Genomic DNA, 115,343 nt, shown 5'->3' on the forward strand with positions numbered 1-115,343 from the left:
GCATTAAACCAGTCTTAGAAGCGATTCCCGAAGCAAGATTTGCCATTGTGGGAGACGGTCCCCATCGGGAAGCTTTAACAAGTCATTTTGCCGATACAAATACCCATTTTGTCGGTTATTTACAGGGGTTAGAATTAGCCTCCGCTTTTGCTTCCGCAGATGCTTTTCTTTTTCCCTCACGCACAGAAACCCTCGGTTTGGTACTCTTAGAATCTATGGCTGCCGGTTGTCCGGTAGTGGCGGCAAATTCGGGGGGAATTCCCGATATTGTCACCGATGGAGTTAATGGTCATCTCTTCGATCCTAGGGATGAAAAGGGTTTAATTAGTGCTACCCAAAGATTACTAACCGCTAAGGCAGAAAGAGAGGAATTACGACGAAATGCGCGTTTAGAAGCGGAAAAATGGGCATGGCAAGCGGCCACCAAACAGTTATTAAATTACTATCACCAAGTTTTGAAGAATAATTCTGTGGCTTTTGCCGCTTAATTGTTGTCAAAATGCTCGAATTTAACCGCAAAAACCTTGACCTATTATAACTTTTATGGCCAGCGCACCTAGTACCACCTTAGATAAGTCCACTCAAGTGGTCAAAAAGACTTATCCCAACTATAAAGTTATTGTTCTCAACGATGACTTTAACACCTTCGATCATGTGGCCAATTGTTTAATTAAATATATCCCGGATATGACTACAGATCGAGCTTGGGAATTAACTAATCAAGTTCACTACCAAGGACAGGCAATTGTCTGGACCGGTCCCCAAGAACAAGCGGAACTTTATCACCAACAATTGCGACGGGAAGGATTAACCATGGCTCCCCTAGAGGCCGTATAATTATGAATAATGGTCGCTTAGTTTGGAATCATTCTACTCATATCCCGGGGTTGATTGCGGTATTAGAAAAGTTAATTACTTATCAAGGAATCACCACTGTCACCCCCGGGGTACTTTCTCGTTCAAAAGGTCATTGTCCGCGATTACAATTGCGGATCTCAGTGCCGATTCGTGGTGGTTTTAAGCTGATTGCGAGGACAGGAAAAAGTGTTCAGGAAGTCTTTATTATCACTGATTTAAACCAAGAGGATTTAGAAATGGCTATTCAAGCTTGTTTAGGAAAATAACTGTCGTGGGTGCGTTGTTGAAAGGCTGCTGGTCACTAATCATTGTTTTTCTGTTTTTCTGTTTACATTCTCTCCCTGGTTTGGCAGTAATGGATAGAGTTCCCTTAACAGTAACTTTATTGCAGGAACGTTTAAGCGCACCCGTCCTTAAAGAAGGGATGACTACCATTAATTTAGCCAATTTAGTTATCGATATCCGCGATGAAAATAAAGAACTGCAAGAACAATTTTATCAACAGATTCAAGGTCAAATTAATCGCGCTAAACAACCCCTAGGTTTAGATTTTAGTAATTCCTTAATTCAAGGCAACTTTATCGCTTCCCGTCTGGGTTTACCGACTCCTTTAACAAAAGTAGCTCTCGCTACCTTGTTATCACCCACGGAAGAACAGTTATTACAACAGGACGAAAATTTTTTATTCGATAGCGATGAACCGGTTTTTAATGTCACAGTGTTTCGTGGACCGGTGAAGTTGCAGGGAACCGTATTTATGGGAGAAGTGGACTTTTCTAAGACCTTTTTTCTGCAAATTGTCGAAGCAATGGCAGCAAAATTTAGTCGTGAAAGTAATTGGTTAGAATCTCGGTTTGCTAGGGTGGCTAAATTTAGCCAAGCCACTTTTATGGGAGATGTAAATTTTAGTCAAAGTCAATTTTTAAATAAAGCTATCTTTCGCACGGCCCATTTTAAAAGTGTTACTAATTTCCATCGCAGTCATTTTACTGCCGAAGCTTATTTTGATCAAACCAAATACGATAAACCCGCAGATTTTACCCGTACTTTCTGGCAAAAAGAAGCCAATTTTTCCCAAAGTCAATGGCGAGATCGTCCGCTATTTTCTAAGAGTAGATTTTTAAGTTTATTAACCTTTAGAAATGCCACTTTTGAAAAATCAGGCGCTTTCCGGTCTAGTTATTTTAATGGTGTGGTTAGTTTTCAAGATGTGAAACTTTTAGATCAGGTAGATTTTAGTAATTCTACTTTTACTAAAAATAGTTATTTAAGTGTATCGGGATTAGCTTTTGATTCCGATAAAGCGAAAATACTAGGAGATAGAGGAGTAATTGGTCAAGCAATTTATTTACCAAACCTAGCAGGAAATGAAACAGTTTTAAGAAATTTAGTTCGTAATTTTCGCTCCCTAGAACAAATTGCCGATGCTAATCAAATTGAATACAAAACTGAAAAATTGCGATTACAACAGTTAAGAAAAAAGCTGAAGAATATCTCAATTATTCGCCTAATTAACCTCACTTGGGTAGCTGATTTTCTGCATACTTCTTTCCTTACTTTACTATTACTCTTAAGTCAAGATGGTACAAATTTTAGTTTAGTTTTCGGCACGGGAATTATAATTTTTGCCTATTTTGGCTGTTTATTTTGGTTAATCGATCGCGTGCGTCGCCTCACTCCTAAACCAGTAATTCCTAATGGTTATGAAATCTTTTGTATGGTAACTAGCTATATTATCCTCACCCTTTCTGGTGTGTTTAATATCCTGCAATCTGCCAGTCGTCCCCTACTAACTTTAACAGCTATTGCCCTAATTCTTGTTCCCTTGCCCCTAATTTTAATTATCGAACTTTATCGTCGGGGACGCTATCACGATTTAATGGATAGTTCCTATTTCCTGCAAGATGGTAGTATGCGACAATTACGCTTATTAATCACCCGTTTACCCGTGGTTCCCGAATTTCCCCTCTTTCGCGATCGTTATACTCCTATTCCTTGGCAAAAGCGTTGGAATTGGTTAAATTATTACGATTTAAGTCTCAATAATTTGCTAAAATTAGGCTTTAATGATTGGCGAGTTCGCGATCAAGAATTACCCACCATTGTTTCTTTTTTAGTTTGGTATCAATGGGGTATCGGCATCTTTTATATCACTCTCCTTATCTGGACTCTCTCCCGCACGATTCCGGGGTTAAATCTCTTGATTTATTTAAAATAAACTGTAACAATTGAAATACAGCAGTTATCTTTTAGTTTTGGGTGGCTGATCGCCGGCTATCGATACCAAGAGGGGGGTGATATAGCAATTCCCATAGTTGTGAGGTACAAAGTCTGAGGTTTTGAGGAGTCAGGAGTTAAGATTTTGGTGTACCTCATGAGATTGGAAAACGCTATATTATCCCTCTCAACTGGTTCAACAGGGGAAGATAGCGACATGAAACCAATTCGACGTCAAGTCTGGAAAGCAATGGAATGCTTCTCACCCTGTTGAGTCTTTTATCCCCTCTAACATTGAGCCAAAAAGGGTTAGCACTCAATTGTAATAGTGAAGATGTCGAGTTTTTCAGAGAAAAACAACTGAAAATTAATCTATAGTGTTTTTCAGTCTGCTGAGGTACAAAAGTTATGGGTTTTAGGCAAAAGGCAAGAAAAATATGTTTACCTCACTAGCTTAGGAAACGCTATAAGTCAGGAAAAGCTTATCAATGTGGGCATTTCAGGTGATATCAGTCAATCAGAATAGTTACAAAATCCTCACATTTGGTCGATTTTTGCTTAACAATTGAGATGGACAATGCTCCTCAAATATGGCTGAATTGCTCCCTGGGTAAGCAACTTACATAAAGTTCATTTTGTCAAGGATGGTTAAGATGCGCTTACCCTGACTTTAGAACCGATTTTCAAGGTCATGATCAGCAGGGTATTTTTAAAGTCCACCGTTAAGTGATTGGCTACGTTTACCGATTACGAGAATTTAAGGTGTATTAAGCTACGTTAACACACCCCAAATTTATCTATATTTAACCGATAACATCTTCCGATTTAATCAGATGCGCTTCTAGGAACCAGAGACGTTTATCGATGTCCCGGGAGATTTCCGTATAGAGATCCGCTGTGTCGGCATCCCCTTGATTGCCAGTGCTATCAATAGCAGAACGAAGATGGGCAGCGTATAAAGCATAACGTTCGGCTAAAGCAACGAGATGTTCACTACCATCGACGATATCAGCCGGATATTCTGGCAGAATCGAGTTAGCAGCGGCGATGCGTGCTGTTCCCAAAGCGGTTCCACCTAAAGCAGTAATCCGTTCTGCTACCATGTCCCCATAGCCTTCTAATTCCGTGGCCATTTCGTCGAAGAGGCTGTGCAATTGGTAGAAATTTAAACCTTTGACGTTCCAGTGGGCCTGTTTAACCTGAGTTTTTAGGTCTAAACTAGCTGCAAGGGTTTGGCTTAGGATTTCAACCATAGCTTTGCGGATATCTAATGCTAAATCGATGCGGGTGGCGTAGTATTGTCCCGTGGTTTTGGTTTTGACTGGAGTGGCTACCATAATCTTTCTCCTTGATGAGTTAACAAATACTCGATAATTTTTGTGGGTGCATAAGGGACTGATTTTGATCCTATTGGACGTTGATAATAAACTGAAAAACGGCCAATTAATTCGGAAAACAAGTAGCTGATAACTGATACTTCCAATGCGCTCAGTACAAGTAACGGCTCGAATCAGCGGCATCAGACAACCTGGAACTGAGCATCAGCAGCCCTCGTCCGTCCGCTGCACTCGAATTGTTAGACCTCTCTTATCGCTCATCTCATGCCAGAAACAAATTCTTGTACCGTAATTCCAGCAGTACGAATAAGACTACGAAGCGTACCCTTTGCCACTTCACGATGATCAGGAACAGAGAGTGTTACCTATTCGCCCTCCTTAACCATGATAATATGGCTTGCACTTTGACGCGCAACTTGCCAGCCGAAGGTTTCAAATACTTGGACTACCTCACGTCCGCTGAGAACAGGAAGAGCAGAGGACATGATTATGCCATTACCTCTACTTGGTGAGTTTCAATCGTTAGCGGTAGCCCACGTTCTGCACGAACTTGAAGGCAGGCGATAATTGCATCTCTGATATTTTCAAGAGCTTCTGCTCTCGTTTTACCTTGGCTGACACAACCCGGATGGAAAGATAACTTGAGGTCTAACTGATTAATTATGCTCCTAAATAAGCCGCTAATTCTTCCGAACCGCCAATTAATTGGCCGTTAATGAAGACTTGCGGGGTGGTGGTGTTGCCACTCATGGCCCGCAGAGAACGACTGGTGGCATCGCGTCCGAGGATAATTTCTTCGTATTGTAGCCCTTTTTCTTCTAACATTTTCTTAGCCCGGAGGCAGTAGGGACAGCCCACTTTCGAGAAAAGAGAGACTAAAGGCGGTTTTTTGGCTTCTGGGTTGATGTAGTGTAACATCGTTTCCGCATCGGAGACTTTGAAAGGATCTCCCAGTTCTTCCGGTTCGATGAACATTTTCTCGATAACACCATCTTTGACTAGCATCGAATAGCGCCAAGAACGTTTACCGAAACCTAAGTCAGCTTTATCGACTAACATCCCCATTCCTGCGCTAAATTCGCCGTTACCGTCGGGAATCAAGACGACATTATCACATTCTTGGTCCTTTGCCCACTCGTTCATGACAAAGGTATCATTCACCGACAAGCAAACAATAGCATCTACGCCATTTTCCCGAAAAACTGGGGCTAATTCGTTATATCCGGGTAAATGGGAGGTGGAACAGGTGGGAGTGAATGCCCCGGGTAAGGCAAAAAGAACAACGGTTTTTCCTTTGAATAATTCCTCGCTGGTGATGTTCACCCATTGATTATTTTGACGCACGGGAAAGGTGACATCGGGAACTCTCTGTCCTTCTCGGTTTGGTAGCATAATCTTCAACTCCTAATGGCTAAGTCGTACTCATTTCGAGTTTGTCTAAATTAAGTGTACTCATAACGACTATGAGTTGTCAACAGGTATTTATACTTAAATTAGTTACTGAAGGCAAGAGCCTCCAAGAAAGAATCTGGCAATTCTCCCACCTAAAAAGAAGATTAGAAACTAAGTACATCAAAGCTTTTAGCTGAACAAATAAGGTTTTAGATTCGTCCGTTGTTATCAGTTACTTCTGTCTCCTGTATACTGTCTCCTGTCTCCCTTCTCCCCACTTCCCCACCTCCCAATTCAGGTTCTTCGTTACTTGGTATGGTTCGATAGGGGGCATAAATTGACTAAATCCTTATCTGGCAAGAGATTTAATTGATTAGTTCGCTCTAGATCGAAAACAATTGACAAAAATCGACAAATGCTTTTCTATATAAGGGTTACATCCCTTATAATCCTGTACGTTGCATAATACAAGCCGAAGAACCCCAATCATAATTCATAATTCATAATTCATAATTCATAATTCATAATTCCCACTTCTCCCCACACCCAACACCCAACCCTTTTTTTACTCAAAAATGATGTTTTCCTTACTGAAAAAAAGCTATAAATGGCTAGGACTAGCGATAATAACGGTGATTTTGGCGATTACACCCGCCGTCATTGCCCAATCAACCACTAGCACCATACCTCTGGCAAAAATTAACTGGTTACAGGCGATTTTTTTGGGATTTGTGCAGGGAGTGACGGAATTTTTGCCGATTAGCAGTACCGCTCATCTAAAAGCGATTCCCGTCTTTTTGGGTTGGGGAGATCCCGGTGTCACCTATACAGCAGTGATTCAATTGGGCAGTATTGCGGCGGTATTGTCCTATTTTTGGCAGGATTTAAGGCAAATATCCACGGGAATGGTGAAAGCGGTGGCTAGTTCCGATTATCGTTCCCAGGATTTTCGTTTAGCCGTGGGGATTATCCTAGGCACAATTCCGATCGTTTTCTTCGGTTTGTTAATGAAACTTTTCATTCCCGATTTAGATAACTCCCCCCTGAGAAGCATGACAGCGATCGCCTGTGCCTCCATAGTCATGTCTTTACTCTTAGGTACGGCCGAAAAAATCGGGAAACATAAACGCAGTTTCGAGACTTTGCGACAAAAAGACGGGGTTTTAATGGGATTAGCCCAAGCTTTAGCCCTAATACCGGGGGTGTCTCGTTCTGGGTCCACCTTAACTGCCGGGTTATTCATGGGTTTAGAAAGGGCCGTAGCGGCGCGATTTTCCTTTCTGTTGGGGATTCCAGCGATAACTTTAGCCGGTTTAGTGGAATTTAAAGGCGTTCTCGACCAAATTAACACCAGTGAATTAATTCCCCTGGGTATTGGGGTAATTTCCTCGGCGATATTTTCCTATCTTTCGATCGCTTGGTTATTAGATTATCTCAAAAAACAGAGTACCTGGGTTTTTGTCTGGTATCGTCTCTTTTTCGGGGTTACTATCCTGATTGGTGTGGCCTCGGGTCGTTTTTCCTGACCTTTTGGCATTCTAAATAACGTCAGTTCGGGATAAGTAATTCCCACACCCCACATCCCACACCCCCAACCTCATCAACTGTGGTAAAATGCGCTATGGCTCAAAACATTAGAGATAGAAGCACTCCACCATGATTCGAGATATCTTCATGCCCGCGCTCAGTTCCACCATGACCGAAGGAAAAATAGTTTCTTGGGTCAAGTCCCCCGGGGAAAAAGTCAGCAAAGGGGAAACGGTGTTAGTGGTCGAATCCGACAAAGCCGACATGGACGTGGAATCGTTTTATGATGGCTATCTCGCTGTAATTTTAGTCGAAGCTGGCCAGGAAGCACCCGTGGGGGAAGCGATCGCCTATATTGCCGAAACTGAAGAGGAAATTGAACTGGTCAAAGCTCAGGGAAAAACCGCCCCAGCCACCCCTAGCAAGCCCGTAGAGACCCCAAAAATCGCTCCGCCTCCCGTTTCGATCCCCGTCGCCGCCGTTAAAGAGAATGGCCGTTTAGTCGCCTCTCCCAGGGCCAAAAAACTGGCTAAAGAATTAAAAGTGGATCTGAAAACCCTAGTGGGTAGCGGTCCCCATGGACGAATTACCGCCGAAGACGTAGAAAAAGCGACAGGAAAAGTCAGCACCGCCCCCGCTCCCGTCTTTACTCCCCCGCAACCCGTCAGCGTCCCTGTAGCGGCTCCTAAAGCCCCGATTCCGGTCAGCACCCCAGTCGTCGGTCGGACTGTTCCCCTCACCACTCTGCAAAAAGCCGTCGCTCAGAATATGTCGGTTAGCCTACAGGTTCCCACCTTCCAAGTGGGCTACACTATCACCACCGACCCACTGGATCAACTCTATCAACAGCTAAAATCCAAGGGTGTCACGATGACGGCCCTATTAGCAAAAGCAGTAGCCAACACCCTCGCTAAACATCCTATAGTTAATGCCAGCTATAGCGACGCAGGAATCCAATACCACGGGGCGATTAACGTGGCTGTAGCCGTGGCTATGCCCGATGGTGGCTTAATTACGCCGGTTTTGCGCTCTGCTAACCAGATGGATATTTATTCCCTCTCCCGCAGTTGGAAAGATTTAGTCGATCGCGCCCGCAGTAAACAACTGCAACCAGAAGAATACAATAGCGGTACTTTTACCATTTCTAATCTGGGAATGTTCGGAGTCGATCGCTTTACCGCTATTTTACCCCCCAACCAAGGTGCAATCCTGGCCGTGGGTGCTTCCCGTCCCCAAATCGTTGTCAACAAAGATGGTTTATTCGGAGTGCAAAAACAGATGACGGTTAATCTCACCAGTGACCACCGAGTCATCTACGGGGCCGATGCTGCCTCCTTCCTGCAAGACTTAGCTAAACTGATCGAAACTGAGGTGCAGTCCTTAACTATGTAATCAGAATCTAGACAGCAGGAGCCTAGGGAGTTTCTCTTTAGCTCCTGCTTTGTTGTTACTAAAAAAATGTAAAGAATTAGCTAAAATAGGTTTAACCTTATCTATCACCCAAAACTATCGCCCAAACAAGGCCAAAAAAAGTGTTAATCTCAGGGAACTTTAAGATCTAAGCTAATATCGGTAAATTAACCCTCAATTTCGCCCTATATATTAAGCCTACAATAATTCGTATTCCCACGCCCTAACGCCTACCCATAGGAAAAAATGATCACAGAGAATAGTCGCTTACGTTCAGAATTTTTAAATACACAGGTTATCACTCGCAATACAGGCAAAAAACTCGGCGTTGTTAAAGATATCCTAGTAGATATCGATCAACGAGAAGTAGTTGCCCTGGGACTCCGCGATAATATCCTCTCCTTGTCGGGAATGCCTCAATATATGTATTTATCGAGCATCAGTCAGACAGGAGACGTGGTTCTCGTGGAAGATGATAACGTCCTAGAATCCGTCGATATCGATGCTTATACTCCCTTAATCGGTAGTGAAGTGATCACGGAAACCGGCGAACCTTTAGGCAAAGTCCGCGATTATCAATTTGATCCCCTTAGTGGTCAATTACATTCCATTATCATCGCTTCCCTAGGATTGCCTCTTATCCCCGAACAATTAATCAGCACCTACGAAATTGCCATTGAAGAAGTGGTTAGCAGCGGTCCGAATCGCTTAATCGTCTTTGAAGGGGCCGAAGAACGTCTCACCCAAGTTAGTGTGGGAGTGTTGGAACGTTTGGGTATTGGTCGTCCCCCCTGGGAAAGAGAAGAGGAAGAAGCTTATTATACTCCCGCTGCTCGCCCAGAAAATCAGTTAGGTACGGGCATTCCCCTCCGCACTCCTGTGGAGGCCGCTAAACCCGTTGAAGAACGCTGGAGTGAAGACGAATGGGAAAAAGAACCCCTGCGGGCCAATCCTCCACCGCAAAAACGGGCCGAAGCTCGTTATTATGAGCAAGAATACGAGGAAGAAGAAGATAACTGGGGAGAAGCTCGCTTAGAACGCACCGAAAGCTTTTCTCGTCCTCAGTACGACGATTACGAAGATAAGGCCGAGGATGATATGTGGGATGATGACGTGGAACCGGATTATAATCCCCCCCGCATCAATATCACCGAGAAGAAAAAAGAGAGAATCCCCGAATACGAAGACGGTTAATCTTTGACAGTCCCCCTATCCATTAGTTACATCTTTCTTAACATAAAATTTGACAAAAAAAGAAAAGTGTGCTATGTGGCTCAAGGGGGGTTCTCTGGGAGGACTAAATATTTTTGGGATCACGTCGAGTGCAGTGATTTGTCAGACTTTACAGATGTTCAATGAACTCTTCAACTGTGACTTGGGCTTGTTTCAGAATTCCTCTAGGTAAAGCCGTGTGGCTTCTTTCAATCCAGCAATTGCCTGCTCAATTGTTTCTCCTTGATCTACTGTACCAACTTCTGGACATTCAGCAATGTACATATTATCTTCTTTGTACAAAATAATAGTAAAGATGCGATTTTTCATGGTGTCTTATCATCTCAGGCTTACTCTGAAAATCATAACATAACTGTTTCTTAATCGTTTGGTTAGAAAATAGCTAGGTTTCCTGATCGTTAACCCAACTCAAGCTTTTTGAAAAACTCTATAAGATATTAAGTTATTAGTAATTAATCCAGTATTGTCTCACCTTCCTAGAATTGAGTGAGAAGATTGTGCAAAAACAAGCGTAGAGTCGATTAATTATTGAAATAAATTTGCCCCAATCAAACCGACTCGATGAACTGCTCGATGTCCGATTCTTACGAACCAAATTTGAGCATCGGTCAATCGGGCTAAAAGTTGATCGGAAACTGTGAGGCTGTCTTTTGCTACTTCAAAAGCCCCTGTTTCAATGTTGATTGCTACAATCTTCCCGGCGCACCTGAGATTGATAAATCTCATTATCACGTCGAGCGAATTCTTCTTTGCTGTAGCAGAAAGGATTTTATCAATTTAAACCATAACAATTGATGATATAGCGCACCTAAATGAAATGTAAAAACCCTCCGTTTGCCGTCGTGCTACACTTGACTTCTAGAGCCTACCCGTTTACAAATCAATTAGGCGCACTATACATATGTAGCGCTTTTGACGTTACTAAGGTATCGACAAGTTTTGCTAACAAGGGGCTTAAGCTCCTTGCCTATGCCTCATCCTAATAAAAACTGCTATAATGCTCGACGGATTTAGTCTCGGTGAAAATTTAACGGGAGAGATAGCGGCTTTGAGTGCGGCGGCGCTTTGGGCGGTTTCTGCGGCGATTTATAGTCTATTAGGCCAGAAAATCCCACCTTTATTGCTTAATTTTCTGAAAGGAGTAGTCGCGATCGCTTTAATTGCCCTGACGCTGCCCGTTTCCGGACAATGGCGCGATATCAATCAGCAAAGTTCGGTATTTATACTCTTGACAAGTGGCGCAATTGGTATTGGAATCGGTGACACGGCCTATTTTACGGCCCTTAATTATTTGGGACCGCGAAAAACCCTACTGTTAGAAACCCTTTCGCCTCCTTTGGGGGCGATTCTAGCGGCGACTTTTTTGGGGGAATCCCTGAAAATATCGGCTTATATTGGCATTATTTTGACCATTTTCGGGGTTGCTTGGGTTATTTCCGAAAAAAACTCTCGAAATCAATAGTCAACGCCCCTGGCGGCAGGGAATTCCCTGGGCTTTAATTGCGGCGATTTCCCAAGCGGTGGGGGCGGTTTTATCTCGTCAGGCACTGGTAGAGTCGGGAATGTCTTCTTTGCAGAGTACCCTTTTTCGTCTGTTAGCGGGGACGGGAATAGTGTTAATTCTGATGTTTTTTCGCCGTCAGGAATCATCACCAGCGATTAACTGGTCATTGCGTCTGATTGCTATTATTATTGTCACCGCTTTTGGCAGTACGTTTTTAGGGATATGGTTACAGCAAACTGCTTTAAAATTCTCTCCTGTGGGTATTGCCCAAACTCTCACCGCTACCAGTCCTTTATTTGTCCTGCCGATCGCTGCCATGATGGGGGATCGGATTAACTTGCGGGCGATTTTCGGGGTGATGATTGCTTTGCTAGGAATTGGGATTTTGTTTCAATGAGTGGTTTATTCATCGGTTTGTAGTCTTGTTTTAGCAATAATGCGGGTTTTCTTTAAATCTCCCTCGCTCAATTCTTCTCCCACCTGTAAACGGGTGGCATTAGTTTGAAGGACAGTGGCGGCGTTTTTTTCCCCCAATTGTAGGGCCGTTTTGGCTGCGGTTTGTAGCATGGTGGCAGCAGCTGCTCGATCTCCCTGTTTTAATTTTTCTTCGGCGATTTGGGTTTGACGATATTTGGCTAAAGTGAGAATTGATTTCTGAACTTGCTCGTCTAATTGGGATTGATAGAGAGCTTGGGAGGTGATATCAAGGTTAAAAGTCGCAGTTTCTAGTCCTTTTTGACCGGAAGCGGGATCATCGTAGCGAATCTTCACTTTAGCTATGGTGTGAGTACCGGGGGGAATTTGGTCAATATAGAGATTGAGGAGGAGAATTTTTTCTTCATCTATCATTAAATCCCCCAAACGGGTGATGTAAAAATTGCCCTCTTTTTGTAGGCTCATTTCTATAGTTTCTGGAGCAACTTGGGCGATGGGTTTTAAGTCGGCTAAATGAGTCCGGGCATCTAATTCTAATTGCAGGAAAGCGTTAGTTAACCGCACAGATTGCAGACGGTTAAACAGACGAGTAAATTCAATTAAAGCCTGTTCGGGTCTTTCGATATAGGATAAACTTCCGCCGGCGATATCGGCAATTTTTTCTAGGATATCTTGATTCCAATGATCGCCAAAACCGAAGGTATTTAAGGTGATACCGTACTCAGCTGCTACTGCGGCTAATTTTAAACAGCGTTGATTATCTCCATGTTCATTTTCACCATCGGTAAGCAGAAAAATATGAGACACATAACCTTTGCTGCCGCTGGAACTTTCTTGAATACCTAATTTTATCCCTTCATCGATCGCCGTACCTCCTCCCGCTTGTAATTGTTGAATTTTTGAGCGAATTAAGGTCAGATCATCCTGTCGAGATTGGGAGGGAAGAATAACTTTAGCGCGATGATCGAAAGCTATCACCGAGAGACGATCATTAACCCCGAGGGATTCTATTAAACTTAAAGCCGCTTTTTTGACCGTTTCTAGGGGTTTTCCCTGCATAGAACCGCTATGATCAAGAACTAAACAAAGATTAATCGGTAAATTTGTGTTAATCTGTTCACTGGTGGCGGCGATCGATAGCATCAGTTGACGTTGACTGCTGCTTTGATTAGCGTCGATATTACTATCACTCAAGGCCGATTTTAGAGTTACCCGCATAAGAGTTTTAAATCGTGGTCGTTGATATTTATATTCTAATGAGTATAATTAGATTTGTGCTTATTTTCCCGTCTGGCATCGAGTGAAACAAGTTCGAGAACTGGGTGCATCTCATTTTTGTCAATCTACATTGATCTTAAAAGTTAGGAATTACCCAAAAAAAGAGCCTAAATCAATCAATAAGTCCTTAACAAAAATAAAAAAGGAATAAATACGACTCTCTTATTCTTTATGTCATAAGTTTAACTTATATAGGAGCGGTCGATCTTTGTGTCCTTTTTGTCTTTGTGGTTCGTGCCACTCGCTCGCCAGCAGAATAATATCTCAAGAATACATTTTACCCACCAAACCCAAGAGAGCCTAAATACTAATATGGAACTTTTGCCCCCTGACAGTCCCCTTTTTGTTAACCACAAAGACAGGAAGTTAGGAGATAAGGATTTAGGGAGATGGGGAAATTTTAGCTAAATTCCCTAACACCCCAAAACCCACCCCCAAGAAAAACTTTTTAAGAGGAACCATTCAGGATAAAGCAGCGATCGCTTGTTCTAAAGCTAGAGAAATATGGGTCCAATGGGTTCCCCCCTGACAAAAAACGATATAGGGTTCCCGGAGGGGTCCATCGGCGGAGAATTCCGAGGTGCTACCATCAATAAACGTGCCACCGGCCATCACTACTTGGCTCTCATAGCCCGGCATTTGGGCAGGAATGGGATCCAAGTAGGAACCGATGGGAGAATAGGCTTGAATGGCTTTACAGAAGGCAATCAGCTTATCGGGGGAACCGAGTTTAATCGCTTGAATAATATCGCGTCGAGGCACAAAAGGGGCAGGATTGACCAGATAACCCAACTTATCGCCCACATAGGCAATTAAATGACTGCCTTTCATCGCTTCTCCCACCATTTGCGGCGCTAGAAACAATCCCTGATAAAGAAGACGATTTTGGTCAAAAGTTGCCCCTCCCTCGCTACCGATCCCCGGTGCTGTCAGACGATAGCAGGCCATTTCTACTAATTCCGCTTTACCTGCTATGTATCCCCCGGCCGTGACGATTGTACCTCCGGGGTTTTTAATTAGAGAACCGGCCATTAGATCTGCTCCCACGTCGGTGGGTTCTTGGGTGTTGATAAATTCTCCATAGCAATTATCGACAAAACAAACCGTATTCGGGTTTTGTTGTTTAACTATACGAACAATTCTCTCGATTTCGTCAATAGACAAACTCGATCGCCAGGAATAACCGCAGGATCTTTGAATATGGACTAAACGGGTTTGGGGTTTCACTGCTGTGGCCAAGGCCAACCAATCGATCGCACCAGTATAATCTAGCTCTAATTGGCGATAACTAACACCAAAATCCTTTAAAGAGCCTTGACCACTGCCCCTAATGCCAATTACTTCCTCTAGGGTATCGTAGGGCGCACCGGCTACCGCTAACATTTCATCCCCCGGTCGAAGAACCCCATACAAGGCACAGGCGATCGCATGGGTTCCTGAAACAAATTGTACTCGCACCGCTGCCTTTTCGGCCCCTAGGGCTTGGGCGAACACTTGATCTAAAGTATCCCGCCCCAAGTCATCATGACCATAACCACTAACACTAGCGAAATGATGCACCCCGACGCGGTTTGCACGAAAAGCAGCGAGGACTTGACGGAGATTTTCCTTGACCTGTGCGTCAATTTCCGAAAAGATGGGGAGTAGGGCCTCTTCTGCCCTGTGGAGTAGAGAGGGGATATCCATCAAACAATAGACTGTGATATTTGTTACTATTTATTAAGCGTCAAAGTTTCCCCTGTGTCAAATCGAGACGGATAAGACAATGATGCTCTGTCTCCTGTTGTTTCCCTTTGGGTTATTCAATGACTGTTGCGACTTCCGAAAAACTGCCCATTGACTGGGTGACTCTCATCTACATGGCTTTTATCCACTTAGTGGCTCTTTTAGCCTTCTTGCCTGGCAATTTTAGCTGGGGTGCTGTGGGAGTGACATTGATTCTTTATTGGATTACTGGGGGTTTAGGAATTACCCTCGGTTTCCATCGTTTGGTCTCCCATCGGAGTTTTAAGACTCCCAAATGGTTAGAATACTTTCTGGTTTTGTGCGGAACCCTCGCTTGTCAGGGGGGTGCGATCGCATGGATAGGTTTACATCGTATTCATCATAAATATTCTGATACTGCTCCCGATCCCCACGATTCTAATAAAGGTTTCTGGTGGAGTCACATGGGTTGGATGCTGCACGAAATTCCTGCTGATGAAGAAATTGCTCGTTTTACCCAGGATATCGCCGACGATCCTTTCTATAAATTCTGTCAAAATTATTTTGTTCCTATCCAAATTGTTCTAGGCTTAATTCTCTATGCTATGGGTGGTTGGCCGTTTGTAATTTGGGGAATTTTTGTGCGCTTGGTCTTAGTTTTCCACTCTACTTGGTTTGTCAACAGCGCCACCCACAAATTCGGTTATGTTAGCCATGAATCCCACGATAATTCTAAAAATTGTTGGTGGGTTGCTCTCTTAACTTTCGGTGAAGGTTGGCACAATAATCACCATGCCTATCAGTATTCTGCCCGTCATGGCCTACAATGGTGGGAGGTTGACCTGACTTGGATGACCATCCGTCTGCTGCAAATTCTGGGATTAGCTACTAATATTAAGTTGCCTCCCACCACAGCAGTCACGACAGAAAGTTAGTTTTGTCCAGTTGTTAAATTAAATCTAGCCGAACTTATGTTTAAGTTCGGTTATTTTTTTCCCGACTTAACCCAAATCTAACAGCTTTTCCCACGGCACAACTGAGGAATATAGGTAATGCGAATCCTCCCCCAAATAAAAGAATTAAGGACAGAATCCCTTTCATGAATGCAGCTGCTGCCGAACATTGACTGGGGAAAGCGCAACCCATCGGGCCAACAGCGAAGGATAACCAACCAAAAACGAAAAAACACAGGGGAAATAAGAGGCAAAAAACCAGACCCCCCGCTAGACAGCCTAATCCATTAGCCTTTTTATTCGATTCTCTCACCATTTCTATCGGTGACTTTTTCTAAGCCATAGCATAAAAAAGTCAAAATAGCAACTTTTTTAACAAATATTTAATATTGACGCTGACGTGCCGGAAAGACCCCAGAGAACGTATATTTAAAGCTAATCCCCAAATTATATTAAGTTTCTAATGAAAAAAATCTCGATTTTAGGCTCCACTGGCTCGATCGGTACTCAAACTCTCGATATTGTCACCGATCATCCCGATAAGTTTCAAGTGGTGGGATTAGCCACGGGTAATAATATTCAACTACTATCGGAGCAAATTCGGCAATTTCGCCCGCAAATCGTGGCGATTAATAACGAAAGTCAACTAGAAGACCTGAAAGGCCTAATTTCCGACCTTGACTACACCCCGATTATCCTAGCAGGAAAGGAAGGAGTAATCGAAGTGGCCCGTTATGGCGATTCCGAAAGCGTCGTCACGGGAATTGTCGGTTGTGCGGGATTGCTGCCGACAATTGCCGCTATTACTGCTGGTAAAGATATCGCTCTCGCTAATAAAGAAACTCTGATTGCTGGCGGTCCGGTGGTGCTGCCTTTAGTGGCAAAACACGGAGTTAAATTATTACCTGCTGACTCGGAACATTCAGCTATTTTTCAATGTTTGCAAGGAGTTCCCACCGGGGGATTAAAAAAGATTATTCTCACCGCTTCTGGGGGTGCTTTTCGGGATTTACCCGTGGAAAAATTGTCACAAGTAACCGTAGCTGATGCCCTCAAACATCCTAACTGGTCGATGGGCAGAAAAATCACCATCGATTCGGCTACTTTGATGAATAAAGGTCTAGAAGTTATCGAAGCTCATTATCTATTTGGTGTCGATTATAATGCGATCGATATTGTTATTCATCCCCAAAGTATTATTCACTCTTTAATTGAGTTACAGGATACCTCAGTTTTAGCTCAATTAGGCTGGCCTGATATGCGTTTACCCCTATTATATGCCTTGTCTTGGCCTGAAAGAATTTATACTGATTGGGAACCTTTAAATTTAGTTAAAGCTGGCAGTTTAACCTTCAAAGAACCCGATCATCAAAAATATCCCTGTATGGGATTAGCTTATGCAGCTGGGCGCTCAGGTGGGGCAATGCCAGCAGTATTAAATGCGGCCAATGAACAAGCAGTAGCATTATTTTTAGAAGAAAAGATTAGCTTCTTAGATATTCCCCGGGTGATTGAAAAAGTCTGCGATCGCTTTGCAATTCATAACAGTTCTAATCCTAGCCTAGATGACATTTTAGCCGCCGATAATTGGGCGCGTCAAGAAGTATCTAACTGTCTGATTACCAATCGGGTCTAGATCGTCTAGATTCTGTAGGGATGTTAACTCTAGTGTCTCTACAGATCTAGGATAAAAAAATCACTAATTTCGGTTATTTTTTCTAGTCAACTAGATTTATGATGTTCATGAAAGCAAAGGATTAAATTAAGTAGGGTCTTTTGTACCAAGCTATGTACTACAAAAAGGACAATGCAAGGTTTTTGAAAGTCCCAATCCTATTTTCTTGCACTAACATCGGACTTTAACAGGTCAAAAGCTTTATTTTAAAAGGGTTTTACCATTATTCGGCAAACCCTACTTATACTAAATCCGTTGAGTACAGGCTAGTTATGAGGAGAGGCAAAAGGCAAAGGGGAATAAATAATCAGTTTTTAATAACCAGATTTAGTATTATTAGTGTAGTTTGGTATGGGCTTTTTTCTCATAGGTGCGTTCAAATTTTGTGCGGGTGTAATTGGCAGCGATCGCTATTGCTAAAGCCAAAATTGCGAAAATAAGAGCAGTAATTTGATAGATAGACTGATTTGGGGATAAAATTGCCAGTAAAACTAATAATATACCCATTAAAATCGCGATTTGTTTAGTTTTTACCATTTTTTCATGGGCAGCGCTACAGGTGCGACAGTGGACAGTGTGACGAGAATAGCGATCGAGGGGTAAAGGATCGGATAAATCGATCGCCGTTGTCCGCTGGCTGGTGTAGCCTTGATAGTAGGGGAAAGAGTCCCCATAGCGATCGAACCATTGACGTAACTCAATCACCAACGCATCGGAACTTTTTAAGGGCAAGTATAATTTTTGTAAAGTATCTCTTGACTTTTCCACCATTTGCTGCTGACTTTGAATCAAAGGTAGATCATCTTCGAGGATGCGACTTTGACGCAGATGTTCCAACCAGCGCCAACGGTATTGACGGGAGTTAACGGCAAAATTTTGGTAACGTCGCACCAGTAAGCGAGAACGACCTTGACCGAGAGAAATCCCGTATAAAGCCAATCCAGCATACCAATGGGGATTAGGCACAGAAAAACGATAATGAACGAGATTAGGGGCTATAAAATCCAGATGTTTCCAGCTTTCCTGCGGATTGCCGCTATTGCGCCACTGACTGCGAATTCCCCGCGCCGAGATTTCGAGGATTTGGAAGGCTAACGGTTGAGCATTTTCCCGTTTTGCCCCGAATTCGCTGCGATCATGGCTAATATTAACATGGGCGGGATCGAAGAGATTTTCGAGTAAATAGCCCTGTTCGTAGGGAAAATCGATGAGATAATCGGTATGGACACAATTGGGGTCTTCTAGGTCTTTGATGATAGGAATATCGCTTTCTTTCGCTGTTTCCTCTTCTCCTAACCAAACCCAGAGGACTCCCTGACGTTCCACCACCCGATAGGATTTAACCTTGGCATTGCGAGGAATCGGGGTATTAACTGGCAGTTGGGGAATATGGGAACATTTTCCATCCGTCTCGAACTGCCAACCATGGTACAAACATTCTAAACGCCCAGCGATCATCTGTCCGGTGGAGAGTTTCGCCAAGCGATGGGGACAGCGATCGAGCAAACAGCCCCATTTTCCCTGCTGATCGCGAAATATTAGCAATGGTTGCCCATAAAGAGAGAAAGAGTAGGGATTTTTTTGCCAATCCTGCACGAATAACACAGGATACCAACAATTTTGGTAGTGAAAATAGTCATCCCTAGGCAGGGGTTGAGATTGATCAGTGCTTGTCATGGGGATGAGAGAGAAAAAATATTGATCATGATCATAATATCGGTGCGGCAAATTGATCTCTGTCTTCTTACTATCTTTTAACTAATCCGAAAAAGACTAGGAGAGGGTCGAAATTCCCGATAGCTGTTAATTATAGCCAGAAAGTCGATTGTAAAGTCTTTTATTGATTTCGTATAGTAGCCAAATAATTAAAAAACAGACAGAGATGAATAGCAAAGGTTTTTTAGTCAGTAAATTCTGCAAACTCCAGACGACTTGCTGCGGTTGAGTGATTAAGTGCCAACTATTCAGTCGGAGAAACCTTCCTAAATAGATACCGATCGCACTTAAAAAATGGAGAGTTATTTCTAGGGGTAAAACTGCTGAATTTAGCTGACTTTGCTGACAATAACTTTTTAAATTAAGTAAGGAGAAAACGTATAGCTGAAAGCCGATAAAAATAAAAATACTATACTGGGGAATTAAAACTAAAAAAATTAAACTTTTGGCGTAATCCTGCTGAACATAAGAGATTAAATGAATGCTATCGGTGAGAATATAGGGAGCATTGGGTAAAAAAAGCACAAAAACTAAGAGAATTAACCACCAGAGTAGGGAACGATCGAGGGTGATCCGAAATAACCAAAAGCTGAGGATAAAGGGGATAAAAGCCAGAAAAGAATTCCAGATAATCCTGCCAGTGCTAAGGTTAAATAATTGCCAGGCATTGTGCCACCAATCCCTCGTTAAAATTATCGTTAAATCTGCCCAAATCATCTCTTAAATATCAGTATCCTCTAGGGTTGATAAATATCCTAACCAATTTTTTAAAGATTCCGGAAAAGGGATTCTTTGTCTATCGGTGGGAGCGATGCACACATGGCGGGTTTTCGCTTTTCCGATCATGATTTCAGTCAAATAAATTTTATACTGCAATTCAAACTCGTTTTCGCTTAGGGATCGGACAGTGAAATTAATCTGTATGCGATCGCCACAAAAAAGAGGCCGAAAAAACTGGATTTCCGCTTGAGTAATCGGTAGAGCAACCGGAGAATCCTTCAAAAAATCCTTGATATTGATGCCAAATTGTGCTAAAGAAAACTCGTAGGCTTCATGACAGATCGAGAGAAGATGGGCAAAATAAACCACACCGGCCGCATCGGTATCGGCCAGATAAATTAGGCGCTCGTAGGACATAAAAAGCTTATTGTCTTTCTAGAAAGGTTAAACTATCTTGTAGTTGTCTTAACTCGTCTCGATGGGCTTTGACAGTTAATTCCGTTTGCTGAGATTTACTTTCTACTTTAAAAGCCACTTCCTCTAAACGGCCGACTTTTTGCCAATAGAAAACACCCGCGAGGGGAGATAAACCCACAAGAGCAAAAATATAGGGATTAGTATCAGGAAATAACACCGATAACACCAGTGAGAAGCAAAATAAACCCAAGGCCGCTAAAATTGTCAAAAATATCGCTAGAAAGGGGCTAGGCGGCACAAAACCCTGTAATCTGACAATATTCTGTTCGGGTTCGATCGCCTTGACTTGATAGGAACGTCGGTCAAAATAATCTCGCAGTTGTTGCAATAGTTGGTCGTCACTGGTACTGGTAAGATAGACACGCTGTTCGATACGCTCTTTGACGGAACCGCGAATAAAAAAGAATAATCCCACCATGAGCAGGAGAGTCAGAAAAAAAGTTGAGGAAAGAACGGGGGTATCCATGGCGGCAGTTAGGAGCGAAAAAACTTACAATTAATCCTAATTATCCTAACCTATCTTCTCCCCCGATTTAGAAGATGGACCCTAGGAGCAAAACCTCGATCGAGAATCAGAAAAATTTAACCCCAAGGCAGATTCATGGGCAACAATCTATTAACAGGATTAATCGAACCCTTACAGTATAGTTTCATGCAGAGATCCCTAATTGAAGCTATCATCGTCGGGATCATTTGTGCGGTGGTGGGAACCTACCTGATGGTACAACGTTTGGCCCTCTTGGGCGATGCCATCAGTCACTCGGTCCTACCCGGATTAGCGATCGCTTTTATTGGTAATTTTAATCTTCTTTTGGGTGCTTTACTAGCCTCAATGGTCAGTACCCTACTGATTAACTTAATCCGTAATCGTTCCCCGATCAAAGAAGATGCGGCCATGGGTATCGTTTTCTCGGCTTTTTTTGCCCTTGGTATCACCCTGATCACTCTCATCCAAAAAAACAACAAAATTGACCTTAATCACTTTCTCTTCGGCAATATTCTCGGTGTTACTGCTGCCGACATTCGCGATACCCTAATTATTGCCGTTATCGTTTTATTAACCGTTTTGCTCCTGTATAAAGAACTATTATTCTACACTTTCGACAAAATCGGGGCGCAAGCGGCGGGTTTACCAGTAAATTTATTAGATTTAGGCTTAATGCTCCTGATCGGCCTGACAATCGTTGCTAGTCTCCAAGCGGTGGGAGTAATCCTCGTTTTGTCCCTTTTGATTACCCCCGCAGCCACTGCTTATCTTTTAGTTACCCGTCTTCATCAAGTCATGGGTTTAGGTGTGGGTGTGGGTATTATTTCTAGTATCAGTGGGATGTATTTAAGTTATTACTGGAATTTACCCTCTGGACCGGCGATCGTGCTTGTCGCTTTTACCCTATTTATGTTGGCCTTTTTATTCAGTCCCCGTCAAGGAATTTTCACTCATCCCTCTAGTCTAGGTGGTCAACTTTCTATCTGGGTAGAGATGAAAAATTTGTTGAGACGGCGTTAGTTTGGGGGATAAGGTGGGAGTGATCAAAAAAAGCGGACGGCCGAGATAACTGCCATAATTTGCCAGATTTTTCGAGGCTCTTACCCTGATATTGTGTTAATTTTATCGTTTCATATTGTACTTAAGCGACATACCAGACCACAGCATTAGGTTAATTCTTCCCCACAAGAATCTGATATTGGAAAATAGCCATTTGACCTCTTGTATTGGGTAGCTCTTGGATTCATTAGCCTGTACAGCTAGTCTCCGCTAATTTCTACCAATGTCTCACCAGCAGCTAAAAGTTCTAAAGCCCTGGGTAAAGTCTCACTCAAGATTTCACGCAACCGGGCATTAGAGGTATTGCCACAAGTCAGCCAAATAATTTGTGGGGGCGAACCAAGTCGCTCAACTAAATCTACAAAATCGCTGTCTTTGGTCATTAGGATAGCTCTTCGAGCTTTTGCAACCTGAAAGATTTCAGTATCTTCAGCCTCTCTCAGTCCAAGATCACGCAAAGCCACAGTTTCAATCTCAAGTGTAGTGCTAATCCAGGTTGCAATTGCAGGAGACAAATGTGCGTCAACCCAAATTGTCATGCCAGTAAAACCGGGTGATTAAGCTTCCGCGAGGCATATAAAAGCGCTGCTTTCAAATCATCTGCCTCAAGATCAGGCATTTCATCTAGAATTTCTCTCGCGCTTAAACCTGCCGCGAATAGATCTAACACATCTGATACCCGGATTCTCATTCCTCGAATACAGGCACGACCACCGCACTGCCGAGGATTAACTGTAATTCTTGAAAGCAATTCCGCCATTACAAGGTAGCTCTTACGATCTTTACCTTTATTGTGAACTAGAGTGCTAAAAGTTTCAACAAAATAGGGTAGGCATAGTTCACCTTGTCAATTATGAAAAATTTTGACATCCTCACCGCCGGGGCCGAACGATGATTCCTCACCACCTTTTTGGATATGATCAATTTATTCTCGCACCTCTAGAAGTTTAAACCATGTCACTCGCTGAGTTAATTCCTCTGGTCAACAATCTGAGCCAGTCAGACAAATTATCACTCTTCAAACTCCTGGCCACACAAATCCCAGACGCTGAACTACAATTCATCTTCTCCGCATCAGAGTACCCAATTTGGTCGCCCTAGGACGCAACGGCAGCTGCAAACATTCTGATGCAGATGATTCAGGATGACCAAGGGGCATCTGCTCATGCCTAGTACAGTTGAGTTTCCCTTTTCTGAGGATAACGCATTACCGACCAGAACCTTGATCCCAAGCGGCGATCGCTCTGATAACATGAGCTACTTTATCATTCTGCCTCAAAATTGTTTTTTATTGGTCGGCAATAATTGTCTTCTTTTTTTGATTTTGTACGGTAAGTTTGGAACAATCATATTTAAAAAGGCAGAAAATCTTCATCAAGAATTTGCTCCAGCGATAGTCCCCACTCTCAGGCTCAATGACAATAAACCAGTCATAATATTCCCCTGCTAATTGTGGATAAACGCGGTCAAAAATCTCTCGACAACGCCGAGCTAAAGCTTTATCCTCAGCCTCAATTTTCGCTATTTCTTCAGCAGAAAGGCGATGTTGATGAGGAAAAATCGAACTTCCCAGAGGAACTTTTCGAGAGGTTATTTGGCTCATTTTGGCTAATTTTTGCCCAGTGGTGACAAATTTAACTAGAGACAGAGAGAAGAAAAGAGCCTGTTGTGTTTCGGAAATGACTATCGTTCAGGAGAAGTCATTCTTTGATTATTCTAACGATTTCTGCATCTAGTCGGAGCCGTTTTTTTCAGGACAATCGCCACTCTCCACCCAGCCCAATATTGGGAGTAATAAGCTAAATCCCGTCATATAATTGGAAAGGAGAATGGCAACATTAGAGGCTGAGGCGAGGGGAAACAGATGAAGAGCGATCCGGCTGTATTGAAGAAAGTGTCTGTCAGTCTTCCTTTTGGTATTGGTTCAGCCGAATGGGAGGCAGATCCGACTGAGAGAAGGGCTGCATGGTCACTTTATGTGGAATTGGTGACGCGCATTGCTGTAGAGCCACTGGAGGGGGAAGAAGGGCTGCTGCGTGAGGCTTTGAACTCGCTGTATAGTTTATTTGGGACAACCCGCGAGATTCTCAAGGAAGCTGGTCCCGATGTGGGGGCTTCTCGCAATTCAGTGGGCGGTATTGCGATCGCTGTCCTGAATCGGGGGTTGCGCCGTTTTCTAGCCAAGTGGCATCCTCGCTTGCAGGTTTGGGAGGCCAAGCGCCCTGCTGATGTCAGTCCCAAGGAATACGAGCAGCAATGGACAGAAGAACCTGAATTGCGAAGGGAGTTAGAGGCTCTCAGGCAGGATTTAAGTCGGTATGCACTGGCTCTAGCAGAGATTGCTGGGGTTGAAAATTAGATTAGGAGTTTCTGGGAATGTCTATTTTTATTAGCTACAGTCGTCAAGACCAAGCCTATGTAAATAAGCTGCTAGAGGCTCTTACAAAGCACGAATTGCCCTGGTGGTTAGATAACAAAATTGACTACGGGGATCAATGGCCAAGAGTGATTGAAGAAAACCTCAGAAAAAGTCAGGTTTTTATGCTGGTGATGTCTCCTCGCTCTAAAAACTCTCATTGGGTAAACTGCGAACTGGCTCTTGCTTTAGAGTTAAAAAAGCCCATTTTCCCCCTTTTGTTAGAGGGTAGCCGTTGGCTAGAAGTTGGAATAATTCAGACAGTTGATATACAGGGGGGAAAACTGCCGCCTGCTAGTTTTTTTGATAGAGTTCGATCTGAATTAAATAATAAAGTTCGATCCAAATTAAATCATAAAACCGTACAACTGACCGCCGAAGAGTGGTTTAACAGTGCCTATAACAAAGGTGAATCAGGAGACTACCAAGGTGCGATCGCTGACTACAATCAAGCCATTAAAATCAAACCCGACGATGCTGATGCCTACTACAATCGCGGGAATGCCAAGTCTAACTTAGGAGACAAGCAAGGTGCGATCGCTGACTACAATCAAGCCATTAATATCAAACCCGACTATGCTGATGCCTACATCAATCGCGGGAATGCCAAGTCTAACTTAGGAGACAACCAAGGTGCGATCGCTGACTACAATCAAGCCATTAATATCAAACCTGACTTTGCTCTTGCCTACAACAATCGCGGGAATGCCAAGTCTAACTTAGGAGACAACCAAGGTGCGATCGCTGACTACAATCAAGCCATTAATATCAAACCTGACTATGCTCTTGCCTACTACAATCGCGGGGTTGCCAAGTCTGACTTAGGAGACAAGCAAGGTGCGATCGCTGACTACAATCAAGCCATTAATATCAAACCCGACGATGCTGATGCCTACATCAATCGCGGGAATGCCAAGAAAAACTTAGGAGACAAGCAAGGTGCGATCGCAGACTACAATCAAGCCATTAATATCAAACCTGACTATGCTGATGCCTACAACAATCGCGGGATTGCCAAGTATAACTTAGGAGACAAGCAAGGTGCGATCGCAGACTACAATCAAGCCATTAATATCAAACCCGACTATGCTGATGCCTACTACAATCGTGGGATTGCCAAGTATAACTTAGGAGACAAGCAAGGTGCGATCGCAGACTACAATCAAGCCATTAATATCAAACCCGACTATGCTGATGCCTACTACAATCGCGGGATTGCCAAGGATGACTTAGGAGACTACCAAGGTGCGATCGCTGACTACAATCAAGCGGCACAACTTTACTCGCAGCAAGGCAATATGGAAGAGTATCGTAAGGCTCTCGACAGGATCAAAAATCTTGAAAAATGATTTTGGGGAAGGTTGTTCTCATAAAAAATAGCTGTTACTAAAATTAAAAAATCAAAATAAAGGACTGATGAATTAATCTATAATGCAAGAGAAAGGAGCTATTAGCGGCAGGCTATTTGAACCATCTAAAGCGGGAGGTAAAATTCTTAAATTATCCTATCAAGAAATAAAAAACTAGGCTATCCCACTGGACAGCAACCCGATCCCGATCTGGCTTACAAATTGTGGAATAATGCTCACACAGCAACCCTTGAAGATTATGGTTTAAAAGAAGGATTTGGCGTTTTATTTCACCCAAGTATAGAGGATTAATCATGAAAGATACCGTACAGTTAACCCAACTTGAATTGGTGCTTCTCCAATTAGTTGAAAAAGGAAAAGGAAAATGGAGTTGGTACGAATTAGCTAACGCACTTTCCCGCAGAGATGTTCCTAGCCGTAGCGTGTGGATATGAGAAGGGAACAGGGGGTCTTTGGTCGATTCTCGTTTTTTCTTCTCTCGCGCAAAGACTTGTAAGCTGTAAGATATAACGATCTCAGGTCTTTTGTCAAGCTTAGTTTTGGAGATTTCTAGAACGAAAACATAGGCTTTTTCCTACTTCAATACCTGGCACTGGTTGCTGTCATCAAGCTATCGGTTTCCAGTAGTAAGCTACTTTGCAGATAAGTCAACTTTTAATTCTCGCTCTTCTACTATTATTTAGCCCTCATCAATAAACGGGTTTTTAATATTTAAACCAGAAATACCCTTAAAATCATCAACATTTCTAGTGACCAAACATCCATTTTGGCTCAATGTTGTTGCGGCAATAATGGCATCGGGAATCTTGATTTTATACTGTCGTTTCAGTTGAATAGTCAGATCTTCAATTTCTCTCAATATGGGAATTAATTCAAACTGTGAGAGTAAATCTTCAATTATCTGCTCTTCTTCCTTAGACAAAGTAGGAAAACTGAGTAACTCAATTCTGACAATTGGTGAGATAAAAATCTGATGCAAACTCAAAAAAGCTTGGGAGAAAAAAGAAGTAACTATATCGTCATCGGCTAAATAATAAATAAAAATATTGGTATCATAGACGTATTTCATCCATCCCACTCCCGACGAAGAGACTCTACATGAGATAGCATTGCCGCTTTTTTATCCTTAAGAATACCTTTGGCTTTAACCACCTTTTGATAATCTTTTTGCCAAAGCTGAAGCAGTGAATCTGGCACGTCTGCTGTAATGAAATTTTCATCTTCAGCAATCAGATAGTTCCTTGGTATTTTAATCAGTGGCACAGCTTTTCTCCTAATACCAAACAGTATTTAATGTTTCTCTCTGTCATAGACCATCATTATATATTATCATCACAAGTACGGTAGAGCCACCAAGTCAAGGAATATTCGGGTGATAAAACTAACTTTGTTTAATTTAGAGCGGGATTAAGTAATTCTACCTGACAGCGTAATGCTGCATCTATTAATTGCTTATCATTGGTAGCCAATGGTAAATCTAAGCGCAAAGCAAGTTCTAAGTAAGCAGCATCATAAGAAGCTAATTTTTGTTCTCTTGCTAGTGTTAAAGTCCTGCCAAAAGCTTGGACTGAAGTTAAAGAATCAATAGTAATAAGTAAAGACTGTAACCAATTAATCGATGCTTGAGTTTGCTCGACCATCATCCGATTTCTTCTTTCTGCGACTAGGAGAGTATTGACAATCTCTAAAGACCAAATTTCGGGAACAAATGCTTCGGCGTTTGGCATTATGTCTAATACTGCGTTAGCATAATCGTTATCTTCATCGACCAAACACCAGCTAATTGCTACCGAACAATCTAAAACAAACTCAATCAAAACCGTCTCCCTTCTTCTCGCATGGCACGAATTTCACTTTTAGGTAAAGCTACAGTTTTTTGAAGGCGGCGCATTCCTGAAATAGCTTGGGTAATAGATTGCTCTACTACTGGGTTGCCCCAAGCATTATAGCGAGGTTTTCTTTCCTCTTTTCTACTTGCTAAATCTTCACTGACTTCTTGAACCGCTTCAACGGTTACTGTAACATTTACTTCAGTTTCTTTAAAATCGGACGGTATATCTAAATGTAAGATTCCATCTCTACCAATCTGAGAACGTAGTTTAATTGTTGGCATATTAAAACCTCGTATATTCTTATCCTTTTGCCCCTTTATAAGCAGTAAAACGTAGGGTGCGTTAGACGGCAAAAATTGCTGCTGTGACTGGAAGGTGACAATCCGTCGTAACGCACCACCTCTCATCAACACCTACTCATACCGGCGGTTACGTTTGCGGATAATCCAGAGGATAAACCAGATAACCAGGACAAGTAGAGCTATTTTTGACACGGGAGCCAGATATTCTTCTACAAGGGGGTAATTCTTCCCTAAAAAGTAACCTGCTGCCGTTAAAAAAACGACCCAGAGAGTCGTGCCGATGGTAGAGTAAACTAAAAAGGGAATCATCGCCATGTGATTCATCCCAGCGGGTAGGGAAATCAAAGTTCGTACTCCGGGGACCAAACGACAAAGTAAAACTGCTTTACTACCGTGACGGTTAAACCATTGATTAGCTTTTTGAATATCCTTAGCGGAAACGGTAATCCATTTGCCGTATTTATCGGCTAGTTTTTCGATTTTTTCCTCATCCACAACCCGACCAAGATAATACCAAGGTAGCGCTCCGACTACGGTTCCGACAATCCCCGCTACCACTGCCGGAATAAATTGCATTTGTCCCTCATGGACGGTAAAACCGGCTAGGGGCATAATTAATTCCGAGGGAATGGGAGGAAAAAGATTCTCTAAAAACATTAATAGGGCTATGCCTAAATAGCCCATAGAAGTCATTGTGTTTGTAATCCATTCAGTCATATTTTTTGAGGATTTAGAAAACAGTTTTAAAGTAAAGTATTTTCAGTGAACTGACAACCGATAACTAATAACTGATAACTGATAACTGATAACTGATATTAGGTTCCGGAAGTCCAGGAGTTGATATATTCTAATTGGGCTTCGGTGAGAGTATCGATTTCAATCCCCATAGCTTGCAGTTTCAAGCGGGCGATTTCTTGGTCTAATTCGTAGGGAATTGAGTAGATGCCGGGGGCCAATTTACCCTTATTTTTAACCAAGTATTCTACACCGATCGCCTGGTTAGCGAAACTCATATCCATAACAGCGCTAGGATGACCTTCGGCGGCTGCCAGGTTAACTAGGCGACCTTCCCCGATAACAACGACGGATTTACCGCTTTTTAGTCTATATTGTTGGGTAAAGTTGCGAACTTCCTTAACATTATCGGCTTTTGCGCCTAAAGCTTGCAGGTCGATTTCAATATCAAAGTGACCAGAGTTGGAAACAATCGCCCCATCTTTCATCACGTCAAAATGTTCGGCCCGGATAACGTGCTTGTTACCGGTAACGGTGATGAAGATATCGCCTTCTTTAGCGGCTTCATCCATGGGCATAACCCGGAAACCGTCCATCGCCGCTTCAATGGCACGCACGGCGTTGATTTCGGTGACAATTACATTAGAGCCTAAACCTTTGGCCCGCATAGCCACACCTTTACCACACCAACCATAACCAGCCACAACCACGGTTTTACCGGCGAGGAGGATATTGGTGGCGCGAATGATACCATCAAGGGTAGATTGACCTGTACCGTAGCGATTATCAAAGAAATGCTTGGTTTCTGCGTCGTTAACGTTCATTGCGGGGAAGGATAACACCCCGGCTTTGAGCATGGCTTGCAAACGGACGATACCGGTGGTAGTTTCTTCGGTAGTACCGATAATGTCGGGTAATTGGTGACTTCTTTCTTTAACTAGAGTAGCCACCACATCACAACCATCATCAATGATAATCTGGGGTTTATGATCGAGGGCGATTTGAACGTGACGGTGATAGGTGTCGTTATCTTCCCCTTTGATTGCATAAACGGGGATACCGTAATCAGCGACTAAACAAGCGGCCACATCATCTTGGGTGGAAAGGGGATTACTGGCAATTAGTAACGCATCAGCGCCACCAGCTTTTAGTGCGATGGCTAAATTGGCGGTTTCGGTGGTAACGTGACAGCAAGCGACTAAACGCAGTCCAGCAAAGGGTTTTTCGATGGCGTAACGTTCGGCTAATTGACGCAAAACTGGCATTTCCCGTCCGGCCCATTCGATGCGCTGTTTGCCGATGGGGGCTAAACTAATATCTTTGATGTCGTATTTCTGTTGAACTGGTGTTGCTACCATAAGGGGTTTTCCTTAAATACAAGCCTAGGCTATTGGTTAATTTAACTTAACATTGTCTGGGGATTTTGGCTAATGTCAAGCTTTTCACCAGTTTTTTATATAGGAAAAACTTATCAATCAGATTTACACTGGGTTACGCACTTTTTAATAACCATGTTCGGCCAGAAATTCTAAGCTAATCTCGGTAGGAGGGTGATAAGAGCGTATTCCTAGCAATTTTTCCACATATTTGCCTAAAATATCCCCTTCTAGATTCACCCAATCGCCTAATTTTAAATGGGAAAGATTGGTTTCAGCGTAGGTGTGGGGGATGACTGCCACTTTAAACCAGCTACCGTAGGCATCACAATCGGCCACGGTTAAACTGATGCCATTAACAGCTATACTGCCCTTACCGACGATATAACGAGCTATGTAGTTATTCCACTGCTCTTCTAGGGAACTAGGGGCAGCAAAGGTCATTTCCCACGAATTAGCCACGATTATCGATTCGACTAAACAACCAATTCCGTCCACATGACCGGTGACAAAATGACCGCCGATTTTACTACCCACCCGCAAAGAGGTTTCTAGGTTAACGTTGGTTTCTGTTTTAATCCTTCGTCCCAAAGTAGTGCGCTGTAGGGTTTCCGGGGAAGCAGTGGCCAGAAAACCCTCTGAGAGAATTTCCTCCACTGTCAAACAAACCCCATCCACAGCCACACTATCACCAATCATTAAATCTTGGAGAATTGTATCAGAAGATACAGACAAATGGAGTCTATCAGTATCCACGACCCGAATTTTTCCCAAGGCTTGAATTAATCCTGTAAACATCGGCTTTTTTCTCGACTATAAATCCTTATGAGTGAAAGATTGGGCATTTTCCCCAGAATAATCGGCGACAATATGACCATCTCCGGCTAATTGATATTTGTAGGTCACTAATCCCTCTAATCCCACCGGACCGCGGGGAGGCATTTTTTGGGTACTGATACCCACTTCGGCCCCAAAACCGTAACGGAAACCATCGGCAAATCGCGTGGAACAATTATGAAAAACTCCGGCGGCATCGACTCGATCGCTAAAGGTTTTGGCCGTGTTAAAATTTTCGCTGACAATGGCTTCCGTGTGTCGAGAACCGTAATAATTAATATGTTCGATTGCCGATTCTAGACTATCAACAATTTTAATTGACAGGATTAAATCACTATATTCGGTTTGCCAGTCTTCTTCTGTGGCCGACGGTACGTTAATAATCTGACGAGTTGCTTCATCTCCCAATAATTTAACCTTTTTTTCCTCTAATGCCTGGGCAACTGCGGGTAAAAATTGTCTAGCGATGTCTTGATGAACCAATAAAGTTTCAATGGTATTACAAGCGGCAGGATATTGGGTTTTGCTATCAACGGTAATTCTAATTACTTTGCTTAAATCGGCTTCTTTGTCGATGTAGAGATGACAGATACCATCGGCATGACCGAGGACAGGAATGCGGGTATTATTTTGGATATAACGCACAAATTCGTTAGAACCTCTAGGAATAATTAAATCGATGTATTGATCAAGTTTTAATAGTTCCTGAATTTCTTCTCTTGTTGTTAACAATTGTACCGCCGCCGAATTAACTTTAGTTTGACTCAATGCCTGATGAATAATTGTTACTAAAGCTTGACAAGAACGGAGCGCCTCTTTCCCCCCTTTTAAAATAACACCATTGCCGGATTTTATCGCTAGACTGGTAATTTGAATTAAAGCATCGGGACGAGCCTCAAAAATAACCCCTAAAACCCCTAAAGGACAGGTTATTCTCCGCAGAATTAAACCTTGATCTAATTCCCTATTAATTTGTATGGTAGCTAAAGGATCTGCTAATTTGGCCACATCTCGTACCCCAGCAATAGCGGCTTTTAATTTGCCAAGACTTAACTCTAATCGCGCACATAAAGCCGGAGATAATTCCATCGCCTTGGCTGTTTGAACATCGGCGATATTCGCTTCTAGTATTTTATCAGCATTGGCAGTTAAAGCCTCAGCAATAGCCTCTAAAGCTTCATTCCTTTCTTCGTTAGTCAGGATAGCCAGTTGAAGACTTGCTTGACGGTTCTCTCTTGCGATTTCGGGGAGGGATAGAGAAGTTCTAACCATAGAAAATTTAAAAGTAATAACTATTTATCTTTTTTTATTTTATCTTATTTTTGGGAAAGCTTCGGGGAAATTAGACTAAATATGTTGAGTATAGGCTACTTATAAGGAGAGGCAAAAAGCTTCGACGGTGAGACTTCGGACGTTCGGCCAGCTCAGTAGTTCGACAAGCTCACTAACACGAGCGGACGGTGAGCCTGTCGAACCGCCGCGTGAGCTTTTGTCGAACGCTCAGGCTTTAACGGCGATCTCAGCCGAACCGCAAAACGGAGAATAAGTAATCAGTTTTTAATAACCAGATTTAGTAAGTACCTAAGCAAAATTAATTACACATATCTAACCCCCTCTTGCCTTTTGCCTCTTGCCTTTTGCCTATCTTTACTAGGAAATTAATTTTGCACGACTACTTACGACTAATGGGTAAGAGGATCAGAGGAAAAATCTATCTTCTATTTAATTAGAAGGCTCTTCTGGTTTCTGTGTGGAAACGGGGTCTATACTGATAGTTTCTTCAGCAAAATAGTCCTAAAAGTCTTTCTAGGTAAATATTTCACGATTCTATAAGCAAAAATTATCACACAAAGTCGAGAAGAGCCATTAGAATCACTTACTTACAGGAATAACTAGAATTTCTTCTACAAAAATCTGCCTAAATCGAATTCCGTTGTGGGAGTAATTTCTCGAAAACGTTCCTGACTGATAATTAACAATAATCTTTCAGTATAATCCACCGCACCGCGCAATTCTCGTTCTAATCTTGTTAAACCAGCGTTAGCATATTCCTCGAAAATTATCACTCGCAAAGCTTCTGAATCTACCCCATGAGGAGCAAGAATTTTTGTGTCTTTAAATTCATTGACTGCCAATAATTTGATTAGGGTATCGTAACCACGAGAAATAAAAATTTCGAGGTTAATGGGCGAGGGTTCCTTCGCCACATTTTCTATCGTCACTCTCTCTTGATATTTTACTCCTAAAGCCGCCGCAAAAGCGATGACATCAGCATAGGTTTGAAAGGGTCCAATTCCCTGATTAAAATTAACTAAGGACTGGACAAATTCCCCTTTATCTCTAGCAATACGCACTCGATTAATGGACATATTTATCAAGTAAAAAGTAAATAATAAAGATTACAAAGTTCAAAAGATAGAAATCAGAAGTATTTATCAACTATTTATCTATCTCCTACCCGATCATAACTGATAACTGCTTTAAGGATAAGTTTTAATTAGTCCTTTAGCTTGGTAAACATGAAATTGTTCAATGGCAACACCACCGCGCTTGATCGGAATAACCGCTACTTTAGTTATATCTTGAAAATAGGGACGGTAGCGATCGATTATTTCTGGTCTTTCTAGGGAACTATTGGTAGTAATTAATAAACCATTTTTACCAATCCATTCTTGAGCATTAAACCAAATTTGATAACCTCTTTGATCGTTGTTAAAACAGGTGACGGGTATAGGAACTAGGGGATAGAGGGCCATATCTAGCCATGCTGTCACATAAAAACTATTGGTAAAAACGAAGCTAGAATCTTTTAAGAGTGCTAATAATTCGGGAGAATTAGCAAAGCCTTGACGCAGTTGATCGATATCAACAATTTCCCTAGAAGGGTCTTGTTCTGGGGCAATAATTCCTCCAAAAATTGCGTATTGACTAGGTTTTTGGAAAGTCCCAAAAGTGACGTGAAGCATTGCTATAGATAAAATAGTAACGATAAAAATTCCCGATCCCCATAACCATCTTTTTATCCAGATTCGAGAAGATTGCTGCCAAATAGTAGCTTTTTCTCCTAGTAAAATTGTGCAGGACCAAAACCCTGGTAAAATCCAACTAGGGGCGAGATAATGGGAAGCACCCACATAAAGCATTCCTAAGATTAAAGGCAGAGAAACTGAGAGAATTAACCATTTTTTAAGTGATTCTTCTTCTCGATGAAAAAATCTTTTTTTAGAGAGAAAGTTAGGCATTTGTTCGGCAAAGCTTTTAAATGTCACCCACCACATCGGCAGACCAAAAGGAGGAAACATCGTGGCGATACTAATGCCAATAACCGAGAGAATACCGAGAATATTAAAGGTTTTGGGTTCTCCAGAAAAACGGTCTTCTAAATGAAAGCGAAAGGAAATCCAATCATGGTTAATATTCCAGTGGATAATCGGTAATAAAGTTATCAAAAAAAGAATAAATCCTAATCCCAACCAAGGGGATCTAAATACAGGCCAATAGCGGGGAGTGGTCAGGCAAAATAAAACTAAACCAAAGCCCAAAATAAAGCCGTGATATTTACTTAAAACCGCCAATCCTACGGCAAGTCCAATATAAGCGAGACGATAGCTAGGATGATAGTTTTTTCCCCGAATTGGGAAGAATTCTTGGGCAGCTAAATAGACTGTTAATGACCAAAAAAAGATTAAAGGACTATCTGGCTGCGAGAGAATCCCGAAGACGATCCCATAGATGGGGATCAGAGTAGCGATCGCTAAAGTCATTCTGGCGACCGGCAGGCTGAACAATTTTAAAGCCGTTAGATATAGCAAGCAGAGGCTGCCAGTATAGAGAAGGAGAGTACCAAAGCGAATGGTAAATTGATTGACTAATCCCGTGATCCAAGTCCCAAAACCCGTGGAAATCGCTACTATCGGCGGATGATCGAAGTAACTCCAATCCAGATTATGGCTGTAAACGTAATAATAGGCCTCATCGTAACCGGGATAAAGCCCCAAAGCGATGATTATTCTAAACAGGAGTCCGCCGATGAGCAGATAAACGGCAATGCGATCGCTAATTATTTTGGCCAAAATTCTCACCTCATTTCATCGCTAAAACTGATGTTAGAGACGGGATGTTTTTGGGGTTGCCAGATTCGAGATTTGTGCATCTATGGCAAGGTTAGATTTAAGTGTGATCTTTAGTTACTATATCACCAAATTTGTCATCTCTTAAGCAATATCACCTCTGGCATTGATATTCTCAATCTTAATTGAAATGGCTATAACTTTTGAGGAGCGCTATTTCATCCGACAACCACCAAGCAACGGTTCTCTATTACCGTCGATTCTAAATTGCTTCAAGATATTGACCAATTGACGGAGAATCACTCTGCTGCTGTCGAAGAAGGATTGCGACTGTGGCACCGATAGCAAATAGAAAACCAGTTAAGCACCTTCTACCAAACTCAAAAACCAACTGAACGGCAATTCGAGCGGGACTGGGGAGAATTCCCACACCCCAATGGAAGGAATCCTCAACCCGGAAGGACTCTAACATGGAAGATGACAATTATCCCCATCAAGGAGAGATTTATTTAATTCTCGCCCTTGAAACCATAGGAGATACCAAAAAACGCCCTACTTTTAGAGCATCAAACTGAGCAAAGGCAATAAATAAGGTTTCTTCGTTACTTGGTATGGTTCTATAGGGTAGCATAAATCGACTAAATTCTTATCTGGAAAGAGACTTAATTGATTAGTTCGCTCTAGAGCGAAAAAAAATTGACAAAAACCGCCAAATGCCTTTCTCTATAAAAGTTCCATCCCTTATAATCCGCGTGCATTGCATAACACAAACCGAAGAACGAGGATTATTAGAGAAATATAAAACTCGCTCCTATATTTCTGGGTGTACCGAATTTCATCTCTTAACAAAATCTCTGAAACTCCAAGGAATTGACTCCATTAAAGTGATCGATCTTTTAAGTACCATCCCTCAAAACTTTTCTCAGTTAATCATCAAACAAGCTCAGGTAAATCTAGTCACCGACTGCCATCAACTTTTGACCCGAAAAAGCCCTTAACCATCGCACCTCTATCAGGTACAATTTAAACTTGAGTTGACCACTTCTGACTTTTAACTTGCACTTAGCGATATAATGGTTTATAGGGTTTTTGGGATTAATTCTATTTTTGATACAGAGGTGAAAAAAATGTCGGCTCTCTTGGATTTGGTGGATAAAATGTATTCTAAGATGCAGTCCTGCTGGCCCGGGAGTGGAAGGAACCACAGAGACACAGAGGACACAAAGATCGATCCTATGTAAGTTAAACTTATCACACAGAACCTAGAAGAGCCAAATGTCTAAGCATTCAATCAGTTTTGGACGAGAATTTGAAGATAATTAGCGGACTCTTCTATTCTTTTAGTTAGCTAAAACCACCATTAATTCCCGACAACGGACTAACTGTTTGCGTTCTAAAATTTAGGAATTAGCAGATATAGTTACACTTTGTCGCCGCGAAGTATTTTGAATATATCAGTGACAATTCTGTTTCTAATTTCCTCTAAAGAACCTGATTTGAAAGAATTTTTCTGACTTTCCAGGTAACTTTTAACCCCTTTAAATTGTTGTTCTAGATGACCACTATAGCGATTTTGTCCCAAAGAATAATCAGGATTATTCGATCTTATAATAGTTTGAGCATCGTGTAAATCATTCAAAAGATAGGCGACCTCTGGCCCATAGCTACTATATTTTTCGTAGTTATACAAAAGGAGAATTACTCGACAGGTTGCCGCAAAAATTTTCCCTTTAGCGGTAAACTGAGTTAATCGGTGAGGATATAAGCCTCTAATTTGAAAATCTTCGGGCATTTTTTGACCTTTATTTGGCTTTTGCTCGGTAAATATTCGCTGAAGATAGGTTTTTTCTCCTCTTTTTTCATCCACTGTTCCCTCAGATGCAATTGCCGCTCCTAAAGTAAACCTTTTCATCGCCATACGAATACTTTCTTCTAATCCTTCTTCCTGATTATCTTTACAAAGTTCCACCAGTCCCAACCCAAATAAAAGAAGACTAGCGTGAATACCAAATAAATAAACTTTATTATCTGAATTTGAGTCAAGGTAAGTTAATGCTGACATGGGTAGCTGTATAATTTTTTCTTGAATACCAAATATTTCTTCAATACTAAATGAAGAAGCTTTATTGTCTGGATTGTCTGGCATAGTTGGCTGTGTAATTTCTTCTTGAGATTGATTAGATTCATTAAATGTTTTTTGAATTTTTTGATAAAACTCGTCTAAGTTTCTGCTGCCCTTTCCGATTTCAATAGTTTTTTGATAAAACTCGTCTAAGTGGCTGCTACCCTTTCCGATTTCAATAATTGGGGGAATGGTTTGCACATAAATATCATTGTATTGCTCATAAAATATAATAGTCGAATCCGGTTTTAATCCACTAAACTCTGTTTTCTGTTTACCACTATAATTTTTTATCTGTTGATAAGATTTTCTGCCTCGCTCTCCATAACAATCAAGAGCATTTTTAATTAAACGTTCGGCCCATTCTAGACAATTTTGGCGGCTAAATTTTTCCGTTAATCGATTGGTGTCTCCGACATAGGCGGTGATTAAATAAGACCAAATTTGATACACTGTCCAGTAAGCATAGTAATTAGCATCACCGTCTCTAGCCGCATAAATACGAGCTTTTTCTAAGAGACGAAGAGGTTCAATTAATAAATGAGTTTTGGGATTGGGTAATTGAGCAATGTAAGGGAAAAAGATATAAATTTTAGCGCGGTGAGAATAGATACGAGATAAATAATAGAAAAAAGGATGAGCATTAGTTTGAGAGTATTCACCAATGATTGCGTATTCTTTCAAATATTTCTGCAAATATTCTTCAGCAGTGTTCAAATATTCTTCAGCTTTACGAATTGCAGAACCCCTTTCTTGATGGTCACGTTCCTCATCTTCAAGGTCTGTATAAAAATGATAATCAAATAGACAGAGATAGTAGAGACTAACTAATAGTTTATCGTCTAGTCGTCCCTTTTCGATATGGGGTTTAATAACCTCAAGATATTTTTGGGCAATACGATAGAGACCCTCTTGAAGATATACTTGAGTAATTGCCAAATGTGCTTCATAGGCCACCCTACTCCAAGCTTGATTATTATTAACTTCCTTGAAATTTCTCTCATCCCAATTGCGATATTTATCCTTAAACAGCTTTTTTTCTAAATAATCTTGCATAGCCCTGAGAGAGAAAGGGTAGAATTTTATCCATTTTTCTGCTTTTTCTAGTATATATTTTTCCTCAATCCTCTCACAAAGTTGTTGTAGATATTGCTGAGAATCAATTGCCGTTTTTTCAATGGCTCTCAGTCGAGCGTGAAGGGCAGACTTAGCGGCAGATTCTAGAAGATCAAATCCATAAAATTCTCCTGTTGCTAATTCTTGATCGGCGACAATTTGATTATAATTAATTTCACCTTCTAGAGATTTTTTCACATCTTCCTGTTTGCATAACTTAACCAGAGAATAAGACCAAACAGCACTATTTCTTGTATTGCCAATCACTGTATCTTCACTGACTATTTTTTGGGTGACAGGCAGATAGCCTTGCTTTTTCAAAATATCTATCCCCTCAAACAAAAATCGATTAATTGCGGTGGTGATATGAGCGATAGGACTGCCTACACCTACCACTTCTTCACAAAATTCTAATCGACTGTTTGATTCTTCTTGCTTGAAAAATTGGCTGATTTCTTTTTCTTCTAAGGTTGGTTTTGGTTTCCAGTTCTCTGGGGGATAGACATAAAAATACACTCGCACCCTATAAGCTATCTGTTTTTCTAATCCTTGAGCATAATACTCATTTTCGTCTTCAGGATCATCGAGAAAATCGGTATTGATTAAACCTGTTTTGCCTCGGTATAATTTTAGGGGCAGAGGTTTGACTTTCTCAATTTCTAAATAGTCGATATAAACGGGAAATTTATCTCCTAATAAATTATTTTTGATAATTGAATTGCTCAGGCTTTCCAAAAAGAGATTGGATATGGAATCGCTAGTTAAATTATTCTTAACAAAATCTGGGCATTGCTCGACAACAGTTTTAATTTGTCTGAGTCCAGCTTGAAATTCTGTCCGGCTCACTTCTCTTAAAATCTTATCAACCAAATCCTTGATAATTTCTTGCTCCGAGTCTGTTGATAAATGCTGATAATATTTTTTTAATCGGGGTTGAATATACTCTGTAATCTGATTAACTAGGTTTAAAGATTCATCTAGATTTTGATTATCATTTGGGCCAAGGGATTTTAGGTAACTGTGTTGTTGTTTTTGGGAACTGTATAGATTAATGGCCTGTTTATAAAAGCTAACAACGTCTAGGGAATCCGGCTGTATTTCATCGGTAATGATCTCTTTTAACTGCTCAAGTAAACCAGCTTCGGGATGAACAAGTAATTTCAATTTATCCCTTTCATCCAGAGATAACTGTGCATATTTTTTGAGAACTCGTTGTTTTTCTTGTTGGGTAAACTTATTGATCATTTTCTGGGCTAAGCTATCCTTATTTTTGGCTGACTCTCCTTGCCAATAAGCCTCCAGTGAGCTAAGAATAGTAACTAATTTCCCCAAGCTTAAACTGGGTACCCGCTCCTCGCGTTCCTTTTCTTGGTAACGCTCTCCCATCACCGAACGCAGCATTCGCCGGACAAAAAGGCGATTTTGTCCCCATTGTTTGGCTATTTTGTACTCATTCGGTTTGGGACTATCCTCACTAATGTCCAAATCGGTCAAATTGTTGAGGAGATGCAAATACACCGCAGCATCTCTTTGTCGGTCTTCATCGCTTTGTCTTTGATTTTCTGTGTCCAGATCGCTCATAGGTTTAGATGTTACTCTGATGATTCAGCCCTAGATGCCCGTTTTGATCAATAGTTGTGTTCATATAATACAGGCTAATCTGGGGGATGTGCATAAAAAATCTGCATTAATTTTTGTAAACCTTGTTAAAATTATCGGTAATTGGTTTGTTAGCATTTGTAGTGCAACCCTGTAGATGATTGTAGGAAAGAGGTTGCTGATGACCGAAGAGACCGATAGGGTATCGATCACTGAACTGGTGAGGGCGGTTTTTATATGTACGTTTTGTACTCTAATACATGAAGAGTATGTACATCTTGACCATTGTTCGGTTTTTTGGCAACATAGTTGGACGACATAATATGTTTTATCACGTTTTTGTAACACCTTGTAACACCTTTGCAGTGATTGTAAAATGCCAAAACAGTTAGAAAAGAAAAAAACAACTGAATTAGAACATATAGCCATTAAGTTGTCCGGCTCAGGTTCACCCAGTGGCGCAGGAGAGAAGGTTCGCAGATTCGCTGGCTCTCAGCCCAAACCCGAGCCGGGGGACACTCAGCGAGTCCAATGGCCCACGGATTTGCCAGTTAAACTTGAACTTGTAGATGAGTATCAATCGAAATTTACTCAAGCATTCAAATTCAAATATCGCCTCCGACACCAAGGTATCCCTTTATACGGCTCCTCGATCATTGTTGATTTAGACGAACGCAAGAAATTTTTGTTTGCAAACTCGTCTGAAGTTGCTCAAGATGAAGCTGTAAAAAAAGGATTTCCTGACAAAAATCCGAAAGTTCCTGAAGAAGATTTAAAACATTGGATCTACAAATATTGTCTTAAGAAGGGTGAGCCTATTTCCCCAGAAGCCCTAAAGGATTGTGATATTAATCCCGATCTTTACTATTATTTCAAACACTTTTCTAATGGCTCCAGTGACAAGCTAGGTGAATGGAAACTTGTTTATGTTACGAATATTAAAGTTATGGCTCCAACCGGTGACGAAAAATCTGTTGGAACATCACTGGAATTAACTGATTATGTGATAGATGCCCACACAGGGGAGATAATGCTCGAACTCTCAAATTTGAGAACCTTCTGCTAAAAGGGTTCTGTCCATAACCTACTGCCAAACTGTCTATCGTTTGGAGATATTTACCCAAATATCCCTAACTATTGGGCTGCTTTTGGTGAGCTTTTTTTGCATTATTCAAATATAACTCACTTTTTAACAGGAAATAAGTAGGCAGGTGTTAAAAACTTTCAGACACCACCCTTATTAAGGGGGGATTAAGGGGGGATCGACACCACCCTTATTAAGGGTAGATTAAGGGGGAATCGAACCCAAAATCCATCTTCAATTTAATTATAATCAGCTACTTACATGGGTATTTTATCCATTTTTTGTGGCTTTGCTTTGCCTAAATTCTGGCAATTTTGCCATCTTGACACATTGGGCGACTTTCTAACAAGATTAATTACTTAACCACTGACTGGAACTTATGAATTTATCGGGGGCAAAAACTTATGTTCTGCACAGAATGCCATGGCTCACCATCTAATGGTAACTGCGGGCTTTCACGAACTTATAATTTGAGATATGAAGATTATCCCTCTAATATCACTCTCACTGACCACTCATTAGTCGATGATCCTTGTCACTATTTTTGCCAACAAGCTCGCAATAATGTTAAAACCGTTGCCCAGTTTATCGATGATAACTTCAACAAACCACTAGATAGATATGAAGCTATCATTAATGTTGGCAGAATAAATGGTTCCTATGAGCCTGCTGGATGGGGACGTAAAACTAGACGGGCTTTATTTGGACAAAGAGAAATTAATGGTAGAAACCTTTCCTATGGAACCGATATCACAGTAGTAGCGCATGAATTTTGTCATGGTTTAATTCAGCAAATTGAGGAAGGAGATAATGAGTTTACAGAAAAAAAAGCACTTGAAGAATCTTTTTGTGATATATTTGCGGTTTTAGTGCGTAACAATCATAGGGATGATGGTTCCTATTGGAATAATCCTCATAATTGGCTGTGGGATGTGGGAGAAAACTTTCAAGAAGGAACCGGATCCCTGAGACGATTAGATACATTACTTTCTTTAAGGTTTACAGATGCAGGGTCTGTTTATGGACAAATACAAATAAATGATTGGACTACTGCCAAGAATTATCACGAACTTTCCTTGATTCATAGTCATGCTTTTTATCGATTGATGACAATTAATAAAACTGTCATCGATGGACAGCCTCTTTTTAATGGCGAATTTGCTCTTAATCTATTCGGTGCTGTTCTAGAAAATATTCTCTCGTTGGATAACTTCCTCGATAGTCGTAGAGTATTTGAACAACAAGCACAGCGATTACTAGCACCCTCCCCTCATATAGAGGTTCAATTAGATGCTATTTCTCAAGCATTTATTGATGTAGGAATTAAGTAAATATTAGCTAACTAAATTGACTATTAAGCAATCGCTTGGCACTTTTTTAATGTCAGTTTTAAAAAGCCATTTAACTAAGGGATTACCATTTTGTTCCAAGCGGGCAGTTAAATTTAACTTAGTCCTCACCAATTGCATATTATTAGGGACTTTGACAATCATGTGCATAAATTTACTTCCTTGAACTCCTTTTCCCTGTGCTTTTCGATATTCCCAATCAGCCTTATATTCCCCAACTCCTGTGGCTATAATTGTTGGTTGTAATTCGGGGTATTCTAGGGCAAAGTCTGTTCCTCCTAAACTTGCCTGAGCTTCCTTAAACTTAATATTGGGGGACAGACTAACTTTACAGTTACGCTTGATTTCCTGATTGATTTCTAACGGATATAGATCAAAAGCAATAGCCCGGTTTTGTTGATTATCGGGCAGTAAATCAACAGAAAATTTAGCTTGAGTAATTTGAAATTTATCTTCTCCACTATTACGAAGAGAACAGGCAAAACGGACTAAAAAAAACTGTGCCTCATTCTGTTTTACCTCTAACCAAGAGGGAATTGCACCAGAATAAAGTTCAGCTAATGGCCAAACTTCTGGTTGTCCGATGCTAACAGTTGGTGCATAGCTGGGCCGTGAGGGAGGTGACATAAATCTAAAATTTTCTTCCTCTTCTTCGCTATCCAATTCTAGTTGCCCTTGCCAAAGAATATGCTGAATTGTTTCAGGAGTAGATAATAACATATCAATTCAATCCGTGAAGTTGTTCAATGATCAACAGTATATCGCCAAAATAGATAAAATAAACCCAATCCTTTGGCGAGAAAATAGGATTGAGTCAGTTGATTTTCGAGTTGGTTAAAATTCCTCTATCGCTTACCCAGAACACATTCTCAATCCCCCAACCCTTTCTGAAGCTGAACATAACAAACCAAAAACTATCTGAGTTGTCCCTTTATTTTTATCTCGATTATAACCATATTTTCCTAGTTCACAACCATTTCCTTCTAGATAAATAGAAGTGACATCATACAAGACTAATGTTCCTGATTCTAAGTGTTTAAGTGCTAGGTGCTTCTCAATTTTCTCTTGTTTTTCTAATAACCAATCTAAGTCGTTATATATTCGTCTTCATCGGCTTTTTCTAAGTCTAACAATTGTCCTAAACTCTGACTGCAAGTTTCGCTATTAAACCCTCTCGCTGTGGCTAGTTTCGATTTAGGATTGATGATTCTTGCCACAATCATCGGGAGCATCTCACTTACGCGATGAGTAATTATACTTAGCCTAAAAGCCACTCTTAATCGTGTCTTGGAACGAAATAGAGGCTTTTAAAGACCGCGTATATGGAGAATTAAAACAAGAATTACCCTCGAAAAGCCTATTTTTCTACTAAGTATTTATGCTTATTGCAAAGGTGAGATGCTCCCCAATCATCGCCACCACTAAGTTTCTGATTCGAGAGGATTTTTCACTGATTATTTTATCTAAACCTAATTTTTTAATCGTCTCTAAAATAGCCATTACATGACCATGAGGAAGACTTCTAATGACTTCAAAATGATTGGGAATGCCTTCATTCATGGACAGCGTTGCTCCTTTAAGAGCCAGTTTTAGATTGTCGATAATATCATCGGGTAATTTTGAGAGATTGGCCAGAGTTCTTTTTTTGACTTGATCTCCTTCTCGGTAGGACTCTCGAAGAAGAACAGCGGGGGGGGAATTACGGTTAGAAACTTTTTATATATACATGGCTATCATTTTAGCAAATAGAGAGAATTCTTGTCCATTAAGAAATATTACAAATTACATGGGTACATTGAGAAAGGTTAAGGGGTGCATCCATTGATGGATAAGGATTTTCGGCTATTATGGTATGTATGCATGGAGGAAGTTCAGATATAAGAGCGATCAATCTTTGTGTCCTTTGTGTCTTTGTGGTTCGTTTCACTCGGTCTCGCGTTGCGACCGCCCGCAGGACTGTATCTTAGAATACATTTTACCCACCAAACCCAAGAGAACCCAAATTCTTGAGACAAGTGGCTTAAGCTATTTGTCTATACCCAATATAAAAAACGGTCTCCCTAAACCAGTTGCCAAAATCACCACCATGGACAGTCAATTACTTGATAAACTCGGACAATTACAAAACCTCTTAAAAGCCAGTGAAAAGGCTCTGATTGCCTATTCTGGGGGCGTGGATAGTACCCTAGTGGCAAAAGTGGCTTATGATCTGCTAGGGAGTCAAGCATTGGCAATTACGGCGGTTTCCCCTTCCCTACTGCCGGAAGAATTGCAAGAAGCGATCGCTCAAGCCGATTATATCGGTATTCGGCATGAATTGGTAGAAACCGAGGAAATGAATAACCCCAATTACACCAGTAATCCCGTTAATCGCTGTTATTTCTGCAAAAGTGAGCTACACGACACCCTTAAACCCCTCGCTCTCGCTCGTGGTTATTCCTACGTCATCGATGGCGTTAATGCTGATGATTTAAGGGATTATCGTCCCGGAATCCAAGCAGCTAGGGAGCGCGGCGCTCGTTCACCTTTGGCAGAAATTGCCATCACAAAAAGCGAAGTTCGTCAACTATCTCGTTACTTAAATTTACCTTGGTGGGATAAACCGGCGCAACCCTGTTTAAGTTCCCGTTTTCCCTACGGGGAGGAAATTAGCCTGGAGAAATTGCAAAGAGTCGGACGGGCCGAGATTTATCTGCGAAAATTAGGTTATCGTCAATTACGGGTGCGATCGAGCGGCGATACGGCACGGATTGAATTACCGGCAGCAGAAATTCCCGACTTTATTAATCGGACAAATTTAAGCGAATTAGTCGCTGATCTGCAAAAATTAGGCTTCATCTATGTCACCCTCGATCTAGAAGGTTATCAAAGCGGCAAACTTAATCGAGTCCTCTAGTTCAGTGATCAGTAAACAGTAATCAGTGGACTGAAAACTCAAATCTGCTCTAACAGTTATCTTAATGATGAGGTACGAAGCTTTCCTTTTGGGGAGTTGGTCGTCAATACCAAATTGGGTTATACTTCATCTTGACGGGAAAGGCTGTAACGGATAACAGATAACTGATAACTGGTCACTGATAACTGATAACTGATAACTACGTTCTGCTCTAACAGTTATCTTAATGGTGAGGTACGAAGCTTTCCTTTTGGGGAGTTGGTCGTCAATACCAAATTCGGTTATACTTCATCTTGACGAGAAAGGCTGTAACGGATAACAGATAACTGATAACTGGTCACTGATAAATGATAACTGGTCACTGATAACTGGTCACTGATAACTGGTCACTGATAACTGATAACTGAACCTTTTTCTGGGGTTCCTAAGTCTTTATCCCTAAACCTCTAATTGCCAAGGCGAGGATAGATGAGTCAACTACAAAATGCCTTTACCCTATTCCTGAGCCTGTTGGTGGAAGCGATGCCTTTCTTACTGCTAGGGGTGATTCTCTCTAGTATTCTTTTAATATTTGTCGATGAACGTCGCCTAGTTGCCTTGATGCCTCGCAATGCTGTTTTAGGAGCATTTGTGGGGGGATGTATTGGTTTTTTGTTTCCCGTCTGCGAGTGTGGCAATGTGCCGGTGGCGCGACGTTTACTTGTGCAAGGAATGCCGAATGCAGTAGCGGTTAGTTTTCTCTTAGCAGCACCGACAATTAACCCAATTGTTATCTGGTCCACTTGGGTAGCTTTTCGCGATCAACCGGAAATTGTTTTCTATCGAGTTATCTTTTCTTTGTTCATCGCTACGGTTATCGGTATTATCTTTAGTATCCAAAAAGATCCGCGACCGCTCCTACAAACCTCTTTGGCAAAAAGTCTCAATTGGCAACCGCAAACACCAGAAAAAGAATCTATCCCACTACTGCTACAATCCGGTTCTTTTCTGATCGGTAATTCTGGGCAAACTTTGCGCTTAGACGAAAGTTTTGCCGCTACTGCTGTCCTACCGGCAGTGCAATCTATCCCGATGAAAAGGCGCTGGTTAACTTTTGTGGAAAACGTGGTGATGGAATTACGGGAATTAGGAGGAGTGTTAATCTTAGGAAGTGCTATAGCGGCCGGTTTACAGGTGTTTGTTCCCCGGGAATTTGTTCTTAATTTGGGTCAAGATCCGATTACTTCAATCTTGGCAATGATGCTGTTAGCGGTAATTGTTTCGATTTGTTCCACGGTTGATTCTTTTTTTGCTCTCTCCTTTGCCTCTAGTTTTACCAGTAGTTCCCTGCTGGCTTTTCTAGTGTTTGGTCCAATGATTGACCTGAAAGGGATTGGTTTAATGTTGTCTATTTTTAAACCGAGAATGTTAATTTATCTCTTTGCTTTAGCAGCGCAAATGACTTTTTTACTCACCTTAGCTCACAGTTATTTATTTTAGGTCAGTTCCTAGATAGTTTTTCCCATGAATTCATCACGTCTAAAAATAATCGCCCCCCAATTTATCGATATTATTGCCCTCATCGGTTGGGGTTCGTTACTATTTAAATACTGGATAACTGGACAGTTAAATTTACTGATCCATCCTAATTATTTTATTCTGGTTCTCATCACCAGTATTGCTTTATTTGCCCTAGGATTAGTCAAGCTTTGGACATTATTAAAACAGTGGCAAAAAAAGATTAATTTAGATAGTAATGATAATCGATCGCATATTACCATTCTTCCCCAGCATTTTGGCTCAGGTTTATTAGTAATAACTGCCCTTTTAGGCCTATTTATCGCCCCGCAGCCCCTCAGTAGTCAAATCGCATTACAGAGGGGAATTAGTGAATCTTTACCCCTAACTCGCGTGCAAACTCAATCCTTTGGTACTACCGTTAAACCAGAGGAAAAAAGTTTAATTGAATGGGTAAGAACTTTGAATGCTTACCCCGAACCTGATGCTTATACAGGACAACCAGTAAAAGTCACAGGTTTTGTGGTACAATTACCCCAACTACCCGATAATTATTTATTAATTAGTCGCTTTATTCTTACCTGTTGTGCCGTAGATGCTTATCCCGTCGCTTTACCAGTGAAACTATCAGGAAGTCGCGGTCAATATCCCAATGATACTTGGTTAGAAGTCACCGGAGAAATGGCCACGGAATCTTTACCGGTAGAAGTGGGAAAATCAACCACCAGAAGACAATTAGTAATTAAGGCTAAATCGGTGAAATCTATACCCACTCCTGGGGATCCCTACGGATATTAACAGTCAACAGTTATCAGTGACCAGTTGTTGCTACTAACCATCTACTATAATGATCAAGACCTTACAACTACAACCGATTGATAAATTAGCAATAACATTAATTGTATCGCTAACCTTAGTAATTGGTGGCTTAATTTGGTTGGGTAATACCTGTGGTAATCAGTGTCTTTTACAAACTGGCCCAAGAGTCAAGGAATTTAGTTGGGAAAATCGAGAAATTGGAGCGGAAGATCAAGCATTTATTATCACTTTTGATCGTCCCATGGATCATGCTAGTGTAGAAAAAAATCTAGTTATCGATCCTCCGCTGCCAGGAAAGTTTAGTTGGGCCGGAAGACGATTAGCTTATACTCTCACTTCTCCCATTCCCTACGGAGAAAAATATCATCTGCAAATTGAAGGTGCGCGGGAACAATTTCCCAGCGGTAATCGATTAGGACAAACCCTAGGAATCTTTGAAAGAGAATTTAAAAGTCGGGATCGTGCTTTTGCCTATATTGGCACTAATGGGGAAGAACAGGGAAGATTAATTTTTTATAACTTGACCAAGGAGAAGAAAACCCTCTTAACCCCCGCAAATTTGACCGTTATGGCTTTTGAATTTTACCCTGATGGTAAAAAAATCCTCTTTTCGGCCGTGGCGAAAAATCAGGGGATACAGGGAATTCGTGAACTGCAGCTTTACCAAGTTGATTTTGGCCAATCTCCCCCAAAAATTGAGTTAGTGCTAGACAATAAAGATTATCAGAATAATCATTTTGATTTAGCTAAAGATGGGGAAACCATTGTCGTGCAGAGAATTGAGCGCCGCAATCCGATTAACTTCGATTTATGGGCAGTTAAATTCGGGGAAAAACCCCGGCAATTAAACATTCAAGGTGGAGAATTTTTGATTGCACCTGATAGTAAAACTTTGGCTGTTACTCAAGGGGAAGGAATCGCCCTTTTGCCTTTAAAAACTGAAACAAAACCCCTAGATTTTTTACCAAAATTTGGGCGAATTTTGAATTTTTCTGCTGATGGTACGGCTGCGGCAATGGTAAATTTTAATACTGATAATGCTAAAATGCGTTATATTCGATCGCTTTTTTATGTCAATAATCAAGGACTACAAAAACGCTTACTCAATCTACAAGGTTCGATTATAGATTGTCAATTTAATGCCACTGGTAGTGATTTGTATTGTTTGTTAACCGAGTTAGTTACTAACAGTCAAGAGTACAAAGAAAAACCCTATTTTGCTAAAATAGATGTGAAGACCGGTCAAGTGACTCCCCTACTGGAATTAGCAGATTATCGTGATATTCACATTAGTTTATCTCCCGATAGTTTAGCGATTATTTTTGATCAACTTCGCACCAGTTATGATACTAATCCGACTAATCCCTTGACTACTAACTCAGGAGAAACAATTATCGGTGGTCGTTTATGGATGTTAATTCCTCCCCTACAAGATGGAGTGAAAGCAAGTAAATCTGATTTAATTGAATTGCCTCTACCTGGAATTCGTCCCCAGTGGATGCCGTAGAATTTCATTATTAACTTGGGAATTATTTCGATGCTATCAAACTCAGAAAAATTAGCCAAATTGCGTCAGTATTTTGCTAGTGGTGTCACTCATTCTTGTCAATTCCGTCGTCAGCAGTTAGAGAAGTTAAAACAGGCAATTATTAAATATGAAGCAGAAATATATCAAGCTTTATATAGCGATTTAAAGAAAAGTCCCGAAGATTGTTGGATTACTGAAAATGGGTTCCTTTTGGTGGAAATTAATACCGCTTTAAAAAATTTGCGCTCATGGATGCAACCCAAACCTGTTAAGACTAATCTCTTAAATTTTCCCTCCTCCAGTCAAATTATTCGGGAACCTTTGGGAGTGGTGTTAATCATTGGTGCTTGGAATTATCCTCTGCAATTGTTATTAGCGCCTTTAGTTGGTGCCATTGCTGCTGGTAACTGTGCGGTATTAAAACCGAGTGAATTTGCCTCAGCAACGGAAAAATTAGTAGTTAAAATAATTGAAGAGATATTCCCTGAAGAATATGTGTTAATTGTACCCGGAGATGGTGCAGAAGTAATTCCGAATATCTTAGACAGTTTCACCTTTGATCATATATTTTTTACTGGCAGTACAAGGGTAGGAAAAATTATTTATCAACTAGCGGCAGAAAAGTTAATTCCTGTTACTCTAGAATTAGGGGGAAAAAGTCCCTGTGTTATCGAAGCTGATGCTAATATTTCCGTGGCAACCCGTCGCATTGCCGTGACAAAATTCTCTAATTGTGGTCAAATGTGCATCGCAGCTGATTATGTTTTAGTACATCAATCTCAGCAGGAGAACTTTATTAGAGAATTAGCTAATACTATTGTTAATTTTTTCGGTGAAGATGCTAGATTAAGTGCTGATTATGGTAAGATAATTAATGAAAAGCAATTTGATCGCTTAATTGACTTGCTCAAAGATGGTGAGATTGTTTTTGGCGGCAAAACCGATCGAGAAAGTTTATATATTCAACCAACTTTATTAACTAATATTTCCCTCGATGCTCCTATTATGCAAGGGGAAATATTCGGACCAATTTTACCGATAATTGCCTTCAGCACTTTTGAGGAAGCTTTAGCAATTATTGCTAAAAACCCTAATCCTCTAGCTTTTTATCTGTTTACTACTAAGGCAAAGACCGAGAAAAAATGGTTAGAATCAGTCCAGTTTGGGGGAGGTTGTATTAACAACAATAGTTTTCATTTTACTAATCCTAGTTTACCCTTTGGTGGCCGGGGAAATAGCGGTATTGGTAGCTACCATGGTTGTTTTTCCTTTGAGAATTTTAGTCACCAAAAAGCGATTATGAAAACACCTCTTTGGTTCAATCCCGCTTTAAAATATCCGCCTTTTAAGGGTAAATTAAGCCTATTTAAGTTATTGGTTCGGTAAAAAGCTAAGTAAGGCTTGCTCAATAATAGCAAAACCCTTTTAAAATGGCTGTTCGTTACTTGTTATGGTTCGATAGAGGGCTATAAATCGACTAAATCCTTATCTGGCAAAAGATTTAATTGATTAGTTCGCTCTAGATCAAAAACAATTGACAAAAATCCCCAAATGTTTTCCTCTATAAGGGTTTCATCTTTTATCATCCTATCCCTTACATGAGACAAACTGAACAACCAGAGAGTCTTTAGAATGAGATATGAAGATGAGCGAGTTTTTATCGAACACCTTGAAACCAAACTGGATGACAGCGCACCCCTGAAAGCGAGCCTCAAGATCAATACTCCCGAAAATGTTAAACTTGCCTTGGATAACTTGGCACTCGATACGATGTAAGACATGGTGGAAACCAGTTTCAGCTTTTACAAACAGTTTACTGATAACCTTGAATTTAAGGAGCAGCTCCTCGGTTTTCTCTTTAATCGATTGCTACATCGATCAAATGCGTCCGAAGCAAAAACAGACTCAGTTTAGCATTCGATCGAACTTTCCCGCCGATCCTCGACCAATGACAGGGTAAGAACAGGGGGTCTTCAGCCCGACATTTGAGATAAAATCGATCTAGTTTAAAAATTTAATTCCGAAACTATGTTCGACGCACTGGCCGACCGCTTAGAAGACGCATGGAAAAAATTACGAGGTCAAGATAAAATCTCCTCGGCCAATATACAAGAAACCCTCAAAGAAGTCCGGCGGGCTTTATTAGAAGCAGATGTTAACCTACAGGTAGTCAAGGGATTTATTGCTGAGGTCGAAAAACAAGCCCTCGGCGCTGAAGTTATTTCCGGAGTCAATCCCGGCCAGCAATTTATCAAAATTGTCTATGATGAATTGGTCAAAATTATGGGGGAAAGTAACGTCCCTCTAGCTCAGGCCGATCAACCCCCCACCGTAATTTTAATGGCTGGGTTACAAGGGACAGGAAAAACCACCGCCACCGCCAAATTAGCCCTATATCTCCGCAAACAGTCCAAAAGCTGCCTAATGGTGGCTACTGATGTTTACCGTCCGGCGGCCATTGACCAATTAATCACCCTCGGTAAACAGATAAATGTTCCTGTCTTCGAGATGGGTTCTCAGGCTAATCCCGTCGATATCGCCCGTCAAGGTGTGCAAAAAGCCAAAGAATTAGGCGTAGATACCGTTATCATCGACACCGCCGGTCGTTTGCAAATAGACACCCAGATGATGGGCCAACTAGCACAAATCAAGAAAATTGTCAACCCCGACGACACTTTATTAGTGGTGGATGCCATGACCGGTCAGGAAGCGGCCAGTCTCACCTACACTTTTCACCAACAAATCGGCATCACGGGGGCAATTCTCACCAAACTCGATGGCGATACTCGCGGTGGTGCGGCCCTATCAGTGCGGCAAATATCGGGACAACCGATTAAATTTGTTGGGGTTGGGGAAAAAGTAGAAGCTTTAGAGCCGTTTTATCCCGATCGCCTCGCCAGTCGCATCCTCAATATGGGTGATGTCCTGACCCTAGTAGAAAAAGCTCAGGAACAGTTAGACCTAGAAGACGCAGCCAAAATGCAGGCCAAGATTTTAGAGGCTAAGTTTGATTTTAATGACTTCCTCAAACAGATGCGGCTGTTAAAAAATATGGGTTCCCTAGGGGGAGTTTTAAAGTTAATCCCCGGTCTGGGTAAACTGAGCGGGACGGATATCGAAAAGGGGGAAAAAGAGTTAAAACGCACAGAAGCGATGATTAATTCCATGACTACCGAGGAGCGTGCTAACCCCGATTTATTGGCTAAGTCTCCTAATCGTCGTCGTCGCATTGCCAAGGGTTCGGGACATCCGGAAACAGAAGTGACCAAACTAATTGCTAATTTTACCAGAATGCGATCAATGATGCAACAGATGGGACGAGGACAAATGCCCGGGATGCCCGGTATGCCTGGGATGCCCGGGATGGGTGGCGGAATGTTTGGGGGTGGTAATCAACCGGGGTTCCGCGGCCAAGGTGGCAGCCCGAAAAAACCGAAGAAAATCAAGAAAAAGAAAGGTTTTGGCGATTTATGAGGAAAGGCAAGGGAGCAAGCATCAATCCGGGTGAGTTGGGCAAACCCTGATTTTTCCGGAAAAAATCTCGACACTGTTAATTTTACAGTCAGACACCAGAGTATTTTTAATACTAAATCTGGTTATTAAAGACTGATTATTTATTCCCCTTTGCCTTTTGCCTCTCCTCATAACTAGGGTTTGCTGAAAAAGTTTGTTGGTGGGGTTAGGAGTCAGGAGCCGGTCGTTTCAGGCTTTGTTGTCCTCTTTTTTTTGTACCAGTTTGTGTACTCAAAAAATGATAATGCAAGGTTTTTGAATATCCCAATCCTATATTCTTGCACTAACATCAGATTTTAGCAGGTCAAAAGCCTTATTTTAAAAGGGTTTTACCATTATTCAGCAAACCCTAACTAGCCTGTACTCAACGGATTTAGTATTAATTGATTTTTTCTGAGAAAAAAATTTACAATTCTTCACCTTGACAAAAATCCATCATTTTAGGCATAATCCTTACTGCCAAAGGCTTGTCAGCAATATATTAGTAAAAGTTATCAATTGAATGTTAATAATTGCAGAAAGTGGGAATAGGGGGATAAATCCCCCTATTCCCATGGGCGACCATCCGTTTTAACCGATGGCTAACCCTCGCTCAAGATTTTATGGTTTCATGATCGATCGGTCAATCAGAGATTAGGATGGGGATGTTTCCTCTACGGAAGTGATTTTAGTCGTATTTCTTGCCACCTCTGTTTCCGCTTTCGCTTCTGCCACTAAATCTTGCCAAGATTGACCAGCTTCGGCAAAAGTAGCTTGCAGTTTTTCACTAGCTTCCATCCCTAATTTGATCCCGCTTTTGGCCGCATTGCGACCTGTATCTGTAATAGCTTTGCCAGTCTGGGGACTAGCTAAACTAACTAGGGAACCCAATACTAAAATTGCGACGACTCCAACACCGCCAACAACCAGTAATTCTTCCATAAAAACCTCCTGAATGAGTTGTTCACTATTAACCGTCTATTTTTCGCTAGTTGCCTTAGCTTTTTTAGCGGTTCTGATTTCGGCCTGTGCTTCCGCTACCAGATCGTTCCAGGATTCGCTGGCCTCAGCTAGATAGGTTTGCACGGTGTCAGCGGCCTCTGCACCCCACTTGATTCCCTGTTTGGTCATGTCGCGCCCAGTTTCGGCGACCTTTTCCCCAGTTTCAGAGTTGCTTAAGGCTCCAATAGCGGGTGCGATCGCCAATGCCGCCAAACCAACCCCTAGGGCGAAAATTGGTTCAATACCTAATAAAAATTCCATGAGACCTCACAAATTTGCTCGATTTTGGATTTTGTTTGACTGTTAGACGTTCGCCGCATCTCGATAGGTCGTCTTCTCGCCACCGAGGGCTGGACGCAAGCCGTTCAGTCCAGCTAAAATAGCCGAACCATTATTGATGATAATCGCTAGGAGCGGATCGAGGGCAAAGAGAACCCCCACCGCCAGCGCCCCCAGGTTAGGAATGCCGACAATTAAGGCATTTTGGTAGATAATGTCCATCACTTGCTTGCTGATCTCGATCGCGTGGGTCAAGCCGCTGAGATCGTTATCCATCAGTACCACGTCGGCAGTTTCCCGAGCGATATCGCTCCCTGCGGCAAAGGAAATCGAGACATCGGCATAGGCAAGGGCGGCCGAGTCATTAATGCCATCGCCGATAAAGGCAACGGTTTTCCCTTGCGCTTTTAGTTGCTGCACCACTTCCACCTTCCGTTCTGGGAAAGCTTGGGCGTGGACCTCATCCCGGCGCATTCCTAACTCTTGGGCCACTGCATCGGCTACCTGCTGCACATCGCCGGTGAGCATATGGGTGCTGATTCCCTGCTGGTGTAACTCAGCAATTACCCCGGGGCTTTCGGTGCGGATCGGATCGGCATACATGATAACGCCAATTAGGATGCCATCCCGGGCCACATAGGCCAGAGAAACGCCTCCCGTCTTAAACTGCTCACTGGCACTAATGTCGATCCCTTCCGTTTTCATAAAGCGGCTGCTCCCCACCAGTAGCTGCCGCCCTTCGATTTGGGCGACCACTCCCAACCCGACCCGATAATCCCACTCCTCGCAGGTTTTCGTTTCCGTCCCCTGTTGTTGGGCCTGTTGGACGATGGCATGGGCGACGGGGTGGCTCAACCCCTGTTCCGCCGAGGCCGCCAGACAGAGAATTTCTGCTGGGGTAACTCCCTCGGCGGTAACTTGAATGTCGGTGACGGAAGCATTGCCCTGGGTCAGGGTTCCCGTTTTGTCAAAGACGACGCAATCGACTTTTGCCAACATTTCGATCGCTCGGCCGCTGCGGATGTAAACCCCGGTCCGGGCAGCGTAGGTTAATCCGGCTAAGACGGCGGTGGGGACAGATACGCGGATGCCGGTGCCGAAGTCGAGGGTGACAATCGCCGTTGTCCGGGCTAAATCTCCCGTGAAAGCAAAAATGCCCGCCCCAATCATTAGGGTGGGCAACACGGCAATGTTGGCAAATTTGGCGGCATAGTTTTCTACGCGAGTATCATGGACAGGAGCGGCTTTCATCAGTTCCACGACTACCCCGGCGCGGGTATTATTCCCCGTCCTTTCCACGAGAATTGCCAATTGTCCTTCTACCAACAGGGTGGAAGCATAGACCTCATCATCTACTTCCCGGTGGACGGGAACCGATTCTCCTGTCAGTTTCTGTTGGTCAATTAGTCCCTGTCCCCGGATAATCTTGCCGTCAATGGGAATTAAATCTCCCGGATAGACGATGACGAGATGGCCTTCTCTCACGTCTTTGAGGGGAACTTGCACTTCTACGCCGTCCTGTTCGATCCAGGCGTATTTGCCCAAACTGTCGAGTAAATCTAGGGTCTGGCGTTCGCTAGAGCGAGCGGTGACATCGCGAATTACTTCCCCAGATTCGATCAAACTGATCATGAAGGCGGGGGGGATGAAATGGCCCTGGGCAGCGCTGAGGGTGATGGCAAGGGAGTCGAGGAAATCGACGGTCAATTGTTTTTCTTCACTGATGCCTTCCCAAGCTCGACCGTAGGCCGGCAGACAGGCGGCTAAAATTAACCCCCCAACGAGCAAGGGGGGCAGTTCTAGGGGAAAGGCGACAAGAGCGAGGGCTAAACTGGCAGCGGGAATGCCCAACCTCTCCCAATAGTTAATTTCGTGGGATGTTGGTGCTGTCGCTGCCTTGGTGGTTAAGAGATAGCCGAGATCGGCCTCTTCCATCGAGAGTAGGATATATTCCCGTAGTTGTTCGGGGGAAATTTCCTCGTAATTGTATTCAATAATTAGGGATTCAGCCGCCTCATTGCAGCGAACTTGTTCGATGACATTACTATCCTCTAATATTGCCACTAAGTTGCTGGCATAGTCAGGATCGTAACCCAGACGCTCGATTTTGACCCGCCAGCGTCCTTCGAGGGAGTGAAGGAGTTGATAGTCTTGGGAAAACCTGTGAGGTTTGGGGACAATTGCCGCGGTTTCGTTAAGTATGTCTGGTTGGACAATTACTTTTTCTGTAGTATCTGTGAAGGTCATCTTGAAGGGTGTTGGTTAGTATATGCTTGACACTTGCATCAACCATTTTTTATTGTCAGGAGGGAAGACGGGGAATCAACCCAGAACTCGTGTCTGCAAGCAAGCTGTCTGTACTTCGTCGAGATTAATGGCAGACTCCAGTATAGTTGACATTACCGTGCTGAAGTTTAAAAACGCGAGCATTGTTGTCTAAACTAAAGCTTAGAGGAGTACCAGCTTGACTTTTGCCTTTAAAGGTATTGTTGCCCTGATAGGTTGTTAGAGCTAGTCCCACGGGTTGCATTTGTGGGGGAGTGGCCGCTCCAAAGGTATCAATCGTGATAGATTGACGTTCTTTGTCGATAACCACCACGTCTGCTTCGGCAATGTCCGTCACTGATTCCACTATGGTTACGGCAACGGGCCGTTTTCTCTGGATCGATGCGTCATCGAGGTATAAAAATAGATTTTCGTTCCTCTGTCTGTCTTCCCCCTAGCAACGCAGAGAATGCCATTTCCCAGACTGGGTGCTTGAGCTAAAACAGGCTTAATGGGCAAGCTGGGCAAGGAAAGCAAGGTTACAGCCGCTAAGAGGGCGGCTTTGTTAGGAATTTTTAACATTTTTTCGCAAGGGCTAAATTAACTTTTGGTCATTGTACTAGAAAAAGTGAAATTTTGCCAGAGTTTTGAGGCGGATCGTTTTTTTTTACTCACCGGGTAGTAATACCAAATCCTGTTTTTAAAGACTGATTATTTATTATCCCTTTTTCCTCTTGTCTGTCCCGATATGTAGCCGCCTATACTCATCCGCTCGGCTGAGCTCACGCCGAAGTCCGAACGGCAAGAGGCAAAAGGCAAGAGGGGGTTAGATATGTGTAATTAATTTTGCTTAGGTACTTATCAATCCTATAGGATTTGTTAGCAAAATTTATATAGCGGTTCTCACACCTGGATTGAACCTTTGCTGATTAAGCTTTTAAACATCGATAATATACCTCTTGCAAACAGGAAACGCTATATTTGTCAACAAAATCACAAATCATCGTAAATTAAAGATTGTTAAAAAATGTATCGAATGTCAACTATTGGTCAAATAATTTTGACATAATTGGGGTGGAGGGGTTGACAGGTAAAATTTTTGTGTTTTATCCAGCATTTCTTAAGTGTAACTAGGATAGTTTAAAATCCACAACTGATAGTGTTATGAGTGATAATACCAAACAAATTTATAACTACACCGTTATTCTAGAAAAAGAGTCAGACGGTGGTTATCACGCTTTTTGTCCTACGCTTAAAGGTTGTCATTCTCAAGGAGACACTTTTGAAGAAACGATTGTCAATATTACAGAAGCTATGGAATTGTACCTCGAAAGTTTGATAGCTGATCATCAACCCATTCCCAAAGAAGATTTGATTTTTAAGCCTTTAAATATTTTAATATGAGTCAGTATCCCTCGGTTTAATAATCGGGACGAATTATTTCCAGTAAATTTCTTGCTACTGCCTCCACCACTGTTATAGGAACAGCGTTTCCGAATTGTTTTTTAGCGATAGCCGGCTGTGGATGATAGATAAAATTATCGGGGAATCCTTGTAATTTACGCGCATCTTGGGGAGTAATTTCTCGAAACTTTTTGGGTTTATAGATTTTCTTTAAAAACAATTGTTTGTATTCTTGGGGATGAGTAGCGGTAATTGAAATAGTAGCAATATAATCTTTAGCACCCGTAGCGGTTAGGGTAGGAATAATATCGGCCGTCGGTAAAATAATCCGATAAATGCTGTTAATTCCCGTCATATTTTTTGAGTTAATAAATTCATACTTCCCCTCCTGCGTTTGCCAACAAATCCCCAGAGAAACTAACTGATTTAGTTCCTCGATTTTTAGGTCGGGTATAATTTCCCAAAAAGTAGAAAAAGCCACGGGATGACCATCTTTTTCGCCATACTTTTTACTGCGTCTTAATTTCAGCAAAGCTAAACAGATACTTTTTTGTCGTTCCGTAGTTTTGATAATATCCCAAGAATGAATAGTTGTGTGACCATTTCTTAAATCAGAAAAAATAAAGAAGTCATTTAATTCATCTTCTTTTTGAAAACGAGTTCTCGATGGAGGAACAAAACCATTAAATAAAGTATCTGCGGATAACTTGACTTTCTCGACGGGTTGAATATTCTTGATGTCTTCTAAAATATCTAAAACCTTCGGATGGATACCCAAAGGTAAGGGAAATTTAAACCGCTCATAGTTGTCTATATCTTGTCTAATTCCTACGATAAAAACTCTCTCGCGATTCTGGGGTAAACCAAAATCATAGGCATTTAATAACTGCCAGTAAACTTGATAACCACAGCTGGTTAATTCATCGATAATTAACTCTAAATTCTCCCGGTTGCGAGGACTAGCTAAACCACTGACATTCTCGAAAATAAAGCTTTTCGGTTGACTTTTTTGGACTAATTTAATCACATCAAACCAGAGTTTTCCCCGGGGATCCTCAAATCCCCGTAAACATCCCGCCACCGACCAAGGTTGACAGGGAACGCCGCCGACAATAAGATCGAGATTATCGGGTAAATTGCTAATTTTACTCACATCTCCGAAAGCAATTTCATCGCTGTTGAGATAGCTAATAAAATTTTGTTGATAAACTTGGATGGCCTGTTTATCGATTTCTGAATAGCCTAAACAACGTCCTCCCAATTTCTCCAAAGCGATTCTAAAACCACCGATTCCCGCGAATAAATCGACAAAACGATACTGGGGATGGGTGATAACTAGATGTAGGGGTAATTGGGTTTGTGTGCTGACTTTAACTGTGGTTTTCAAGGGTAAATAATTCCTTTTCACCGTCTGGGAAGATGCCTATTTGTACTAATTATTTTAGTATAAATTAAGAGTTTTTTTTCTAGAGACCTCCTGCAAATTTCCTGTCTCCTGACTTGAAAGAGGCTGTGGGGTGTAGGGTGTGGGGAAGTGGGGAAATTGAACTAAAACCCCAAAACCCCAAAACCCCAACCCCCAAAACCTGTCTCCTGTCTCCCGAATCCTAACCCAATGGTAGATGTGGGATTTTTGCAGCAGCTCTATCGAGTCGAGGAATACTCGTAGTCTTCGATAATATGGAGAAGTCGCATAGCTGAACTACAGGATTCTTCTAAAATTTCCTGTTTCTCCTGAGAATCTTCGATTAAATCTTCAGATACTAGACGCAAAGAACCCAAAAGACTATTAAGACTGCTTCTCGCTTCGTAGGATAAATAAGCTTTTCTTTTTTGCTCATCTTCCCTATTCTTAGAGTCGGCCTCTTTGCTATCACTAAATTGCAGAGCGTGTAAACGAGCATAATGACCACCTTGAGCTAATAATTCCTCATGATTGCCGATTTCTGCCACTTTTCCCTTGTCCAGCACCACAATTTGATAGGCTTTTTGAACTGTGGAAAGACGGTGAGCGATCACAAGAGTAGTGCGCTCGCGACAGAGTTCATCGATCGCTTCCTGTACTAAACGCTCAGAAATTGTATCCAAAGCACTGGTAGCTTCATCGAGAATGAGAAGATCTGGATCTCGCAGTAAGGCACGAGCGATCGCTAATCTTTGTTTTTGTCCCCCCGAAAGTCTCACTCCCCGATCGCCAATTTCCGTATCCAGTCCTTCTGGCAGTTTGGAGATAAACTCGTAGGCATTCGCCCTTTTTGTCGCTGCTAAAATTTCTGCATCACTAACATCGCTTAACCCGTAGGCAATATTAAAACGGAGAGAATTATTAAAGAGAAAAGTGTCTTGACTGACTATTCCCATGGCTTTTCTCAGAGATTTGATCTCATAATCCCTTAAATCTTGACCATCAAAAAGAATCCTCCCGGCTGTAGGATCATAAAAGCGTGGTAATAAATCGGCAATTGTCGATTTTCCCGCCCCCGAAGCACCAACAAGAGCGATCATTTTTCCTTTTGGAATCCACAGATCGATGCCCTTGAGAACTAATTCTTGATAACCAGGATAGGAAAATTGGACGTTATCAAAATGAATACCTGTCTCTAATCTTTGATAGGGAATAGAGCCATTGCTCATAAATGGTTTATTATCTCGAATGAGAAAATCCGCTACCACTTCTACTGCGGAAACATCACCCAATAGACTACTCCTAGCACTGTTAATTTGACTAACCATCGGCAAGGCCCGGAAAAGTACATAGAGATAGGTCAATAAAATTGTCACTAAAGCTTGCAGTTGTTCATTAAAAAGATAACGACCAGCAATGATAATTAAAGCAATAATAATGACCCCACCGATCTCATTGAGCGGAGCGATTACAGCATTATTAGTCTGGGCATCTAATCCAGCTTTCTCGCGGGCTTCTATATCTTCCACAATAGATTCTAATTCGTATTTTTCATTGCCAACTGCTTTAATTAGCCGAATTCCCGTTAACAGTTCCAACAGTTTATTAGTTTGCTGTTTAGCCGTTACGGTGATAATCTCTCCAAACTTTTTCGATCTCTTGACAAAGTATTGATTAAGCATAGCTAAAAAGCCACCCAAAATACTAGAAAGAATAGTTAATTGCCAAGAAATTGATAATAAAATAGCCAAGTACATGAAAGCTGTGGTGATAATCTTAGTTAGGTTTATGTAATTTCTAATTGATGCCACGGCTCGATTAATCTCCGACATGAAACGATTAAAAATATCTCCTATTTTACTTTTTACATAGTAATCTATATCCACTTCTAGCAGCAGAATAACTGAATCAATTCGCATATCTTTTGCCATAATCAAAGATAAGTAAGTGCTTAACCAATTACTGACAAAATTGGTAATATGCTTGAGAATTAAAATCAATAATATCGCTGCAAACATCCAGAAAAAACGAGTGTCAACCGAGAAAACCTCGAAAACGGAGAGCAGCTTTTTGATAATTTGGGGGGCATTTTTTAAGATATCATTTTCGGGATTAATAAAAGAAATTAGTAAGGGGATAACTAAAATAGCTCCTACCCCATTAAATATAGTACTGGCAAATCCGATAACAATGCTGGAAACTACTAATATCCAGTGTTTAAGCGTATATTTAAGGAGAATTTGATTAGGATTCATCGCAAGTAATAAAGTAAATAGTCAACGGTCAATTATTCTACTCGCTAGACTCTAATATTTCCCTTCCAGAGAAGTAATTAGGCGAGAGAGAGTTGTCGCCATGGCGGTGGTACTGTAGGAGGCAATACAGCGCTCTCTCGCTTTTAGTCCTCGTGCATTAGCCGAGTCGAGATGATTAAAAACTTCGCTAATCATAGCAGCTAGTTGCTCGGGCGATCCTGGTTCGACTAAATAGCCAATATCAGCTAAAATTTCGGGAATATCTGCCACTTTAGTGGAAATAATCGGTTTAGCCATCGCCATACCATCGGTGAGTTTAATCGGAAATTGGGCATTAGCCGTAGCTTCATCCCTCTGGGGAACGATAATAGCATGGGCAGCGGCCACAACTTCCGGCATTCGATCGATCGGTTGAGCAGGTAAATGAATTAACCAAGGTTGACCTTTTTCTAGCAAACTATCCAGATAGCCATCCCCGATTTGGCGACCTCCCACCAGCACCAATTTAAAATCAGGATCAGCAATTTGATCTAAAGCGATTAAGACATCTTCTAAACCTTTGTGGGGTCTAGCTGTACCCGGGAACATTAAGACTTTATACCCAGATAAACCGTATTTTTGACGACAAGCGACAGGATCGTAGAGATTGGGATCGAAAAGTTGCGTATCCTTGCCATTCGGTAAATAAATCCCCCCATAACGCTTTTGCAAAAATTGATTATTAACCGTCACCGCATCAGCACGGTTAATTAAATTTTCCATCCAACGCACATAGAGAGGGTGATTCGGATCCCTAAGCGCACCATTTTTTTTGAGGATATCCCTAGCTAATTGTCGGGGGGAAGGACGATAAGACCATCGATCACCACCAAACCAACTCATTTCCCAATCGTCAATATCGAGAATTAGGGGACGTGGAGAAAAAAAACGTTTCAGTAAACCGATGCCAAAACTGGTGGGACGGGGTTTAACCGCATAGATAATCTCTCCGGAGATGCGATCGAGTAAAGTTTTGATCTGGCCAAAAAACTGGGGATAATTATTGCCTTTGACCGATACCACCGCTATATTCCCCGGTGGGGTTGGATAGATTTCCCGGCCAAAAATCGGACCATAAACCGTCACCTGACAGTTTAGCTGTTGCAAGACTTGAGCAATCAAATAGACTCTTGTGCCACCACCACCGGATAAATCTGGTGCTAAAACAGAGATTTTTTTGTTCACGATCGCTGATCAATCCAGATTATCTAGCACGATAGGAGAATGTTAATCAATGTTAACCTTCTTGTCAATCTTAAACGGACTTAACATTAATCCCTCCAGAGATCGACTAGACAAAGAAAACTAACATATACATAGCCGAGACGACTAACTGAGTAAACATCACTGGTAAACCGTAGCGCAGAAAGGTATGAAAAGTAATTTTGCCCCCGTGTTGTTCGGCGATGCCGGCGGCGACAATATTAGAAGAAGCTCCCACTAAAGTACCATTACCTCCTAGGGTGGCCCCATACATCATCGCATAGAAAAGCGGTAAAACTTCCGGGGGAAAAGAACCAGCATAATCAGGAGAAAGAACCTCAGTCCCGACTAAATTAACATTAACAAGGTACTGTTTCAGTAGTGGAACCATGGCCACCACTAAGGGAATATTCGGAACAACACTGGAAACAAGGCCAACAAAAAACAGCAAGACTAGAGAACCTAAAAAGATATTTTTGCCTAAAATTATCGCCAGAAGTCCCGATAAACTATTAACTACCCCAGTTTTTTCTAAACCGCCAATTAGTACAAAAATCGACATAAAAAATAATAGGGTACTCCAGTCCACATCTCGGAGAATATTATGCACCGTATCTATCTTCGATTGCTGGGCTAAAAGTAGAGCTAAAGCTGCTCCCATCAAAGCAACTGCCGCCGGAGCAAGGGGTACAGGAAAAGATTCGCCGACCACGAATAAAAATAAGACCAAAAAGACGATAATTCCCCCCAAAGCTAAGACGCGCGGATGATTAATTTGCGGATGGGGTAAGTCTTCTAAATGCTCGAATTTTGTTCGCCAGATTTTGGGGAATAACCAAGGTAACATAACCAGAATGGTAATCACTGCAAAGGCCCCACCTAAACTCAAACGCTGTAGGTATTCCATGAAGGTGATATTAATAGAATCACCAACGATATAAGTAGCAGGATCACCAACAATAGTTAATAATCCTGCACTGTTGGCCACGAAAACCATTAGGATTAAGAGCGGCACAAAATCCACACCTATATCTTGAGCTAAAGGTGGAATTAAAGGTGCTAATAACATCACCGTAGTGGCGTTGGGCAATACCGCACAGATTGGGGTAGTAATAGCAACAATTCCTATTAGTAATAATTTGCCCTGTCCCTTGGCTAAAAGCACCATTTGTGCTGCTAAATAATCAAAAATTTTCGTTGGTTCAAAGGCTCTCACTAACACCATCACCCCAAAAAATAAGGCGAGAGTGGCATAACTGCGACTGATATAACCCACCGCTTCTTGAAGAGTCATGATATGGGTAAAAACTAAGATTAAAGCTCCTAATAAAGCCGCTACAGTAATATGAAGCCACTCGAACATAATAACCACAATGACTGCAATAAAAGTCATCGCAGCAATCCACATTGGTAAAGATTCCAGCATTTTTGATCCTATTTTTACTCTTGGTTTCTCGATACAACTAAAAGTTTGCTCGAAAAATGTACAGCAAACTCATAGAAAATATGGTTATCTACGGAAAATCTTAAAATTGTTGTGATCGGTAAGCTGACATGAGAATCCCCATAAACAATGTCTCCTTTGAGTTATGACTATCAAGTAGTACCAGCGACATAACTGAACCGATCAAGACATTACTAGGAATGTAGTGATGCTTCAGTCTTCCCCCCCACGCCTACGAAGTTAGCTGACGGGCTAGGATAGAGAGATATCCTTTTCTAGTCCAAAAAATCTAGAAATACGCCCCCAAATGTGGTTCCTCCGCTCCGAATTTGTCTAGCTAATATCTAGCATAGAAACTCGGATTAGGCTGACTTACTCTATTTAGTGATCCACCATAGCATACTAACCCCAAAAAAAACTATATAGTCCTATACCAGACCTGTCCTGTCAGTTATCCCCCGGGTTGCTAGGATAGAACAATGATAAGCTAATAGCCAACGACTGACCGCCATAGCAGCCACAGCAGAAAGAAATTTTTATGAATAGAAGACCTCGTTATACTCCTCCTCGATCGCGTGATCGTGATTATGACCGCTCCTATGGCGACGACTCCCGCGCTTCGTCCCCCGGTGGCCTATTGGCAAAATTGAACTATGCCATGATCGCCCTGATTGGTGGTATTTTTGTACTAGGAGTGGGTCTCGGTCTGGTATTCAGTTCTACTGCTAATTTTAGCCCCGAAAACGTCGCTTCCCGGGAAGTAATCGATCGCAGCGCCCCCAATGCGGAATTATGCGTGCAATTTGGGGCCAGTGCCATTGTCACCGATTTGCGGGTTTATGTCACTCTTAACCCCTTTAATGTTTTTGTTACCCAACCAGTCATGCAACCCGGTTGCGTTTTGCGACGCAATAACTGGTCAATTTTAGAACAACAAAAATTAGTCGATGGACAGCAGGTACAAAGTTGTAAAAACCGGATGAATACCTTTGGTTATACCGGCCCCTTGGAAGGCAAACCGAAAATCGATTGTATCTTCCAAAATGAAGCCGGTGGGAATCTTTTTGTTAATCCTGCTGGCGCTGTTGGTCCCAGACCAGATACAGATAAATTCTAAACTAGAAAAGATCTTTCTCCTGACTGAGGTCTAATGAGTTAGCCATTGGGCCGTAGTTACAACAAAAATTCCGCCAGCTTTTTTTAAAAAAGGCTGGATTTTGTCGATCAGATGATCGAGTTGTTTGTCACTATTACAAACCGTCATAATGTAGCTACCACTGTAATCACAATCGAAGTCATCACAGGATAAACCTCGATCGCCTTTTCCCGAAGCATTGCCAAGAACGGTATAACCGGAAACTCCGACAACATCAAGAACGTTTAAGGTTTCTTCCAGAAAAGCATGACTAACAATTATTTCTACTTTTTTGACAGTTTGTAGGGAAGGATGAGGGGATTCAAGCATGGTAGTTAAGTACAAAAAGGACAAGTGAAATAGAAAAAATTTGACAGGAATTATTTAAAAACCGCCGGGCCTTTTAGACTCCACAGCCAATGATTTTAATCATCTCTAGGTACAGAGGAATACCGATGATGATATTGAAAGGAAAAGTTAAAGCCAAGGCCATAGAAACGTATAAACTAGGATTAGCTTCAGGAACAGTCATTCTCATGGCCGCAGGAACAGCAATATAAGAGGCACTAGCACACAAAACAGCGAATAATAAAGCATTGCCCTGTTCAAATCCGAGAACCTTAGCGATGAGAATCCCCACCATCGCATTGATAACGGGAATGAACACCGAGAAACCGATGAGAAAAGAACCAGTTTTACCTAATTCTCGGATTCTTTTCGCCGCCACTAATCCCATATCAAGAAGAAAGAAAGTTAACGCACCATAAAAAATCCCTTGAGTGAAAGGTTGCAATTTTTCCCAGCCTTTTTCCCCCGTGAGCATACCAATAATAACACTACCGACTAAGAGAAATACCGAGCCATTTAAAAAGGCTTCATGTAGAACCTTTGACCAAGAAAACGCTTCTTCTTGGCCATTTTTCTCTTTAAAGACTCGCACCAAGATTAAACCCACTACAATCGCCGGCGATTCCATTAAAGCTAAGGCAGCCACCATGTGACCGCCATAGGAAATATGAAGTTTTTCTAAAAAAGAACTGGCGGTGATGAAAGTAACGGCACTAATGGAACCATAGGCTGCTGCGATCGCTGCCGCATTGGCACTATCGAGTTTAATTTTCAGGATAAAGAAAGTGTAAATGGGAACGATGCAAGCCATAACCACAGAGGCAATCAAAGTTAAAGCGATTTGGTTATTGATGCCACTTTCCGCTAGTTCATAACCTCCCTTGAACCCAATCGCCATCAACAGATAGAGAGAAAAGAGTTTAGGCAGTGGTTGCGGAATCTCTAAGTCGGATTTAAAAAACACTGCCAGCATTCCCAAGAAAAAGAACAAAACCGGCGGATTGAGAATATTGAACAGGATTAAGCTGCCATCCATAGGTTTGTGTACATTGAGTTATTTCAATCTATACTATTCGATTTTGAGAATACTGAGAAAATGATAATTACTCGCAGCCAGAAATACGTTAGTCTCTATCATACTTTGTGCTTTTTGTCAAAAAAACTTTTTTTTTGCAATAAAACTACACAAAAAAAAGATCATCGTTGTGGGTGAAATTGACTGATTTACCCGTTTTAATTAGGATCACTTTCTAGGTGTGACAAGGGTTTCAACTATTGCTGCCCAAAAAAGCACAAAACAGCCCATTATGAAATTCTATCAAATCGCTGTAACCATGATAACGTCGTTGTTAAATAAAAATCTTTCTCAATTAATTCTTAAGAATTTATAAATATTGCGAAATGTTAATTTAAATATTCTCAAGTTTTTGCAGTCAATAAATAATTTTTGCTTATCTTTGTCGGAAAATAGAACTCCTGCAAAAATCCAACATCTACCATTGTGTTAGAAGTCAGGAGATAGGAGACAGGTTTTAGGTGTTGGGGGTTGGGTTTTTGGGCTTCGGCCGTGAGCTCAGGCTTCGACGGTGAGCTCAGCCGAACCGCCGAACGGGTTTTGGGGTTTTAGTTCAATTTCCCCACTTCCCCACTTCCCCACTTCCCCACTTCCCCAATTCATAATTCATAATTCATAATTCATAATTCCCCCACACCCCACACCCCACACCCCTCTCCCGTTCCCCGATCAATGCCAAAAATCCAGATTAAAACTCCAAAATCCCCACATCTTGCCGCCATGGTAGCCCTTGATCGCTGCAGTCTCGGCGGTATTTGGACCCTATCTGGTTATGAACGGGAATTAAACAACCCCAACAGTGAATTATTAATTCTTACCCTGGACCAGGAGGAGGAAACCCTAATCGGATTAGCTTGTTCTTGGGCAATTCTCGAAGAAGCACATATTACCCTCCTGGCAATTTATCCGGACTATCAAAGACAAGGATTAGGAAAACTGCTTCTCTACAAACTGCTTGAGAAGGCTGTACAAAGACAACTAGAAAGGGCTACTCTAGAGGTGAGGGTGTCGAACCAGTCAGCGATCGCACTCTATAAACATTTTGGCTTCCGCGTCGCTGGAGAGCGGAAAAATTATTATTCGCAAACTGGTGAATCAGCCCTAATTTTCTGGCGCAACGATCTACAAACGGCCGCTTTTCAGGAACAATTAAACAAGTGGCGCCAAGAAATCCTCTCAAGACTGGCGCAGGGAGATTGGCAATTAGAGGAAGAAATCAGAGCCAAAATAGATACCATGGGGGTGTCATGATTACCTACAAGCTTAAATCAGGTCGAGGTTAGGGAAAAATGAGGATTTTAGTGTTAGCGTGGGAATTTCCACCGCGATTAGTGGGCGGTATTGCCCGTCATGTCGCTGAACTCTATCCCGAAATCGTCAAACTCGGTCATGAAGTCCATTTAATCACGATCGAATTTGGTCAGGCCCCCAGTTATGAACTGGTGGAAGGTATTCACATCCACCGCGTCCCCGTACCCCCCGGCAATGACTTTTTCCATTGGGTGGTCAACATGAATAACAGCATGGGACAAGAAGGCGGCAAAATAATCGCCGAATACGGAAAATTTGACCTTGTTCATGCCCACGATTGGTTAGTAGGGGATGCAGCCATCGCCCTGAAACATCTCTTTAAAATACCCCTGATTGCCACGATTCACGCCACGGAATACGGACGTTACAACGGACTACACACCGACACCCAACGCTATATCGCCAGCAAAGAGGGAACCCTCGTCTATAATGCTTGGCGCGTTATCGTCTGTACCAGCTATATGCGTCATGAAGTCCATCGAGCTTTGGGCGCACCCTGGGATAAAATCGATGTGGTTTATAACGGTATTCGGGCCGAGAAAAAGCAAAGAGACCCTAACTTTGATTACCGAGCTTTTCGTCGTCAATATGCCGAAGATTACCAAAAAATCGTCTATTACGTCGGGCGCATGACCTTTGAAAAGGGGGTTTCGGTGTTACTCAACGCTGCCCCAAAAGTCCTCGCTCACACCGAGGCTAAAACTAAATTTGTCATTATCGGTGGCGGCAATACCGACAAACTCAAACAACAGTCCTGGCATCTCGGTATCTGGCATCATTGTTATTTTACGGGCTTTATGTCCGATGAAAACCTCGATCGCTTTCAAACCGTGGCCGATTGTGCCGTTTTTCCCAGTCTTTACGAACCTTTTGGCATTGTCGCCCTGGAAAGTTTCGCCGCTAGGGTTCCCGTGGTAGTTTCCGATACCTGCGGTTTTCCCGAAGTTGTCCGTCATGGTCAAACGGGAATTGTCACCCGGGTCAATAATCCCGATTCCCTCGCTTGGGGCATTTTGGAGGTTTTAAATCATCCCGAATACGCCCACGAATTAGCTAATAACGCCTACAAAGACCTAGAAAAACGCTTTCATTGGGCGAATTTAGCCCGTCAAACCGAGACAGTATATGGTTTGGTCGTCCAAGAACGACAATTGGTAGAATGGCGTTAATCAGGGAGCGGTTTTTCAGCCGTCAGCCATCCTGAAGCCGTCCCGATTTTCTTCTGGACAAACCTAATTAACTAGAGCATAATCTTAGGAAAGTAATTTCCTCGACACAAAATTATGAATATGTTGAAAATGACTAAGGATTTTAATCCCGCTCAACTAGCAAGTGTCCTGGTCAATTTCACTGGTTTTGTGGTTTTATTGGCCTGTGTACTTCTTTCTCCCCATGCTCTCGTTTATGATGAAGTTTATCACTTACCGTTAGTAGATTTATTAAATCAATACGGTTTATCCTATCGATTCTTACGCGGTACAGGACAATCAGCCCCAGGTCCCTTATACCCGATAATTCATGATATCTTTCAGCCCTTGACCAATTTGGAAGCTCCTGCCATTAGATTGGTTAATATTCTTCTTTTATTACTGTTAATTTTAGTCCTGAGTTTAACCCTGCAAAAAATTTTCAAAATTCCCCAGCCACTGGTCTCTAGTTTGACAATTATGGGCCTACCGATGATTTGGGTGATTACGGGCATGGCTCTCACGGAAATCCCTGCTATGCTCCTGGCAACCTTAGCAGTTTTCTTGATATTTATAGCTCTAGAAAAAATTGAAGATAACCAGCAAATGAGCTTAGGAATAGCCGCTATGAGCGGATTATGTTTAGGGATGGCAATCCTAGGCAGACAAACTTTTCTCGTTTTAGTATTTATCTTGCCAATACTAACAATTAGTTCCTCAAAAAAATCTTGGCAACCTTTACTATTATGCTGGTTAACTTCTGGAATTTTACCCGCTATTGTTTTTAGCGTGTGGGGTGGATTAGTTCCCCCTGGTCAAAGTTCATTATCTTCTGGATATTCTCTGGTAAACGGATTTCTTTCCTTTGCCTACACCGGTCTTTTATTATTTATCCTCGCTCCCAAATGGTTCAGCTTGAATAAGGTGATAATAATATCTGTCCTGTTCAGCAGCTGCCTAGGCAACGCTCTCTTTAAAATCCTTTCTATTCGTCCAGCCTACCACGTTTTCAAGAAAATTATTCCCGATCCTACTTGGCTAAGTTTCTTTTTCTATTTAGCTTCCTCCTGTCTACTTGCCTTTGGCATTCTTTTTCTGATTGCCAGCCTCAACAATTGCCGAGATCACAATAAAGATAGTAAATTTCTATTTTTAAATGTTGCCGTGATCATAGTTGCCGCCACAGCTTTTAGAATTACCCATTATTATTCGACTCGCTATACAGCTACAGCTATTCCATTCTTGATCCTGTTAGCCCAGTATTATACCAAAGATAACTATTTCAAGGTGGCCCGCTTATTGCTGGGGAATATTGTCGGCTGTTTGATGTTAGTTTCTTATTTTTTGCGTCCTTGGAACTAGAAATCTTGCCAGATGAGATTCTTTGATTTTTGACAAGGATATACCTTAAAATAACAAAGGCACAACTTAACTTCTCCAAATATGACTATGAAAGCAGCTGAAATTATGACCACGGAGGTGGCCAAGATTAAAGGTTCTGAAACCGTTGCCAAAGCGGTGCAATTGATGAGAGAAAAGAACATTAGAACTCTCATTGTCGATCGCCGTCACGATGAAGATGCCTACGGAATTATCACTGAAACCGATATTGTCTATAAAGTCGTCGCTTTCGGTCAAGATCCGCAAAAAGTGCGCGTCTACGAAGTGATGAGCAAACCCTGCATCGTGATTAATCCCGACCTCGGTGTTGAATATGTGGCCCGCTTATTTGCTAATACCGGTATTCGTTTCGCACCGGTAATTAAAGGCGGTTTGCTCGGTGTTATCTCTGTTAGTGACATTCTCCATAAAGGTAACGCCGTCGAAAAGCCCCGCAGTCTTGATTTAGAAGCGGAGATTATCAAAGCTAGAGATATTGCCCGGGCAGTCTGTGCGGAAAAAGGCGGAAATTCTCCCGATTGTGCCGCAGCTTGGGATGTTGTTGAGGAATTACAGGCAGAATTGGCACACCAACGCGCTAAAAAACCAGAAAAAACCTACTTTGAGGAATACTGTCAAGAAAATCCCGATGCTTTTGAAGCGCGTATCTATGACACCTAATCGTCATGGTTTTCGGTATTCTCCGATACCTCAAACTTTTTAATCCGGCAAAAGTAGTGTATAAAGGTTTTATTTGCTAATAATCGAGGAAAAACTATGGCTGATCTATTTGTCATCGCCTATGAGGACGAATTTAAAGCGGAAGAAGTTCGTTTAACTTTGGCTAAACTGCAACAGGAACATCTCATCGAATTAGAAGATGCTGCCGTAGTGGTTAAAAACAAAGATGGCCAGATTAAACTCAAGCAAGCAGTCAATTTAACGGCAGCAGGAGCCGCTAGTGGCAGTTTCTGGGGGTTATTAATCGGAATACTCTTTTTATCCCCTTTATTAGGGGCCGTCCTCGGTGCTGCCGGTGGTGCTTTGGGAGGTGCTTTAAGTGATATCGGTGTGGATGACAATTTTATGCGCGAATTGGGAGAAACCCTGCAGCCCAGCACCTCTGCTCTCTTTGTTCTCGTCCAAAAAGTTACCCCCGATAAGGTCCTCGATGAAGTGGCCCCCTACGGAGGTAAAGTGTTACGCACTTCTTTGACCAAAACCGACGAAGCTGAATTACAGAAAGTTCTCGACCAAAGAGGTGTTAAACCCGAAACCGTTTAGGATATGAGTCCATAAAAGCTAGAAAAAGGGAATATATTTCCCTTTTTGCTTTTTTAGGAAATTTGCTACTCTCATGAGGTAAGCTGTTCCTAATTTAAATTGCTTGTTGAGACGGGACAAGATGCAACCCCCACGAAAAACTTTTTCAGCAGACCCTACTTAACCACCTAATCCTAATTCTCGTCTGAGCAATTGAATTGATTTATCCCCAATATAATTATCACTACAGATAATTTCTGGCAGACGAATTAAATCCGATCGCACTTCCTTAATCAGATTTTTAATTAAAGTATAACTCGCTTGATCACTGATAATTGTCTGGGAGGTTCTGGCTAAAACTCTTAACTTATCCGTTTCATGAATTTGAGCGGACATAACTAATAAATCATCGCCCCGTAAACTATGAATTAAAATTTCGGCCACCTTAATAATACCAGTGCTAATACTGACAATTCCTAAACGGCTATCGGTGGGTAATTTTTTGATTAATGCCAATTCTTTGCTGTAATCGTAGATATCGATGGGAATGACTCGCAGGTGAAAAGGAGCAGCAATTTCCTCCGCCACACTGATAAAATAGCGACTGGTGACAACAGTGGCAGATTTAGTATTGGCTAAAACTTGGGCTAAATCCTCCATTGCCACTAATTGGACGGGAATTTTGAGGGATTGCTCTAATTCTCTCAACATTAGTTCTCCTGCACCCAAATCGTGACGGGGAATGGTGACAAGAACTTGAGAACTACACTGCGATCGCCAATCGATTTCCGCCAGTAATAACTCGCGAATTTGCTCTAAAGTTAAACCTTGAGCGAGAAAACTAGCTAAACTCTGGTGAATTAGTCGGCCTATTTCTGGATTTTGTTCCAATAGGGGCGAACCGGATAAATTATCGCTTTCATGCCTGCGAGCCTTGACATAAATCCCCGAACCTGCTATGGATTCTACTAACCCATCGTCTTCCAGTTGTTGATAAATTTTACTTATCGTATTACGGTGTAATCCCGTGATCATAGCTAGTTGACGGGTACTAGGTAAACGATGGCCCGGTGGATATTGACGAGAGGCGATAGCGAAGCGAATTTGGTCAAATAATTGCTTAGAGGCGGGGATTTCACTGTCTGGCTGGATTTGGAACTGCATCGGATCACTTCGCTCACAAACTACTTTCGCTGATGCCCATTCTATCATTAGACCCCCTGCAACCATCGGACATTTTCACGGATATGAAGGGTTTCCGAGGCAGTATTTAGGAGCCAGAAGCAGCAAAAACCAAGATGTTATACTAAATCCGTTGAGTAACGCACAGAAAACGGGTTTCTCCGAGAAACCCGTTTTCTACTCATGGACTAATAACCAGATTTAGTATTATTTATTTAAACTAGAAAAGCCCCTTTTTTGCTGAAAAATAGTTAAAACAATAATTTTCACTTTTGCGGTAGATAGTCAACAGCTGATTAAGGGGATTGATCCTCGTGGAGAAGTTTTAGGCGATCGCTCAAGGTTTTGGTTAAGCGGACAGTTTCCCGTTTTAGCGAATTTTGTTGATAATCAAGCACATTAATCCCTTGACCGATATTTACTGTCGCTTCACTTCCCCATCCGGGGTAAGGCTGATTATAACTAATGCTTACTGGCAAAATCTTGATATCGGTATCGGGTTTCATCGTCTTGACTTCCAACGCAATCCGCGCTACTCCCGGTTTAAGGGGATGAACCAGTTGATCGCGACAGATACCCCCTTCCGGAAAAATCGCCACCATTTCCCCCGCGGCCAAAAGTTCGACACTATGCACCAGACTACCCATACCGGGGTGATCGGTGTTGACGGGAAAACCCCCCAAACGTCGGATAAACCAACCTTGTACCCCTTTCATCTCGTTAGCGGAAACCATAAAGCGCAAATCCCGTCCACTAACTAAACGTCCCACTGCGTAGGGTAAAATCAAGGCATCCCAACGAGACCGATGGGTAGGTGCCAAGATGACACCTCCCGTTAGGGGAATATTTTCCCGGCCCGTCACCGTTATTTTGCTGAAAAAAGCTGGTAAAACTAGATAATTTCCCAGAAAATAACAAAAGCGAATTAAACAGGGATTAATTCGGGAATTGACAGCAGGAATTTTTCTAATGGTGAGGGACTCGTCAACGATAGTGCTTTGAGACATCCGAGTGTTAGGAAAGATCGAGACTTTCTGACCATTTCTACTTTAGTGTAGTTGTCTGGGGGGTCGCTATCTTGTCCTGACCAGTTCGGCAATTGTCTTGGGGGATTAATGGTTAGGATTGCGGTTCTACTCCCGATCCTACTGGTGCGATCGAGTTTAATTGCAAAGAGGGATGATCTTCTTTAACTTGCTGTAAATTCCACTCATTTTTGAATAATAAGACGGGACGACCCCAATAATCTTTGACAGTTAAAGTGTTAAAGAGTTTACCGGCTTTTTCTAAAGCAGCCCACCCCCCGGCTACCCAACGGGCTAAACTATAGGCTAGGGGTTCGAGAGTAGTTTCGACTCCGTACTCGCTTAAAAGACGGAATTGCACCACTTCAAACTGTAATTGACCGACAGCGGCTAAAATCGGGTCGCGTTTAAATTCATCGATCGAGGATAATATCTGTACGGCCCCTTCTTCCTGTAATTCCGAGACTCCTTTTTGAAACTGTTTGAACTTGGAAGGGTTAGGATTTCTGAGATAGGCGAATAATTCCGGAGAAAAACAGGGAATACCTTCGTATTCGAGCTTTTTACCCATATAAATCGTATCACCGATCGCAAAGACCCCGGGGTTATTCAATCCGATCACATCTCCGGGATAAGCTTCTTCAATAACTGCGCGATCTTGGGCAAAAAGTTTCTGAGGACGGGATAAACGGATAGTTTTACCAGTTCTAGCGTGGTTTACTACCATATCCTTCTCAAATTTCCCCGTACATACCCGCACAAAGGCTACCCTGTCCCGATGTTTGGGGTCCATGTTTGCTTGCAGTTTGAAGACAAAACCGGTGAAATCGGGATAGGTGGGATCAAGGACACCGAGGGAGGAATTGCGTCCTCTGGGTAGTAATCCATAGTCGAGGAAGGATTCTAGGAATAATTTCACCCCAAAATTGGTCATGGCGCTACCAAAAAAGATCGGGGTCATTTCTCCCGCGTGAACTGCTGGCAAATCCAATTCTGCACCCAATTCCGAGAGCAGTTCTATATCCTCTTTTAACTGGTAATACAGGTCTTTTTCGAGATAATCCTCAATTTTGGAGTCGCCAAGCTCGATCACGGTTTCCTGCGCCTCCTGAGAGCCGTGGGAGCGACGTTCAAACAGGTGTATGGTCTGGGTGGCACGATCAAAAACTCCCCGAAAGCGATCGCCAATTCCGATCGGCCAATTGACGGGATAGGTTTGTAATCCTAATTCTCGCTCGATTTCGTCCAATAAATCTAGAGGTTCGCGGCCGGGGCGATCCATTTTGTTAACAAAGGTAAAGATGGGTAACTGGCGCAGTTTGCACACTTCAAAGAGTTTTCTCGTTTGGGGTTCCAAACCTTTGGCCGCGTCGATTAACATCACCGCATTATCGGCAGCGGCTAGGGTACGATAGGTATCTTCGCTAAAATCTTGGTGGCCGGGAGTATCGAGGAGATTAATCTGAAAATCACGATAGTCGAACTGTAAAACCGTGGAAGTAATCGAAATTCCCCGTTGTTTTTCCATTTCCATCCAGTCGGAAGTGGCTTTGCGTTGGTCGCGTCTTGCTTTGACTGCACCCGCTTGATGGATTGCACCCCCGTATAGTAACAGTTTTTCGGTCAGGGTAGTTTTTCCCGCGTCAGGGTGGGAGATAATGGCAAAATTTCGCCGTTTTTCAAGGACGGCTTCGCTGTTTTCTAGTTCTTTTTCAATTTCGGTCGTCATTCTAATTTCGATCGCTTTCCTATCTTTCTATTCTAGTTTAGATGGGGAGTTAGATATCTTTATGGCTCTGATTCTAGGTTAAACTCAATCTGGCTCTGTAAAACCATTTCTGCAATTACCGCTCCTCCTTTACCTTGAGCTAAAACCCGCTCAAAACGGTTGATTAATTCGGGAATATTGATCACTTCCTCTACAGATTCTAGATATCTTTCGACAATTGCCCTGATCTTGTGTCTTATCTTAGCTTGCTCTGCAACTTTTTCTAAAATTTCCTCGCAAGTCTGCTCGGTTTTAACCACAAGATTAATGGGATGTTTTTGCGCTTTATCAATAGAGCTGTTGCAAATTACTTATATGTTATAGTGATAGGCTAACTAATTTTCTCCCAAAAATTAGTTATAGCGGTTCCTATTCGCAAGCGTTACATTATTGATGTTGAAAAGTTTAATTGGCAAAGGTTTAATTGTGCCACAAAGTGTGAAAACTCCTCTAGTTGTTACACTTAAGCTGAATAAAAACCTGAAGTTTTTATTTTGAATCAAAACTTTTTAGATATGCTTTAATTGGGTGATTACCCTAAATCTGGTTATTAAAAACTGATTCTTTATTGTACCTTTTGCCTCTCCTAATATGCATCCTATATGGGAGCATCTCACCTTTGCAATAAGCATAAATACTTAGTAGAAAAATAGGCTTTTCGAGGGTAATTCTTGTTTTAATTCTCCATGTACGCGGTCTTTAAAAGCCTCTATTTCGTTCCAAGACACGATTAAGAGTGGCTTTTAAGCTAAGTATAATTACTCATCGCGTAAGTGAGATGCTCCCTCCTATATCCAAGGAATTTGGTATCAAAAATTATTTGTTTAAGTAGCACAAAATATCTCAATTTTTATAATTGATAATAAATTTCCCTTGACTTGATTAATGTTTGGCAACTTTTAAGAAGTTGTTATACCTATGCCTAAATTACAGTTATAAATCAGGTTAACTCTTAAATTATATCTTCGACGATGATTCCGATATTTACAGGATAAGATTTTGGTTCTTCCGAACTTACACTGTAGAAAATTCCCCAAGCTCCCTCTCTGTCCAGCAATGCTCTAAAGTTGATAAATATCAATCTAACAAAAACTCAAAGCCTTGCTGTACAAGCTCTACAAGCATGAGTTGTTAATATTTTCACATGACAGATTCGGTAGAGCCAAGATTTTAAAGATTTTGAGTTTCCGATAAAAATGTTACAAATTACATGGATACGCTAAAAAAAGTTAATGGGTGCATCCATTGATAGATAAGTAGTCATGCAAAATAAATTTCCTAGTGAAGACAGGCAATAGGCAAAAGCTTTATCGAAATGTGTGATTAATTTTGCTTAGATACTTAAGAGTTTTTGGCTCTTGTAGTAGATATGTATGGGGTAAGTTCAGCTGTAGGGGGTAACTTCCGGTAGGATGGAAAAAAACCAGATCGAGCAATGTTACGGTTAAAAACTTGGCAAGGGTTAATTTTAACAGTTCCGATCGCCGCTGTGGTCATCTTTCTGATCGTGGCCGCCAGTGTCCAGATCAATCAATGGGGTTTAAATTGGATTTGGGCAGTTTTTACCCTGATTTTTGTTGCTTGGCGCTTCCTGTTGGTCAAATGGACGCGCCCAGTGGTCGGGGAAATTGAAGCCACTATTGGGGAAATTAAGGCAGAATTAACCCCTCCTGACGGTGATTCCGGGGGAAATGTCGAGGAAATTATCGAGAGGATTATCGTCGAGGCCCGCAATGATCGCCCTGTTTGGGAAGATTGGGCGACTTTTTGGCAACGCTGTCAGGATTTGGTCAGTGCCATCGCTCAGATCTATTACCCCGATGTCAAGTACCCCTTATTAAATATTTACATTCCCCAGGCCTACGGTTTAATTCGGGGAACCGTAGATGATAGCGATCGCTGGATGCAGAATCTTTCCCCGGCCTTGAATCAAATCTCCATCGGCCAAGCCTATCAGGCCTACGAAGTTTATCAAAAATTGCAACCCTCGGCCCAGAAACTTTGGCAGGTCTGGAATTGGGCGCAATGGGTAATCAATCCCGCTGCGGCTGTGGCTAAAGTGGCCAGTCAAAAGTACAGCGATCGAGCAGATCAGCAATTATTAGTCAATTTAGGGCAAGTTTTGCGGGAAAATGCCCTGAGAAATCTCTCTCGCCAAGCGGTGTTACTCTACAGTGGCAGTAATCTCGCCCCCACTCTCCCCACCAAGACCAAAATCGCCACCACTACTCTCAAGGAAATTCTCGCCCAAGCTGAACCGATCACGGAAATCGATCGCCAACCGGTTAACATTCTGCTGGTTGGACGCACCGGGGCCGGCAAAAGCAGTTTGATCAATACTCTCTTTCGGGCCGATTTAGCCCAAGTGGATCTATTGCCTAGTACCGATGCGATTCAATCCTACCATTGGCAAACCCCAGAAGGGGACGAGTTAGTCCTCTGGGATACCCCAGGCTATGAACAGTCAAATCGGGCTGATTATCGGCAAAAAGTTCTAAATTATGCCAAAAACGCCGATTTATTAATTCTTGTCACCCCTGCCCTCGATCCCGCCCTGGCCATGGATGAGGCTTTTCTTAAAGATTTGCAACAAACTATTGACAATTTACCAGTTATAGTCTGTGTTTCTCAAGTCGATCGCCTGCGTCCGCTGCGAGAGTGGCAACCCCCCTATAATTGGCTGACGGGAGAAAGTCCTAAAGAAGTCAATATCCGCGAATGCTTGCAGTATCGGGCGGAATTATTCGAGGATCTCTGCGATCGCATTTTGCCGATGGTCAGTCAACAGCCGGATAGAGAAGCTTGGGGGGATGAGGAGTTATCCATCGCTTTGCTGGGGGCAATTTCACCCGCAAAACAGTTGCGTTTAGCCCGTTTTTTAGCGGATTTAGAAACTCGAACCCTGGCAGCGGCGAAAATAATCGATCGCTATACTTTACAGATGGCCACGGGACAAGGTTTAACGGCCCTATTAAAAAGTCCTATTCTAGGTTTTATCTCCACTTTAGCCACAGGAAGACCGACTTTAGCCTATCTTTTAGCTGAACAAATTCCTGTGGAACAATTACCAGTAGCGATCGGTAAATTACAGATGGCCTACGAGCTTTCTTCTCTCTTAAATACGGAGAATAAAAGTTTTGATTTATTGGCACTTTGGCCAATACTATTAGAAAATTCTAGCACTGCCGACAGGGAAGCCTGGGCCTGGGGTCATGCTCTGGTAGAATATTGGACAAAGAACCTATCGATCGAACAGTTCCGGTCAAGTTATCAGGGGTATTTAGAAACGACAAAAACAGGCCTGTAGCCAGATTAATTAAGCTAAAACTTTCTTCCACTTTAAAAGTATAGGAAAGTGGGGAGGAAAGGTTTCTGGGGTTGAGATTTCTGGCCTTTGTACTAAAATTACCAATGGGAGAGATTTTTTCGTGTTTTTTTAAAAGTTCTATTCATTTTTTTCATTTTCAGAGTTTTCATCGTTAGTTTTCGACGAACTACCCAAACCACTAAAATAAAAGGCGGTGACTGCTGTAGCTATTGGCCCTAAAAAAGTATAAATTGTCTTAGAAGAATCATTAATTAGGGTTGCCGCTTTATCCACTCTACTTTGTACTTCTTGTTCTTCGATAGCTTTCAAATTTATATTTAAATTAAAAATTCCAAGAGAAGCAAAAGAAATGAAACAAATAGAACCAATTTGTAAACCAGCAGTGACTAACAATCCAATCCAAAGCCACCTTGCTAAGGAACCAGCTACTTTAGTATTAAAATTATGTCTTTGGTCTGAGGGTGATATAGCTGTAGCTGGTTTACCAAATTCGGATACTTCATTGTCTAAATGATAACCATCCTGATTCTTCTTTAGATTATGACGCACAGAGTTCCTCTCAGTTGGAAGAACCAAAGAAGCGCTGGGATCTTTTGGGTTGTTAACTTCCTCTGTCTCATTTTTTGAATCACTGGTCATAACTAAACAATTAGTAGTGGTCTCTGTTCATTACCTTTTTGAAGTATTAATTGAGTATCTTCCTCCGTCTCAGTTTTAGCATATAAAGCCATGAGTTTTAATCCTTTACGAATTACTTCAGACTCTGTTAAGTCTAGCTCTTTAGCTATTTCTTTAAGATATTCAGAGTCCTTTTGACTAAGATTTACTCGAAATTGTCTGGTAGCCATTTTTTTTTGTTAATTCAGTGAATGGATTGTATCGATGGTGTTATCTGTAAGGTCGAGAAGAGCCATTTTTACCATTGAATGTATCATTGCCGTCCTTACTACCATTAAGGGTATCGTTACCAGCAGCACCATGGACATAAGCATTCTTAAGTGGCTGCTCATCCTCTCAGACCAGCTACTGATCGCGTTTACCAGCAGCACCGTGGACATAGGCATTCTTACGGATATTCAAGTATCTGTAAGGTCGAGAAGAGCTATTTTTGCCATCGAGGGCTATAGTAGGGTCAATTCATGAATTGACCCTACAGTTTGATTTAAGGGTTGTCATCGTCCTTTCTTATAGATGTACATAATAGTCTTCCTTGAGAAACCTAGCATCCTAAGTCACAGTATCCCATCTTACCCTAATTACACTAGATATGTCAACCCTAATTACACTAGATATGTCAAGCAATTACACTAGATATGTCAAGCAATTACACCAGATATGTTAAGTCAACATAAACGAGTCCTGACGGTACTTAATGGGTGCAATAGGTCAAATATGATCGACTTATCGATTTATTTGTTATTAAAAGGCTATTTTTCGCAAATTTTAACCAAAACAATCTTAGGTTTTATTCATGCTTAGGTGTAACAGGGGGTATAATAGGGTATTTAGTAGGTGGTATTACATATACACATATGCAAGGCATAGCAATGGGTGTAATGTGGGGTTTAATAGATACCACAGTGCTGAGTTCCTATGGTATGATAGTTCCATCAACTTTTAGATAGATAAAAGTATGGCAGACACAACAAAACAAGTGAGTATGCTAGAATTGGAGTTAGAAGATGATCTAATCAGACAAATTGAAGATGTAGCTGATTCTGGTTGTTTTTCAAAAGATGAATTATTACAAAGTATTTTAGAAGCATGGAGATATCATCAGGACTATATACATAGACTTGAAAATATGGTTCAAATAATCAATATTAAGTAATTCGATTTGAGGATAACGTGGAATGATTACTATCAAATTATTATCTGCTTATTGTTTTGAGCTAACAAAAAATTTTATCACTATTTTCTTGAACAACAGTCTATTAAACTTTCATAACAAGTAACCCTGAGACAATTATCAGTTTTAGCAATTATTGAGATGTTAATTTATTGTAAGCAGAAATGATCTCCGCATTTTCCCAATCATCATCAAAAGGGAGCGCATCGGGATCTGACAAAGCATTAGCCTCGATTTCTAGATCACCCATCGATTTAACTCGCTCCCAATCGGTTAAATTATTAATATCTGGGGGATTATTTGTTATATTTATCCTTCCTAAAGCTAGTCTTTCCATAGGCTGTGGCCAGTGCAGAACTACAGTGATATACTAAGGGTGACTTGATCAATACTTTCTAGGGAGATTTTGCTATCAATTCCCAGAAAGTATCGAGGTTTAGGTTTTGCGTCCGAGAAAATTAATAATCTGGGGATTAATTTCCTTTGACCAATGTTCTTGGGGATAGTGTTTCGCTTCTGCGAGGGAGATTAATTCCACTCCTGATTTAGTGGCTAATTTTTCGACAGTGACAGAAGATAACCAAGGGTCCCCCATTCCCCAGACAAAAAGGATAGGTTTTTCAAAGTTCTCTAAACCTGTCTCAATTTCTGCCATGGTTTTTGATAGGTTTAAATTGCGAATCGTGGCCCCTAAAGCGCGACCCACTGCCGAAGTTTTTAGATAGGGTTGACGGAAAATAGCCAGATCTGCATCACTAATCACAAAACCGCTACCGGTTTCTAAAGTACGATCGACTAATAAGGGGTCTTGAGTCGCCATATCTCCGAGGAAAGGTATCCCCCATTGTTTCATTATCCAGGGTAATTTAACATCACTGGAGAGGGGAGTATTTAAAACGATCAAGCGCTCAATTTTATCAGGATTTTCTAGGGCGTATTGTAACCCGACGGAGGCTAAAAAACCCTGGACAATGAGGGAGATTTTCGGCAATTGGAGAGCTTGAATAAAATCGGCCAAAGCTTGACAAAAAGCGCTAGGTGTGTAGGCGAAATCTCTGGCATCGGGTTTAGCGGATAAACCGGAACCGATCCAATCGGGGGCAATGGCATTAATGTTATATTCTTCTAAACTGGTCAATAATTCCCGCCAAATATAGCCATGGGCGGGTAAACCATGGAGTAGGATCACGGGGGTTGTATCCGGTTGTTGAGCGGGGTTAACCTGTCGATAGAACCACTTGAGAGAGCCGACTTCGAGAAAACTTTCTAAAATAGCCATGGTTAATGGGAGATTAATAATCAATAACCATTGTCCAACGTCTAGGAACCGATCGCACCGGCAATTTTCCCACCCCGGCAGTTATAGGGAGCTTGCGTCGAGACTTTGTGCTTCTGCGGGGGTTAAGGGCAAATGAAGACCGCATTCTTGTTTTAAACCCTTGAAACGGGTGTCTCGTTCGTTGCTATCATCGGCGGTTAAAGGCCGACTGGAGTGCCAATCGCCGACGGAGACATAACCCAGATCAAAATAGGGATGGTAGGGAAGATCGTATTTAGTCAGATAGTCGTAGATGGTTTTGGCATTCCAGTCAAGGATCGGTAATATTTTGTAACGTTCGCCCTGTTGATTGACCCATTGGAGAGTTTTGCGGTGGTCGGTTTGGTCGCGACGCAAACCCGCTAACCAAGCGGTGGCCTTTAATTCCTTCAGGGCCCGTTGCATCGGCTCCACCTTGCGGATTTTGTCGTAGAGATTGAGGGAGTCGATATCGTTATTTGACCACAGTTTACCGTGGATTGCTTCCATGCGGGCGGGACTGAGGGGAGATTGATAAACTTTCAGGTTTAAATGGAGGCGTTGGCTTAAGTCTTCGGCAAATTGATAGGTTTCCGGGGGAAGATAGCCGGTATCGATCCAAATAATCGGAATATCGGGGATAATTGCGGTGACGAGGTGCAACATTACTGCCGCCTGAATGCCGAAACTGGTACTCATCACCAAACCTTCCCCAAAGGTGGCCGCGGCCCAAGCGACGATTTCTGCAGCGTTAGCGGAGTCAAAACGTTGATTAATTCTGGCGAGGTCAAGGGATAGAGGGGAGGAAAAAGACCGGTCGGCAGTGGCGATGAAGGCGGTTTCTAGGGCCTGTGGATGAGAATTAAGCAAGTGTAAATCTGGCATTCTGGCTAAGATTTAAGGTGTACAGTAGCGGCGGATACTGATAGAGTCCAATCTATCCCTGTGATTGGATTATAGCATTGGGCCATCGGCCGGCTCTAGCTATTCCTTTTCCTTTCCAGAGCCTGGTTATTCGATCGAGGAGAATGGAACTATCAGGCCTCAATTGTATCTTAATGACTGATTTCAGGATAATTGGACTCCCAGCCCCGCTACTGCTAGAAAAGTTACTATTTAGTCATTTTTTACTTTAAGTTAAGAAACTTATCTAAGGCTAGAACCATATTTGGCGGCCAACGGCGCACGCTTTTTACCCAATCGAGGTCTTGATAGCGGGTATCCATGCCGACGGCGGCTACCCAATTGCTTTCCGCTTCTCCCTGTTGTCCTTGGGTCCATAAAACGGCGGTTAAGGCGGCTCTGACATCGGGGAACATGGGGTATTTGCGGGCAATATTCCGCATTTTTTGGACTGCTTCTGGATATCTGCCCAATTCGTACAGGGCCAGGGCCAGATTAGCTTGCGCCCAGGCAAAATTCGGGGCTAGTTGGGTAGCTTGGCGATAGTCTTTGACGGCGGCTTCCCAATCCCCTAAACCGCCCTCAGCGTTGCCGCGATTGTTATAGGCAAAGGCATCATTGGGGGCTAGTTCTAAAACTTTATTATAATCGGCGATCGCTTCTTGATATTTGCCTTCTCCTTCTAAAGCGGTGCCGCGATTGAGGTAGGGATCGGGGGCATCGGGGGCAATGGCGATCGCTTGGTTAAAATCGGCGATCGCATCCTCTAATTTATTGAGACTGACTCTGGCATTACCGCGATTACTCCAGACGGCGGGATTAGTGGGGAATTTGGCGACTAATTGGGTCCAATAGTTCTCGGCCTGGGTGTAATCCCCTTTTTCTGTGGCTTCTAGGGCTTTTTCGGCGATAACTTCCCCTTCTCTCATCTGTTCTTCGCTAATAGTCGGGCTATCGGCATAGGCCGCTATGGGTAGGGCAAAAAAGAGTAATAGACTCAATACACAAGCGGTGATCCAACGCATAATTACTTCATAATTTGTTACTTAATCTTTTCTCAATCTACCCTACTTAGGTGAACTCTGCCCTAGATAGTCTTGATAGCCTAGTCGTTGAAGATTGCTTTGTTTTTCGAGGACGGAATCGGTGAGGGATTGACGATAGGCGATAACTTCCTCTAAAAGATCAGTATTACCAGTGGCGAGAATTTGAACCGCTAAAAGTCCGGCATTTTTGGCATTACCGATCGCCACTGTAGCTACGGGAATGCCTGCGGGCATCTGTACAATTGAATAGAGAGAGTCTAACCCTTGTAAAGTGCGCGTGACTACGGGAACTCCAATCACGGGTAAGGGAGTTAGAGATGCCACCATCCCGGGTAAATGGGCAGCGCCGCCGGCTCCGGCGATAATCACTTTTATTCCCCTTAAATGAGCGTTTTTGGCGTATTCAAACATTTTTTCGGGGGTACGATGGGCCGAGACGATGGCGACTTCGTGGCTAATCTGAAAAACCTCTAAAACTGCGATCGCTTCTTTCATGGTGGGTAAGTCGGAATCACTGCCCATAATTACACCCACTAGGGGCGCTGCTGCGGAGGGAATGCGATGATCTGTCACCATAACTGCTGGAAAATAATTTTGTTTTTTAATCTTATAGCAGGGTTTGTTAGAGTGCATCTCATTTTTGTAAATCTACCAAGTTGGGATTTTTAAGGGGAAACTCTTGGCTAAAATCGGGCTTTACTGGTGATTTTATCATTTATATACTAGCTTTTGGTGTTTAGAACCACCCAAACTCTGGAAAGCATTAGCTTTTTAGTGGAATGCTTACAGGCGGTTGTTGATATGTATGTAATAATCTAAGAGTCACTGGACAATTGCCGATTACTGTGATTAGGGATTATTGTCGATAAAAAAACTTCTAAATCCCACGGCTAGTAGAGAACCACTTAAAACAGTTATCAATGTCCAAATTTGATTTTTTTGGGTTCCTTCGACTTTCTCTAAGCGTTTATTCATGTCATCAAATTTACTATCAAGAGTTTTAATATCCCCTTTAACTTCCGTGAGTTCAATCTTTAAGTCGGTAGTATCTTTTTGAAGATTTTTGACATCAGCTTTTATTTCCGCTTGTCCATTCTCGATCACCTTCAATCGATTGTCCACCTCAATCAGTCGAGTTTCCACGGTAGTGAGTCGAGTTTCCACGGTAGTGAGTCGAGTTTCCACGGTAGTGAGTCGATTGTCCACCTCAATGAGTCGAGTTTCTATGGTAGTGAGTCGATTGTCCATGGTAGTGAGTCGATTGTCCATGGTAGTGAGTCGATTGTCCATGGTAGTGAGTCGATTGTCCATGGTAGTGAGTCGATTGTCGATCTCGTTGAATCGATGTTCGATTATCTTCTGTCCATTGAGGATTAAATCTTCTAGTCTTTTTAAATCATTATCCGTAGCAGTGGTGGTGGTCATTGATTCAACTCCTATAATTTCCCTTCGCTCTTATTTTTATTATTATAGCCTTTCTTATAAACATGAAGTACGATCGGATCTCTTGGGTTCGGTGGGTAAAATATATTATAGGATACATTGCTGCTGGCGGTCGCAACGCGCTCGCTACGCGAGATCAACTGGAACGAACCACAAAGACACAAAGGACACAAAGATTGATCGCTTGTAGATAATCTAAACTTATCACATACCTTTTAGAGAGGATTATTATTAGCCATAGATTTGCTGCTTGAGCAAATATGTTCAGCGAATCACTCCCGTTAGAGTGAGATAAGATTAACTCTTATTTCTCACCCTAACTGCTAGGAAAAACCAGTAATTAAATTAGGCACCTTGGCGCAATTTGTCCAAAACCGATCGATCTTCTAGAGTAGAAGTATCACCGGAAATCTCTTGACCTGATGCTAAAGTTCGCAAGAGACGACGCATAATTTTACCCGATCGCGTTTTGGGCAGTACATCGGTAAAACGGATTTCTCCCGGTCGAGCAATAATGCCAATTTCCTTGACAACGTGATCCTTTAATGCTTGCGCTAACTCCTGACTCGCTTCATAATGCCCCTCGAGAGTCACAAAAGCATAGACTTCTTCCCCTTTAATTTCATCCGGTCGTCCCACCACAGCCGCCTCTGCTACTGCGGGATGAGATACTAAAGCTGATTCGATCTCCATTGTCCCTAAACGGTGGCCAGAAACGCTAATCACGTCATCAACGCGCCCCATGACCCAGAAATAACCGTCCTCGTCCTGACGACTACCATCCCCAGCAAAATAGAGATATTGGCCATCTTTGGGGGCGATCTGTTCCCAGTAGGTATTACGGAAGCGATCGGGATTTTTATAGACTGTTCGCATCATACCGGGCCAGGGATGTTTGACCACCAGATAACCCCCCTCATTCGCATGGGTGGGATTGCCCTCTAGGTCCACCACCGCGGCGATAATACCTGGAAAAGGGAGGGTTGCTGACCCCGGTTTGGTGGCAATTGCCCCGGGTAAGGGAGTAATCATAATTCCCCCGGTTTCCGTTTGCCACCAAGTATCGACAATCGGACATTTTTCCTTACCGATAACCCGGTGATACCACATCCACGCTTCCGGGTTAATCGGTTCTCCCACGGTTCCCAGTAAGCGCAAAGAGGATAGATCCCGGCTATTGGGAATATCTTCCCCCATTTTGATAAAAGCGCGGATAGCAGTGGGAGCAGTATAAAAGATATTAACGCGATATTTCTCGATTACATCCCAAAAACAGCCTAAATTAGAGGGACGGGGAACCCCTTCATACATCACCGTCGTTGCACCATTAGAAAGGGGTCCGTAAACGATATAACTATGGCCGGTAATCCAACCCACATCGGCAGTACACCAGTAAACATCGGTGTCTTTCAGGTCAAAAATCCATTTGCTGGTGACATGGGTGTAGAGATTATAACCGCCGGTGGTGTGGACGACTCCTTTCGGTTTGCCGGTGGAACCACTGGTATAGAGGATAAATAACATATCTTCACTATCCATGGGTTCGGCCGGACAATTAGCAGATACCTGTTTTTGTAGATCATGCCACCAGTAATCGCGATCGGCAACCATATTGATGGGTTCCTTGCTGCGCTGGACAACGAGAACTTTTTCCACACTGGGGGCGCTATTATCTGTTAGAGCCAGATCCACCTGTTCCTTGAGAGCAACGACTTTATCCTTGCGGAAACCACCATCGGCAGTGATTACCACCTTAGCGGCCGCATCATTAAGACGATCACGCAAAGCATCGGCACTAAATCCGCCAAAAACGACACTGTGGGGCGCGCCAATTCTGGCACAGGCTAACATGGCGATGGCCGCTTCGGGAATCATTGGCAGATAAATTCCGACCACATCGCCTTTTTTAACGCCTAATTCCTTTAAAGCGTTGGCAAATTGACACACTTCTCGGTGTAGCTGTTCGTAGGTAATGGTGCGGCTGTCCCCTGGTTCTCCTTCCCAGATGATGGCGGCTTTATTACGTCTCCAAGTGGTGAGATGTCTGTCAATACAGTTGTAACAAATATTAATCTTGCCGTTGACGAACCATTTAGCAAAGGGGGGCTGCCAGTCAAGAGTCTCTGACCATTTTTCAAACCAATGTAGTTCTTTTTCGGCTAATTGGGACCAAAAAGCCTGGGGATCGGCCTTAGCTTTGGCGTAGAGTTGCTGGTATTCTTCAAGGCTTTTAATGGTGGCATTCTGAGCAAATTCGGCACTGGGGGGAAACAGCCGATTTTCCTGTAGGATCGATTCGATCGCTATTTCTGTCATACTGGCAAACGAAATAAATTATCTTGCGATCCAGATTACCTTTTTCGGTTCCCTCCGTAACCCCGGCAAGCAATTCTTTAAGGCTATTTTAGGATTAGCCGAGATGCGAATAGCGATCGCAATTTGGCCCCAAGTGTTACAGAGTTTAAAGTTATGTCACCGATCGAGCGATGAACAGATCGCTGTAGGGTAAACTAACCGATAAACCCGAAATTTAACATGGAGAACACTCGGTAAGGAGTCATAATTCAATGTCTCATAGCGTTAAAATTTACGATACCTGTATCGGTTGCACCCAATGCGTTCGGGCTTGTCCCCTCGACGTGCTGGAAATGGTCCCCTGGGATGGCTGTAAAGCTGCCCAGATTGCCTCTTCCCCCCGCACGGAAGACTGTATTGGTTGCAAACGTTGCGAAACCGCTTGTCCGACGGATTTCTTAAGCATTCGGGTTTATCTCGGAGCAGAAACCACCCGCAGCATGGGTCTAGCCTACTAGGCCTGGCAATCATTCTGTGTTTAACATTTAGCGAAAACTAATCTTGTTAAGAGGACTAACCAGTCCTCTTTTTTCGTTATACTCCCGTCGCTAGTTCAAATTTTAGTTAGGTAATTCCCCAAAAAGTTGACGATATTTTTGCAGTTTTGCCTCCATTTCTACTAACTGCTGATTAGCCTGTTCAGCCCGTTGGCGTTCATTTTCAGCCCGTTGGCGTTCATTTTCTGCCCGTTGCTTTTCCTGTTCCAGTAGTTCATTAATTTCGCTGTAGGACAAGAATTGAGTACCATCAGGACGATAAATTTTTAACTCGTCAGTTAGGTCAAAACGAATGCCTAAACGGGGACTCACCCAATTATTAACCTCACTAACACTGTCTAAACTGTCACCAATTCGCTGCCAAGCTTCTAGACTATTATCATCGGGATCATAGACGTAGTATTCTTGGACTCCATAGCGATCATAAAATAGCAATTTTTTAGCCATTTCGATGGAGGTGTTACTAGGAGAAAGAATCTCAAAGACGACTTGAGGAGCAAGATTATCTTCTTGCCATTGTTTGTAGGAACCTCGATCGCCTTTCGGTCTGCCAAATACTACCATCGTATCAGGAGCGGCAGCAATTTTCGGCTGGCCTTGCACGGGATACCATAACAGATCCCCCGCTACAAATACCTGGGGATCATCGATATATAACCAGTCGATATTCTGCTTAATCGTTACTATCCAGTGAAATTGTTTAGTATTATCTGCCATCGGTTTACCGTCGCTCTCAGGGTAGATAATCTCGGTTTTGTTAACTTGACTAACCATGGAAAATACCTGCCGAACTCATTGGGCTATTTTCATTATATAATAAATTTGAACTAAGTAAGGAAAATCTCTTGATTTTAGAACTACAGCAAGTAAATTTAGCTATTCGACAGGGCAGTGCTTATCTGTTAGAAGATATTACTTTTAGCATCAAGCAAGGAGAAAAGTTAGCTATTGTCGGAGCATCTGGGGCAGGAAAAACGACTCTTTTACGATTGTTAAATCGTTTGCAAGAACCAAGCACGGGAAATATTTATTTTCAGGGTAAATCGATTAAGGAAATACCAGTTATTTCCCTGCGACAACAGATAGTTTTATTGCTACAAGAGTCGAAGTTATTAGGGATGAATGTTCGAGATGCTCTCGCTTATCCTCTGCAATTAAAAAAACTTACACCTGCGGAAATTAATCAGAGAATTGACCGTTGGACATCCCTATTAAAAATTCCCGAACAGTGGTTTGAGCGCGGGGAGTTAGAATTATCTTTAGGACAAAGACAATTAGTGGCAATTACCAGAGCTTTGCTGTTAGAACCGACCATACTGTTATTAGATGAACCCACCTCTGCTCTAGATACAGGCACGGCCAGCAGGTTATTAGAAGTATTAAATAATCAAAGTTCAATGACGATAATTATGGTCAATCATCAACTAGATTTTTTAGAGGAATTTGCCGAGCGAGTTATTTATCTAGAAGCGGGAAAAATTGGGTCAGATTGCCTCGCCAATCAATTAGACTGGTTAGGGTTAAAAACTCATTTAATTGACTTAGAAAAATCTCGACAAAGTGACCACTGGTAAGATTAAATTAAAATTGCTGCGCCCTCCTGAAAAACTAATAATTCTCCTGAATTAATCGTTGTCCAAACTTCATTATCAGTTAAGGGAGTAGTGGCAATAATTGCCACTTGATCGCTCGGACGCGCTAAAGCTTGAAAATCAACGCTCACATCTTCATCAATTAAATGAGCATCGGCAAAAGGATACTGACGGATTATATAGCTTAATTTCGTTGAACAATAGGCAAAAAAATGTTCACCATCGGATAAAAGATAATTAAAAATACCTTGACAAGCGATAGAGTTTGTGATAGTTTTTAGGACTTGATAGAGTTGTTCTAGGGAAGGTTTGCCCTGGGGAAAAGTCTCTCGTAGGGTATTAAGAATTAAACAAAAAGCTCTTTCCGAATCCGTCTCCCCAACCGGTTGATAAAAATCTCCCACAGCAGGTGAGAAATTTTCTAAATTACCATTATGGGCAAAAACCCAATATTTTCCCCACAATTCCCGCCGAAAAGGATGACAGTTTTCTAGTTTAATTTCTCCTTGGGTGGCTTTGCGAATATGGGCGATAACATTGGTAGAATGGATGGGATAGTTTTTAATTAATTCCGCAATCGGAGAAGCGATCGAGGGTTTAACATCAATAAAAGTTCGACAACCTAAACCCTCAAAAAAAGCAATTCCCCAACCGTCTCGATGTTCGTCGGTTTTTCCTCCCCGCGCACAAAATCCCTCAAAGGAAAAACAGATATCCGTGGGGACATTACAATTCATGCCTAAAAGTTGACACATAGTTGCTTGAGTTTGAATATCAGATGCCGGCAAAATTACTGCCAGCAGCCATGACAGGAGACAGGAGAATTTTTTCCAGCTGCCTCTTGCCTATCCTAGCTAAGAAATTAATCTGGCACTACTGCTAATTGGGGTTTACTGAAAAAGTTTCTTGGTGGGTGTGGTGTTTTACCGATTTTCAGAAGGTTTTTAGATTTATTCAGTAAACCCTAATTAAATCAACCTCTGAAAGACAAAAAGGGCAAAAAATCAGATTTATAGCGATAAAATAACTATTTTTTGACCAAAAAGGTCATTTATTAACTTTTACTGCCTTTTATCTCCCCGCATCCCTGTTTTAAACCCCATGAATCCCAATCGGGCGATCGAGATTAATTTTTTGGACTGCTTATTCGATAAAATAGTAGGCTGGGCCATCTAATCAAATCTGTATCCTTAAGGCTATGACAATTACTTCTCGATCGATCCCCCAATCACCCACTAAATCCTCGTCTATCGGCGGCTGGCGCGGTTTGATCGAAGAATATCGCCAATTTCTGCCCGTAAGCAGTAAAACCCCTGTAATTACCCTCCTAGAAGGCAATACACCCCTGATCCCCGCCCCCTATCTCTCAGCACAAATCGGGCGCGATGTCAAGGTTTTTGTCAAATATGATGGTTTAAATCCCACCGGCAGCTTTAAAGACCGCGGTATGACCATGGCCATCTCGAAAGCGAAGGAAGAAGGGGCAAAAGCGGTGATTTGTGCCAGTACCGGCAACACCTCGGCGGCGGCGGCAGCCTATGCAAGACGTGCGGGGATGCGGGCCTTTGTGATTATCCCCGACGGTTATGTGGCCTTAGGAAAATTAGCCCAGGCTTTATTGTACGGGGCCGAAGTCATCGCTATTAATGGCAACTTTGATGATGCCCTCAAGATTGTCCGCCAACTATCAGAAAATTATCCCGTAACTTTAGTCAATTCCGTCAATCCCTACCGTTTAGAGGGTCAAAAAACCGCCGCTTTCGAGATTGTCGATGTCTTGGGTAATGCTCCCGACTGGTTATGTATTCCCGTGGGTAACGCGGGCAATATTAGCGCCTATTGGATGGGATTCTGTCAGTATCACCAGATAGGCAAATGTGACCAGCTGCCGAAAATGATGGGTTTTCAGGCTGCCGGGGCTGCCCCTTTTATCTCCAAACAACCAGTTGACCATCCCGAAACCCTGGCCACGGCTATCCGTATCGGCAACCCCGCTAACTGGGAAAAAGCTTGGGCTGCTAGTCACGCTAGTCAAGGGCAATTTCACGCGGTCAGCGATGAGGAAATATTGGCAGCCTATCGGATTTTAGGGGGCCAAGAGGGGGTTTTCTGTGAACCGGCCAGCGCCGCTTCTGTGGCAGGATTATTAAAAGTGCATCAACAGGTTCCCGATGGGGCCACCGTAGTGTGTGTTTTAACGGGAAATGGACTAAAAGACCCAGATTCGGCGGTAAAACACAGCAATAATCAACTAAAATCTGGGATTGCTCCCGAATTAACCCAAGTGGCTCAAATTATGGGCTTCTAAGCTAACGTCAATTCGGGTTAAGCAGTGCTTCTATAAAACTCCCTTAGAACTAGGAATTATACCGGCGCGACGGGGATCGATCGCTATGGCCCCACTCATCGCCCGGGCAAAAGCTTTAAAAGTAGCCTCAATAATATGATGGGAATTAATCCCGTCTAATTGGCGAATATGTAGGGTCATTTGACTGTGATTGACCAAAGCAACAAAAAATTCCCGCACTAGCTGAGTATCGTAGGTTCCCACTCTTTGGGTGGGAATTTCTAGACCATAACTGAGGTGGGGACGACCGGAAAAATCGAGGGCAACCTGCACTAAAGCTTCATCGAGAGGGGCGACAAAATGCCCGAAACGGACGATACCTTTTTTGTCCCCCAAAGCTTGCAGTAAAGCTTGTCCGAGGGTGATTCCCACGTCCTCATTGGTGTGATGGTCATCAATTTCTAAATCTCCGGTGGCGCGTACATCGAGATCGATCGCAGCGTGGGAGGCGATTTGCTGCAACATATGATCAAGAAAGGGAATTCCTGTCTCGGCGCGACAATTGCCGCTACCATCAAGATCTATCGTCACCTCTACATCGGTTTCTTTGGTAGTACGACTAACCGAGGCGCGACGGCAAGGTGAGACAAAAGAATCGGGTATCTGGGAAGTGGAAATCATTTAAGTAAAAATAAGTAGGTAGCCGTTAAAAATTATCAGATGCCCCCCTTATCAAGGGGGGACTAAGGGGGGATCGGCACCCCCCTTATCAAGGGGGGCAGGGGGGATCGAATTATTGACTAGGGAGATGAGAGTTTTTTTCAGTAATCAGTGAACTTAAAACTCATATCTGATTACCGATAACTGATCACTGAAAAGAACGTAGGTTGGGTTGAAGCATGAAACCCAACGCCCGCATGGGTTACGCTACCGCTAACCCATCCTACAAATAATTGTGTCTCCCTACTTAGCTTAACAAATTAGGTTTTAGATTCGTCCCTTGTAATCAGTAAACCTAAAACTCACATCTGATAACTGATCACTGATAACTGATCACTGATAACTGATCACTGATAACTGATCACTGATAACTGATCACTGATAACTGATAACTGATAACTGATAACTGATAACTGAAAAGGCCTAACTTTCTGGTTCAGTTTTAGCTTCCGCCGGCGGACCGGGGGGCAAAGCTTCCTCGCTGACGGGTTGAGGATTTTGGCTAGTGGGGGGACTAGCGGGGGAAACCTCCGTCTGATTAAGAGCGGGGGGTTGGGAAGAAGTTTCCGGGGCTTTTTCCTCGATTATCGCTTCTTTGGGCGGTTCTGGCTGGGTTGGGGCTGGATTTGTCCCTGTGGTTGCGGGTGGCTTGACGTTATCCGGTTGGGGACTAACGGCGGGTTGCGGGGTTTGATTGGGACGAAGCGGGGTTTCAATTGCCGGCGTTGCGGGGGCAGCATTACGGGTATTGAGGTTACTACCCTCCGGTTTTGGGGGATTAGCGATCGCACCTCGGCACACTTCCGGGTTAGGGGCAAAACTGACGCGCACTTGATAGATTCTCGACTCACCACTAGGATTATTAAAGCGAGTTAAGCGTACTTCCCTAGCCCCCTGTTGATTGAAAATCGGGAAGCCAGCACTTTTAATTAACTGGGGTTCACTGCTGAGGCGGCCTTGACCATCCACCGTAACCCCATAAACCGCCGTCCCCGCTAATTGACGGGAACAAGCCGTGGCGGGATAATTACCGGTCAAATTGACGGTAGTTATGCCTCCGCTGCTCTGATTGGGCTGATTTAGTTCATTTAATGCGTTAGGATTGGTTTTTTGGACTCTGGCCAGCCAATCCACCTGATTTCTCATGGCCTCCTCGTTACTCGTATTGCTTTTATCCGCCTCCAGGGCGCGCAAACGTTCCCGCATTTCCCACATTAATTGTTGACGACGCTGTTCATCAAGGGGCGATTGACCATTTGGCTCCGGGGTGCGGGCCAAGGAATTGTTTAATTGTTCCTGTGCCTGTTGCGACGCACTACGGGGCGAATTTCGCAATCTATCTAAAGTTAGATTATCTTGGTAGGGATCAAAGTAAGGCTGGGGCTGCTGATTATTAGTCCCCCTCGGCAGATTGTTATTCTCTCGCAGGGTGGGAACAGAAGGAGGACCAGGTAAACTGGGGGTAGAAGTGGGAAAATTGCGAGGAATCGGTAATCTACCCAGGGAGGGGATAGATGCCACGGGAGGAGAATAGATATTGACGGAGGGTAAGGAGGAGAGGGGAGGTAAAGCAGGTAAGGAAGGTAAAGGGGGAAGGGAAGAAACCGAGGGTAAAGGAGGTAAGGTGCTGTTATGGATACCATCCATGGGGGGGAGAGGAGGCAAAGAGGAAGAGGACGAATTGGGGTTAGGCAGCTCCGGTAAGCTGGACAGGGAGGGGTCGAGATTGGGAAGACGTGACTGCTCTAGAGGGTTCAATTCAATCAGATTGACGTTGCGTAACTCCTTTTTTGGCTCCTGTACTGGATTATTGAGGAAATTAGGTAAGATAATCGCTAAAAGTAGGCCATGAATACCAAGAGAAGCGGCGAACGAGAGATTATTAGAGTTAATTAGTTTATTTTCTTCGGTTTCTAGACCAAAATAGGAGGATGTCATAATTTAATTAATTGAGCAGAGCCTGGAGGGGGAAAGTTAACTCTATTCTAATCGTCAGGGCGATTTTTTTTCTTGAGGGCGGGGAATTCATCGGCAATAGGCACTCTTGCAATAGGCAAAAGTATGGTGAATTTGTCTCGGAGTCTCGGAGTCTCCTATCTCCTGTCTCGTTTCTCCCTCCCTACTTAGACTGCGATCGAGCCACAGCTTTTAATTTGGGATATAATTCCGAAGGGTCTAACAAAGGGATAAACTCATCGATTACCGGTTTAAAATTAGCCGAAAAATTCTCCCTAGTTCCATGACCGTTAGGCGATTTAGGCAATGATTCTAATTCAGGGAATTTGGGCGTTTCTGGGGTTAACTGCGAGAATAATTCCTCCACATCACTCATCCCTTTGCGAGGATCATCAAAAAGAGAAGTTTCTAAGTTGAATAAAGAGTCTTTACCCATGGCTACTGTGCCATTATTATCGGTTTTTCCCGCTTGTGGCTCTGGATAAGGCCGCTCAAGGGTGGCAGAAAGTATATTGAACTTTTCCTGTTTAGGGATAACTGCTGTTTTTTTGCCATTTAACTGGGAATCTGGCAAGTTTTTACAAACCAAGCGCTCGAATTCCCCCGTAAAATGAAAGGTAGGATGGCCGCGACGGTGCCAAATTTTGAGAATTTCCTCCACCGAAATGACTTTGTAACGTCCCTGATAGAGTGCCTCTAAAATCGCCATGCGAATCCAATTGAGCGAATAGGTGGGCAACCAGCGCTCGATTAATTCTTGCGCTTTATATCCTTTCATCTCAAATCGATATTGGTTGAGTATAGTCGCTATCTGCATCAGGTTGATCTCTGGGCTAATCTCTGCCATGGAATTTACAAAAATAGTGAGCGCAATCGTTATGGCTACTAGGCAATCCGCATCTTAAGATTTTATTCGGGTTTTTCCTAGCGGTTTTTCCCTATTCTCCCCACACTTACCCTTTCTAGTATCTTCACTCAAGGTCATTTGACTTCCTAAAATCTGGTTCGCTTTTGGCGGCAATTTATCTCCCGCTAACTCCTGTACGGTTTAACGGGACTCCTCTGGCGACCTTAAGATAGTCTTTGTCTTTTCCCTGATTAGGCGATCGAGTTTACACTTCTTTAGTACCATAACCTGAGTAATTTGTCAAGAAAAAGGCAAAATTTACTCAATAAACCCAGATAAGGTAGAACTATAGCACTACCCTGACAGCCTAGAATCTTACCGTTGACTGACCCCAAATCCGTTTTAAATCGTGTGATTAACTCTCGAGTTATGAATTGTTTCTCCCTGCTCCCCACTTCCCCACACCCCACTTTCCTATACCTTTTAAACAGGATTTAGTACGACCACCCAATCGAGTTTTTCTGAGTCTCCAGAAATTTTTTGTTAAAATTTGCAACATAACTTAACAATGTGTTACGCTTCTTAACATAAGCATACAAAAGGAGCCTCCCCATGACTGCCCGCGGCTACACCACCGAAGAACAAGGAAGACTGAATAATTTTGCTGTTGAACCGAAAATGTACGTTGATAGTTCCAGCGGTCTCGGTTTTACCAAAAAAGCTGAAAAATTGAATGGCAGACTAGCTATGATTGGCTTTGTCTCTCTTTTAGCCATTGAAGTCTTAACCGGTAAAGGAATTATTGCTTGGATTACCAGTCTCTAAGAATTAACAATCCCGTCGCGCTGTTCGGGGAGTTCAATCCCCGTCCAGACGGGTTAGTTTAGATACCATACATAAATGCCCTCAAAAACAGCTTTAGCAGGACCGGTCATGTAAACCCGGTTATCGGTTTGGGACCAGTGAATCTGAAGACAACCTCCGGGCAGTTCCACGGTACAACGGCGATCGCATTTATCCGTTAACACGGCCGCCACCACCACAGCACAAGCACCAGTACCACAAGCGAGAGTAATTCCCGCTCCTCTTTCCCAGACACGCATCTTCATATAATCTGGTGCGACTACTTCCACGAACTCCACATTAGTCCGTTGGGGAAAAACTGGATGATGCTCAAATTTTGGACCGATAGTTTCTAGGGGAATAGAGGGCAGATCATCCACAAAAGTGACACAGTGGGGATTACCCATACTAACGCAAGTAACTAACCAATCTTTGCCCTCCACCTCTAGGGGAACAGCGAGGATTTTTTCAGACCCCTTGACTAAAGTGGTGGGGATTTCACTGCCTAGTAATTGCGGCGGTCCCATATCAACCGTTACCTGTTCATTAGCCTCTAAACGAGGAATAATCGTTCCTGCTAGAGTATGAATGCGATAGGTGCGGCCAATGGCGTTGTTAGCCTCTAAACGGGCGATAAATTGGGCTAGACAGCGAATACCGTTACCACACATTTCCGGTTCCGAACCATCAGAGTTAAAAATTCTCATGGTGTAGTCGGTGGCTGCTTGGCCGGGAAGCGCAAAAATCACGCCATCGGCGCCGATACCAAAATGTCGATCGCACATAGCTACAGCTATTTCTGGTGTGATCAGGGGTTCGGGACTGTGACGGTTATCTATCAAAATAAAATCATTGCCCAGGCCCTGATATTTGGTGAAGGGGATTTTCATCGTCAATAAAAGCTACTCAACAGGAATAATAGAGGATGAACACCTCATCGATAAACTCATTATGTCTCAATTCGATCCTGGTCTGCCGAGTGTTAAACAAGTGCAGAGCTATATTCAAGAGAAACGGGAAGTAGAAATTAAGTTAAGTACCGATGATCTGCTCGTTGGCCGCATCCTTTGGCAAGATGTTAACTGTCTATACTTGGTTGATCACTACGATAAACCCACTTTAATTTGGCAACAGTCTCTAGTTTACTTAAAACCTAAAGCTTAGGGGGAAATTGGTGAGATTTGTCCGTGGGATGCGTCCCCGACGCATCAAAAATTCAGTGCCAAGCAGATAGCTTTTGAGCAAATGTAAGGTCAGTTTGGGTTAAGAAGATTTGTCCATGAACTCTAGCAAATAAGTACCTAAGCAAAATTAATTACACATATCTAACCCCCCCTTGCCTTTTGCCTTTCTTCACTAGGAAATTTATTTTGCACGACTACTTAATGCGGGTGGTTCCTATCCCGGAAAGGGAACTATAGCAATTTCCATAGTTGTGAGGTACAAAGTATTAGGTTTTGAGGAGTCAGGAGTAGGGAGTAGGGAGTAGGGAGTTAGATTTTGGTGTACCTCATGAGATTGGGAAACGCTATATTAGCATGAGGGATTTAAATAGGGTATGCTGAATTTTCAGGGAAAAAGTTCCTAAAATTTCGGCTCTTCTAGGTTCTGTGTGATAAGTTTAACTTACATTATGATCGATCTTTGTTTCCTCTGTGTCTCTGTGGTTTCTTCCACTCCCTCGTCAGCAGGACTGTATCTTAGAATACATTTTACCCACCAAATCCAAGAGAGCCAAATTTCCCCTCAATCACTCCGATGGTCGGCACTTTTTGAGGGAAAAAAAGCCTAAAAACTTTATCCAACAAGGTTTTTAGATTTATTCAGCAAACCCTGTTTAGCCTATACTCAACGGATTTAGTATAGCCAAAAAATAACTGAGTCCAATTTTTAAAAGATAATAGTTGTTATGAATTAAATTAATTAATCAAGCAAAAAACATATATTCGTAATTTCTATGAAAGCAAGTGAGGTACTAAATTTATATGACAAAGGGAAACGCAATTTTACAGGAGTAAAATTAAAAGGACAGTGTTTTCAGGGACAGAATTTATCGGGGGCGAATTTTAGTCAAGCAGATCTGCGTGGTACTAATTTTCAAGGGGCTATTTTAGAGGGAACTAAATTTACCGAGGCCAAGGCAGGATTACTAAAGCGCGGTCGGCTAAAGTTAATTTTAATTTCTTGGTTAATAGCGGCTGTCTGCGGCTATCCGTGGGGATTAGCTGGTTATTATCTAGCTTTAATGCTGGTGACAGATGTAACCCTATTTAAAATCATTGGTGCGGTGATAATCACAATTATATCCCTAATTTACGGAATATTTTATCGTCAGCGAGTTGGGGGATTACCCTTAGTTTTATCCTTGATTTCTGGTCAATCAACAAGTTTTATCCTAGCAATTTTCATCAGCTTAATTTTAACTTTATTGACAGTAATTATACTGGCCTTTCAAGGAGCATTAGCCGGAATAGCCGTGATGAATGGAACTTTTTCTATAGCTTTAATTGTTGGGGTTTGTGGTACTTTATTCACCGCTTATCTGGCCTGGTTGTCCCTAGAAGAATCGAGAGAAACAATCACGAAATCGATAGCAATTGCTTTTTTAGCCAGTCAAGGTACAAGTTTTTGTGGGGCAAATCTTAAAGAAGCGGATTTCACGGGAGCGCAGTTAAAAGCCACTGATTTAAGGGCAAAAGATTTAACTAGAACTCGATTTTATCTGGTATCGGGCATCGATCGAGCGCGCTGGGAAAAGACAATTTTAGCCGAAGTTGGGATGAGAAATCTTCTGGTTACTGGTCAAGGGGAAAATAAAGCTTATATTGGCTATAATTTTCGTGGAGTGAATCTTTACGGGTTTAACTTCAAAAATGCCAACCTGACTAGGGCAAATTTCAGTGAGGCCAATTTAGCCCACGCTAATCTAGAAGGGGCTAATTTAGCCCATAGTAACGTGATGAGAGCCAATTTACAGGCAGCCACCCTGACGGGCGCTTGTATCGAAGCTTGGAAAATCGCCGAAAATACCAATTTAAAAGGGGTTGATTGTGATTATATCTATTTAGTCGAGTCCGAGGAAGAGCGCCGTCCCAGGGAGGGAGAATTTGGGGAAGGGCAATTCCAGCAATTGGCTCTGGAGCAGCGAAAATTGTATATTGACGAATAGGATAACTGCGATAAAAAGCTAAAATTGCAGCGCCGAGGCGGACAATTAGAGGGATAATAAGACCAGCCTTAACACCTATCCCCCGACTGGTAACTGATCACTGATAAGCGATGGTGAATATTTCTAATCAAGTTACACCCAATTGGGGACTAGCGCCCCTAGCAAAAGTCCCCGATGTCCAAATCCTAGCGGCGATCGATATTGGTACGAATTCGGTTCACATGGTAGTGGTGAAAATTGAACCGTCTTTACCCGCTTTTACGATTATTGCCCGAGAAAAGGATACAGTCCGTCTGGGCGATCGAGATCGGAAAACTGGTAAATTAACCCTAGCGGCCATGGAAAGAGCGATCGCCGCTTTAAAACGCTGTCACGATCTAGCTATTAGTCTCCATGCGGATCAGATTATTGCCGTTGCCACCAGTGCCACCCGGGAAGCGACCAATGGCGACGAATTTTTGGCTTTAATCGAGAAAGAAGTCGGTATTTCCGTAAATCTTATATCGGGACAGGAGGAAGCGCGCCGGATTTATCTCGGTGTCGTCTCGGGGATGGATTTCCAAAATCAAGCCCATATTATTATCGATATTGGTGGCGGTTCCACAGAATTAATCTTAGCCGATAGTCAAGAAATTCGCTTTCTTAGTAGTACCAAAATCGGCGCGGTACGTTTGACGCAAGATTTCATTACTACCGATCCTATTAGTACCACAGAATTAGCCTATTTAAGAGCATACACCAGGGGAATGTTGGAGCGGGCAGTAGAGGAAATTAAACATCATTTACAGGTGGGAGAAGTACCGCGTTTAGTGGGAACTTCTGGGACGATCGAAACTTTGATGACTATCCATGCTCTGGAGAAATTAGGAGAAATTCCTAATCCTTTAAATGGTTATCAATTAACCCGCAAAGATGTCAAAGAATTGGTCAAACGTTTCGCCACTTTGGACTATCACCAAAGACTGGCAATTCTGGGGATGTCCGATAAACGGGCCGAGATAATTCTAGCTGGTTCGATCGTGCTTTTGGAAGCGATGACCATGTTAGATATTGATAAGTTAGTTCTCTGTGAAAGGGCCCTGCGAGAAGGAGTAATCGTCGATTGGATGCTGACGCACGGGTTAATTGATAATCGGTTACTTTATCAGAGTGAAATCCGTCAGCGCAGTGTCTTGAAAATAGCGAAAAAGTATCAAGTTAATTTAGAATCGGCCGAGAGAATAGCGACATTTTCCCTGTCTTTGTTCGAGCAAACCCAAGCACAATTACATTCTTGGAATCAGGAGGCTAAAGATTTATTATGGGCGGCGGCAATTTTACATAATAGTGGTTTATATGTTAGTCATGCTGCCCATCATAAACATTCCTATTATTTAATTCGCAATGGTGAACTGTTGGGCTATACAGAAACAGAGTTAGAAGTTATCGCTAATATCGCTCGTTATCACCGCAAAAGTAAACCGAAGAAAAGACACGATGATTTTATGAAATTAACGGAATATTATCAGTATATGGTCAGACATTTAAGTGCTATACTGCGCTTGGCCGTGGCTTTAGATCGACGACAAATAGGAGCAATTAAAAAGATTGAATGTAAGTATGATCCGGAATATAGAACCCTACATCTGCACCTTTTTCCCAATAATGCTGAAGATGATTGTGCTTTAGAATTGTGGAGTTTAGACTATAAAAAACCTGTTTTTGAGGAAGAATTTGGGGTGAAAGTAGTGGCAACTTTGGCATTTTTACCCTGAAATCATGAGCGGTGAGTAGCTTAAAATCGGCAAGATGGAAATTTTCGAGACTTGTTACCCATTATTCTAGGTCAAGATTATCGATCGAGGTAAATTGATAATTTTTGTTGATAGTCAAGCAAAAAAAACGTTAAAAACTGCGAAGTTACTGTTATAATCCAGAGGGAATAGGAACGCAGAAAGAAAAGGAGCCGAAAAACTTGTTGCAATTAGCCAAAATTAGCCGCTTGATCGCTCTTGGTTGCTTGGGAACAATACTGACTAGTTTCCCTGTCCTCTCGGCCGAGAGAATCACTTTTATCTTAGCGCCCTTTAGTCGTACCCTAGAAATTAGTTCCCTAGAAAAGTTCGCCAAAACTGGCAGAATTGACGCTAATCTGAGACAATATTTAGGTAATACAACCGCCGAACAACAAAAAGAATTTCGGCAAGCTTTAACCACAAGTAAAGAAATTAATCCCGTCCTGATCTCGCGCTTTTTTAACACCACAATGGGGGAAGATATCCTCAACCTTTTAGGGGAACTGATCACCATTCAAGGGGGTATTAATGGTAAATTTGCCCTGCGTTCTGCCCTAGTTAAATCAGCTTTTGAACCGGGAGGGGTAACTATTCTTAGCCTGCTGCGTAATCTGCCCACTAATATGCAGATTGATGTGACAAAAGTGCAAAGATTAGCCCGGGCGATCGATGTCGTCCTGAAAGCCACCACAGTATTTACGGAAAAGGTGGCGCAATTATCCTTAGAAGAAGCGAAAAAGGCGGGTGAAATTAATTTTACCGCTATGACCGACCCCCGACAACCGGGACCGCAACAAGTGGAACAGATGCGGCTGGATTTAACCGATAGCCGTCGTCAGAGGGAACTTTATCTAATTATTGTCAAACCCAAGGGGCAATTAACCCAGAAAACCCCCGTTATCGTCTTTTCCCACGGTTTAGCTTCCCGTCCCGAAGATTTTGTCCGGCACGCAGAACACTTTGCTAGTTACGGTTATCTCGTCGCTATGCCCCAACACCCCGGCAGCGATACCCTACAGGTACAAAATCTACTCGCCGGTTTATCGCGGACGGTTTTTTATACCAACGAATTTGTCGATCGTCCATTGGACATATCTTTTGTGATCGATGAATTGCAAAGACGCAACGCGGGAGAATTTCAGGGGCAATTAGATTTAGATAATGTGGGAGTTGGTGGACATTCCTTCGGCGGTTATACAGCCTTAGCTGTAGGTGGAGCGACGATCGATTTCGAGAATTTACAACGGGACTGCCAAAGAAGATTAGCTTTTCTCAATGTCTCCCTCTTGCTGCAGTGTCGTGCGTTGGATTTACCCCGAGAAGAATACAACTTTCGCGATCCGAGAATAAAAACGATTTTTGCGGTTAATCCGTTTAATTGGAGTATTTTCGGGGCTAAAGGACTGGCTAAGATTGAAATTCCCACTTTTGTGGCGGCAGGAACCTACGATCCCGCTACCCCCGCTATTTTTGAACAGGTGCGCTCTTTTCCCCTGCTCAAAACCGAAAATAAATATTTAGCTCTGATTGAAGGTCAAGCTCACGTTGACTTTTCGGTGCTAGATGCAGGAATTAACGAAGCGATCGAATCCATAGCCGATCTTACCCTGCCTGCACCCTATCTGATCGATAGTTACGCTCATTCCCTATCTTTGGCCTTTTTTGAGGTGTATATTCGCAAAAACCCCGGCTATAAACCTTTTTTACAGGCGGCCTATTCCCAATATCTCAGTCAAGGCCAGGAGTTTCGATGTTTTCTGATTACCCGCGCCTCCTCGGCTGCTTTAGAACAGCTAATTGAAGATTTTATCGCTCAAAATGTCCGTTAATCAGTCGTCAGCATTGTCTGTTCCCTTATCTCTATGGGTGAGGACTAACTATACTACATTCTGCCCCACCCTAGTCAAACTTATTTTAAGTTAATTGGCATAAATATCCGTACTCAACGGAACTAAATCACCATGGATCGTCAAACCTAACAACATTGTTTTATTAGCGGGGATTAACTTGCCTGTAAGGGCGCAAATCTCTTTTTTTCTAGCTGTAGCGTTAAATACTGCCCTTATATCGGCAGCAGAAAACTGAGGTCGATAATCTCCTGATTTCTGCTGAACGAAATTCCATAGGACATCGCGAATGAGTGCTTGATAACCTTGATTGCCGGAAATCTCTTTCAGCTTGTCCTTGAGGACTCTTTCCAGACGAATGCTGGTGACTTCCATATCGGTAGTGGTGGTGCGTGTGATTGTCCGCATAATTTTTTTCTCCCGAATACTAAACCTATTGGTGTTACAAGTGTAGTATAAGAAAGATATATTTAACAAGCACGACCGGCGAAACCATCACCTCTGCTGCTCTTTTATTGTCACCTCTAAGGAGAAACCGCATCTACTCAGAATCCTATTTTGCTGCTAGAAAAAACATTGCTCATGGCCTATTTATTAAGAAAATTTTAGGTAGAATGCGTTAGGACTTTCTTGTTTTTAGAAAAAAAAATCAAGCTCTCGTTAAGGAACAGACATTTAATGAGTAAAACTTATTACATAAGGCTCTTCGTTACCCTTTATGCTAAATCAACAGACAAGATGCCAAGATAACATACTTCTAACCCAAAAATTCCGAAAGTTTCTAAAGCCATAGGCTCTCCGTTTTATTAGTTTAAGTTTATTGTTGATTCCCTCGACCACCCCATTTGTTGTCCTTTGCTCGAAATAACTAATTATTTCTCCAAACCAGTTTCGGATTGTTTGACAACTCTTAGTAAAAACACTGGAGGATTTTGCCAACCATTCCGAGATGGATAGCATTCCCTCTGTCGGATTCTCTGAGGTTTCATAAATCTTTCTAAATTCTTCCTTTAATTCCTGCATCTTTTTCAAATTTGGAAAATTTTCTTTGATAGCTTCTAGTTTGATTTTTTGGGTTTCCGTTAAATCTTTTTCATTTTTTAACAAGCTATATTTACTTCGCTTTAAAACTTCTAGCTTCGCTTCTTTTTCCGCTTTCTGTTTTTTATTTTTCTGCGCTTCTACGGCTCTTTTTTCTGCTTTTCTTTGTTCGTCTAACTCTTGATTAATTTGTTTCATTACATGGAATCTATCGGCGACTACCTCGGCCGATGGCATCAATTCTTTCACCAAATTTTTATAGGGCAACCAAAGGTCTATGCTGACTTCTTCAATTTGCTCTAATACCTCTTTTCCCCACCCTGTAAGCGTTTCCCTCAATTCTTCTTGTGTTCGCTTCTCTAGAATAGCTATTAGTTTTCCCGTATCTAAATTTACTAAAACCGCACAGTAATTTTTTTGTCCTTTGACTAGAGCGATTTCATCAATTCCTAGTCTTTTTAATTTCGATAGGTCTGTCTCTGTAATTTCTTCAGCTATGTCCTCTATCATTCTTTGAATCTCTTCTTCCGTTACGTCATTTCTTCGGCTAACATTTAAAATATCTCCTGATTTTAATTGTTCGAGTATATTCTCGGCTAGTCTTTTCGTATAGGTTCGTTTCTTGCCGACAAAATCTAACTCTTCGCTAAAGGGTTTCTGACAATTACCGCACTTAAATTGACGACGATTAACTTGTAGGTACACTGGTTGACCTGAGAGCGGTAAATCTTTGACTAAATGTCGATGATTTTGGTGGAGTTTATCGCTCTCTAACCCACAACGAGGACAGACTGCTTTTTTATTTTTCGATTCGACTGGTCAAACTATACCGATATTTTCTAGGTGTAGATAGCCTTGAATAGAGGTTCCTTCTAGGTTCAAAAATTTGTCAAGTATCATAAGTAAAATACTCTGGTTTTTGGCTATTATATCAAATCTTAACTCAATTGTCTATCTTTTGGTATTAACTTATTTGTGCCTTAAGTCCTTTCCTGTATGAACTTCAGCTACTTTTGAGCGTAGTTGCTCTCATCGAATTTTATTGGTTCTTCCGAACTTACAATGTAGAAAATTCCCCAAGCTCCCTCTCTGTCCAGCAATGCTCTAAAGTTGATAAATATCAATCTAACAAAAACTCAAAGCTTTACTATACAAGCTTTACAAGCATAAGTTGTTAATAGTTTTACATGACAGGTTCGGTAGAGCCATTTTATTTTAAGTTAATTATTTGCATAACAATTCCCGAAGAGCCGACATTTTTAACTAGAATTTACTTTTTTAAATGGGACATATTCGGTTAGAATAAATGAGAAAAATTCCGACCAATTCTTAAACCAAATAAATTTTAATAGGGTACGAATATCATTAAAGAAAGAAGTCCTAGTTACTAATAGCTCACGAATCTTTTGATAGGTGTAATTAACTAAATCCAACACGGTATGAAATAAAAAAGCTAGTAAATTCAAAGACAATAAGAACTCGCACAAATGATTCTGACCATGACCAAAGTTATGCTCTAAATTATAACCGTGATTTTTAAGAACGTTATTGCCTTCATTTTCAACTTTCCATCTGCTACGTCCAGCTTTGACAATTTCTTCGACATTATTTTCCGTGATTTTATGATTAGTTATCCAATTATTTTGGTAGATAGTTTTCTGGGTTTTTTCATTAATAACAGTCACTTCACACCAATTAACTTCGAGACTTGAGTCCCCCTCTCTTAAGGGAACTCTAGAAGCATAACGATAACGATAAATTAGATTTTTTCGTCCATCCCATTGTTTCTTTTCAACGGTCCTAACTTCGCCACTTTTTTCTAAAAATTCTAGCCATTCATATAAAGTTTTATGCGACGTTTCCAAACAAACAAAAATAAAATTATAACCTTGTTTTATCGCTAATTCACAAACAGGTTCGTGAGAATATAAGTCGTCTCCTAAAAGAGTTACAGGATAACCATACTTATTTTTATGATTCCTATTTAACCATCTTTTAACGGCCGCATTTTCACAGTCTTGTTTTTGATGTCCATCTTGTTTTTTAATGAATTCTGGCTCTAAATTAATTACTTGTTTTTGCTTAGGAGAAACTACTATCGGTGTGACACAGCCATGAAAATAAGTTGTAGTTCCATTTCGATGATTACGACAGTTACAATGAGGGCAATTAATTTTCTTGGATGAGAAATATTCTGTGCCATCTAACGCCACTAATATTTCTCCATCTAAGTAGAGAAACTTTTTCAAAACTCCCTTTTCTTTTAACCATTCATAGACTTTTTGAAAAGTCCTAGAGATATTAGATGCTGGCACTGGATCTAACAAATTTCTTATTTGATTATCCCCAGGAATTTTTTTAATTGAAAATAAACTTTCAGCATTATCTTTTCCCTTATTGCTTTTCATTAAACGTTGATGGTCTAAAAAAGACGGCGACTGAGTAAAAAAGACTGAAAATGCAGCCATCACGGCATCTTTTATCTCATATTTTCTATTATTTCCAGGTTTCCTCTCATCGGGTAAATCATCTAATTCTTGATGGAAAAATTGCATTAATTCCGAAATTTCTAGGGTTGCCGCTTTTTGAGCCATCTTGGAATAATTTGACGTGCTGGTGGATTTCTATCTCACCCATTTTACCTTAGCTGACAATAATTATAAATTTTTATTTCCCTTGAATTCCCTATTCTAAAAACAGAACTATCTTCCTGATTTAACCCCGTTCGTTCTCAGCCAACCTCTTTGATTGCTTGAGTATTTATACTTAATTTGTCTAGCCAATTGTTTTTTTTATTGTTCGCCTCTTCTAGAAAATAGTTGCTTCGTACTATATTTTCCCTGCCAAAATCGGGGTTAATGCTCTATTTATTTCAAAATGAGAATTGCTGGCATCAGACAGCAATTCTCATTTTGAAACGATTTTGCGTTGTTTCAGCGATCTAGAGATTCGTTAAGAATTATTAACCTCTCTAGGTGCAAGGGTTTTAATGTCATGAAACCTTAAAATGAGAATTGCTGGGCATCAGATAGACACCTTTTCAATTCCAACAAACTTCGATACATCTTCAGGATTGTCATCTTCCAAGCAAAGTTCAATCACTTCCCTGATATTCTTCATCAATTCATCAATCGTTTCCCCTTGACTGTAACAACCCCGAAGTTGAGGAACTTCCCCAACATAATATCCATCCTCATCTCGTTCAATGACAACATAAAACTCTCTTTGATGGTTCATGGTTCTCAATTCTTAAGTAGTCGTACAAAATTAATTTCCTAGTAAAGATAGGCAAAAGGCAAGAGGCAAAAGGCAAGAGGGGGTTAGATATGTGTAATTAATTTTGCTTAGGTACTTAAAAAAATTATCGCTATCTAAGCTTTTATTGGCGATTATTGAGACTTGAAAATAGGGTCTGTAGGCGCACACATTTTCCATCGTGAACATAATATCATGTCAAGAGGCTTTTGTCAAGAGAAAATTTAACAACATCCAGAAAAATGTAGGGTGCGTTAGACGGCAAAAATTTCTGCTTTAACTTCAAGCTAACAATCCGTCGTAACGCACCACCAATCATCAACTATGATTGGAATGATTAAATTATTGACCACAATTGAATTAATAACTGATTACTGATTGGGTGTCACCTGATCGATAACCTTGAGAGTCCCGTCATCCTTGACAGTCCAGACATCGTAACTACCAACCACATCGCCATTGTCATCGATATCCACATTGCCACTGGCCCCCTGATAGTTAATATCCTCGCCTTTGCGAATCATTTCCATAGCTTGACAAGGATCGGTTACTTCCGTCCCCGGACCATTAGCCACCTCACGAATCTTGCTTTGAATCCCTTCACCGGTGTTAGATTTAGCCGCCTCGGCTGCTAACATCAATAAAACGGCCGCATCCCAAGTATGGGGAACAAAAGCAGTGACATCCTTGCCAGTTTTTTCCTTCCAAAGAGTAGTAAAAGCGCTTAAAGCTTGACCGTCGGCCCCCGGGACTGTACCTAGGGCGCCAGCAATAATTGACTTACCATCGGTTCCTTTTCCCACCTGTTTGGTGAAATCTTCCGAAAAAACCCCATCGGTGAGGAGGACAGTAACTCCTTTGGTCAACCCCTGTTTATAGGCCGCTTGTAGTAATAAACTGCCCGTTTCAGCGTAAAGGACTGCCGCTACAGCATCCGGTTGATTAGCGAAGGCAGCCGCCGCTTCACTATCGAGAGTGGCAGCTTTCGGATCATAACGGACAGGATTTGCCTTATTAGTGATAGTGCCGCCTAATTTATCGAAAGCGCTCACGAATTCCCGTTCAAATCCGACTCCATAATCGTTATTGATAACGACAGTGGCCACATCTTGAAAACCCTTTTTCTTAGCTAGGACTGCTAAAGCTTGAGCTTGGTAGGTGTCCGGGGGAGCCGTCCGCGCCCAAAAACCTTGAAAATCGCCTTTTTTCGCCCTGTCAGTAAATACGGGACTGGTGCTACCCGGAGAGACTAACATAACTTTATTTCTCACCGCCACATCGACGGCTGCTCCCGAGACGCTACTGGCAAAGGAACCGACCACACCAGCTACTTTATCCACCTCCGCTAGTTTTGTCATCGCTGAAGCACCGGCAGCGGGATCGGTTTGGTCATCTTCTTTCACGAGGGTGACGGGTTTGCCATTGACTCCACCACAGGCATTGATAGTCTCCACCGCTAGGGCGGCTGCTTCGGGCATATTTTGACCAATAGCGGCTAAATCTCCAGTAATGGGCAGTAAAGCCCCTAATTTTAGTCCCTCATCACCGGGGGCAGTGGTGGTGGGACTAGAGGCGTTGTTATTCGGGGTTTGGGCATTATTACAAGCGCTTAAAAAATTAGCTAAGAGGCTGATGCTCAGGGTTAGGGCTAGGGGCGATCGAATATATCTCTGCATGGCGTTAAGATCAAGGATGAGTTAAGGTTGCAAGGCTGAAAAACCCTGACTGGGAAAATTCTAATCGATGTTAGCATTCTCTCCAAATCAAACAGGTTTTCATCTTAATTTAGATATTGATGGAAAAAATGGCTAATTTGTTCGATTTATGCCGTGGGGTGTGGGAAGTGGGGCAGTTTTTTCAGTGTTGCCAAAGGCACGGCGTAGCCGTCCAGTAAAAAGTAAATTGAAAACGGTTTTTTTTGTTTGTTTTAGGCAATAAACAGGGCTATAAGGGATAAAACCCTTATGTATAAAGACATTGATGCGCTCTTTGTCAATTGTTTTCCCTCTCTAACGAACTAATCAATTAAGTCTCTTGCCAGATAAGGATTTAGTCTATTTATGCCCCCCGATCGAACTATACCAAGTAACGAAGAATCCTGAAAACTCGCATCTGATAACTGGTAACTGATAACTGGTAACTGATAACTGAAAACCCCACTTAGGAAGCTTTGGCTAAAACGGTGTTCTGGTTTAAAAACTGAATCGCCGTTTGGTATTGACTATCTTTTTCGGTGCCGATTTCCTGATATGTGATCGGTTCCTGTGCCACCACTTGATCCGGGATAATTCCTAACTTATGAATATCATGGTGGGCGGGAGTTTCATATTTAGCCACAGTAATCGCTAATCCTGCCCCATCGGGTAACTCAAATAGGGACTGAATTAATCCCTTACCGAAAGTCTTTTCTCCCACTAAAACCCCTCGTTGATTGTCCTGTAATGCTCCGGCTAAAATCTCGCTGGCGCTGGCGGTTCCCTGATTGACTAAAACGACTAAAGGCGAGTCGGTTAAAGCATTGCCAGAAGCGGTAAAACTATCGGCAATTCCCTCACGATTAACCGTATAAACGATCGTTCCCTGATTAATCCACATCCGAGCGATTTCTATGCCCGCTTGCAGTAAACCACCGGGGTTATTTCTTAAATCTAAAATATAACCCTTGGCCCCTTGTTTTTGTAAATCTGTCACTGCTTCCGAGACTTCTTTAGCAGCGTTAGCACTAAATTGATTTAAACGCACATAACCGATGGGCAAGGAACTAGAATTTTTATCTAAAACCGCTACCACTGGACTTAAAGAAATGCGTTGACGGGTTAAAGATAGGGTTTTTGGTTGACTTTTTTGATAGGGAAGAATGACTAAGGAAACTTCTGTTCCGGGGGTGCCGCGCATTTTGGATGCTGCCGCATCGAGGGTTAAAGTAGTGGTATCGATGCCATCAATAAACAAAATGCGATCGTGGCTAGTTAAACCAGCGGCCTCAGCAGGAGAACCAGCAAGGGGGGCAACCACTTCTAAGTAACCATTGTCAGGATTGATATTAATTTGCAGTCCTACCCCCGATAATTCCCCCGTGGTGCTAATTTGTAGGTTATGGTATTGATCCGGTCGCAAGAGACGGGTAAAGGGTTCATCGAGAGTAGCTAACATCTGTTCGATCGCATTATAGGCCGCCGTCCGATCGTTGAGGGGTTTTTTGATGAATTGTTCCCGCACCTGCCACCAGTTTTGATGATTAAAGGTGTCATCATAATAAGATTGGTTGACTAATCGCCAAGATTGTAGTAATAATTTTTGTTCTTCGCTAAAGGCGGCTGCTGTGGGTGTCCATGCCATCCAAGTCAGACAAAACCAAAATCCCACTAATAATCCCACCCACAACGATTTTTTTCTCATCTTGCTTCTCTTATAAATCCAGTGCTGATCTGCTGATTATTTTCAGTATAGTCTTTTCTCTGAAATCGATTCGGCTCTCCTAGGTTTGGTGGATAAAATGTATTCTAAGATACAGTCCTCCCGGCGAGCGCGTAGAAGGAACCACAAAGACACAAAGGACACAAAGAGCGAACGTTCTTGATAAAAAAGAGGGTAGTTATGGTTAACTACCCCCAAAAAATTCTACTAAATCGGTGCCATTAAGCGATCGCTTAATTGTTTAGCCACTAGACAGCCACAACTTTTTTGCTGACTTGGGTTAATTGCCCTTTAGCATATTTGGCTGCGTAGTCATCGAGGGACATTTGCTTGATTTTGCTGGCGTTACCGGCGGTACCAAATTGTTGATAGCGATCGGCACAAACTTTCTGCATATAGGTGATCGAGGGTTTCAGGAAGAAACGGGGATCAAACTCTTTCGGGTTGCTGAATAGCGCTTCCCGAACTGCGGCGGTAATGGCTAAACGGCAGTCGGTATCGATATTGATTTTACGCACACCACTCTTGATGCCTTTTTGGATTTCTTCCACGGGAACACCGTAGGTTTCAGGGATAGCGCCACCGAATTGGTTGATTAATTCGAGGAGATCTTCAGGAACCGAGGAAGAACCGTGCATAACCAAGTGAGTATTGGGTAAGCGGTTATGAATTTCTTCAATGCGGCTAATAGCGAGAATTTCGCCGGTGGGTTTGCGGGTAAATTTATAAGCACCGTGGCTAGTACCAATGGCTACTGCTAAAGCATCTACTTGGGTTCTTTCGACGAAATCCACCGCTTCATCGGGATCGGTTAACAGCATCGAGTGATCTAATTCTCCCTCAAAACCGTGGCCGTCTTCCGCTTCTCCTTTACCAGTTTCTAGGGAACCTAAACAACCGAGTTCCCCTTCCACACTAGCACCGATCGAGTGGGCAACTTTTACCACTTCCGCAGTAACGTTAACGTTGTACTCGTAGGTGGCGGGAGTTTTAGCATCCGCTTCTAAGGAACCATCCATCATAACACTGGTGAAACCGTTACGGATCGCCGAGTAGCAGGTGGCGGGTTCATTACCGTGATCTTGGTGCATCACGATGGGGATATGAGGATAGGTTTCCACCGCGGCGGTGATCAAGTGACGCAGGAAGTTTTCCCCTGCATATTTGCGCGCACCGCGAGAAGCTTGCAGGATAACGGGGCTATCGGTGGCTGCCGCCGCTTGCATGATCGCTTGGATCTGCTCCATATTATTTACGTTAAAAGCGGGGATGCCATATCCGTTCTCAGCCGCGTGATCCAACAATAACCGCATGGGGACGAGTGCCATATCCTTTACTCCTTAATCTATTTCTTGTTTTTTGTCTCTTTAAATTCAAGAAAGTTAATTCTCTTACCTGTTAATCTTAAGATAGTTTTTACACTTTGACGATCCCCCCAAAAAATTTTTTCGGGTTTCGTCCTAAGATGACCACAATCTCCGTTGCGCTGGTCCTTTAAGTAGTTCGTGTGTATCAAATAGCAGCTGGGGAATCGGCAATTTTTCCGGGCAGCGAGGTAAACAATCACCACATTCAGTACAATTATTGGCCTTGCGTCCGGGGAACCAATGACCAGCATTTTCCAGCATTCGATAGCGATACTGGCCAAAATCGGTCATTTCGTAAGCTACTGCCAGATTCCGCAGTCTCAACACTTCAGGGATGTTAATATTTTCGGGACAGGGTAAACATTGATAACATTGGCTACATAAATCTGTAGTCAATTTATCGGTTAAATGTGCCTCTAAACGCTTAAAAACGGCAATTTCTGCCGCATCTAGAGGCTGATCTTCTTCGCATACGTTAATAATTGTCTCTAATTCCTCTGGGATCGCTGCCCCGACGCTGAGGGTAGTAATGCGCGGATCGCTCAATAAAAAGCGATAATTTAGCTCTAGGGGTGAAAAAGGGGCGCATAATTCCTCTAGCTTCTTGGGAGGTCTGTGGAGACTACCTCCCTTATCAGCAGGGGAGATAATAAACACACCCATGTCCTTTGTTTGGGCCAAAGCAATCGCTGGTTGCTGTCTTTGCCAAAAAAAATAGTAATGGATATTGACAAAAGCGAAGAAATCTGTATTGATTGTCTCCAGAATAATTTCTAGGGGTGCATGGGTAGAAAAGCCAATATGACCAATTTTTCCAGCTTCTTGGGCCATAAAAACGGCTTTCATGCAGCCTTGCGGGTCTTTAATCCAGTTTAAATGCTCGCGGGTGTTAATACCGTGAATTGCTAGACAATCGAGGTAATTTAATTGTAATCGTTCTAGGGATTCGGCGATCGCTTTTTCCATAGTTTGGCGATCGGGAGTGGGGACTAATTTCGTGGTCAGATAAACCCGCTCCCGCACCCCTTGACGCTGCAGATAGCGACCGAGAAAAACTTCGCTATTACCGTAACCTCTGGCTGTTTCTAGGTGATTAATCCCCAATTCTAGGGCGCGATCTAGTGTTGCAATAAACATCGACTCTGAGGACAAACAGCGCATTGTCCCCAGGGAAAACAGCGAAAATTGCCAATTAGTATGGCCAAATCGTCGATAACGCATTGATTCAGTTATCAGTTACCAGTTACCAGTTATCAGTTGTTAGTTATCAGTTATCAGTTATCATTTGTGGTTCTTCGGTTTGTCTTATGCAATGGACGGGGGTTATAAGGGATGGAACCCTTATATACAAAGGCATTTGGCGATTTTTGTCAATTGCTTTTGATCTAAAGCGAACTAATCAATTAAATTCCTTGCCAGATAAGGATTTAGTCGATTTATGCCCCCTATCGAACCATACCAAGTAACGAAGAGCCTCATTTGTTAGTTAGAAGGTATTGGGGTGTGGGGAAATGGGGAAATGGGGAAATGGGGAAATGGGGAAATGGGGAAATGGGGAAATGGGGAAATCAGCAATTCTCATTTTAAGGTTTCATGACATTAAAACCCTTGCACCTAGAGGGGTTAATAATTCTTAACGAATCTATAGATCGCTGAAACAACGCAAAATCGTTTCAAAATGAGAATTGCTGTGGGGAAATGGGGAGAATAAATAAAAATAATCTCCTGTCTCCTATCTCCCGACTCCTATCTCCTATCTCCTATCTCCTGAATGTTCACTGATCACTAAAATCACCGTGACGTTGGATCAGGTCTGAGGGGCTAAGATTGGAGACGAAATTGCGAAAAGCTTGACGTTCCTGCTCATCGGCGTCACGATCGACAGGGATAGAAGCGGAAGCGATCACTTCTTCCATTACCCAGACAGGAGTGTTGGTACGCAGGGCAATAGCGATCGCATCACTGGGACGACAATCGATTTCTTTTTTGACTTCGCCGCGCTGGAGACAGAGGACAGCATAAAAAGTATTATCTTGGAGAGAATGGATGATAATCTTTTCTAAATCCATGTCCCAAGCTTTAAAAATATTAGCGATCAAATCGTGGGTGAGGGGACGAGGGGGTTTTTGTTGTTCGAGAACGGTGATAATAGCCTTAGCCTGATCTTGTCCGATGTAGATAGGTAGGGCGCGACGCTCGGAACCATCCTTCAGCAGTACAATGGGACTGCGAGTGATAGCGTCTAGGGCAATTCCAGCGACTTTCATTTCGATCATGACTAATGGCTTCTCCAAGATAGAGATTCAGCTAGGGAAGGAGTGGGAAAGCAACCTGAATAATATAGTGCTTCGTTACACTCACAGTATGCCCTAAGATGGCAGAGATTAGCCTCATCTTTAATGAAAAAAATACATCAGCTGCCGTCAGGAGTCAGGAGATTATTTTTATTTATTCTCCGGCGCTCCCATCTCTGGCACACCCCACACCCCACATCACCAGCAATTCCAATGCCCAGTCCTAAAAGAGGAATACACAAAACCAAACCCCCCAATCTGGTGAGATTGAGGGGTAGGAAAGAATAATCCTGGCATCGAGCTATTGTCCCGGTCGGCAACCCGACAAGTATCTTGGCCACGGTGAAGTTTCACAACCGAGTTCGGGATGGAATCGGAGTGGTGCCATCACGTTAAAGACACCAGGAAGGGTAGAACCCTCAAGACTGCAAAAGCTAGGAAAAAAGTGGTGAAAGAAGAATGAGGTCAAGCCCTCGGTCGGTTAGTACTCCTCGACTGCACTCGTTACCGAGCTTCCATCTAGAGCCTATCAACGGGTAGTCTACCCGAGACCTTACTGGCTTAATGCCATGAGAGCAATCATCTGGAGGTGGGCTTCCCACTTAGATGCTTTCAGCGGTTATCCGCTCCGCACATGGCTACCCTGCGTTTACCGTTGGCACGATAACAGGTACACCAGCGGTGCGTCCTTCCCGGTCCTCTCGTACTAAGGAAGGCTCCTCGCAATGCTCTTACGCCTACACCGGATATGGACCGAACTGTCTCACGACGTTCTGAACCCAGCTCACGTACCGCTTTAATGGGCGAACAGCCCAACCCTTGG

At 42.3% G+C, this 115,343-nt stretch carries 99 protein-coding genes, 2 rRNA genes, 10 pseudogenes and 1 riboswitch (2 of these 112 cut by a window edge); of the genes and pseudogenes, 40 read left to right on the top strand and 71 right to left on the bottom strand.

All coding sequences use genetic code 11. The features are described from left to right. The 4 genes in view from ACE3JL_RS13530 to ACE3JL_RS13545 are tightly spaced (at most 55 nt apart) and all read left to right on the top strand, a layout consistent with a single transcriptional unit that may run on beyond the window. A protein-coding gene (locus ACE3JL_RS13530) for a glycosyltransferase family 1 protein (RefSeq protein WP_002782662.1) crosses the window boundary here: on the top strand, positions 1–488 show its 3' end. 646 nt of this gene lie to the left of the window's left edge; 488 of the gene's 1,134 nt are visible here — the last part of the coding sequence; the start codon falls outside the window, past its left edge; its stop codon occupies positions 486–488. Positions 489–543: 55 nt separating this feature from the next. Further along, positions 544–837, top strand: a complete 294-nt coding sequence (clpS, locus tag ACE3JL_RS13535; RefSeq protein WP_375327705.1) for an ATP-dependent Clp protease adapter ClpS — start codon at positions 544–546, stop codon at positions 835–837. Between the two features lie 2 nt (positions 838–839). Then, positions 840–1,124 (top strand): DUF2103 domain-containing protein, encoded by a 285-nt coding sequence (locus tag ACE3JL_RS13540; RefSeq protein WP_271989908.1) that lies wholly within the window; start codon positions 840–842, stop codon positions 1,122–1,124. 5 nt (positions 1,125–1,129) lie between these two features. Next, positions 1,130–3,076, top strand: a complete 1,947-nt coding sequence (locus ACE3JL_RS13545) for a pentapeptide repeat-containing protein (RefSeq protein WP_375327706.1) — start codon at positions 1,130–1,132, stop codon at positions 3,074–3,076. A gap of 802 nt (positions 3,077–3,878) precedes the next feature. On the opposite strand, the gene dps is transcribed toward ACE3JL_RS13545, so the two are convergent. From dps to ACE3JL_RS13565, 4 genes and pseudogenes are all read right to left on the bottom strand, one after another. Then, the gene (dps, locus tag ACE3JL_RS13550) at positions 3,879–4,412 is read right to left on the bottom strand and encodes a DNA starvation/stationary phase protection protein Dps (RefSeq protein ID WP_271989912.1); all 534 of its coding nucleotides are present in this window, start codon (positions 4,410–4,412) and stop codon (positions 3,879–3,881) included. A gap of 257 nt (positions 4,413–4,669) precedes the next feature. After that, positions 4,670–4,897: pseudogene (locus ACE3JL_RS13555) on the bottom strand (type II toxin-antitoxin system HicA family toxin). A gap of 2 nt (positions 4,898–4,899) precedes the next feature. Further along, positions 4,900–5,040: pseudogene (locus ACE3JL_RS13560) on the bottom strand (type II toxin-antitoxin system HicB family antitoxin); the annotation flags it as partial. Between the two features lie 32 nt (positions 5,041–5,072). Continuing rightward, the gene (locus tag ACE3JL_RS13565) at positions 5,073–5,804 is read right to left on the bottom strand and encodes a glutathione peroxidase (RefSeq protein ID WP_375327707.1); all 732 of its coding nucleotides are present in this window, start codon (positions 5,802–5,804) and stop codon (positions 5,073–5,075) included. Between the two features lie 575 nt (positions 5,805–6,379). Here ACE3JL_RS13565 and ACE3JL_RS13570 point away from each other — a divergent pair. From ACE3JL_RS13570 to ACE3JL_RS13580, 3 genes are all read left to right on the top strand, one after another. Next, positions 6,380–7,330: an undecaprenyl-diphosphate phosphatase gene (locus ACE3JL_RS13570; RefSeq protein WP_271989921.1), complete on the top strand. Its 951-nt coding sequence runs from the start codon at positions 6,380–6,382 to the stop codon at positions 7,328–7,330. 130 nt (positions 7,331–7,460) lie between these two features. Next, on the top strand, positions 7,461–8,723 hold the full coding sequence (locus ACE3JL_RS13575; RefSeq protein ID WP_375327708.1) for a dihydrolipoamide acetyltransferase family protein: 1,263 nt from the start codon (positions 7,461–7,463) through the stop codon (positions 8,721–8,723). Between the two features lie 264 nt (positions 8,724–8,987). Then, positions 8,988–9,935 (top strand): PRC-barrel domain-containing protein, encoded by a 948-nt coding sequence (locus ACE3JL_RS13580; protein ID WP_002787651.1) that lies wholly within the window; start codon positions 8,988–8,990, stop codon positions 9,933–9,935. A 192-nt stretch (positions 9,936–10,127) separates the two neighbouring features. Here ACE3JL_RS13580 and ACE3JL_RS13585 read toward each other — a convergent pair whose 3' ends face one another. Both ACE3JL_RS13585 and ACE3JL_RS13590 read right to left on the bottom strand, forming a co-directional pair. Next, positions 10,128–10,283: a type II toxin-antitoxin system HicB family antitoxin gene (locus tag ACE3JL_RS13585; protein ID WP_272013619.1), complete on the bottom strand. Its 156-nt coding sequence runs from the start codon at positions 10,281–10,283 to the stop codon at positions 10,128–10,130. 216 nt (positions 10,284–10,499) lie between these two features. After that, positions 10,500–10,695, bottom strand: a pseudogene (locus tag ACE3JL_RS13590) (hypothetical protein). 276 nt (positions 10,696–10,971) lie between these two features. On the opposite strand from ACE3JL_RS13590, the pseudogene ACE3JL_RS13595 reads away from it, so the two are divergent. After that, positions 10,972–11,875, top strand: a pseudogene (locus ACE3JL_RS13595) (DMT family transporter). Positions 11,876–11,880: 5 nt separating this feature from the next. Here the strand turns inward: ACE3JL_RS13595 and ACE3JL_RS13600 are convergent. Together ACE3JL_RS13600 and ACE3JL_RS13605 are read right to left on the bottom strand one after the other, a co-directional pair. Beyond that, positions 11,881–13,131: a VWA domain-containing protein gene (locus ACE3JL_RS13600; protein WP_271989932.1), complete on the bottom strand. Its 1,251-nt coding sequence runs from the start codon at positions 13,129–13,131 to the stop codon at positions 11,881–11,883. 522 nt (positions 13,132–13,653) lie between these two features. Beyond that, entirely contained in the window at positions 13,654–14,877 is a 1,224-nt protein-coding gene (locus ACE3JL_RS13605; RefSeq protein WP_375327709.1) for an aminotransferase class I/II-fold pyridoxal phosphate-dependent enzyme, read from the bottom strand. A gap of 119 nt (positions 14,878–14,996) precedes the next feature. Between ACE3JL_RS13605 and ACE3JL_RS13610 the strand changes: the two genes are divergently transcribed. Continuing rightward, positions 14,997–15,830 (top strand): acyl-CoA desaturase, encoded by an 834-nt coding sequence (locus tag ACE3JL_RS13610; protein ID WP_002789763.1) that lies wholly within the window; start codon positions 14,997–14,999, stop codon positions 15,828–15,830. A gap of 481 nt (positions 15,831–16,311) precedes the next feature. Next, positions 16,312–17,484, top strand: coding sequence for a 1-deoxy-D-xylulose-5-phosphate reductoisomerase (gene dxr, locus ACE3JL_RS13615; protein ID WP_271989936.1), 1,173 nt, complete (start codon positions 16,312–16,314; stop codon positions 17,482–17,484). A gap of 375 nt (positions 17,485–17,859) precedes the next feature. Here the strand turns inward: dxr and ACE3JL_RS13620 are convergent, their stop codons facing one another. The 4 genes from ACE3JL_RS13620 to ACE3JL_RS13635 form a co-directional block, all read right to left on the bottom strand. Next, positions 17,860–19,200 (bottom strand): Rieske 2Fe-2S domain-containing protein, encoded by a 1,341-nt coding sequence (locus tag ACE3JL_RS13620; protein ID WP_375327710.1) that lies wholly within the window; start codon positions 19,198–19,200, stop codon positions 17,860–17,862. A gap of 126 nt (positions 19,201–19,326) precedes the next feature. Beyond that, positions 19,327–19,956 (bottom strand): DUF1361 domain-containing protein, encoded by a 630-nt coding sequence (locus tag ACE3JL_RS13625; RefSeq protein ID WP_375327711.1) that lies wholly within the window; start codon positions 19,954–19,956, stop codon positions 19,327–19,329. A 3-nt stretch (positions 19,957–19,959) separates the two neighbouring features. Continuing rightward, positions 19,960–20,376 (bottom strand): acyl-CoA thioesterase, encoded by a 417-nt coding sequence (locus ACE3JL_RS13630; RefSeq protein WP_375327712.1) that lies wholly within the window; start codon positions 20,374–20,376, stop codon positions 19,960–19,962. A 7-nt stretch (positions 20,377–20,383) separates the two neighbouring features. Further along, the gene (locus ACE3JL_RS13635) at positions 20,384–20,902 is read right to left on the bottom strand and encodes a cofactor assembly of complex C subunit B (protein WP_272079900.1); all 519 of its coding nucleotides are present in this window, start codon (positions 20,900–20,902) and stop codon (positions 20,384–20,386) included. 135 nt (positions 20,903–21,037) lie between these two features. On the opposite strand from ACE3JL_RS13635, the gene ACE3JL_RS13640 reads away from it, so the two are divergent. Continuing rightward, positions 21,038–21,943 carry a metal ABC transporter permease gene (locus tag ACE3JL_RS13640; protein ID WP_271934892.1) on the top strand — a complete coding sequence of 302 codons (906 nt, stop codon included), beginning with the start codon at positions 21,038–21,040 and terminating at the stop codon, positions 21,941–21,943. Between the two features lie 239 nt (positions 21,944–22,182). On the opposite strand, the gene ACE3JL_RS13645 is transcribed toward ACE3JL_RS13640, so the two are convergent. The 3 genes from ACE3JL_RS13645 to ACE3JL_RS13655 form a co-directional block, all read right to left on the bottom strand. After that, positions 22,183–22,521: a DUF5615 family PIN-like protein gene (locus tag ACE3JL_RS13645; RefSeq protein ID WP_193957932.1), complete on the bottom strand. Its 339-nt coding sequence runs from the start codon at positions 22,519–22,521 to the stop codon at positions 22,183–22,185. Continuing rightward, positions 22,518–22,742 (bottom strand): DUF433 domain-containing protein, encoded by a 225-nt coding sequence (locus ACE3JL_RS13650; protein ID WP_002740734.1) that lies wholly within the window; start codon positions 22,740–22,742, stop codon positions 22,518–22,520. The genes ACE3JL_RS13645 and ACE3JL_RS13650 overlap by 4 nt, the downstream gene beginning before the upstream one ends. Before the next feature lie 528 nt (positions 22,743–23,270). Further along, the gene (locus tag ACE3JL_RS13655; RefSeq protein ID WP_002755562.1) at positions 23,271–23,585 is read right to left on the bottom strand and encodes a hypothetical protein; all 315 of its coding nucleotides are present in this window, start codon (positions 23,583–23,585) and stop codon (positions 23,271–23,273) included. A 261-nt stretch (positions 23,586–23,846) separates the two neighbouring features. On the opposite strand from ACE3JL_RS13655, the gene ACE3JL_RS13660 reads away from it, so the two are divergent. From ACE3JL_RS13660 to ACE3JL_RS13670, 3 genes are all read left to right on the top strand, one after another. Then, complete coding sequence (locus tag ACE3JL_RS13660; protein ID WP_002732812.1) at positions 23,847–24,341, top strand: hypothetical protein; 495 nt, start codon at positions 23,847–23,849, stop codon at positions 24,339–24,341. A 17-nt stretch (positions 24,342–24,358) separates the two neighbouring features. After that, positions 24,359–25,747 (top strand): tetratricopeptide repeat protein, encoded by a 1,389-nt coding sequence (locus ACE3JL_RS13665; protein WP_375327713.1) that lies wholly within the window; start codon positions 24,359–24,361, stop codon positions 25,745–25,747. Between the two features lie 314 nt (positions 25,748–26,061). Beyond that, complete coding sequence (locus ACE3JL_RS13670) at positions 26,062–26,202, top strand: hypothetical protein (RefSeq protein ID WP_164502940.1); 141 nt, start codon at positions 26,062–26,064, stop codon at positions 26,200–26,202. Between the two features lie 245 nt (positions 26,203–26,447). Here the strand turns inward: ACE3JL_RS13670 and ACE3JL_RS13675 are convergent, their stop codons facing one another. From ACE3JL_RS13675 to ACE3JL_RS13730, 12 genes and pseudogenes are all read right to left on the bottom strand, one after another. Continuing rightward, positions 26,448–26,837 carry a type II toxin-antitoxin system VapC family toxin gene (locus tag ACE3JL_RS13675; RefSeq protein WP_039900670.1) on the bottom strand — a complete coding sequence of 130 codons (390 nt, stop codon included), beginning with the start codon at positions 26,835–26,837 and terminating at the stop codon, positions 26,448–26,450. Continuing rightward, complete coding sequence (locus ACE3JL_RS13680; protein ID WP_002789758.1) at positions 26,834–27,031, bottom strand: hypothetical protein; 198 nt, start codon at positions 27,029–27,031, stop codon at positions 26,834–26,836. The genes ACE3JL_RS13675 and ACE3JL_RS13680 overlap by 4 nt, the downstream gene beginning before the upstream one ends. Positions 27,032–27,159: 128 nt before the next feature. Further along, positions 27,160–27,585 (bottom strand): type II toxin-antitoxin system VapC family toxin, encoded by a 426-nt coding sequence (locus ACE3JL_RS13685; protein WP_375327714.1) that lies wholly within the window; start codon positions 27,583–27,585, stop codon positions 27,160–27,162. Then, positions 27,582–28,007 (bottom strand): hypothetical protein, encoded by a 426-nt coding sequence (locus ACE3JL_RS13690; RefSeq protein WP_375327715.1) that lies wholly within the window; start codon positions 28,005–28,007, stop codon positions 27,582–27,584. Before ACE3JL_RS13690 ends, ACE3JL_RS13685 begins: the two co-directional genes overlap by 4 nt. Positions 28,008–28,013: 6 nt before the next feature. Beyond that, positions 28,014–28,619 carry a DedA family protein gene (locus ACE3JL_RS13695; RefSeq protein WP_002769621.1) on the bottom strand — a complete coding sequence of 202 codons (606 nt, stop codon included), beginning with the start codon at positions 28,617–28,619 and terminating at the stop codon, positions 28,014–28,016. A 98-nt stretch (positions 28,620–28,717) separates the two neighbouring features. Further along, positions 28,718–29,995 (bottom strand): adenosylhomocysteinase, encoded by a 1,278-nt coding sequence (ahcY, locus tag ACE3JL_RS13700; protein ID WP_002789761.1) that lies wholly within the window; start codon positions 29,993–29,995, stop codon positions 28,718–28,720. A 144-nt stretch (positions 29,996–30,139) separates the two neighbouring features. After that, positions 30,140–30,811: a riboflavin synthase gene (locus ACE3JL_RS13705; protein ID WP_375327716.1), complete on the bottom strand. Its 672-nt coding sequence runs from the start codon at positions 30,809–30,811 to the stop codon at positions 30,140–30,142. Between the two features lie 15 nt (positions 30,812–30,826). Beyond that, entirely contained in the window at positions 30,827–32,122 is a 1,296-nt protein-coding gene (gene proA / locus ACE3JL_RS13710; RefSeq protein WP_375327717.1) for a glutamate-5-semialdehyde dehydrogenase, read from the bottom strand. A 632-nt stretch (positions 32,123–32,754) separates the two neighbouring features. Further along, positions 32,755–33,219 (bottom strand): DNA phosphorothioation-associated protein 4, encoded by a 465-nt coding sequence (locus ACE3JL_RS13715; protein ID WP_271987829.1) that lies wholly within the window; start codon positions 33,217–33,219, stop codon positions 32,755–32,757. A gap of 111 nt (positions 33,220–33,330) precedes the next feature. Then, positions 33,331–34,923, bottom strand: a complete 1,593-nt coding sequence (locus ACE3JL_RS13720; RefSeq protein WP_375327718.1) for an ArnT family glycosyltransferase — start codon at positions 34,921–34,923, stop codon at positions 33,331–33,333. A gap of 555 nt (positions 34,924–35,478) precedes the next feature. Next, positions 35,479–35,683 (bottom strand): annotated as a pseudogene (locus ACE3JL_RS13725) (hypothetical protein). Positions 35,684–36,340: 657 nt separating this feature from the next. Beyond that, a complete protein-coding gene (locus ACE3JL_RS13730) occupies positions 36,341–39,739 on the bottom strand; it encodes a HypX (modular protein) (RefSeq protein WP_375327719.1) in 3,399 nt (1,132 codons plus the stop codon). A gap of 394 nt (positions 39,740–40,133) precedes the next feature. On the opposite strand from ACE3JL_RS13730, the gene ACE3JL_RS13735 reads away from it, so the two are divergent. Both ACE3JL_RS13735 and ACE3JL_RS13740 read left to right on the top strand, forming a co-directional pair. Then, entirely contained in the window at positions 40,134–40,823 is a 690-nt protein-coding gene (locus tag ACE3JL_RS13735; protein ID WP_375327720.1) for a hypothetical protein, read from the top strand. Between the two features lie 422 nt (positions 40,824–41,245). Then, positions 41,246–42,172: a M4 family metallopeptidase gene (locus tag ACE3JL_RS13740; RefSeq protein WP_375327721.1), complete on the top strand. Its 927-nt coding sequence runs from the start codon at positions 41,246–41,248 to the stop codon at positions 42,170–42,172. 3 nt (positions 42,173–42,175) lie between these two features. Here ACE3JL_RS13740 and ACE3JL_RS13745 read toward each other — a convergent pair whose 3' ends face one another. The 3 genes and pseudogenes from ACE3JL_RS13745 to ACE3JL_RS13755 all read right to left on the bottom strand — a co-directional run. Further along, entirely contained in the window at positions 42,176–42,910 is a 735-nt protein-coding gene (locus tag ACE3JL_RS13745; RefSeq protein WP_375327722.1) for a hypothetical protein, read from the bottom strand. 100 nt (positions 42,911–43,010) lie between these two features. Continuing rightward, a pseudogene (locus tag ACE3JL_RS13750) lies at positions 43,011–43,413 on the bottom strand (tail length tape measure protein); the annotation flags it as partial. A 190-nt stretch (positions 43,414–43,603) separates the two neighbouring features. Continuing rightward, positions 43,604–43,825: pseudogene (locus tag ACE3JL_RS13755) on the bottom strand (tail length tape measure protein); the annotation flags it as partial. Positions 43,826–44,276: 451 nt separating this feature from the next. Between ACE3JL_RS13755 and larE the strand changes: the two are divergent. The 7 genes from larE to ffh all read left to right on the top strand — a co-directional run bounded on the left by larE (position 44,277) and on the right by ffh (position 52,404). Then, a complete protein-coding gene (gene larE / locus ACE3JL_RS13760; protein WP_150975503.1) occupies positions 44,277–45,086 on the top strand; it encodes an ATP-dependent sacrificial sulfur transferase LarE in 810 nt (269 codons plus the stop codon). 468 nt (positions 45,087–45,554) lie between these two features. After that, positions 45,555–46,565 carry a permease gene (locus ACE3JL_RS13765; protein WP_271988868.1) on the top strand — a complete coding sequence of 337 codons (1,011 nt, stop codon included), beginning with the start codon at positions 45,555–45,557 and terminating at the stop codon, positions 46,563–46,565. Between the two features lie 24 nt (positions 46,566–46,589). After that, entirely contained in the window at positions 46,590–47,381 is a 792-nt protein-coding gene (locus tag ACE3JL_RS13770; protein ID WP_375327723.1) for a TIGR03943 family protein, read from the top strand. A gap of 49 nt (positions 47,382–47,430) precedes the next feature. Continuing rightward, a complete protein-coding gene (locus ACE3JL_RS13775; protein WP_271988870.1) occupies positions 47,431–48,909 on the top strand; it encodes a hypothetical protein in 1,479 nt (492 codons plus the stop codon). A 30-nt stretch (positions 48,910–48,939) separates the two neighbouring features. Then, a complete protein-coding gene (locus ACE3JL_RS13780) occupies positions 48,940–50,316 on the top strand; it encodes an aldehyde dehydrogenase (RefSeq protein WP_375327724.1) in 1,377 nt (458 codons plus the stop codon). Between the two features lie 246 nt (positions 50,317–50,562). Further along, complete coding sequence (locus ACE3JL_RS13785) at positions 50,563–50,706, top strand: hypothetical protein (RefSeq protein WP_271988872.1); 144 nt, start codon at positions 50,563–50,565, stop codon at positions 50,704–50,706. A 252-nt stretch (positions 50,707–50,958) separates the two neighbouring features. Further along, the gene (gene ffh, locus ACE3JL_RS13790) at positions 50,959–52,404 is read left to right on the top strand and encodes a signal recognition particle protein (RefSeq protein ID WP_271988873.1); all 1,446 of its coding nucleotides are present in this window, start codon (positions 50,959–50,961) and stop codon (positions 52,402–52,404) included. 672 nt (positions 52,405–53,076) lie between these two features. Here the strand turns inward: ffh and ACE3JL_RS13795 are convergent. The 4 genes from ACE3JL_RS13795 to ACE3JL_RS13810 form a co-directional block, all read right to left on the bottom strand. Further along, on the bottom strand, positions 53,077–53,364 hold the full coding sequence (locus ACE3JL_RS13795; RefSeq protein WP_271988874.1) for a DUF5132 domain-containing protein: 288 nt from the start codon (positions 53,362–53,364) through the stop codon (positions 53,077–53,079). A gap of 36 nt (positions 53,365–53,400) precedes the next feature. Continuing rightward, positions 53,401–53,685 carry a DUF5132 domain-containing protein gene (locus tag ACE3JL_RS13800; protein WP_271988875.1) on the bottom strand — a complete coding sequence of 95 codons (285 nt, stop codon included), beginning with the start codon at positions 53,683–53,685 and terminating at the stop codon, positions 53,401–53,403. A gap of 42 nt (positions 53,686–53,727) precedes the next feature. Beyond that, complete coding sequence (locus tag ACE3JL_RS13805; protein WP_375327725.1) at positions 53,728–55,950, bottom strand: heavy metal translocating P-type ATPase; 2,223 nt, start codon at positions 55,948–55,950, stop codon at positions 53,728–53,730. Between the two features lie 124 nt (positions 55,951–56,074). Beyond that, the gene (locus tag ACE3JL_RS13810) at positions 56,075–56,326 is read right to left on the bottom strand and encodes a hypothetical protein (protein ID WP_375327726.1); all 252 of its coding nucleotides are present in this window, start codon (positions 56,324–56,326) and stop codon (positions 56,075–56,077) included. Positions 56,327–57,132: 806 nt separating this feature from the next. On the opposite strand from ACE3JL_RS13810, the gene ACE3JL_RS13815 reads away from it, so the two are divergent. Beyond that, entirely contained in the window at positions 57,133–57,372 is a 240-nt protein-coding gene (locus tag ACE3JL_RS13815; protein WP_375327727.1) for a type II toxin-antitoxin system HicB family antitoxin, read from the top strand. 16 nt (positions 57,373–57,388) lie between these two features. On the opposite strand, the gene ACE3JL_RS13820 is transcribed toward ACE3JL_RS13815, so the two are convergent. From ACE3JL_RS13820 to ACE3JL_RS13835, 4 genes are all read right to left on the bottom strand, one after another. Next, positions 57,389–58,759, bottom strand: a complete 1,371-nt coding sequence (locus tag ACE3JL_RS13820) for a DNA cytosine methyltransferase (RefSeq protein ID WP_375327728.1) — start codon at positions 58,757–58,759, stop codon at positions 57,389–57,391. A 257-nt stretch (positions 58,760–59,016) separates the two neighbouring features. Continuing rightward, positions 59,017–61,032, bottom strand: coding sequence for an ABC transporter ATP-binding protein (locus ACE3JL_RS13825; protein ID WP_271988882.1), 2,016 nt, complete (start codon positions 61,030–61,032; stop codon positions 59,017–59,019). A 51-nt stretch (positions 61,033–61,083) separates the two neighbouring features. Then, positions 61,084–62,256 carry a glycosyltransferase gene (locus ACE3JL_RS13830; protein WP_271988883.1) on the bottom strand — a complete coding sequence of 391 codons (1,173 nt, stop codon included), beginning with the start codon at positions 62,254–62,256 and terminating at the stop codon, positions 61,084–61,086. 106 nt (positions 62,257–62,362) lie between these two features. Next, complete coding sequence (locus tag ACE3JL_RS13835) at positions 62,363–63,700, bottom strand: ArsB/NhaD family transporter (RefSeq protein ID WP_375327729.1); 1,338 nt, start codon at positions 63,698–63,700, stop codon at positions 62,363–62,365. Positions 63,701–63,932: 232 nt separating this feature from the next. Further along, positions 63,933–64,063: riboswitch (cyclic di-AMP (ydaO/yuaA leader) on the bottom strand. A 193-nt stretch (positions 64,064–64,256) separates the two neighbouring features. Between ACE3JL_RS13835 and ACE3JL_RS13840 the strand changes: the two genes are divergently transcribed. Next, entirely contained in the window at positions 64,257–64,835 is a 579-nt protein-coding gene (locus ACE3JL_RS13840) for a DUF3172 domain-containing protein (protein ID WP_002733879.1), read from the top strand. 30 nt (positions 64,836–64,865) lie between these two features. Here the strand turns inward: ACE3JL_RS13840 and ACE3JL_RS13845 are convergent, their stop codons facing one another. Then, on the bottom strand, positions 64,866–65,183 hold the full coding sequence (locus ACE3JL_RS13845) for a P-II family nitrogen regulator (protein ID WP_271988885.1): 318 nt from the start codon (positions 65,181–65,183) through the stop codon (positions 64,866–64,868). 73 nt (positions 65,184–65,256) lie between these two features. Continuing rightward, positions 65,257–66,237: a sodium-dependent bicarbonate transport family permease gene (locus ACE3JL_RS13850; protein ID WP_271956409.1), complete on the bottom strand. Its 981-nt coding sequence runs from the start codon at positions 66,235–66,237 to the stop codon at positions 65,257–65,259. 711 nt (positions 66,238–66,948) lie between these two features. Here ACE3JL_RS13850 and rimI point away from each other — a divergent pair. The 5 genes from rimI to ACE3JL_RS13875 all read left to right on the top strand — a co-directional run bounded on the left by rimI (position 66,949) and on the right by ACE3JL_RS13875 (position 71,438). Further along, positions 66,949–67,527, top strand: a complete 579-nt coding sequence (gene rimI / locus ACE3JL_RS13855; RefSeq protein WP_375327730.1) for a ribosomal protein S18-alanine N-acetyltransferase — start codon at positions 66,949–66,951, stop codon at positions 67,525–67,527. A gap of 38 nt (positions 67,528–67,565) precedes the next feature. Continuing rightward, positions 67,566–68,756 carry a glycosyltransferase family 4 protein gene (locus ACE3JL_RS13860; RefSeq protein WP_271988887.1) on the top strand — a complete coding sequence of 397 codons (1,191 nt, stop codon included), beginning with the start codon at positions 67,566–67,568 and terminating at the stop codon, positions 68,754–68,756. A 114-nt stretch (positions 68,757–68,870) separates the two neighbouring features. Then, positions 68,871–70,136 (top strand): glycosyltransferase family 39 protein, encoded by a 1,266-nt coding sequence (locus ACE3JL_RS13865; protein ID WP_271988888.1) that lies wholly within the window; start codon positions 68,871–68,873, stop codon positions 70,134–70,136. A gap of 81 nt (positions 70,137–70,217) precedes the next feature. Continuing rightward, positions 70,218–70,835, top strand: coding sequence for a CP12 domain-containing protein (locus tag ACE3JL_RS13870; protein WP_036388153.1), 618 nt, complete (start codon positions 70,218–70,220; stop codon positions 70,833–70,835). 96 nt (positions 70,836–70,931) lie between these two features. After that, positions 70,932–71,438, top strand: coding sequence for a DUF1269 domain-containing protein (locus tag ACE3JL_RS13875; protein WP_002764962.1), 507 nt, complete (start codon positions 70,932–70,934; stop codon positions 71,436–71,438). A gap of 159 nt (positions 71,439–71,597) precedes the next feature. Here ACE3JL_RS13875 and ACE3JL_RS13880 read toward each other — a convergent pair whose 3' ends face one another. The 5 genes and pseudogenes from ACE3JL_RS13880 to ACE3JL_RS13900 all read right to left on the bottom strand — a co-directional run. Continuing rightward, positions 71,598–72,629, bottom strand: coding sequence for a GntR family transcriptional regulator (locus ACE3JL_RS13880; protein WP_271988914.1), 1,032 nt, complete (start codon positions 72,627–72,629; stop codon positions 71,598–71,600). 266 nt (positions 72,630–72,895) lie between these two features. Then, entirely contained in the window at positions 72,896–73,606 is a 711-nt protein-coding gene (locus tag ACE3JL_RS13885; RefSeq protein ID WP_375327731.1) for a lysophospholipid acyltransferase family protein, read from the bottom strand. A gap of 112 nt (positions 73,607–73,718) precedes the next feature. Beyond that, positions 73,719–75,353: a peptide chain release factor 3 gene (gene prfC / locus ACE3JL_RS13890; protein WP_375327732.1), complete on the bottom strand. Its 1,635-nt coding sequence runs from the start codon at positions 75,351–75,353 to the stop codon at positions 73,719–73,721. 59 nt (positions 75,354–75,412) lie between these two features. Continuing rightward, a complete protein-coding gene (locus tag ACE3JL_RS13895) occupies positions 75,413–75,652 on the bottom strand; it encodes a hypothetical protein (protein ID WP_375327733.1) in 240 nt (79 codons plus the stop codon). A 639-nt stretch (positions 75,653–76,291) separates the two neighbouring features. Beyond that, a pseudogene (locus tag ACE3JL_RS13900) lies at positions 76,292–76,393 on the bottom strand (IS5/IS1182 family transposase); the annotation flags it as partial. A gap of 434 nt (positions 76,394–76,827) precedes the next feature. On the opposite strand from ACE3JL_RS13900, the gene ACE3JL_RS13905 reads away from it, so the two are divergent. After that, positions 76,828–78,699, top strand: a complete 1,872-nt coding sequence (locus tag ACE3JL_RS13905) for a GTPase family protein (protein ID WP_375327734.1) — start codon at positions 76,828–76,830, stop codon at positions 78,697–78,699. A gap of 138 nt (positions 78,700–78,837) precedes the next feature. Here the strand turns inward: ACE3JL_RS13905 and ACE3JL_RS13910 are convergent, their stop codons facing one another. Together ACE3JL_RS13910 and ACE3JL_RS13915 are read right to left on the bottom strand one after the other, a co-directional pair. Further along, complete coding sequence (locus ACE3JL_RS13910) at positions 78,838–79,359, bottom strand: hypothetical protein (RefSeq protein WP_375327735.1); 522 nt, start codon at positions 79,357–79,359, stop codon at positions 78,838–78,840. Between the two features lie 2 nt (positions 79,360–79,361). Next, entirely contained in the window at positions 79,362–79,568 is a 207-nt protein-coding gene (locus tag ACE3JL_RS13915; RefSeq protein ID WP_002762605.1) for a hypothetical protein, read from the bottom strand. Between the two features lie 785 nt (positions 79,569–80,353). Between ACE3JL_RS13915 and ACE3JL_RS13920 the strand changes: the two genes are divergently transcribed. After that, positions 80,354–80,551 (top strand): hypothetical protein, encoded by a 198-nt coding sequence (locus tag ACE3JL_RS13920; protein WP_002787366.1) that lies wholly within the window; start codon positions 80,354–80,356, stop codon positions 80,549–80,551. A gap of 151 nt (positions 80,552–80,702) precedes the next feature. Here the strand turns inward: ACE3JL_RS13920 and ACE3JL_RS13925 are convergent, their stop codons facing one another. From ACE3JL_RS13925 to acs, 7 genes are all read right to left on the bottom strand, one after another. Further along, positions 80,703–80,906, bottom strand: coding sequence for a hypothetical protein (locus ACE3JL_RS13925; RefSeq protein WP_271988895.1), 204 nt, complete (start codon positions 80,904–80,906; stop codon positions 80,703–80,705). Positions 80,907–81,005: 99 nt separating this feature from the next. Then, positions 81,006–81,872, bottom strand: coding sequence for an alpha/beta fold hydrolase (locus ACE3JL_RS13930; protein WP_375327736.1), 867 nt, complete (start codon positions 81,870–81,872; stop codon positions 81,006–81,008). Between the two features lie 57 nt (positions 81,873–81,929). After that, the gene (gene cysH / locus ACE3JL_RS13935; protein WP_271988897.1) at positions 81,930–82,751 is read right to left on the bottom strand and encodes a phosphoadenosine phosphosulfate reductase; all 822 of its coding nucleotides are present in this window, start codon (positions 82,749–82,751) and stop codon (positions 81,930–81,932) included. A gap of 242 nt (positions 82,752–82,993) precedes the next feature. Next, a complete protein-coding gene (locus ACE3JL_RS13940) occupies positions 82,994–83,794 on the bottom strand; it encodes a tetratricopeptide repeat protein (protein WP_271988898.1) in 801 nt (266 codons plus the stop codon). A gap of 42 nt (positions 83,795–83,836) precedes the next feature. Next, positions 83,837–84,391: a 5-(carboxyamino)imidazole ribonucleotide mutase gene (gene purE / locus ACE3JL_RS13945; RefSeq protein ID WP_271988915.1), complete on the bottom strand. Its 555-nt coding sequence runs from the start codon at positions 84,389–84,391 to the stop codon at positions 83,837–83,839. Positions 84,392–84,664: 273 nt separating this feature from the next. Then, positions 84,665–85,240 carry a hypothetical protein gene (locus tag ACE3JL_RS13950; RefSeq protein WP_271988899.1) on the bottom strand — a complete coding sequence of 192 codons (576 nt, stop codon included), beginning with the start codon at positions 85,238–85,240 and terminating at the stop codon, positions 84,665–84,667. A 363-nt stretch (positions 85,241–85,603) separates the two neighbouring features. Further along, entirely contained in the window at positions 85,604–87,574 is a 1,971-nt protein-coding gene (gene acs / locus ACE3JL_RS13955; protein ID WP_375327737.1) for an acetate--CoA ligase, read from the bottom strand. Positions 87,575–87,825: 251 nt separating this feature from the next. On the opposite strand from acs, the gene psaC reads away from it, so the two are divergent. Beyond that, on the top strand, positions 87,826–88,071 hold the full coding sequence (psaC, locus tag ACE3JL_RS13960; RefSeq protein ID WP_002734319.1) for a photosystem I iron-sulfur center protein PsaC: 246 nt from the start codon (positions 87,826–87,828) through the stop codon (positions 88,069–88,071). 102 nt (positions 88,072–88,173) lie between these two features. Here the strand turns inward: psaC and ACE3JL_RS13965 are convergent, their stop codons facing one another. After that, a complete protein-coding gene (locus ACE3JL_RS13965) occupies positions 88,174–88,884 on the bottom strand; it encodes a Uma2 family endonuclease (protein ID WP_375327738.1) in 711 nt (236 codons plus the stop codon). A 71-nt stretch (positions 88,885–88,955) separates the two neighbouring features. Here ACE3JL_RS13965 and ACE3JL_RS13970 point away from each other — a divergent pair, with 71 nt between their 5' ends. Next, entirely contained in the window at positions 88,956–89,684 is a 729-nt protein-coding gene (locus ACE3JL_RS13970; RefSeq protein ID WP_271988902.1) for an ATP-binding cassette domain-containing protein, read from the top strand. A 2-nt stretch (positions 89,685–89,686) separates the two neighbouring features. Here ACE3JL_RS13970 and ACE3JL_RS13975 read toward each other — a convergent pair whose 3' ends face one another. Further along, positions 89,687–90,457, bottom strand: a complete 771-nt coding sequence (locus tag ACE3JL_RS13975; protein ID WP_375327739.1) for a class II glutamine amidotransferase — start codon at positions 90,455–90,457, stop codon at positions 89,687–89,689. A gap of 443 nt (positions 90,458–90,900) precedes the next feature. Here ACE3JL_RS13975 and thrC point away from each other — a divergent pair, with 443 nt between their 5' ends. Continuing rightward, the gene (thrC, locus tag ACE3JL_RS13980; RefSeq protein ID WP_375327740.1) at positions 90,901–92,010 is read left to right on the top strand and encodes a threonine synthase; all 1,110 of its coding nucleotides are present in this window, start codon (positions 90,901–90,903) and stop codon (positions 92,008–92,010) included. Between the two features lie 30 nt (positions 92,011–92,040). On the opposite strand, the gene hisB is transcribed toward thrC, so the two are convergent. From hisB to ACE3JL_RS13995, 3 genes are all read right to left on the bottom strand, one after another. Beyond that, positions 92,041–92,670, bottom strand: coding sequence for an imidazoleglycerol-phosphate dehydratase HisB (hisB, locus tag ACE3JL_RS13985; RefSeq protein WP_271988905.1), 630 nt, complete (start codon positions 92,668–92,670; stop codon positions 92,041–92,043). A 462-nt stretch (positions 92,671–93,132) separates the two neighbouring features. Further along, positions 93,133–94,647 (bottom strand): TonB protein, encoded by a 1,515-nt coding sequence (locus ACE3JL_RS13990; protein WP_375327741.1) that lies wholly within the window; start codon positions 94,645–94,647, stop codon positions 93,133–93,135. 181 nt (positions 94,648–94,828) lie between these two features. Then, entirely contained in the window at positions 94,829–95,512 is a 684-nt protein-coding gene (locus ACE3JL_RS13995) for a hypothetical protein (protein WP_375327742.1), read from the bottom strand. A gap of 612 nt (positions 95,513–96,124) precedes the next feature. On the opposite strand from ACE3JL_RS13995, the gene ACE3JL_RS14000 reads away from it, so the two are divergent. Continuing rightward, positions 96,125–96,337, top strand: coding sequence for a chlorophyll a/b-binding protein (locus ACE3JL_RS14000; RefSeq protein WP_002801686.1), 213 nt, complete (start codon positions 96,125–96,127; stop codon positions 96,335–96,337). Positions 96,338–96,390: 53 nt separating this feature from the next. Here the strand turns inward: ACE3JL_RS14000 and dapF are convergent, their stop codons facing one another. Next, positions 96,391–97,245, bottom strand: coding sequence for a diaminopimelate epimerase (gene dapF / locus ACE3JL_RS14005; RefSeq protein ID WP_375327743.1), 855 nt, complete (start codon positions 97,243–97,245; stop codon positions 96,391–96,393). Positions 97,246–97,306: 61 nt separating this feature from the next. Here dapF and ACE3JL_RS14010 point away from each other — a divergent pair, with 61 nt between their 5' ends. The 4 genes from ACE3JL_RS14010 to ACE3JL_RS14025 all read left to right on the top strand — a co-directional run bounded on the left by ACE3JL_RS14010 (position 97,307) and on the right by ACE3JL_RS14025 (position 103,128). Then, positions 97,307–97,519, top strand: coding sequence for a hypothetical protein (locus tag ACE3JL_RS14010; protein WP_002745690.1), 213 nt, complete (start codon positions 97,307–97,309; stop codon positions 97,517–97,519). 793 nt (positions 97,520–98,312) lie between these two features. Continuing rightward, a complete protein-coding gene (locus tag ACE3JL_RS14015; protein ID WP_375327744.1) occupies positions 98,313–99,524 on the top strand; it encodes a pentapeptide repeat-containing protein in 1,212 nt (403 codons plus the stop codon). Between the two features lie 110 nt (positions 99,525–99,634). Beyond that, positions 99,635–101,278, top strand: a complete 1,644-nt coding sequence (locus tag ACE3JL_RS14020) for a Ppx/GppA phosphatase family protein (protein WP_375327745.1) — start codon at positions 99,635–99,637, stop codon at positions 101,276–101,278. Positions 101,279–101,478: 200 nt separating this feature from the next. Next, a complete protein-coding gene (locus tag ACE3JL_RS14025) occupies positions 101,479–103,128 on the top strand; it encodes an alpha/beta hydrolase (RefSeq protein WP_271988912.1) in 1,650 nt (549 codons plus the stop codon). Between the two features lie 90 nt (positions 103,129–103,218). Here ACE3JL_RS14025 and ACE3JL_RS14030 read toward each other — a convergent pair whose 3' ends face one another. From ACE3JL_RS14030 to ACE3JL_RS14080, 11 genes and pseudogenes are all read right to left on the bottom strand, one after another. Beyond that, positions 103,219–103,554 carry a hypothetical protein gene (locus ACE3JL_RS14030; protein ID WP_271988913.1) on the bottom strand — a complete coding sequence of 112 codons (336 nt, stop codon included), beginning with the start codon at positions 103,552–103,554 and terminating at the stop codon, positions 103,219–103,221. A gap of 318 nt (positions 103,555–103,872) precedes the next feature. Next, positions 103,873–105,087: pseudogene (locus tag ACE3JL_RS14035) on the bottom strand (ISL3 family transposase). 445 nt (positions 105,088–105,532) lie between these two features. Further along, a pseudogene (locus ACE3JL_RS14040) lies at positions 105,533–106,781 on the bottom strand (ISNCY family transposase). A 430-nt stretch (positions 106,782–107,211) separates the two neighbouring features. Further along, positions 107,212–107,424 carry a type II toxin-antitoxin system HicB family antitoxin gene (locus tag ACE3JL_RS14045; RefSeq protein WP_271954314.1) on the bottom strand — a complete coding sequence of 71 codons (213 nt, stop codon included), beginning with the start codon at positions 107,422–107,424 and terminating at the stop codon, positions 107,212–107,214. A 389-nt stretch (positions 107,425–107,813) separates the two neighbouring features. Then, a complete protein-coding gene (locus ACE3JL_RS14050) occupies positions 107,814–109,118 on the bottom strand; it encodes an ABC transporter substrate-binding protein (protein WP_375327746.1) in 1,305 nt (434 codons plus the stop codon). Between the two features lie 484 nt (positions 109,119–109,602). Next, entirely contained in the window at positions 109,603–110,841 is a 1,239-nt protein-coding gene (ctpA, locus tag ACE3JL_RS14055) for a carboxyl-terminal processing protease CtpA (RefSeq protein ID WP_271990309.1), read from the bottom strand. A 266-nt stretch (positions 110,842–111,107) separates the two neighbouring features. Then, positions 111,108–112,187, bottom strand: coding sequence for a class II fructose-bisphosphate aldolase (fba, locus tag ACE3JL_RS14060; protein WP_002744497.1), 1,080 nt, complete (start codon positions 112,185–112,187; stop codon positions 111,108–111,110). Positions 112,188–112,319: 132 nt separating this feature from the next. Further along, positions 112,320–113,447 (bottom strand): aldo/keto reductase, encoded by a 1,128-nt coding sequence (locus ACE3JL_RS14065; RefSeq protein WP_375327747.1) that lies wholly within the window; start codon positions 113,445–113,447, stop codon positions 112,320–112,322. Positions 113,448–114,001: 554 nt separating this feature from the next. After that, a complete protein-coding gene (locus ACE3JL_RS14070; protein WP_271990313.1) occupies positions 114,002–114,502 on the bottom strand; it encodes a bifunctional nuclease family protein in 501 nt (166 codons plus the stop codon). A 306-nt stretch (positions 114,503–114,808) separates the two neighbouring features. After that, positions 114,809–114,926 (bottom strand): 5S ribosomal RNA (rrf, locus tag ACE3JL_RS14075). A 55-nt stretch (positions 114,927–114,981) separates the two neighbouring features. Continuing rightward, positions 114,982–115,343, bottom strand: a 23S ribosomal RNA gene (locus ACE3JL_RS14080); it runs 2,538 nt beyond the window's last position.

It is taken from the genome of Microcystis sp. BLCC-F210, from assembly GCF_042134685.1.
GTDB classification, from domain to species: Bacteria; Cyanobacteriota; Cyanobacteriia; order Cyanobacteriales; family Microcystaceae; genus Microcystis; species Microcystis aeruginosa_D.

Coding starts and splice junctions, on each gene's coding strand:
- clpS (WP_375327705.1), top strand. CDS start 544: ATGGCCAGCGCACCTAGTACCACCTTAGATAAGTCCACTCAAGTGGTC.
- ACE3JL_RS13540 (WP_271989908.1), top strand. CDS start 840: ATGAATAATGGTCGCTTAGTTTGGAATCATTCTACTCATATCCCGGGG.
- dps (WP_271989912.1), bottom strand. CDS start 4,412: ATGGTAGCCACTCCAGTCAAAACCAAAACCACGGGACAATACTACGCC.
- ACE3JL_RS13565 (WP_375327707.1), bottom strand. CDS start 5,804: ATGCTACCAAACCGAGAAGGACAGAGAGTTCCCGATGTCACCTTTCCC.
- ACE3JL_RS13570 (WP_271989921.1), top strand. CDS start 6,380: ATGATGTTTTCCTTACTGAAAAAAAGCTATAAATGGCTAGGACTAGCG.
- ACE3JL_RS13575 (WP_375327708.1), top strand. CDS start 7,461: ATGATTCGAGATATCTTCATGCCCGCGCTCAGTTCCACCATGACCGAA.
- ACE3JL_RS13580 (WP_002787651.1), top strand. CDS start 8,988: ATGATCACAGAGAATAGTCGCTTACGTTCAGAATTTTTAAATACACAG.
- ACE3JL_RS13585 (WP_272013619.1), bottom strand. CDS start 10,283: ATGAAAAATCGCATCTTTACTATTATTTTGTACAAAGAAGATAATATG.
- ACE3JL_RS13600 (WP_271989932.1), bottom strand. CDS start 13,131: ATGCGGGTAACTCTAAAATCGGCCTTGAGTGATAGTAATATCGACGCT.
- ACE3JL_RS13605 (WP_375327709.1), bottom strand. CDS start 14,877: ATGGATATCCCCTCTCTACTCCACAGGGCAGAAGAGGCCCTACTCCCC.
- ACE3JL_RS13610 (WP_002789763.1), top strand. CDS start 14,997: ATGACTGTTGCGACTTCCGAAAAACTGCCCATTGACTGGGTGACTCTC.
- dxr (WP_271989936.1), top strand. CDS start 16,312: ATGAAAAAAATCTCGATTTTAGGCTCCACTGGCTCGATCGGTACTCAA.
- ACE3JL_RS13620 (WP_375327710.1), bottom strand. CDS start 19,200: ATGACAAGCACTGATCAATCTCAACCCCTGCCTAGGGATGACTATTTT.
- ACE3JL_RS13625 (WP_375327711.1), bottom strand. CDS start 19,956: ATGATTTGGGCAGATTTAACGATAATTTTAACGAGGGATTGGTGGCAC.
- ACE3JL_RS13630 (WP_375327712.1), bottom strand. CDS start 20,376: ATGTCCTACGAGCGCCTAATTTATCTGGCCGATACCGATGCGGCCGGT.
- ACE3JL_RS13635 (WP_272079900.1), bottom strand. CDS start 20,902: ATGGATACCCCCGTTCTTTCCTCAACTTTTTTTCTGACTCTCCTGCTC.
- ACE3JL_RS13640 (WP_271934892.1), top strand. CDS start 21,038: ATGGGCAACAATCTATTAACAGGATTAATCGAACCCTTACAGTATAGT.
- ACE3JL_RS13645 (WP_193957932.1), bottom strand. CDS start 22,521: ATGACAATTTGGGTTGACGCACATTTGTCTCCTGCAATTGCAACCTGG.
- ACE3JL_RS13650 (WP_002740734.1), bottom strand. CDS start 22,742: ATGGCGGAATTGCTTTCAAGAATTACAGTTAATCCTCGGCAGTGCGGT.
- ACE3JL_RS13655 (WP_002755562.1), bottom strand. CDS start 23,585: ATGAGCCAAATAACCTCTCGAAAAGTTCCTCTGGGAAGTTCGATTTTT.
- ACE3JL_RS13660 (WP_002732812.1), top strand. CDS start 23,847: ATGAAGAGCGATCCGGCTGTATTGAAGAAAGTGTCTGTCAGTCTTCCT.
- ACE3JL_RS13665 (WP_375327713.1), top strand. CDS start 24,359: ATGTCTATTTTTATTAGCTACAGTCGTCAAGACCAAGCCTATGTAAAT.
- ACE3JL_RS13670 (WP_164502940.1), top strand. CDS start 26,062: ATGAAAGATACCGTACAGTTAACCCAACTTGAATTGGTGCTTCTCCAA.
- ACE3JL_RS13675 (WP_039900670.1), bottom strand. CDS start 26,837: ATGAAATACGTCTATGATACCAATATTTTTATTTATTATTTAGCCGAT.
- ACE3JL_RS13690 (WP_375327715.1), bottom strand. CDS start 28,007: ATGAGAGGTGGTGCGTTACGACGGATTGTCACCTTCCAGTCACAGCAG.
- ACE3JL_RS13695 (WP_002769621.1), bottom strand. CDS start 28,619: ATGACTGAATGGATTACAAACACAATGACTTCTATGGGCTATTTAGGC.
- ahcY (WP_002789761.1), bottom strand. CDS start 29,995: ATGGTAGCAACACCAGTTCAACAGAAATACGACATCAAAGATATTAGT.
- ACE3JL_RS13705 (WP_375327716.1), bottom strand. CDS start 30,811: ATGTTTACAGGATTAATTCAAGCCTTGGGAAAAATTCGGGTCGTGGAT.
- proA (WP_375327717.1), bottom strand. CDS start 32,122: ATGGTTAGAACTTCTCTATCCCTCCCCGAAATCGCAAGAGAGAACCGT.
- ACE3JL_RS13715 (WP_271987829.1), bottom strand. CDS start 33,219: ATGTCCATTAATCGAGTGCGTATTGCTAGAGATAAAGGGGAATTTGTC.
- ACE3JL_RS13730 (WP_375327719.1), bottom strand. CDS start 39,739: ATGAGCGATCTGGACACAGAAAATCAAAGACAAAGCGATGAAGACCGA.
- ACE3JL_RS13735 (WP_375327720.1), top strand. CDS start 40,134: ATGCCAAAACAGTTAGAAAAGAAAAAAACAACTGAATTAGAACATATA.
- ACE3JL_RS13740 (WP_375327721.1), top strand. CDS start 41,246: ATGTTCTGCACAGAATGCCATGGCTCACCATCTAATGGTAACTGCGGG.
- ACE3JL_RS13745 (WP_375327722.1), bottom strand. CDS start 42,910: ATGTTATTATCTACTCCTGAAACAATTCAGCATATTCTTTGGCAAGGG.
- larE (WP_150975503.1), top strand. CDS start 44,277: ATGGACAGTCAATTACTTGATAAACTCGGACAATTACAAAACCTCTTA.
- ACE3JL_RS13765 (WP_271988868.1), top strand. CDS start 45,555: ATGAGTCAACTACAAAATGCCTTTACCCTATTCCTGAGCCTGTTGGTG.
- ACE3JL_RS13770 (WP_375327723.1), top strand. CDS start 46,590: ATGAATTCATCACGTCTAAAAATAATCGCCCCCCAATTTATCGATATT.
- ACE3JL_RS13775 (WP_271988870.1), top strand. CDS start 47,431: ATGATCAAGACCTTACAACTACAACCGATTGATAAATTAGCAATAACA.
- ACE3JL_RS13780 (WP_375327724.1), top strand. CDS start 48,940: ATGCTATCAAACTCAGAAAAATTAGCCAAATTGCGTCAGTATTTTGCT.
- ACE3JL_RS13785 (WP_271988872.1), top strand. CDS start 50,563: ATGAGATATGAAGATGAGCGAGTTTTTATCGAACACCTTGAAACCAAA.
- ffh (WP_271988873.1), top strand. CDS start 50,959: ATGTTCGACGCACTGGCCGACCGCTTAGAAGACGCATGGAAAAAATTA.
- ACE3JL_RS13795 (WP_271988874.1), bottom strand. CDS start 53,364: ATGGAAGAATTACTGGTTGTTGGCGGTGTTGGAGTCGTCGCAATTTTA.
- ACE3JL_RS13800 (WP_271988875.1), bottom strand. CDS start 53,685: ATGGAATTTTTATTAGGTATTGAACCAATTTTCGCCCTAGGGGTTGGT.
- ACE3JL_RS13805 (WP_375327725.1), bottom strand. CDS start 55,950: ATGACCTTCACAGATACTACAGAAAAAGTAATTGTCCAACCAGACATA.
- ACE3JL_RS13815 (WP_375327727.1), top strand. CDS start 57,133: ATGAGTGATAATACCAAACAAATTTATAACTACACCGTTATTCTAGAA.
- ACE3JL_RS13825 (WP_271988882.1), bottom strand. CDS start 61,032: ATGAATCCTAATCAAATTCTCCTTAAATATACGCTTAAACACTGGATA.
- ACE3JL_RS13835 (WP_375327729.1), bottom strand. CDS start 63,700: ATGCTGGAATCTTTACCAATGTGGATTGCTGCGATGACTTTTATTGCA.
- ACE3JL_RS13840 (WP_002733879.1), top strand. CDS start 64,257: ATGAATAGAAGACCTCGTTATACTCCTCCTCGATCGCGTGATCGTGAT.
- ACE3JL_RS13845 (WP_271988885.1), bottom strand. CDS start 65,183: ATGCTTGAATCCCCTCATCCTTCCCTACAAACTGTCAAAAAAGTAGAA.
- ACE3JL_RS13850 (WP_271956409.1), bottom strand. CDS start 66,237: ATGGATGGCAGCTTAATCCTGTTCAATATTCTCAATCCGCCGGTTTTG.
- rimI (WP_375327730.1), top strand. CDS start 66,949: ATGCCAAAAATCCAGATTAAAACTCCAAAATCCCCACATCTTGCCGCC.
- ACE3JL_RS13860 (WP_271988887.1), top strand. CDS start 67,566: ATGAGGATTTTAGTGTTAGCGTGGGAATTTCCACCGCGATTAGTGGGC.
- ACE3JL_RS13865 (WP_271988888.1), top strand. CDS start 68,871: ATGAATATGTTGAAAATGACTAAGGATTTTAATCCCGCTCAACTAGCA.
- ACE3JL_RS13870 (WP_036388153.1), top strand. CDS start 70,218: ATGACTATGAAAGCAGCTGAAATTATGACCACGGAGGTGGCCAAGATT.
- ACE3JL_RS13875 (WP_002764962.1), top strand. CDS start 70,932: ATGGCTGATCTATTTGTCATCGCCTATGAGGACGAATTTAAAGCGGAA.
- ACE3JL_RS13880 (WP_271988914.1), bottom strand. CDS start 72,629: ATGATAGAATGGGCATCAGCGAAAGTAGTTTGTGAGCGAAGTGATCCG.
- ACE3JL_RS13885 (WP_375327731.1), bottom strand. CDS start 73,606: ATGTCTCAAAGCACTATCGTTGACGAGTCCCTCACCATTAGAAAAATT.
- prfC (WP_375327732.1), bottom strand. CDS start 75,353: ATGACGACCGAAATTGAAAAAGAACTAGAAAACAGCGAAGCCGTCCTT.
- ACE3JL_RS13905 (WP_375327734.1), top strand. CDS start 76,828: ATGTTACGGTTAAAAACTTGGCAAGGGTTAATTTTAACAGTTCCGATC.
- ACE3JL_RS13910 (WP_375327735.1), bottom strand. CDS start 79,359: ATGACCAGTGATTCAAAAAATGAGACAGAGGAAGTTAACAACCCAAAA.
- ACE3JL_RS13915 (WP_002762605.1), bottom strand. CDS start 79,568: ATGGCTACCAGACAATTTCGAGTAAATCTTAGTCAAAAGGACTCTGAA.
- ACE3JL_RS13920 (WP_002787366.1), top strand. CDS start 80,354: ATGGCAGACACAACAAAACAAGTGAGTATGCTAGAATTGGAGTTAGAA.
- ACE3JL_RS13925 (WP_271988895.1), bottom strand. CDS start 80,906: ATGGAAAGACTAGCTTTAGGAAGGATAAATATAACAAATAATCCCCCA.
- cysH (WP_271988897.1), bottom strand. CDS start 82,751: ATGCCAGATTTACACTTGCTTAATTCTCATCCACAGGCCCTAGAAACC.
- ACE3JL_RS13940 (WP_271988898.1), bottom strand. CDS start 83,794: ATGCGTTGGATCACCGCTTGTGTATTGAGTCTATTACTCTTTTTTGCC.
- purE (WP_271988915.1), bottom strand. CDS start 84,391: ATGGTGACAGATCATCGCATTCCCTCCGCAGCAGCGCCCCTAGTGGGT.
- ACE3JL_RS13950 (WP_271988899.1), bottom strand. CDS start 85,240: ATGACCACCACCACTGCTACGGATAATGATTTAAAAAGACTAGAAGAT.
- acs (WP_375327737.1), bottom strand. CDS start 87,574: ATGACAGAAATAGCGATCGAATCGATCCTACAGGAAAATCGGCTGTTT.
- psaC (WP_002734319.1), top strand. CDS start 87,826: ATGTCTCATAGCGTTAAAATTTACGATACCTGTATCGGTTGCACCCAA.
- ACE3JL_RS13965 (WP_375327738.1), bottom strand. CDS start 88,884: ATGGTTAGTCAAGTTAACAAAACCGAGATTATCTACCCTGAGAGCGAC.
- ACE3JL_RS13975 (WP_375327739.1), bottom strand. CDS start 90,457: ATGTGTCAACTTTTAGGCATGAATTGTAATGTCCCCACGGATATCTGT.
- thrC (WP_375327740.1), top strand. CDS start 90,901: ATGACAATTACTTCTCGATCGATCCCCCAATCACCCACTAAATCCTCG.
- hisB (WP_271988905.1), bottom strand. CDS start 92,670: ATGATTTCCACTTCCCAGATACCCGATTCTTTTGTCTCACCTTGCCGT.
- ACE3JL_RS13990 (WP_375327741.1), bottom strand. CDS start 94,647: ATGACATCCTCCTATTTTGGTCTAGAAACCGAAGAAAATAAACTAATT.
- ACE3JL_RS13995 (WP_375327742.1), bottom strand. CDS start 95,512: ATGGCAGAGATTAGCCCAGAGATCAACCTGATGCAGATAGCGACTATA.
- ACE3JL_RS14000 (WP_002801686.1), top strand. CDS start 96,125: ATGACTGCCCGCGGCTACACCACCGAAGAACAAGGAAGACTGAATAAT.
- dapF (WP_375327743.1), bottom strand. CDS start 97,245: ATGAAAATCCCCTTCACCAAATATCAGGGCCTGGGCAATGATTTTATT.
- ACE3JL_RS14010 (WP_002745690.1), top strand. CDS start 97,307: ATGTCTCAATTCGATCCTGGTCTGCCGAGTGTTAAACAAGTGCAGAGC.
- ACE3JL_RS14015 (WP_375327744.1), top strand. CDS start 98,313: ATGAAAGCAAGTGAGGTACTAAATTTATATGACAAAGGGAAACGCAAT.
- ACE3JL_RS14020 (WP_375327745.1), top strand. CDS start 99,635: ATGGTGAATATTTCTAATCAAGTTACACCCAATTGGGGACTAGCGCCC.
- ACE3JL_RS14030 (WP_271988913.1), bottom strand. CDS start 103,554: ATGCGGACAATCACACGCACCACCACTACCGATATGGAAGTCACCAGC.
- ACE3JL_RS14045 (WP_271954314.1), bottom strand. CDS start 107,424: ATGAACCATCAAAGAGAGTTTTATGTTGTCATTGAACGAGATGAGGAT.
- ACE3JL_RS14050 (WP_375327746.1), bottom strand. CDS start 109,118: ATGCAGAGATATATTCGATCGCCCCTAGCCCTAACCCTGAGCATCAGC.
- ctpA (WP_271990309.1), bottom strand. CDS start 110,841: ATGAGAAAAAAATCGTTGTGGGTGGGATTATTAGTGGGATTTTGGTTT.
- fba (WP_002744497.1), bottom strand. CDS start 112,187: ATGGCACTCGTCCCCATGCGGTTATTGTTGGATCACGCGGCTGAGAAC.
- ACE3JL_RS14065 (WP_375327747.1), bottom strand. CDS start 113,447: ATGCGTTATCGACGATTTGGCCATACTAATTGGCAATTTTCGCTGTTT.
- ACE3JL_RS14070 (WP_271990313.1), bottom strand. CDS start 114,502: ATGATCGAAATGAAAGTCGCTGGAATTGCCCTAGACGCTATCACTCGC.